The following is a 110,853-nucleotide window of genomic DNA, read 5'->3' on the forward strand; positions in this document are numbered from 1 at the left end:
CTGTGCGATAAAGCTGATCCATTCGGCTGGCTGCATGATCTGCTCCCCGCGTGGTGAATATGCAGAGTCAGACAGCGCAGCCAACGGAAGATTCCGGCATTTCCCCTACTTGCCGATGACAGAGCCATAATTTTTGCCGACTCAGGCCGCCTGGACAGGCTATACTTTCGCCTGCTTTTTATGGAGGAGCAAATCTTGTTCAAGACAATCGTATTACCAGTCGCCTTGCTGGGCGCGTTCGCCGGCGCACACGCTGACGAAGGGCAGTGGCAACCACACCAATTGCCGCAGCTGAAAGCCGAACTGAAACGGGTCGGCATCGACATTCCTGCAGAAAAACTGGCCGACCTGAGCAAGCACCCGATGAGCGCCATCGTGTCGCTGGGCGGTTGCTCGGCCGCCTTCGTTTCCGACGCCGGCCTGGTGGTGACGAACCACCATTGCGCGTATGGCGCCGTGCAGCGCAATTCCACGCCGGAACACAATTACATCACCGACGGCTTCCTGGCCAAGACGCGCGCCGCAGAGCTGCCGGGCGGTCCGAACAGCCTCGTGTATGTGACGGACAAGGTGGAAAACGTCAGCGACCGCGTGCTGAAAGGCTTGACGGCCGACATGAGCGGCCGCGCGCGCCACGAAGCCGTGGAAAAGCGCATCAAGGACTTGATCGCCGAATGCGAAACGGACAAGATGTACCGCTGCTCCGTGCCCGCCTTCCACCGCGGCCTCGAGTACTACCGCATCCGCCAGATGATGATACGCGACGTGCGCCTCGTGTACGCGCCATCGGACAAGATCGGCAACTTCGGCGGCGATACCGACAACTACGAGTGGCCGCGCCACACGGGCGATTACTCGTTCCTGCGCGCCTACGTGGGCAAGGATGGCCGTCCGGCCGACCCGTCGCCCGACAATGTGCCGTACCAATCGAAGGATTTCCTGGTGGTCTCGGCCGAAGGCTTGCAAGCCGGTGACGGCATCTTGCTGGCGGGCTACCCCGGCCGCACCAGCCGCTACAAGCTGCCGGCGGAAATCCGCTTCGCGCGCGATACGGCCTTCCCCCTGAAAGTATCCGAACTGCAAGCGGACCTGGCCGTGATGGCCGACTCGACGAAGGGCGACGCTGCCGCTGCCGTGCGCTATGCGAGCGTGGTGAAAAGCATCAACAACGTGCTGAAGAAAACCCAGGGCTTGCTCGACGGTTTCGCCCGCAAGGACATCGCCGCCATCAAGGACGTGCAGGATGCCGAGTTCCGCGCCTGGTACGCGAAACAGCCGAACGTGTCGCCGACCCTGCTGGCCGAACTGGACGCGGCGATCGCCAGCGACATGGCCTTGAGCGAAGAAGAGTTCGCCTGGAGCGTGGCCACCAACAGCGACTTGCTGAAAAGCGCGCGCACCATCTACCGCCTGTCGCTGGAGCGCCAGAAAGCGGACGCCGAGCGCGAATCGGGCTTCCAGCAGCGCGACCTGGCCTTCATCAAGGCCCGCCTGGCCCGTCTGGAACAGTCGTATGTCAACAAGGTCGACCAGGCGCGTTTTGAAGCCGGTCTGAAGCGTTACGCGCAACTGGCGGCGAAGAGCCATCCGCAAGGCCTGGACGCGCTGCTGCCGGCGCCAGGCGCCGTGGCGGCCCTGTACCAGCAGACGCAACTGGCTGACACGGCCAAGCGCCTGGCCTGGCTGGAAAAGGACCAGGCCGCTGTTGCCCAGTCCGACGACGCCTTCATGGCGCTGGCCATCAAGCTGCAGCCCGTCGAAGCGGCGCTGGAAGAGCGCCGCAAGGAAATCGACGGCAACCTGGAACGCGTGATTCCGCAATACATGCAAGCCGTGATTGCCTGGAAGAAATCGCAAGGCAAGCCGGTCTATCCTGACGCCAACTCGACCCTGCGCGTCACGTACGGCACGGTATCGCCGTACTCGCCGCGCGACGGCATCACCAAGGGGCCGTTCACGACCGTGGAAGGCATCGTCGAGAAAGTCACGGGCAAGGCCCCGTTCGAAGCGCCGCAAGGCTTGATTGACGCCGTCAAGCAAAAACGCTACGGCCAGTTCCGCGACCCGGCACTGGGCACGGTGCCCGTCAATTTCCTCACCAGTGCCGACACCACGGGCGGCAATTCCGGCTCGGCCGTGATGAACAAGCGCGGCGAATTGATCGGCCTGAACTTCGATTCGACGTATGAATCGATCACCAAGGACTGGTACTTCGACACGGCCATCACGCGCGCCATCCACCTCGACATCCGCTACATGCTGTGGGTGATGAAGGAAGTGGACCACGCGGATAACTTGCTGCAGGAAATGACGATCAAGTATCCGAAGGCAGTGAAAGCTGCAAAGAAATAAGCTTCAGCTTGCGCTAGCGCAAAGCCGCATCCGCCGCAGGGCCGATGCGGCTTTTTTGCGGCCGCACCGTACGCGCGGCCGGCGCCTGCCGTATCGGCTGCGCCACGTATAATTCCGATCACTTTCCACCCTTATTTTTCCGACAGGCCCGCCATGCCCCCGACTCCCGCTTTGCCACTTGATTGGCAGACATTTGAAACTGCCTACGACGTCGAAGAAACCTGCTTCAAGCTGGCCAGCGCGTCGCTGGCCTTGCTGGGCGCGTCCCCATTCAAGGACCAGGCATTTTCAGCCTTTGCCTTCAACGCCGTATCGTTCCCCTCCCTTTCGCTGAGCCTTGACACCGATCCCGCCAACCGGGAGCGCGATTACTATCCTCCGGACTGGTCGAACGAGTGCATCGAAGTCGACGTGCCGGAAATCGGCCAGCTGTGGGAGGAGGGCTATGCAAGGATCGAAGGCGCGCTGCTCGAACTGATCGACGCTGCTGATGACGAGCTGCTCGATGCCATCGAGGAAGGCTATCTGCACAGCCTGAGGAAAACCATGGTGCGGCTTGAAACGAGCCATGCGTTCGAGCAAATCAGGACCTGCCCGCGATTCTGGACCGTCGTCACGCAAATCGACGCGGATACGGAGGAAGAGGAGCGGCTGCTCGACCAGGTGCGCCAGGGTCTCCCGGCGTGAGCCTCCGCCGCCATTGCGAGCCGCGCGCTATAGCAGGGCTTGCCAGCGCCTGACTTCCGCGTCCGTCAGCATCGGCCCCCAGCCGCCACGCAGCGCCGCATCGTGCTGCACATAGTGCGCAAGCGGCGGCGCCGCCACGCCATGCCTGGCACAGATATCAAGCACGGCTTCCAGCTGGCGCCGGCTTGCCGCAAGGTCATCGCCATGCCAGGTACAGGCGCTCGTTTCCAGCACATGCCCGACAAGTTGCTCCAGCGCGCCGAGCAGGCGCCCGGGCAGCGCCATGCGCAGGTCATCCGGCCAGGGATCGCCCATGCCCGTCACTGCCAGGCAGGCAAAGCCGCGCTCCCAGGCGGCAAAATCCCCCGGCGCGAGCTGCGCCACCTTCCACGCGTGGCCGGCGAACGCGGACAGCGCGGGGTGGTGCAGGGCATGCTGCCGGCAAAAGCGTTGCAGGCACGTGAGCGCAAGGCATTGCCTGGCAATCACGGAGAGCGTGTCTATCGATATGTTATCCATGAATCATCAGTTCCTGAAGGTGGCACTTGCCGATAAGCGAGTCAATTTGGCTTTATTGCGGTTGTCCCGCCTGGCAAGGCAGCTGCCGCAGCGCCTCCACGGGCAACTGAAAAAAGCGCGGCACCATGGCCGGCGACAGCTCGTCGCCGCCGTCCGCCATGGCCAGGCGGCCACTCAGCAGCAGCATCACGTAGCCGTGGCCCAGCGACCAGCCGGCGCTGGCGGCGGCCTTGTCCCAGCGCGCATCGAGGCCCGCTTCGCGCACTGCCGCGCCGGCCGTCTGCAGCACGTACTGGAAGCACGCCTGCGCCGCGTCCTGCAAGGCGGGGAACTGGCGCACGTCCTGGTGTTCGAACATCAGCCGGTAGTGGGCCGGCGCGGCCAGGGCGAATTCGATGTATTGCTGGCCCAGCAGCTGAAAACGCTGTTCGGAAGGCAGGCTGCCCTGCGGCGGCAGTTCGGCTTCCCATTTGGCGATCAGGCTGGCGAAGCCGGCCGCCGCCACGTCGGCCAGCAAGGCTTCCTTGCTGGGGAAGTGGCGGTACACGGCGGCGATCGACACGCCCACCGTGCGCGCCAGTTTGCGCAGGGAAAGGGCGGCGTCGTGCTGCTGCGCCAGTTGCGCGATGGTGGCGGCGACCAGGGTGTCGCGCAGGTTGCCATGGTGATAATTGCTGTTCGTGCTCATGTTATGTTATCGCTGTTCACATTGTCGTGTATGATGGCCATGTTATCACTGAACACATGGAGAGCACATGCAAGAGATGAACAATGCGGTACGCGCCGTGGCCTTGCCGCCGGGCGCCAGCATCGCCCCCTTGTACCCGGGCAGCCACCTGGCCGACGCGTATGCCGTCGAGTTGCCGACTGCGCAGGCGCGCCAGATGGACATGGAAAGCCTGGCGCGCGTGCTGCTGGGCAGTCAGCCGGGCTGGGCGCGCAAGCTGATGGTGGTGCGCGACGCCATCGTGGCGCGCTTCGGCATCCGGACGGCCAGGCAGATGGAAGCCAGGCCTGGCAAGCGCATCGGCATCTTCCGCATCTTTGCCGTCAGCGACGATGAAATCATCGTGGGCGAGGATGACAGCCACCTGGATTTCCGTTTGTCGGTGCTGCGCAACCGCGATGCGGGGCGGCATGGCAGCGTGACCATGTCCAGCGTCGTGCATTGCCATAATCGGGTGGGGCGCGCCTACATCCTGCTGATCCGGCCTTTCCACAAGCTGATCGTGCAGCGTTCGCTGGCGCGCGCCGTCAAGGGCGGCTTTGCCTGAGCGGGGAAGGCGGCTGGCGGTGCGGGCAATCTTGCTTATTCATGGCTGGTATTGCATACTGCACCACCAGCCTCATCACGATTCCCATGAACGATACGCTTCTCCTGCTGGGTTTTGCCACCACGCCGCTTGAACTGATTTCCTTTGTCCTGGCACTGACAACCGTTGCGCTGAACATCCGCCAGAATCACTGGGCGTGGCTGTTCGCCATCATTTCCTCGGCCGCCTACGGTTTCGTGTTTTTCGAATCGCGCCTGTATGGCGACATGGCCTTGCAACTGCTGTTCATCAGCGTCTCGTTCTGGGGCTGGTACCAGTGGCTGCATCCGGCCAGCGGCGGCAAGACCCTGCCCGTGACGCGCCTCGACGGCCGCGGCTGGCTGGCATGCGCCGTCGGCTGGCTGGTGGGCTTCCTGCTCATCGCCTGGCTGCTGACGACGACGGACACGGACGTGCCCCATGCGGACGGTTTCCTCACCGCAGGCAGCCTGGTGGGACAATTCCTGCTGTCGCGCAAGAAATTGGAAAACTGGATCGCCTGGATCATCGTCGACGTGCTGTACGTGTGGCTGTATGTGCACAAGGGCCTGACCCTGACGGCCGTGCTGTACGCGTTCTTCGTCGTGATGGCCGTCATCGGCTTGCTGGCGTGGCGAAAGTCGGCCCCGGCCGCGCCGAGCGCGATGGTCCTCAAGTGATGGAGCGTTGCGTGCGCGTGGCCATCCTGGGCGCGGAATCGTCGGGCAAGTCGACCCTGGCGGCGGCCCTGGCCGAGCGCCATGGCAGCGTCTGGGTGCCCGAGTATTTACGCGAGTTTGTGGAAACGCAAGGCAGGGTGCCCGTGGCGGCGGATCAGTATGGTATTGCGCATACGCAAGTCGAACGCGAAGCGGCCGCTGCCGCCCAAGCCCGCCACTTCCTGTTCTGCGACACGACGCCCTTGATGACGGTGGTGTACAGCCGCCATTATTTTCACGGCGCCGATGCGCAACTGGCGGCGCTGGCCGATGCCACGCAGTACGATCTGACCCTGGTCACGGCGCCCGACAGCCCGTGGGTGGCCGATGGCTTGCAGCGCGAGTCGGAAGCCGTGCGCCAATTGATCTACCGCTACCTGCTCGATGAGCTCGACGCGCGCGGCATCGTCTACCACGTGCTGCGCGACAGCCTGGAGGCGCGCCTGGAACAGGCGGCGCCTTTGCTGCAGCAGGCGCTCGCTGCGGCGCCTGTCATTTCCCTCAATTAAAAGTCAAACTGCGCCGAGACCTTGAACGTGCGGCTGGCGCCCGGATACAGATAGCCATCCGACTCCGGCGTCACGTCGCGCCAGTAGAACTTGTCGGCCACGTTGTTGACGGCGGCGCGCAGCACGGCGCGCGTGCCGGCGATGCGCGTGGCGTACGCGGCGCCCAGGTTGAACACGTTGTACGACGGCACGAAGGTCGTGTTGCTGTACTCAAACGCTTTCTTGCCCGCATATTCCCAGCTGCCATTCACGCTCAAGCCCGCCACCTGTTGCACGGCGTAATCCGCATGCACGGCCGCCTTGAAGGCCGGCACGTTGGGCACGCGCTTGCCGTCGAGGTCGGCATTGCCCGTGCCTGACTGCTGGCTGTTCAGGGCCGTCACGGACGCGCCCAGGCTCAGGCTGGACGATGCCTTGCCCTGGGCCGACAATTCCAGCCCCCGGTGCTGGGCCTGGCCTTCGCGCACGAAGTTATAGGCGGTGCTGTCGACGTACTGGTTGAATTCCAGGCCCTTGCGGATCTGGAACAGGCTGGCCGCCAGCATGAAGTCCGGCGTCACATCCATCTTCACGCCGACTTCGACCTGCTTCGAGCGGCTGGGCGACAATTCCACGTTCGCATTGAGCGCCTTGCGGTCGGCCGTGCCGCCATGTTCCATGCCTTGCGAATAGGCCGCATACACGGAGAGATTGTCGAGCGGGGTGTAGACGAGCGAGACGTTGGGCAGCAGGAAATCGTGCTTGGCGCGGATTTCCGTATCGGCCTTGAGTACATACTGGTAGCCGTCGACATTGATATGGCGCAAGCCGCCATGCAGCTTCCAGTTCGGCGCCAGGCTGACGATGTCCTGCACGAAGACGGAGTTTTCCGTGTCCTTGCGCACCAGGCGTACGGGGCCTTGCACGCCCGTCGACATGTCGACGATCTGCGGGCGGTAGATGTTGCTCACGCCGGCCCAGTCGTACACGTACAGGCCGGCGCGGTCCTTGCGGCGGAAGGTCGAGACGCCGGCCGTGAATTCATGGCGCAGGGAACCGGTGGCGAACTTGCCCTGGATCATGGCTTGCGCGCTCAGCGGTTTTTTCGTCTCGCCCAGGCTGCGGTAGTCATACACGTCGAAGTCGCCATTGCCGCAGAAGCCGGGGTACAGGTCTTGCGCGCTGCAGCCATACGGGAAGGCCGTGTAGTCGTCGCGCTTGAACGAGTGCTGGTTGGCCGACAGGGTGGCATGCCAGTCGTCATTGAACGCGTACTGGAAGCGCAGGCCGAGATTGCTGGTGACGGTTTCCACGGGGCGCGTCCACGGCTGCAGGTTGAGCATGGCGTCGGCGCTGATGCCGGTCGGCAAGGTTTTATTGTTCAGCAGCTGGAAGCCGGGCGCCGTGGCCTGCGCCTTGTCCTGGTAGTCGGCATCGATTTGCAGCAGGGCTTGCGGGGAAATCTGCCAGTCGAAGGCGCCGGAAATGAACTTGCGGTTGCCGTCCGCGCCCTTGATGTAGGAGCGCAGGCGCTCGGCCGCCACGTTGACGCGGTAGCCGAAGCGCGTGTCTTCCAGGCGGCCGCCCAGGTCGATGGCGCCGTACACGGTGCCGCGCTCGCGCGCTTCCACGGTGACCGTGCGCAGCGGGGCGGCGGTGGGGCGCTTGACGATGAAGTCGATCACGCCGCCCGGCGCGGCCACGCCTGCCTGCAAGCCGGCCAGGCCCTTCAGCACTTCGATGCGTTCCTTGTTTTCCAGCGGGATTTGCGTGTCGCCAGGAATGGCCACGCCATCCTTGCGATAGCTGGAATTGTTGTCGAGCTTGAAACCGCGGATGGAAAACTGTTCCGCATAGCCGACGGCGTTGTAGGCGTCGTTGATGCTGGTGTCGAGCTTGACGGCATCGCTGAGATTGCGGATCTGCAAGTCCTGCATGTCTTTTTGCGAAATGACGGTGACGGATGCCGGCGTCTGCAGCAGCGGCGCGTCACTGAAGCCGCCCACGGAGGCGCGCTTGGCGGCCGGCGCCTTGCTGGCCGTGACGACGACTTCGGCCATGCTTTGCGCCTGCGGGTCGGCTGCGTCGGAAGCCAGGGCGGGCGCGGCAAACGCGTGCAGGATGGCCAGGGTCAATACAGAAACAGATAAATTCGGTGTGGACATAGATTGCTCGTGGTTCAAGCCGTCTCTGTAAAAAGAGCACGGCAGGCTGCTTGTTCGGCTGGCGCCAACGCAGGAGCTATCAAAGGAGGGAGGTACTTTGCGCTTTCCTTCGCTGGCATTATCCAGATCAGGTACGAAGGGTATCTCTCACCCGGATGACTGCTCCAGGACCCCTAGCGAAATGACAGCTTAGCATGAACCACGGCCAGCTGTCCCACCCGGCTGACCGTTTTACAACAGTGTGGTGCGAATCTACAGACTGAGTTCCAGCACCTTGCGGCTGACGGCGGGCGTCACTTCGCGCTGTTCGCCCAGGGCCGTCATGCCGTGCGCTTCCAGGGCGGACACGACGGCGTCCACGCTGGCGTGGTTGAGGCCATAGTCGGCCAGGCGCGTCTTGACGCCCATGTGGCGGAAGAAGAATTCCGTGCGCGCGATGGCGGCCTCGATGCGGCCATCCTCGTCGCCGCCGTCCAGGCCCCACACGCGGGCCGCGTATTGCAGCAGCTTGGCGCGCTTGGCTTGTTTGCGCACGCGCAACATGCTGGGCAGGATGATGGCCAGGGTTTGCGCATGGTCGAGTTCGTACAAGGCCGTCAATTCGTGGCCGATGGCGTGCGTGGACCAGTCCTGCGGCACGCCCACGCCGATCAGGCCGTTCAAGGCCAGGGTGGCGCTCCACATCACGTTGGCGCGCACGTCGTAGTCGTCCGGGTGCGACAGGGCTTTCGGGCCTTCCTCGATCAGCGTCAATAAAATGCCTTCGGCGAAGCGGTCTTGCACGGACGCGTTCACAGGGTAGGTCAAATACTGTTCCATCACATGCGCGAACGCATCGACGACGCCATTGCCCACCTGGCGCAGCGGCAAGGTGAACGTCTTCGACGGGTCCAGCACGGAGAATTTAGGATAGACCTTGCGGCTCATGAACGAGCGCTTTTCCTGCGTGGCCTTGCGCGTGATCACGGCCGAGCCATTCATTTCGGAGCCCGTGGCCGGCAAGGTCAACACGGTGCCGAAGGGCAGGGCGGCTTCGACGATCTTGCCGCCTTTGGCCAGGATGTCCCACGCCACGCCTTCGTGCAGGGCGGCCGCGGCGATGAACTTGGTGCCATCGACCACGGAACCGCCGCCGACGGCCAGCAGGAAGTCGATGCGCTCGCTTTTCACCATGGCCACGGCCTGCATCAGGGTTTCATAGCTGGGATTGGGTTCGATGCCGGCAAATTCCAGCACCGTATGGCCGGCCAGCGCCGCCTTGACTTCATCGTAGACGCCGTTCTGCTTGATGCTGCCGCCGCCATACGTCATGAGCACTCTGGCCTGCGGCGGGATCAGCGCCGTGATGGCGGCGATCTGACCCTGGCCGAAAAGGATTTGCGTCGGATTGTAAAAGTCGAAATTGAACATGGGGCTCCTGCCGCTGAGGTTTAGGCTGTTGCTGAGCCATGATTATGGCCGAATGGGTGGAAACGTGCCGTGGACGCTTGAGCTTTTCGTCCGCGCGGTGGAGAATGCAGCCGATGTCACCACCACGCGAAAAGGAATGCGCATGACCACCGTCCCACTGGAAGAATCCGGCTTGCCGGCCACCGCGCTCGACATGCACCGCGCCATCGGCGCCACCATCGCCGCACTGCAGGCGCTGGACTTGAACAGCCAGCGTTTCGAGGCGTGCACGGACCCGGAACTGCGCCGCGTGCTCGCGCACGCGGGCGACACCAGCCGCAAGGAAGCGGCCATGCTGCTCGAATGGATGCGCCGCCGCGACGCGCGCCTGGACACGGCCATGAAGGAAGCGCTGTTCAAGGCGGGGCCGATTGTTGCCCAATATCACTATGACGAGAAAATATTGTAACTATTGGTTTGTTGCTGTGGCGTACCATGCGCCACTTTCGCATCGCTTCGCGTAGACTGTGCCCCTAATTAAATTTAACGTCGGATAGCAGCGGCTGTCCGGTGTATTTCAGGGGGCTTCAAGAAATGAGATCATTACCATACCGAGAAGGCAGCTGGTTTGCCGTGCCCTTGCCGGGCGGCGGCTATGCCGTCGGCGTGGTGGCGCGCAGGGCGCCTGCCGGGCGCATCATGCTGGCGTATATGTTCGGGCCGAAGCGCGACAGCTTGCCCACGCTGGAAGAGCTGGAAGGCTTGCGCCCGGAACAGGCCGTGCGCCGCCTGCGCACGGGCGACATGGCCCTGCTCAACGAGCGCTGGCCCCTGCTGGGCGACAGCCGCCACTGGGAGCGCGACGCCTGGCCCATGCCGGCCTTTATCCGCCGCAATGAATCCTTGCAGCGTGCCTGGCGCGCCAGCTATGCGGACGCCGACCCTGCCAAGCTGAACCGCGAGGAATCGATTCCCTTCGATACGCCGGGCATGGAAAGCGATTCCCTGTACGGTTATGGGGCGACGGAATTGTTGATGAATAAATTGCTGGCGCAGGAACAGGCGTCCGCCTGAACGGCAGGGAACGGCACAACTGTATCGTTCCCGTCCGTTTATGCCGCTGGCAAGCTGATCTGAAACGCGAGGCCGCCGCCTTCGCGGTTGCGCACTTGCAATTCGGCGCCGTGGCGCAGCAGCACGCGGTCGACGATGGCCAGGCCCAGCCCGGCGCCATTTGCCTGCCCGCGCGCCGTGTCGAGGCGGGTGAACGGCTTCATCAGCTGCTCGATCTTTTCCGCCGGCACGCCCGTGCCGTGGTCCTGCACCTCGATGATCACCTTTTTCGCGCCGTGGCTGGTGCGCACCTGGCAGGCGATGTCGATTTCCGTCACGTCGCTGTCCGGCGTCTTGCCATAGCGGCGCGCATTCTCGATCAGGTTGTTCAGCACGCGGCGCAGGTCCGTGGGGTTGCCCATCGCATGCGCGCCGTCGGCGATGCTGGCGTTGATCTTCACGTCCGGCAGGCGCATCGCTTCGCGCGTCATGTCGTTGAGCAAACCACTGAGGTCGACGTCGGTAAAGCTCGACGCCTCCGTCGGCCTGGCATAGTCGAGGAACTGGCCGATGATGGCGTCCATTTGCCCGATATCGGACTGGATGCCTTCGCGCGCCTCGTCCGACAGGTTCGCCATTTCCACTTCCAGCTGCATGCGCGCCAGCGGCGTGCGCAAGTCGTGCGAAATGCCGGCCAGGATCACGGCGCGGTCCGATTCCACCTGTTTCAAGTCGTCGACCATCTGGTTGAAGCTGCGGTTCGCCTCGATGATTTCGATCGGCCCCTTTTCCGGCAGCGGCGCCGGCTGCTTGCCCTTGGCGATGTCGCGCGCGGCCGCCGTCAAGCGCGACAGCGGCAGATTGATCAGGCTGGAAATGATGGCCGCGCCCAGCAGGGACAGCAGGGATACCAGGCTGGCCCAGCCCAGCCACTGGAAGCCCGTCAGGCCGCGCAGGCGCTCGCGGTCCAGCATCAGCCAGTACTCGTCGTCGTCGATCTTGAAGCTGACCCAGAAGCCGGCCACGCCGTTGACGCGCGCGGAAAAGCGCGTGTCCTTGCCCAGCTTGGCCTTCACCAGCGCCTCGATGTCGGGCATCAGGTAATTGTCGGGCGGCGGCTCGATGCGGTCATCCTCTTCCAGCGAGAAGATGCGGATGCCTTCATTGCTGACGAGGTCGAACAGCAGCTCGCGCCGCAGTTCGGGCGCCGAGTGCGTCAAGGCCGCATGCGTGATGGTGACGACGGAAATGATCTGGGCGGAAATCTGCTGCGCCTGCGGCTCGCGCTGGATGAAGGAGATCATGCTGAACCACGCGATCATGCTGACCGTGGTCAAGGTGCCGAGCAGCAAAAAGGTGCGCCAGAACAAGCCGCTTTTCAGCCGCGCCAGGCTGATATCGGGAAAAAGCTTCATCATGCCTCGCCAGCGATCAGCGCGGCTGTCCGTCCGGGATGAAGACGTAGCCGAGGCCCCACACGGTCTGGATGAACAGCGGGCTCGACGGATCAGGCTCGATCAGTTTGCGCAGGCGTGAGATTTGCACGTCCAGGCTGCGGTCGAACACTTCGTATTCGCGGCCGCGGGCCAGTTCCATCAGTTTTTCGCGCGACAGGGGCTGGCGCGCATGGCGGGCAAACACTTTCAGCACGGAAAACTCGCCCGTGGTCAGGGGCACCGTCTCGCCATTCTTTTTCAGGGTACGCGTGCCCAGGTCCAGCACGAAGTCGCCGAATTCGAAGGTTTGCGGCGTTTCCGACGGCGCGCCGGGGATTTCATCGGGACCCTTGCGGCGCAGCACGGCGCCGATGCGGGCCACCAGTTCGCGCGGATTGAACGGTTTCGGCAGGTAATCGTCGGCACCCATTTCCAGGCCCACGATGCGGTCCACGTCTTCGCCCTTGGCCGTCAGCATGATGATCGGCGTCTGGTCGCCCGCGCCGCGCAGGCGGCGGCAGATCGACAGGCCGTCTTCGCCCGGCAGCATCAGGTCGAGTACCAGCAGGTCGTAGCGTTCGCGCAGCCACAGCTTGTTCATGGCCGTCGCGCTCTCTGCCGTGAAGACATTGAAACCCTGTTCGGTCAGGTAGCGGCGCAGCAGGTCGCGCAGGCGCACATCGTCATCGACCACCATGATTTTTGCCTGGTGGCCGTGGATCGATTGCGTTGGTGTGTTGCTGCCGGAAGTGGAGGTTGTGGTCATTTAGGGTGTCGTGTTATCTTATATTAGTTGCTATAGTAACGCCTCGCGCGGCGTCGGCAAGGGGCTGTGGCGACCCATTACAAAGTGTTACAAACTTTACCCAATTACTCTTACTGCACCGTGTAAAGCATCATACACTGGGGCCACAGTGGAAATCAGCTTTAAGTTTATACGGCATCGCGGAAGAGGAACTCAATGAATATCTTTACTAAAAAAATTCACGCCGCTCCCAGCGCAGCTATTGCCGCACGTACAACTGTGCTGTCCGCATTTGCCGTTTGCTCCGTGTTTGCCGCCAGCCTGGCGTCAGCGCAAAACCAGCCGCCGCCACGCCGTGACGACCAGCAGCAAATGCAGGCCCAGCGGTATGAACAGGTACAGCGCACCAGCAGCAATGATACGCGACTGCGCGAACAGCGTGACGCACGCAGTTTCGACACGCGCGCCGAAGAGCAGCGCCGCGCCAACGAAGGCGCCGACGCTTCGCGCCGCACGGGCCGCATGACGCCCGACGAGCGGCGCGACCTGCGCCGCCAGATCAACGAAGTGGGCCAGGATATCTATTCCAACCCGCCGCGCCGCTAGGCAGCCATCCCCCCTCCGACAGGGCCATCTCGCAAGACATGGCCCTGTTTACATCTGGCCGCATGCATTGTCGCCGAGTCAGGCACACGGCCCCGCCCCGTGATATTGTTCTAGTGCACGGAGGCAATTCTTTGAAATGGCTGCTGGGGGAGGCAAGGCGTGAGCGACGACGACACACCCGTTCCGGATGCGGTCCCCGCAGGCGGCTTGCCGCACGGCCTGGTCCAGCGCGACGAGGGCGTGTTCCTGGACCTGTCGCTGGCGCCGGCGCAGCTGCGCGCCGCCGTCGACCAGCTGTTCCAGTCGGGACAGTTGCTGGCGGGCCTAGATTACGGTTTGTTCCTGCTGACCCTGTTCCATGCCCCCGCACCCCGCGCCGCGCCCAAGGGTGACGCCTTGCTGCGCATCGCCGTGCGCGTGGCGCCGTTCCCGCCCCAGCGCCGCGCGCTGTATAAGCAGGTCAAGATCCGGGGCGACAGCGCCGAGTTTTATTTTGAAACCTTGCCTGCCGACGCGGATGGCCAGGCGCCGGCGCGCCGCGAGTTTGACGAGCTGGTGGCTGACTTGTGGTGCAAGGGCGTGCACTACGGCATCGATAGCGTGGCCGTGCGCGCCATGCTCGCCAGCGGCAAGGCCGAGCGCATCACGGTGGCGCGGGTGCTGCCGCCGCAGCCGGGGCGCGACGCCCAACTGGTCGAAGTGTCGCAAGGCATCCACCGCGACGATGCGCCGCGCGAACGTTCCGATGGCCGCCTGGATTTGCTCAGCTTCAAGAACCGCTTCCCGCAAGTGAAAAAGCACGCGCGGCTGCTGCGCCTGCTGCCGGGCACGCCCGGCTTGCCTGGCTATGACCTGGCCGGCAAGGCACTGCCGCCGCCCGCGCCGCTGGAACTGGACCTGGCCACGGTGGCGGGGCCAGGCACATCGGTCGAGTATTTCAGCGATGGCGCTTTCGTCGTCGCCACCATGGATGGCTATGTGAATGTCGATGAGCACGGCAAGATGTCGATCGAAAACAAGATCGTCAGCCGCGAAGGCGTCAGCAGCCGCACCACGGGCAATCTGAAGCTGCGCGCCGCCTACGAGGAGTACGGCGAAGTGCAGGAGCAGCGCCAGCTCGACGGCAGCGACATCACCATCCATGGCGACGTGTATGGCCATCTGCACTCGCATGGCGGGTTGATATGGCTCAAGCGCAACCTGGTGGGCGGCACGGCCTTCAACGAGCACGGCGACGTGCGCGTCGAGGGTGTCGCTTCCGGTTCCGTGCTGCAGGCGCTGAGCGGCGAAGTGCATGTGAAGCGGGCCGAAAGCTGCGTCATCGCCGGCACGCGCGTGGTGATCGACAGCGCCAGCAATTGCGAGATCATCGCCGACGAGGTCGTCATCGAACTGGCCGAAGGCTGCGCCGTGGCGGCGCGCACCATCCGCATCGGCAGCGCCGGTCCCCGCAGGCAGGTGGAAATGCTGCTGTTCCCCCTCGTGCCCGACTTGAGCGCGCTGGAGCAAAAGATCGGGGAAAGCCTGGCGAAGGCGGCGCAATTCCTGCAGGTGCAGCACAAGCGCCAGCAGGAAATCGATGCCATCGCGCAATTGCCCGAGGTGCGCAACTACCTGACCCTGGCGGGCCAGCTGCGGCGCGGCGAATTGCAGCTGCAGCCAACGCAGCAGCTGCAGTACGACAAGCTGGCCGCGCGCATCGCTCCCGTGCTGAAAGAGGTGGCGCGGCTGCGCGTGGAAGTCAAACAGTCGGAAATCCTGCACGCGCAGATGCTGGCGCTGGTGGAACAATTGCGCCAGGAGCGGCAGGCGACGGCGGGCCAGTCGCGCTGCACCCTGGGCCTCGTCGATGGCGAGACGACGGTGCGCGCCCTCGTCGTGCCGCCCGGACCGGCCAAGGTCTACGACCGGCCGCCGAAAGAAATCAAGGCCTTGCTGCGCAGCGCCACGCCGGCCACGCAGCCCGTGTTCGCAGACAGCACGGGCAGCCTGGACTGGACTTACCAGCCACCGCCCTGATCAGTCGATCACCTTGCCGCGGGATTGCTTGAGGACGCTGTGCGTGCTCTTGCTGTCGAGGCGGCGCCGCTGCGAGCTGCGCGTGGGCTTGGTGGCGCGGCGCACGGCGGGCAGGAAAGTCACGCTGTCGATGATTTCCTGCAAGCGCCGCAATGCCTCTTCCTTGTTCTGTTCCTGGCTGCGCGACTGCTGCGCCTTGAGCACCAGCACGCCATCCTTGCTGATGCGGCTGTCGCGCAGGGCCAGCAGCCGTTCCTTGTACGCTTCCGGCAGCGACGAGGCGGCGATGGGGAAGCGCAAATGGATGGCGCTGGACACCTTGTTGACGTTCTGCCCGCCCGGGCCTTGGGCGCGGATGGCGGAAAATTCAACTTCAGCGGGGTTGACGAGGTGTTGCATGGCCTGCCTGTGGGGGAATGATGTGGGTATTGTAAGGGAAGATGGCTGCGCCGGCGCAAGGCGGGGCGCCGAGGTCAGGCTGGTCTTCCGGGAAAGTTGAGTTTTCTCAACGCCGCCTGCGGCGATGCTGGTTAGCATGGGGCCAACGTTGCGCCACTGCGCATCCTGGCAGCGCTTACCGGATGAAAGGAACACCATGCAGCCCACGACCACGCCTGGCGCCGCAACCGCGCAATACCTGACGCAGTACTTGAGCTTCCGGCTGGGCGGCCTGGAATACGGCCTCGATTACCGTTGCGTGCGGGAATTGCGCCCCCTGAAGGAGCTCGACCGCTTTTCCTCGGAAGGGGAAGTGCTGCACAGCGTGGCCGTCTCGCGCGGCGTGATCATTCCCATCGTCGACATGCGCGCCGCGTTCGGCAGCGCCCACGGCGCGCCCGACCCGGCCACCGACGTGATCATCCTGCAGCTGAGCAATGGCGTGATGGGCATGGTGGTCGATGGCGTCACCGATATCGTCAGCCTGGCCCCCGCCGACATCGCCGCCGTGCCCGGCCTGGGCGAGACGGAGGCCGATTACCTGCTGGGCCTGGGCACGGTGGCGGGACGCCGATTGATCCTCGTCGACATCGACCGCCTGATGGCGATCCGCAGCCCCAGCCCCATGCAGGCGGCATAAAAAAGACGACCCGGAAGTCGTCTTTTGTCGCTGCTTGCTTAACCGAGCTTTTCGAGTTGATCTTGCAAGTCCAGCCATTCCGCTTCCAGCTGCGCCAGGTCCTTGGTGAAGAAGGTCTGGTCGGCCAGCAATTGCTTCAGCTTGGCCTTGTTGGCCGCGTCGTAGATGGTCGGCTCGCCCAGCTTGGCGTCGGTTTCCGCCTTTTGCGCATTGCGCTTGGCGATCTGCTCTTCCTGGCGCTTGATCTTGTTTTCGATCGGCTTGCGCAGGGCGGCCGTTTTCTGGCGCTCTTCCGCTTCCTTGCGCTTGTCGCGCACGGGCGCGGCAGGGGCGGCAGCTACCGGCGAAGGTACGGAAGACGTCACGGGGAAGTCCGTCTTGTTGGCCTTGCCGGCGGCCGGCAGCACGTCCGTGCCCTTGCCCAGCTTGGTCTTGAACAGCCAATCCTTGTAGTCGTCCAGGTCGCCGTCGAACGGTTGCAGCTTGCCGTCGGCAACGATGATGAATTCGTCGGTGGTGGCGCGCAGCAAGTGGCGATCATGGGAAACGACGACCAGGGTGCCTTCGAACTGGGCCAGCGCTTCCGTCAGCGCTTCGCGCGTTTCCAGATCCAGATGGTTGGTCGGTTCATCGAGCAGCAGCAGGTTAGGACGCTGCCAGACGATCAGGGCCAGCGCCAGACGGGCTTTTTCGCCGCCCGAGAACGGTGCGATCGAGGCGGTGACCATGTTGCCGGGGAAGTTGAAGCCGCCGAGGAAGTTGCGCAGTTCCTGCTCGCGCACGGTCGGGGCGATCTTCGCCAGATGCCACAGCGGCGATTCGTCGTGGCGCAGCATTTCCACCTGGTGCTGGGCGAAGTAGCCGATGTTCAGGCCCTTGCCCATGGTGGCGTCGCCCGTCAGCGGCATCAGTTCGCCGGCGATGGTCTTGATCAGGGTCGATTTGCCGGCGCCATTCTGGCCCAGCAAGCCGATGCGCTGGCCGATCTGCAGCGAAAACTTGATGCCGTTGACGATGGTTTTATGCGTGATTTCGCCCGTCGCTTCGTTCTCGATCTTGTAGCCCGCATCGACGTCTTCCATCACCAGCAGCGGGTTCGGAGCCGACAGCGGCTCGCGGAATTCGAACGAGAATTCGGCGGCGGCGCGCAGTGGCGCCAGTTCTTCCATCTTCGCCAGCGCCTTCATGCGGCTTTGCGCCTGGCGGGCCTTGGACGCTTGCGCCTTGAAGCGGTTCACGAACGATTCCAGATGGGCGCGCTTGCGCTGTTGCTTTTCCAGCGCGCCGGCGGCCAGGATCATCTGCGCCGCGCGTTGGCGCTCGAAGCTCGAATAGTTGCCCGAGTAGCGTTTCAGCTTGCGCTCGTCGATATGCACGACCACGTTGACGACTTCATCGAGGAAGTCGCGGTCATGGGAAATGATCAGCAAGGTGCCGGCGTAACGCTTGAGCCAGTCTTCCAGCCAGATGATGGCGTCCAGATCCAAGTGGTTGGTCGGTTCATCGAGCAGCAGCAGGTCGGACGGGCACATCAGCGCTTGCGCCAGGTTCAGACGCATGCGCCAGCCGCCGGAGAAACTGGCCACCGGTTGCTGCATCTGGTCCAGGGTGAAGCCCAGGCCCAGCAGCAATTGCTCGCCGCGCGATTGCACGGTATACGCGTCGGCATCGGCCATGGCGCTGTAGATTTCGCCGATGGCGATACCGTTTTCCGACGTGGCAGGCTCCGACTCCAGGCGCGCCAGTTCCGCTTCCAGTTTGCGCAGGGTGACGTCGCCGTCGATCGCATAGTCGAGCGCGGCACGGTCCAGCGGCGGCGTTTCCTGCGCCACGTAAGCCACGCGCCATTTGGCCGGGAAATCGATCTCGCCCTGGTCAGGGTGCAATTCGCCACGCATCATGGCGAACAGGCTCGATTTGCCCGCGCCATTGGCTCCGATCAGGCCGATCTTGTCGCCCGGATTGAGGGTGACATCGACTTGTTCGAGCAACGGTTTGATGCCGCGCATCAGGCTTACTTGTAGGAAACGTATCATTTTTTTCTTTGTGTTGTAAATTAAGGCGCTGCGCGCTGACGCCAGCGCTTATACCAGCTTGAGCTGCTCGGCCGTCAGCAGGAAGACCATGTCGTCGCCGGCGCTCGTCGTCAGCCAGGTCAGGCCCAGCTCGCCGAAGGCCGCTTCCGCGTATGCGCGTTCGTTGCCGATTTCAATCATCAGGATGCCGTCATCCGTCAGGCGCTCGGCCGCGCCGGCGATGATCTTGCGCACCAGGTCCATGCCGTCGCTGCCGCCGTCGAGGGCGATTTGCGGTTCGGCCAGGTATTCCTGGGGCAGGGCGCCCATCGACGCGGAATTCACGTACGGCGGGTTGCTGATGATCAAATCATATTTCTTGGTCGGCACGTTCGTGTACAGGTCCGATTCGATCAGGGTGACGCGGTCTTGCAGCTTGTACGTGTCGACGTTGCGCTTGGCCACGGCCAGCGCATCGGCGGAAATGTCCACGGCGTCGACCTGGGCGTTCGGGAAGGCGTCGGCCATCATGATAGCCAGGCAGCCCGAACCGGTGCACAGTTCCAGGATGTTTTCCACGGCTTCCGGTTCCGCCACCCACGGCGAGAAGTATTCAGGGATCAGCTCGGCGATGAAGGAGCGGGGCACGATCACGCGCTCGTCGACGTAGAAGTTGTACGTGCCCAGCCAGCCTTCCTTGGTGATGTAGGCGGCCGGCACGCGGTCGATGCTGCGGCGGTCGATGACGCTCATCACGCTGGCCACTTCCGACGGCAGCAGCTTGGCGTCGAGGAACGGTTCGAGCTTGTCGAGCGGCAACTTCAACGTGTGCAGGATCAGATAGGCCGCTTCGTCGAACGCTTCGGCGCTGCCGTGGCCGAAAAACAGCTTGGCGGTATTAAAACGGGTAACGGCGTAGCGCAGCAGGTCGCGTGGCGTGGAAAACGGGTTCGGGGTCATGGCATTCTCGAAAAGACGGTGTTCTGGCCCGCCGTGACGGGCCTCGGTATTCTGGTTCAGACGGGCAGCAAATGCTCCAGGGTGCGCCGGTAAATATTCTTCAGGGGATCGATGTGGCGCAGTTCGATGTGCTCGTCAATCTTGTGAATACTGGCATTGGGCGGCCCGAATTCTATCACTTGGGGGCAGATTTGCGCGATAAACCGGCCGTCCGAGGTGCCGCCCGTGGTCGACAGCTCCGTCGTGAGGCCCGTTTCTTTCAGGATGGCGGCCGACAGCGCATCGCTCAAGGTGCCGCGCGGCGTGAGGAAGGGCAGGCCGCTCAGGGTCCACTGCAAATCGTATTGCAAGTCATGCCGGTCGAGGATGGCGTGCACCCGTTCCTGCAATCCCTCGGCCGTGCTGGCCGTGGAAAAGCGGAAATTGAAGTCGATCACCATGTCGCCCGGAATCACGTTATTCGCGCCCGTACCCGCGTTGATATTCGACATTTGCCACGAGGTGGGCAAGTAATACTCGTTGCCCGCATCCCATTTTTCCTCGACCAGGTCGGCCAGCGCCTGCGCCGCTTCGTGGATGGGATTCATTGCCAGGTGCGGGTAGGCAATGTGACCTTGCACGCCCTTGATCGTCAAACGGCCCGACAGCGAACCGCGGCGGCCGTTCTTGATCATGTCGCCCAGTTGCGCGCTCGACGTCGGTTCGCCCACCAGGCAATAGTCGATCTGCTCGCCCCGTGCCTTCAGTTGCTCGCACACGATGACGGTGCCGTCCGTGGCCGGGCCTTCCTCGTCGCTGGTGATCAGAAAGGCGATCGAACCCGTGTGCTCGGGCGTGGCGGCGATAAATTCCTCGCAGGCAATTACCATGGCGGCGATCGAGGTCTTCATGTCGGCCGCGCCACGGCCGTACAGCTTGCCGTCGCGGTGCGTGGGAATGAAGGGCAGCGAACGCCATTGTTCGACGGGGCCGGTCGGCACCACGTCCGTATGGCCGGCAAAGACGAACACGGGCGACGTGGTGCCGCGGCGCGCCCACAGATTGGTGACGTCGTTCGACTGTATCGTTTCGCAGACAAAGCCCAGCGGTGTGAGGATATCGATCAGGTGCTGCTGGCAGCCCTTGTCGTCGGGCGTGACCGAGGACAGGGCGATCAGTTTTTCGGTCAGGGCGAGGGTTTTGGAGGTGGTCATGGGTAAGGTCGTGCCGGCAACATCGTCCCGGTGGTCAACTAAGTATGGTTACAGCGAGAAAAGGGTCTGGTACTGCGCATCCGAAAACGCCACGCTGAACTGGCCATCCTTGTCCAGCACGGGGCGCTTGATGATGGACGGGTTTTCCAGCATCAAGTCCAGGGCGCTGGCCGCGTCGGTGATCGATGCTTTGCGCTCGTCGGACAGGGCGCGCCACGTCGTGCCTTTCTTGTTGACCAGCACGTCCCATGGCAATTGCGCCAGCCACGCCTCGACGGTGGCGCGTTCCAGGCCCTGCTTCTTGAAGTCGTGGAAGGTGAAATCGAGTTGTTGCGCGGCCAGCCAGGTGCGGGCCTTTTTGACGGTATCGCAGTTGGGGATACCGTAGAGTGTAATGGTCGTCATGGGTAGGGCTAAGGGGGTATGAATGCGGTTCGCTTGATCGCGGCGCTTGCGCTGGCGCGATATGCGATGTCAGCCGACATTATACAGTCGATGCGCAGTCGATGCGGCAGTGCAACAAGGTTGCATGTTCATGGCAGGTTCAGGGCCAGGCGCTGCGGATGCCCAGCAGCGTGGCGGCCTGGCCGAAGTCCGGATGGGCCGAGAGCGGCGTGGCGGACACCCGCGCGAGCTTGGGCGCGGCGCGGTGGAACAGCACCACGGCCGTTTCATCGTTTTTGTGGCGCGACATGTAGAGCATGCCGTCAACGGTGTCCGGATGCGCATGGATGGCCGCTGACCATGTCTTGGTCGTCTGGTACGACGATGTGCCGCTGAGCCCTCCATGGCCGCCCAGCTTTCTGAGGGCGGCGCCTGTCAGGTCGGCCAGGATGAGCGTTTCCCCCGTGAGCCGAATGACAAAACGCGCCCGAATCACGGCCAGTTCGATCACGAAGTGGTTATGGATGGGTTTGCGGTCATGCAGCAAGGTTTCAGCGAGGGCGACGGCCAGCGAACTACCGAGATAGCAGGTACCGAATCGGGTCGCCGCCTGTGGATGGGGATCGTCGAAGCGGTAGGTGTTTGCCCTGCCGAAATACGGTTCGCCCGTGGCATGGCCGGAGAGCCGGTACAGCGTGGCGGGATCGCAGCGCGCCGTCTGCAGCGCTGCGGGCAGTTGCGGCAGACGGGGCAGGCGCAAGATTGCCACGGTCGTGCTGTTATTCGTCTGCGTAGGCGCGGGCGGCCGCCAGCACGGCATCGAGTTTCCCTTTGGCCAGGGCCTCCAGCGGCGACTTGCCGCCCAGAGACAGGCGCGGGGCGGTAAAAAAATCCCATTTGGCGGCGCCGGGCAAGTCGCCGAGGATTTTGCTGATTTTTTCCAGGATGTGGCGGTCGTGGCGGGGATCGGCGAAAAATGCTGGATAGACATATTCTCCGGAGGCGCCGCGCAAGGCAAACAGGCGTCTGGCTTTGAGTGCCGCACTGAGCGCTTGCGGCGTGACTTCCAGCCGGGCGCGCAGTTCCGGGCCGGATAGCAAGCTGTGAGACGCCAAGTCTTTTTCACGCTGCTGCCGTTCCTGCTCTTCCAGGCCGCGCATGAATTGCCGGGTGCTGACGTGGCCGGCATGCGCGTCGACGCCGGAAACCCGGTTCAACTCCCGCTCGGCCACGATATCGAGGTCGCGCCGCATTTGCGCCAGCAGCGCGGGCCGGTCGTCGCGCGGCACGGCGTCCAGCAGCGACGCATACGCTTCCTGGAACGTATCTTGTGCAATATTAAAGCGCAAGCCGGTGGCGCTGGATGCGAGTGTGTCCGCCAGCTTGCTGGCCAGCGAGGGCGTGGCAGGCGCATGCCCGGTGTCGGCGGCGGCCTCATCGATGGTGCCGGTGTCGCCCTTGCCGGCAGGGGCGCGAGTATCCGAGGTGTTCGATGTATTCGACATGGCGCTATCCTTGAAACGCATGTTTCAGCATAGGACAGGAAGTCAAACAAAGCAAACAAAGCAAACAAAGCAAGGAAATTAAATATCTACACTTTGATGTATCGCAAACCTTGAGTGTGGCTGGCTTACACAGGCCGTGGCGCCGCCTTGCCCGATTCGGCCGGACCGAAATGCAGGCCCAGCCGCAGGGCCAAGGCGCGCAGGGCGCCGCTTTCCTGCAGGTGCAGGGCCAGCGCGATGTGGCCGTCGGGGCGCACCAGGTAGGCTGCGTCGCGGCCCAGGCCGGCCAGCTTGGCGGCGACATTGAAGGTGTAGCAATGCACGGGCAGTTTCAGCACGCGCGCTTCGTCCAGCAGTTCGGGCGCCGCTTCGCCATAGATGTGCAATTGCCAGTCCATGCTGCGCAGGGCGGTGAAATTGTCTTGCGTGCCGTCGGAGAACCACGGCAGGCGGTCGCCGCCGCGCAAGTATTCCGCGTGGCCCGCGGACAGGGCGCTGTCTTCATAGCTGATCTGGATTTGCGACACGGTCCGGAACAGCAAGCGGCGCGCCCGCCCGAAGCCGGACAGGAAGGGCAGCGCGTGCGGCACCAGCCAGCGGCGCAGGAATTGCCCGGCGATGCCTTGCGCGACGATGGCCTGGAAGGCGCGGTCGGTGGTGGCGACGAGCTTGCGGGCAAACACGATGCGCTCGCTTTCATAGGTGTCGAGCAGGGCGTCGTTGCTTTGTCCCCGCAGCTTTTGCGCCAGTTTCCAGGCCAGGTTGACGGCGTCGCCCAGGCCCGTGTTCATGCCCTGGCCGCCCACGGGGCTGTGCAGGTGGGCCGCGTCGCCGAGGATGAAGCAGCGCCGCTCGCGAAACTGTGCCGCCACCCGGTGATGCACTTTATACGTGGAAAACCAGTTCACGTGCTCGACCTGGATATTCAGCAAGCTTTCCACCTGTTCCCGCACGTCGTCGAAGACGGGCGCGGGCGCGCCTTCCGGGCGGTCGGGCAGGATGCCGATCAGGCGCTGCATGCCGCTGGTGCGCACGGGCAACATCAGCGCAAAAGAGTTCGCGCCCAGGTGAGCGTGCAAATCCGTATTCTTGCCGGCCACTTGCGCATCGGCCACGTAATACAGGTGGTCGTAGGTGCCGCCGGAGAACGCGAAGCCGGCGATTTCGCGCACCTTGCTGCGCGCGCCGTCGCAGCCGCAAATATAGTTAAACGTGCAATATTGTCGCTCGCCATTGTTGAGCAGGATGGCTTGCACTTCGCTATCGTCCTGCGTCCACAGGTCCAGCGCGACGTTCCATTCCACATGCACGCCGGCCGCCGCCAGCTTGCTGATAAGAAAGCGTTCATGCTCGTCCTGGGGCAGGCTCAGCACGAAGGGGTAGGGACTCAGGCCTTCGCCGATCTCGCCCAGCGCCAGTTTCACCAGCTCCTCGCCGCCTTCGTGGATGTGCATGGCATTGATCTTGATGCCCAGGCTGACGAGTTCGTCGGCAAAGCCCAGCTGCTGGTAAAACTCCAGGGTGCGCGCATGCACGGCCATGGCCCGCGACGCCTGGCCCGGTCCGCTGTTTTTATCGATGATGCGGCAATCGACGCCATGGCGCGCCAGGCGCAAGGCAAGCATGAGGCCGGTAGGACCGGCGCCGACGATCAATACGGGAGGAGTATTCATGCCATCCAGTATAGGACAGGATGGGTGATGGCTGCGCGACGATTGAAGTTGCTATCTGGAAATGAAAATGTCCCGCCGGGGCGGGACATTCAGGGGGCTACGTGCACCTTGCGGCGCAGTATTTAGATGCCGCGCAAGAGTTCGTTGATGCCGGTCTTGGCGCGGGTCTTCGCATCCACGCGCTTGACGATCACGGCGCAGTACAGCGAGTACTTGCCGTCTTCCGAAGGCAGGTTGCCCGAGACCACGACGGAGCCGGCTGGCACGCGGCCGTAGGTGACTTCGCCCGTGGCGCGGTCGTAGATCTTGGTCGACTGGCCGATGTACACGCCCATCGAGATGACCGAGTTTTCCTCGACGATCACGCCTTCGACGATTTCCGAACGGGCGCCGATGAAGCAGTTGTCTTCGATGATGGTCGGGTTCGCTTGCATCGGTTCCAGCACGCCGCCGATGCCGACGCCGCCGGACAGGTGGACGTTCTTGCCGATTTGCGCGCAGGAACCGACGGTGGCCCAGGTGTCGACCATGGCGCCTTCATCGACGTAGGCGCCGATGTTGACGTAGGAAGGCATCAGCACGACGTTCTTGGCGATGAAGCTGCCGCGGCGGGCGACGGCTGGCGGCACCACGCGGAAACCGCCCTTGGCGAAGTCTTCCTTGGTGTAGTTGGCGAACTTGGTCGGGACCTTGTCGTAGAACTGCATCGTGCCGTCCGATGGCAGGACGACGTTGTCTTCCAGGCGGAACGACAGCAGCACGGCTTTCTTGACCCACTGGTTGACGACCCAGTCGCCCGAGGTTTTTTCCGCCACGCGGATGCTGCCGTTGTCTAGGCCATTGATGACGTGGGAGACGGCGTCGCGCAGTTCGGCCGTGCCGTTGCCCGGATTGATCTCGGCGCGGTTTTCCCAGGCCTGGTCGATGATGTTTTGCAGTTGTTGGCTCATGATGATGTCTTATTAGTGAGTTAATGCGGATGCGGAAAGCTGCTGGCAGAATTTTACTATGCGTAAGGCCGCTTCCAGCCCTTCGGCCGTTTCGGCCACGAGGGCCATGCGGATGCGGTTGCGGCCCGGATTGATGCCGTGCGCGTCGCGCGCCAGGTAGCTGCCAGGCAATACCGTCACATTATATTCGGCGTACAGGCGTTGCGCGAATTCGGTGTCGGACAGGCCCGTGCGGCTGACGTCGGCCCACAGGTAGAAGCCGGCGTCCGGCAATTGCACGTCCATCACCGATTGCAGCAGCGGCGTGATGGCGTCGAACTTGGCGCGGTACTTGGCGCGATTTTCCTCGACATGGGTTTCGTCGTTCCAGGCCGCGACGGAGGCCGCCTGCACGGCAGGGCTCATGGCGCCGCCGTGGTAGGTTCGGTAAAGCAGGAATTTTTTCAATACTTCGGCATCGCCGGCGACAAAGCCCGAGCGCATGCCCGGCACGTTCGAACGCTTCGACAGGCTGGAAAACACCACCAGGCGCGCATACGGGCGCTCGATGGTGGACAGGCCCAGCATGTGCGCCGCCTGCAGCGCGCCCAGCGGCGGCGTGTCGCCGTGGTAAATCTCGGAATAGCACTCGTCGGCGGCGATGACGAAATCGTAGCGCTCGGACAGGGCGAACAGATGTTCCCAGTCCGTCAGGCTCAGCACGGCGCCCGTCGGGTTGCCTGGCGAGCACAAAAACAGCAGCTTGACCTTTTCCCACACGTTGGCCGGTACGCTGTCGTAGTCGCAGCCGAAATTGCGCGCCGGGTCGGAATTGACGAAATACGGTTCGGCGCCGGCCAGGTAGGCCGCGCCCTCATAGATCTGGTAAAACGGATTCGGGCTGATCACCAGCGAACCTGCGGCCGGATCGATCACCGTTTGCGCCAGCGCAAACAACGCTTCGCGCGAACCGTTCACGGGCAGGATTTGCGTGGCAGGATTGAGCTTGGGGATGCCATAGCGGCGCTCGAGCCAGCCGGCGATGGCTGTACGCAAGGCTTCCGAACCGATGGTGGTCGGATAGCTGGCCAGGCCATGGATATTGTCGACCAATGCCTGCTCGATGAAAGCCGGCGTCGGATGCTTGGGTTCGCCCATGCCCAGGCTGATGGGCGCATACTCGGGATTGACCGTCACGCCGGCAAACAGCTGGCGCAGCTTTTCAAAGGGATATGGTTGCAGTTTAGCAAGAAGTGGATTCACGGAACGGACCAGGGCAAGAGTGGAAAGACGATGTTGCTCAGCGATTGCTAGGCGATTGCTTGGCGCGGCAGACTTGATGCCGGTCAAATAATGAGCCGCGTCTTTCATTATAGCCGTCCTCGCGGGGCCGCTGTGCAAGCCACATCGGCGTGAGGGCTGCCCGGCTTGCCACGGCATGCCGCAGCGGGGAGTGCCATGCCATGGCGCGGCAAGGTAAAATACGCTATGTCTACCTTACTTCCCACCCTGCTTGCCATTGAAACCTCGTCCGAACTCGCCTCCTGCGCCTTGTTGCGCGGCGATGTCGTCCTGTCCCGCGCGTCGTCGGGCGTGCGCACCCATTCCCAGTCCATCTTGCCGATGGTGCAGGAATTGCTCGCTGAAGCGGGCGTGACCCTGGCCGACGTCGACGCCATCGCCTACGGCTCCGGCCCCGGCTCGTTTACGGGCGTGCGCACGGCTTGCGGCATCGCGCAGGGCCTGGCCTATGGTGCCAAGCTGCCTGTCGTGCCCGTCGTCACCCTCGACGCCATGGCGCTCGCGTGCCACCAGCAGCATGGCGCGCAACGCATCGTGACCGTGCTCGACGCCCGCATGGGCGAAGTGTACTGGGCGCAATATGATTACCAGGATGGCTTGCAGATTGTTGCGCCACCAGCCCTGAGCGCGCCGGCCGGCGTGGCGCCACAAGGTGACGTGGCCGCTTGCGGCAACGGTTTCAGTGCATACGCCGAAGCGCTGGCCGTGCTGCCGTGCGCCGCGACTGCCGACGCCGCCATCATGCCGCACGCCGTGCAAGTGGCGCAGCTGGCGCGCATCGCCTTTGCTGCCGGCCAGTTCGTGACGGCGGCCGAGGCGCAGCCTTTGTATTTGCGCAACAAGATCGCCTTTACCAGCGCGGAACGGCAAGAGATGCAACAGGCCAAGGCCGCTGCGGAGTCCGCGCAATGAGTGTGGCGGACCAGGACCGCGCTGCCGGCTGGGACTTGCTGCGCCTCGACTATCAGCCGATGGCCGAAGCGGACTTGACCGAGGTGCTGGCGCTGGAGCAGCGCGTGTATCCGCATCCCTGGACGCACGGCAACTTTGTCGATTCGCTCAAAAGCGGATATCCGGCCTGGGTGCTGCGCGACGTGGATGGCACCCTGCTCGGCTACTTTTTGCTGATGCTGGTCGTCGACGAGGCGCACTTGCTCAACGTGGCCGTCGAAGGCGCCATCCAGGGCCAGGGACTGGGCCGCTTCCTGCTGAACCAGTCCTGCGCCTGCGCGCGCCAGCTGGGCATGGAATCGATGCTGCTGGAAGTGCGCCCGTCGAACGTGCGCGCGCTCGATATTTACCAGCGCTATGGATTTGAACAGATCGGCCGGCGCAAGGGATACTATCCGGCCAGTAACTCGCAACGTGAGGACGCCATCGTGATGCGTTATACCTTATGAGCCGCAGCGCCGTTTTCCTCGATGAAATGGGCGTCGGCCCCCTGTGGCGCTTGCGCCAAGGTGGCGCAGCCGAGGCCGCTGAAGCGGCTGACGTTGCCGAGATCGTGGAAGCAGCAGCGGCACCGGTGGCCGCCGTGCTTGAAGCTGCCGCGCCGCCCGTACCCGCAGCTGAGGTTGTTACTGAGGTGAAAGCCGTTGACGTTGCTGCGTCTGTCGCTCCCGCTCCTGCCACGCCTGCCGCTCCCGCCGCTCCCGCCGCATCGGACGATACGGCCTGGTTCGACGATGCGCCGCCACCGCCGCCCGCCAGACAGCTGAGCGATATGGATATCGCCGCCCTCGACTGGGATGGCTTGACGGCGGCCGTCGCCAAGTGCGCGCGCTGCGACCTGTGCAAGACGCGCAAGGGCGTCGTCATGGGCCGCGGCGACTGCCAGGGCAATTGGCTGATGCTGGCCAGCAGCCCGTCGCGCCTGGAAGAGCGGGAAGGGCGCGCCTTGCCGGGCGAGCAGGGCAAATTGCTCGACAATATGCTGAAAGCCATCGCCGTCGATGCGGATCGCGATGTGTACATCACGCACTTGCTGAAATGCCGTCCGCTCGACGAGGCGGGCCAGGAACGCTTGCCGACAGAAGCCGAGTCCGCCGCCTGCCGCCCGTATTTCGAGCGCGAACTGGCCTTGCTGCAGCCACGCACCATTTTGACGCTCGGCTCGATGGCCGCCGCCGGCATCAATCCCGGCGAAAAACCCGTGCGCGGCACCGTGCGCCAGCTGGGCAAGGCTGCCGTTGTGGCCACTTTCCACCCGGAAATGCTGCTGCAGGACGAGACGGGCAAGGCCAAGGCGCGCGCCTGGGCCGATCTGTGCCTGGCGAAAAGCACGCACGGTGATTCGCACGGTGAGTGATGCGGCCGCTGGCGCCTTCCAGGCCCGCTTCGAGCGCCGCTGGGGGCATCTGACGCACCCCCGCGTGCGTGCGCTGGCCTGGCTGCTCGACTCGCCCGACTTGCTGGACCCGGCCAGCTCCCACTGGGGCGGGCGCATCGCCAGCCTCGCGCCCGTCTCGCCTTCTGTTATTAGCTGGCTGGGCGCGCTGCAAGACGATCCGTCGCCGCTCGATGCGGCGCTGGGGCCGAAATTCTATTCCCGCCTGGGCCTGTACGCTGAAAAGCTGCTGGCCTTTTATTTTGAGCAACACGGACTGCTGCAAGCGCATGGCTTGCAAGTGCAGGTGAACCGCAACGACACGGTGGGCGAGTTCGATTTCCTGCTGCGCGATGGGGCGCAGGGTGACGCGTTGCTGCACTGGGAATTCGCCACCAAGTTCTACCTGCTCGAAGGCGCGCCCGATCCCGGTGTCTTCAATCACTTGATCGGCCCCAACCTGGCCGATACCCTGGGATTGAAGATGCGCAAGATCCTCGACAAGCAACTGGCTTTGTCCCGCCATCCGGCCGCGCAAACCCTGCTGGCGCAGCCCGTGCGGGCGGCGCAGGCGCTGGTCAAGGGCTGGCTGTTTTATGCACCGGACGCCACGCCCGCCCTGGACGGTATTTCCCAGGATCATGGACACGGCTTCTGGTGCGCGCCCACACAATTGCCGGCGCAGCGCTATGTCGTGCTGCCGCGATTGCAATGGCTGGCGCCGTTCAAGGGCCGCGACGTGGAAGTGCTGGATGTGGATGCCTTGCGTGCGCGCTTGTTTGATCTGGCGCAACCGGTGATGGTGGCCACGGTGGATAATGTCGAAGGCTGGGAAGTGGAGCGCACGCGTGGTTTTGTCGTGCCGCCTGACTGGACGGAGCAGGCTGCCGCGCGGCGGCTGGCTGGCATGCTGCCAGCGTAATCCTGGGGGCTGATCCGCTGGATCAGCCCCCGAAATTAATGCTTTTGCTCGCCAATCAAGGAAAGATTGTCGTGCTCGGCCTGGTTCAGCTTGTGCTTGCGCATGATCATGTACATGGTGCCGGCGACGAACAGGCCGAACAGGGTAATGATGATGTTCAGCGGCAGGTGCAAGCGGATCATGATCGAATACACGGCCAGCATGGTCAGAATCGACAGGTTTTCATTGAAGTTCTGCACGGCGATGGAATGGCCTGCGCTCATCAGCACGTGGCCGCGATGTTGCAGCAGAGCATTCATGGGTACGACAAAGAAGCCGGACAGGGCGCCGATCAGTATCAGCAGCGGGTAGGCGATCCATACGGAATGTACTTGCGTCATCATCATGACGATCACGCCCATGGCGATGCCCAGTGGAATGACGGTCAGCGATTTGCGCAACGGAATGAAGCGGGCCGACAGCACGGCGCCGGCGGCCACGCCGATGGCGACCACGCCGACCAGGCTTGTTGCCTTGTCGAACGGCATGTTCAACGATTGCTTGGCCCATTCCAGCACGATCAGTTGCAAGGTGGCGCCAGCGCCCCAGAACAGGGTCGTCACGGCCAGGGTGATCTGGCCCAGCTTGTCTTTCCACAGGATGGAATAGCAATTGGCAAAATCAGTAATGAGTTTGATAGGATTGCGTTCCTGGTGCGGATATACGCAGCCCGTGTCGGGAATCTTCAGGTTGGCCAGGGTCGCCAGCACATAAATGCCGACCACCACGCACAGGGCCGCTTCCGTCTTGTTGGTGATGCCCGTGTCGATCAGGGGGAAGTCGAAGGATAGCAGCATGTCGGACACGTGGCCGCTGACGAGCGCGCCGCCCATGACGGTGCCGAGGATGATGGAGGTGACGGTCAAGCCTTCGATCCAGCCATTCGCCGCCACGAGCTTTTCCGGCGGCAGCAGTTCCGTCAGGATGCCGTATTTGGCGGGCGAGTACACGGCCGCGCCAAAACCGACGACGGCGTAGGCCAGCAGCGGGTGTACGTGGAAGAAGACGAGGGCGCAGCCGAAGATCTTGACCATGTTGGCGATGAACATGACCTTGCCTTTTGGCAATGCATCTGCGAAGGCGCCGACAAAAGCGGCCAACAGCACGTAAAACAGCACGAACGACAGTTTGAGCAGCGGCGTGATCCACGCCGGGGATTTCATGGACACCAATAAATCGACGGCGACAAAAAAGAGGGCGTTATCTGCCAGCGAGGAAAAGAACTGCGCCGCCATGATGGTATAAAAACCACGATTCATTCTGGATTGCCTGAAATCATATCTGGCTTGCTTTATACCACGAAAAAACGGCAAACCCCAAGTTTGGAAGGGGCCGCTTTGCATACTCTTGCCTAAGCGAACCTTAATTTTTCTGCCGTAGAAAAATACACATACATGTGAGCATTTTATAAATGATGTCCTCTGCATACGACCTTGGGCGTCTGCCGTGTCCGCGTACTGTGCATCCGGTAAAATACGGCTTTCCCACCCGCCGTGAACGATGCATATGCCCAGGCCCCTTCTCGCCACCATCCATCTCGATGCCATGCAACACAATCTGGCGCGCGCCCGTGCCGGCGCCCGCGGCGCCAAGGTGTGGGCCGTCGTCAAGGCAAATGCCTATGGCCATGGCCTGGAACGGGCCATGCGGGGCTTTGCCGGGGCCGATGGCCTGGCGCTGGTCGAGGTCGACTACGCCGTGCGTCTGCGCGAACTGGGCTGGACCAAGCCCATCTTGCTGCTGGAAGGTTTTTTTGACGCCAGCGATTTGCCCGTCATGGCGCAATATGGCTTGAACGGCAGCGTGCATTGCGAGGAACAGATCGCCCTGCTGGCAGCGGCGCGCCTGCCGCACGCCATCGATGTACACCTGAAAATGAATACGGGCATGAACCGCCTGGGCTTCACTCCGGACGCCGTGGCGGGGGCATATGCGCGCCTGCGCGCCATGCCGCATATCGGCACGATCACCCTGATGACGCATTTCGCCAACGCGGACGAGGCGGCGCCCACGCGCTTGCCCCTGGAGCAGCAGATGCTGCGTTTCGAAGCGGGCGCGGCCAGCATTGGTGTGCCCTTGCCGCGCAGCCTGTGCAATTCGGCCGGCGTGCTGCTGCACCACCTGGACAGCGACTGGGTGCGCCCCGGCATCATGCTGTACGGCGGCACGCCCAGCGGCGCTCCCGGCGGCACGTCGGCGCAGGCGTTCGGCTTGCTGCCCACCATGACCTTGCGCAGCAGCATCATCGGCATCCAGGATATTGCCGTCGGCGAAGTGGTGGGTTACGGCAGCCGCTACGAAGCGGCCGGCAATATCAAGGTGGGCGTGGTGGCGTGCGGCTATGCGGACGGCTACCCGCGCCATGCGCCCGAAGGCACGCCCGTGCTCGTCGACGGCGTGCGCACGGGACTCATCGGCAGGGTGTCGATGGACATGCTGATGGTCGACCTGACGCACGTGCCCGGTGCAAAAGTCGGCAGTGCCGTCACCTTGTGGGGCCAGGGCATGCCGATCGACGAGGTGGCCCTGGCCGCCGGCACCATCGGCTATGAGCTGATGTGCGCGCTGGCGCCGCGCGTGCCCGTGGTCGAAGCGACACAGTGACGGCGGCCCGCCGTTTGTATATACTGTATATATAGACAGCAGTTTCACCTTACCCGGGCAAAGTACACCATGGCAAAAGTCAAGACCATCTACACCTGCAGCGATTGCGGCGCCATCAGCAACAAATGGATGGGGCAGTGCACCTCGTGCAACCAGTGGAATACCATGGTGGAAACCCTGCCAGAGACGGGCGGCAACAACCGCTATTCGAACCCGCAGCACATGTCGCTGGCGCAGACGGCGCCCGTGCTGTCGCTCGACGATATCGACGCCATCGACGTGCCCCGCTTCGGCACGGGCATCGAGGAATTCGACCGCGTGCTGGGCGGCGGCATGGTGGCGGGCGGTGTCGTGCTGATCGGCGGCGACCCCGGCATCGGCAAGTCGACCCTGCTGCTGCAGGCGCTGGCCAATATGTCGCACCACAAGCGCGTGCTGTACGTCAGCGGCGAGGAATCGGGCGCGCAGATCGCCCTGCGCGCCAAGCGCCTCGTCATCGACGCCAAGGAACTCAAACTGCAGGCCGAGATCCAACTGGAAAAGATTCTCGCCACCCTGGCCGATTTGAAACCGGAAGTGGTGGTGATCGACTCCATCCAGACCGTGTATTCGGACGCGCTCAGCTCGGCGCCCGGTTCCGTGGCGCAAGTGCGCGAATGCGCGGCCCAGCTCACGCGCGCGGCCAAGCAGACGGGCGTGACCATCATTCTGGTCGGCCACGTGACGAAAGAGGGCGCGCTGGCCGGCCCCCGCGTGCTCGAACACATCGTCGACACGGTGCTGTACTTCGAGGGCGATGCGCACTCCAGCTTCCGCCTCGTGCGCGCCATCAAGAACCGTTTCGGCGCCGTCAATGAACTGGGCGTGTTCGCCATGACGGAAAAGGGCTTGAAAGGGGTGTCGAACCCGTCCGCGCTGTTCCTGTCGCAGCACGACAACCAGGTGCCGGGCTCGTGCGTGATGGTGACGCAGGAGGGCACGCGCCCGCTGCTGGTGGAAATCCAGGCCCTGGTCGATACGAGCCATTTGCCGAATGCGCGCCGCTTGTCCGTCGGCCTGGAGCAGAACCGCCTGGCCATGCTGCTGGCCGTGGCGCACCGCCACGCGGGCATCGCCGCCTTCGACCAGGATGTGTTCATCAACGCCGTCGGCGGCGTGAAGATCACGGAACCGGCGGCCGACCTGGCCGTGTTGCTGGCGATTAACTCGTCGATGCGCAACAAGCCGCTGCCGCGAGGCCTGGTGGTGTTTGGCGAAGTGGGGCTGGCCGGCGAAATCCGTCCCGCGCCACGGGGCCAGGAGCGCTTGCGCGAAGCGGCCAAGCTGGGCTTTACCCTGGCCGTGGTGCCCAAGTCGAACTTGCCCAAGCAAGTCATCGAGGGCCTCAAGGTCATCGGCGTCGAGCGCATCGATGAAGCGTTCAACAAGCTGCGCGACCACGAGTAAAAGTTGGTATGGTTTAAATGCCAAGCTTGAGACAAGTCAAACAAAATTTCCGTTTAGAACTATAATATTTGTCCGATGGATGCGCCTCGCGCATCCGCATCGACAATGCATAGATAGAGAAGCGGAATACAGTGTCAGTTGAGCAAAGGCAGGGCGCACGCAAGATATTGCGTGCCAAGGCAATGTTGGTAATGGATGGCGCGGGCCCCGTGGCGGCGCGCACCCTCGACGTGGGGCCGGGCGGCATGTCGGCCGTCATCGCGGAACCGGTGCCGACAGGCAAGAAGGGCAAGGTGCTGTTCGAATTGTTTTACGATGGCGCGGCGCACATCATCGAGGCGCGCGTGGCCGTCTCGCACTGCATTTTCAGCAGTGCCGGTTTCAAGGTGGGACTCACTTTCCAGCAGCTGGACATGGCCGTCAGCAGCGCCATTTCGAAATTCATGCGCTGAGGCACGTCCGCGATAGGCGGCAGGTGAAATGCGCTAAAATGGTGCATATGGGTTTGCAGTCAGGAAAAACCTGTTCTGTTCGCTGTTTTGATATTCCGGTAATACTGCATAATTATCAACCAGAAGAGGGACCTTGCCGCGCCACGCGCGCCTGCCGTCCGTTTCCAGCGCAGCACGGTCACGACCTGAACCGTGTGCCATGACCTTACACCCGACGGGAACGCCTACCATGTTTAATTCGACCATCAACAGCAGGGCCTACACCAACAACACGCAGCAGACGACGCAGGGCAATATCTCGGCCGATGTGTATGCGAAGGTAGAGCGCCAGATGCAGTCGCAAAACACGGGCGTCGTCAAGCTCAACGCCAGCCTGGCGCGCGACCAGGCCAAATTCTCCGGCCTGGGCCAGCTGCAATCGGCGCTGGCGAAATTCCAGACCGTGGCCAAGAACATGGCCGGCAGCGGCCTGGCCACGTCGGCCACGTCCAGCAGCAAGGATGTGCTGAGCGCCACCACCACCGACAAGGCGGTCAGCGGCAACCATGAAATGAACGTCAAGCAACTGGCGCAGGGACAGACCTTGCTCAGCGGCGCGCAGAAATCATCGAGCGCGGCCATCGGCACGGGTGCGCCCGCGCTGGTCAAGATCGAAGTGGGGTCGGCCGACGGCAAGCAATTTACGCCCGGCAGCGGCAAGATCATTGCGGTGACCATCGACAGCAGCAACAATAGCCTCGACGGCATCGCCGCCGCGCTCAAGCAGCAGGGCGTCGACGCCAGCGTGGTCAAAGGCCCCGATGGCTATTCGCTGGCCATCAATGGCAAGAGCGGCGCCGACAGCAGCATGCGCATCAGCGTGTCCGGCGACGCGGCCGTCAGCAATCTGCTCAGCTATGCTCCCGGCGCCGGCAAGGGCATGCAGCAAACGGCTGCCGCGCAGGATGCGCTGCTGACCGTTGACGGCAAGGAAATCAAGAGCGCCACGAATACCCTGACGACGGCCGTCGAGGGCGCCACCATCGAATTGAAGAAAAAAGGCACGACCGACCTCGTCATCGCCAAGGACAGCAGCCAGATCGCCAGCAACGTGGCCAGTTTCGTCACGGCCTACAATGAACTCAACAGCAAGCTGCAGAGCCTGCAGCAGGGCGACTTGAAGTCCGACACGGCCCTGGGGCAAGTGCGCTCGCAGATGGAACAAGTGCTGCGCACGGCCAGCACGGGCGTGCCATCGTCGGTGCTGGGCAGCGCCGGCGTGACCCTGGGCAAGAGCGGCGAGCTGGTGCTTGACGATAAAAAGCTCAAGGCCGCCATCGCGGCCGATCCGGACGCCGTCAGCAAGATGTTCACCAATAACGGCAAGGGTGTGGCGGACCAGTTCGCCACCAAGATCGGCGAGTTGACGGGCGAAACGAGCATCATCCGCAAGGAAGTGCAGACGGTCGGCAAGGACATCACGACGCTCACCAACAAGAAAGCCGTGCTGGCCAAGGCGCTGACGGCCCAGGCGCAGGCGCTGGTGAAAGCGTATTCGGCCCAGGAACAGATGGGAACGAACTCGGCTTTGCCGGGTTATACGGGCAAGAATTCCCTGTTCGACTTCATGGCTTGAGAGCGCACCGTTAAAGCGCCCATGGCGGCGTTGCATCGCCTTGCCGTACCAGCGTACTGCCTGCGGCGCTGCGCCTTGCCCTGAGCGCTGTATCGGCGCGCTTTCCAGTTGGCTAGATTCTGTCGCCCTGGGCAAAGAAGGCTGACGGCGAACTGCCGAAAGTCTTCTTGAACATGGCGGAAAAGGCCGACTGGCTGGCGTAGCCCAGTTCTTCGGCCACTTGCGACAGCGGCACGCCGCGCGCGATCAGGGGCGCCGCGTGCGCCAGGCGCACTTGCTGGCGCCACTGGCCAAAACTCATGCCCAATTCCCGTTCAAACAGCCGCGCCAGAGTACGCTCCGAGGCGCCGACCTGCTGCGCCCAGTGTTCCAGCGTCTGGTTCAAGCCCGGTTTCTCGATCAGGCTGTCGCACAGGCTTTTCAGGCGCTTGTCGCCAGGCAAGGGCACGCGGATGGGGCGCGTGGCCGAGCGTTTCAATTCATCGAGGATCAGTTCGGCCAGCAGCGCCTCGCGCGCCGGTTCCTGCCCCGGATCCAGCTGTTCCAGCGCCATGATCAGCTGGCGCAGCAAATTCGATACTTCCAGCACCTTGCAATCGTGGCCCGCAAAGGGCGCGCGCGCGGCATGGATGCACAGGGGGCGCAAGCGGGTTTTTTCCAGTATCGTGACGGCATGCTCCACGTTGGGCGCGATCCAGATGGCGCGCATGGGCGGCAGCACCCAGCTGCTGTTGTTGGCGGTGATGCGCAGCACGCCTTCGAGCGCCATCGTGACCTGGCCCCAGGGGTGGCTGTGCGGCAATAAGAATTCATCGGGTTGCAGGTCGCGCGCGATCATGGTCACGGGAATGGTGGCGCTGGGCGCTTCCCGTGGCGGACACATGCGGGTATGGTGGAGGATAGGTACACCCATCAGCTTGGCCTTAATTCGATAAATTATGTCGTTCTGTCGGAAAACAGACGATGGTATTTTGCATACACTTGAGCTTCACCAGTATAAGACAGGGTATGACATGATAACAACTAACTCGGCATCCGGACTTCCCACCTTGCGCGGCGATGCGCGCGTCATCGCCCTGGTGGGGCTGGCGCATGGCGTGTCGCACTTTTATCACCTGATCCTCGCGGCCCTGTTCGTCTGGCTGAAACCCGCCTTCGACCTGTCGTATGCGGAACTGGGCTTGCTGATGACGGTATTCTTCATCATCTCGGGCGTGGGGCAGGCGCTGGCCGGCTTCGTCGTCGACCGCTTCGGCGCGCGTGCCGTGCTGTTTTCCGGCATTTTCTTGCTGGGCGTGTCGGCGCTGGCCCTGTCCACCGCCCACAGCTATGCGGCGCTGATGCTGGGCGCCATGCTGGCCGGCATGGGCAACAGCGTGTTCCATCCGGCCGACTACACGATCCTAAACCAGCGCGTGTCGGCGGCCCGCGTGGCGTACGGCTTTTCCGTGCATGGCATCAGCGGCAACATCGGCTGGGCCCTGGCGCCCCTGTTCATGACGTATGTCGCCACCAACTACGACTGGCGGGTGGCCTTGCAATGCGCGGCCGTGCTGCCGTTCGGCGTGCTGCTGATCCTGTTCCTGAACCGCCACGCCATCCGCCCCGAACCCGTGAAACAGGCCGCGCCGGGCCAGGCCGCCGGCGGTGAAGGCACGCTGGACTTCCTGCGCCTGCCTGCCGTGTGGATGTGCTTTGCCTTCTTCTTCATTACCGCCATCGCCCTGGGCGGCATCCAGAGCTTTGCCAGCGTGGCCCTCGTCAAGCTGTACGGCATGAGCCTGGCGCTGGCCACGAGCGCCTACACGGCCTATATGCTGGCCTCGGCCGTGGGCATGCTGGCCGGCGGCGTGGTGGGCGCGCGCAGCAAGCAGCCGGACCGCAACGTGGCGATCGCCTTTGCCGCCGCCGCGCTGCTGGCCGTGCTGCTGGGCATGGCCGTCGTGCCGGCCTGGGGCGCGGTGGTGCTGATGGGCGCCATCGGCCTGATGTCGGGCGTGGCGGGGCCGTCGCGCGACCTGATGATACGCGCGGCGGCGCCGAAGAATGCCACCGGGCGCGTGTACGGCGTCGTGTATTCGGGCCTCGACAGCGGCCTGGCCGTGGGCCCTCTGTTCTTTGGCGCGCTGATGGATGGCGACCATCCGGCCATGCTGTTCGTCTTCATCGGCCTGTTCCAGGCGCTGGCGATCGCCACGGCCGTGGGCGTGGGCGGCAAAACACGTGCCGCGGCGCTGCAAAAGGCATAGAATCGTTGCCATCTGCCACGAAAGGAATCCCCATGACCTTTGCCACCACCGACCTGTGCGACGACTATGCAGCCATGCTGGACGATGGCACCCTGGCCGTGCTGCCGCCCGTGTACCGCGCCTTCGGCCAGCGCGTGCGCTTCAGCGGCCCCGCCACCACCTTGCACGTGTTCGAAGACAACGCCCTCGTGCGCAGCACCCTGGAAACGCCGGGCCAGGGCCATGTGCTGGTGATCGATGGCGGCGGCAGCCTGCGCCGCGCGCTGGTGGGCGGCCAGCTGGGCGTGCTGGCCGAAAGCAACGGCTGGGCCGGCATCGTCGTCGATGGGTGCATCCGCGACAGCGAGGAAATCAATGTCTGCCAGATCGGCGTGCGCGCCCTGGCCACGCATCCGCGCAAGAGCAACAAGACGGGCGCCGGCCAGCGCGACGTGCGCGTGCAGATCAGCGGCGTGGCCGTGCATCCGGGCGACTGGATCTATGCCGATGCGGATGGCATCCTGGTGGCGCGGCAAGAGCTTGATTGAGCTGTCGCTCTCCGGAGGAAGGGCGAGGGCGCCTGAAGACGTTGCAAATTGCTCACATTTAATATATTTTTGCAAAGTTCTTGGATTTTCATCCTGGCTGCGATATGATTTCACTTAAGGTAACTTTAATGCCAATAAGGCAAGGAAATCAACTCATGAAAATCGCCACCATCGCAGCCGTTGTCGCCCTGTTTGCTGCCGGCACCGCCAGTGCCAGCCCCGTCAACCTGATCACGAATGGCAATTTTGAAACAGTTGCTTCCGGCTATACCTTCGACAGCGGCTTTAAAGTCGTCAACAGCGGTTCGTCGGCCATCACGGGCTGGACCGTGGGCGCCAGTTCCGTCGACCTGATCCGCAATGCGTATAACGCCATCAACGGCTACAGCGTCGATTTGCTGGGTACGCCAGGTCCGGGTTTCCTGTCGCAAAATTTCAGCGTCGTTGCCGGCCAGACGTACAGCCTGACCTTTGACATGGCGCGCAATTCCGGCGGCCCTGCAGGCCAGGGCGTGAGCGTCAATTTCGGTGGCGTGGTGGGGGATTTCTACTCGACGGCCGCGGCCTCGAACACCTTGTACAGCAATACCCTGAGTTTCACGGCGGCCACCACCGGCCTGGCGACCCTGTCGTTTGCCAGCGCCGCCAAGGCCGGCACGCCGTTCGACAATTACTCGGGCGCCGTGATCGATAACGTTTCCGTGATGGCCGCCGTGCCGGAACCGGAAACCTACGCCATGCTGCTGGCCGGCCTGGGCCTGATGGGTTTCCTGCGCCGCCGCAAGGCCGCCAAGTAATTCCAGCCTTGCGCCACGTCAAAACCGCCTGCGGCCATGCCCAGGCGGTTTTTGTTTTTCAGGGAGCTGGTGCTGCATCGGCATCTCCCCGCAATGGACAGGCGGCCGCCTGCGGCTCCATCCGCCGCGCCAGTTCGCCGCGCAACTGCGTCAAGCCGGCGATGCGCGCATCGATGTCGGCCAGCTTGCGCGCCAGCGCCGCGCGCAGCAGTTCCGCCATGGCCGGATCGCCTGCGCCGGCCAGCAGCGGCATGTCGGCCTCGATTTCCGCCAGGGTAAAACCCAGCTGCTGCGCCGTGCGCAGGTAGCGCAGCCAGTCCGCCGCTTCGGGCGGATAGTCGCGGTAGCCATTCGCGCCGCGCCGCGCGCGCAGCAAGCCCCGTTTTTCATAGAAGCGCAGGGTATCGCGGCTCAAGCCCGTCGCCTGCGCCATCTCGCCGATTTGCATGGAAATATTCCTTCATAAAATGCTTGACCATGGAGTGTACTCCAGCCTTGAGAATGGATGCTTTCCATACACAGGAGTTGCCATGTTGTCCGTTTCCGCCTTCCGCCGCGTGGTGCGCGCCAGCGCCATTTACGATGTGCTCATGATTGCCCCGTTTACCACGCCGTGGACGTTTTTGCTGCTGCGCGAGCACTTGAACGCCATCAACCTGGCCCTGGGCGGCGCGCCACTGCCAGTGTTCGAACCCTTGCATTTGCTCATCAGCAGCTTGCTGGGCAGCGTGGTGATGGTCTGGTCCGTGCTGCGCATGCTCGATCCGCAGCCGCGCTTCGGCCGCTACGACGCCGTGGCCCGCTACCTGTTTTCCACCTGGATGGCGTGGGCCTTGCTCATGACGGGCCAGCCCTTGCTGTGGCTGTTCCTCGTGCCGGAGCTGGCCTGGGGTCTCGCGCAAAGCTTGCCGGTGCGCCGCAGCGAGGGTGGGCGGGAAGGGCGCGCGCGCGAATCGCTGTTGAGATGACGATAACGAAATGCAATAATGGCCGTGCTCGCAGTGCAACAATGACTGCAATGAACGACTATTAAGGGAATGACTATGCAGCAGGATGCCGCAGGAAAAAACATGGCGCTACTCGATCCGGTGGTGGCGCCGCGCATCGCGGTGACGCGCCTGGTGACGGGCCTGCTGCAAGGCTTGCTGCTGTATTGGCTGTACAGCACGGCGCAAGACAAGGTGTGGCCCGCCACGGAAGCCTACCTGCTGGGCCCGTTGATGCTGATCAGCTTGCTGTTGCCCATCCTGCTGGTGTCCAGCCTGGGTCACATGTCGCTCAAGCGCATCGCCCTGTGGATGGCCGGCGCGGCCGTCGTGCTGGCCGTGCTGGCCTGGCACGACGTGGCGCGCGGCGCCGAGCATGTGATTTGGGGCAACTACAAGCCGGGTGCGCCGCTGCGCGTGATTTCGGCCCAGCTGTTCGGTTTTTGCGTGGTGGGGTTTTATATCGCCCACGCGCTGGTGCTGGCCAGCGCCCAGGATGGCCAGCGCATCGCCCGCTACCCGACCTACTTTGAAATCGCCTGGAAGCTGGGTATCCAGCTGCTGTTTTCCCTGCTGTTCGTGCTGGGCCTGTGGCTGGTGCTGTGGCTGGGCGGGCAGCTGTTCCTGCTCATCAAGCTGAGTTTCCTGAAAAAACTGTTGGGCCAGGCCTGGTTCGTGATCCCCGTCATCTGCTTCGCGTTTTCATTTGCCATCCATATCACGGACGTGCGCCCATCCATCGTGCGCGGCATCCGCACCTTGTTGCTGGTGCTGCTGTCGTGGCTGATGCCGATCGCCGCCGTGCTCGTCTCCGGTTTCCTGCTGACCTTGCCTTTCATCGGCTTCGAGCGCCTGTGGGCCACGCGCCATGCGGCGTCCGTGCTGCTGGGCATGGCCGGCGTGCTGGTGGTGCTGATCAATGCCGCCTTCCAGAATGGCGAAGTGGGCCATGGCGTGGCGCGCGGCATCCGCCTGGGCACGCGCCTGGCTTGCCTGCTGCTGCCGTGGGTGGTGGGCATCGCCATCTATGCGCTGACCTTGCGCGTGATGTCGCACGGCTGGACGTCCGACCGCCTGATCGCGGCCGCCTGCCTGCTGGTCGCCACCTGCTACGCGGCCGGCTATGCCTGGGCGGCCAGCAAGTATGGCGACTGGCTGCACCTGATCGCCAACGTCAACGTGGCCACCGCCTTTGTGACCCTGCTGGTGCTGTTCGCCCTGTTTTCGCCGCTGGCGGACCCGGCGCGCATTTCCGTGGCCAGCCAGATGGCGCGCCTGGACAGCGGCAAGGTGGGCGTGGACAAGTTCGATTTCGAATACCTGCGCTTCCAGGGTGCCCGCTATGGCCAGGCGGCCCTGCAGGAATTGACGAAACGCACGACGGGCCCGGATGCGGCCATCGTGCGGGCGCGCGCCGACGCCATGCTCAAGCGCCAGAACCGCCTCGACGAGACGGGCGCGCTGAGCGACGTGTCGATCAACCTGACCCTGCGTCCGGCGACGGCGAAGCTGCCGGACAGTTTCCTGCGCCAGGACTGGACGCAAGTGGGCCCGGCCTGGCGCCTGCCCGCCTGCTTGAAGCGGGCAGGGCCGCAGTGCGACGCCTACCTGCTGGATTTCGATGGCGATGGCAAGCAGGACGTGTTGCTGATCAGCAATGATCCGCGCGCCTCGTCGGTGTTGCTGGCGGAAAAAGAAGACGGCAGCTGGACGGCGCGCGGGCAAATCCCCACCGATGCCCTGCGCTGCAAGCCCCTGCGCGAGAAGCTGCAAGCGGGCCAGTTCCAGCTGGTGCCGCCGAAGGTACGCGAGCTGGAAGTGGACGGCCAGCGCGTGCCGGTGACCTTGTATACACCGGAGGACGAGGTCAGCTGCCCGGATGAAACGGCGCCGACGCCGTAAATGGCAGGAGGAGGGCGCGCAGCGGGGCTTGCAGCGGGGCATGCAGCGCGGGATGGAACCGCCAGCGTGCCCTGAAGGCAGCAAGGTCGTGCACTGAATCATTGCGACGGTCCCGTATCGGCGGAAGCTGCGAATGACGATGGCCGGCCGGAGGCTGCCACTGAAGCGTTGAATCTGACAGCGCTGGCCGAAGCACCCTTCTGGCGAGAACAGATCGGACGGAAGCGGAGGTTGTTTATTTTCCTCACCGAGGTGATTTGATTTTTCTACAATATGTTGCGCAATATATTGTATGATTGAATTTCACCGAGGGGGGAACATCAGAATGCGTTATCACTTATGTCTGCTTCAAGCGCTGTCGGCGCTGTCCATCCTGTGCGCACCGGGCGCTTTTGCCGGGGAGCCTGGCCTTTCGCGCAATGAAAAGAGCGAGATCATCGCCTCCCTCAATAGCACCTTGAATGCAAACTACGCGTTTCCGGACATCGCAAGAAAAATTGCGCCGGTGCTTCAGGAGCATCTGACCAAGGGCGATTATGACTCGGCGACGACGCAGGCAGAGTTTGCGGGCAAGCTGACGGACGACCTCGTCAAAGTCAGCGGCGACCTGCATTTCTTCGTGGGCGCCGACCCAGCATGGATAGCGGAATTCAAGGCAAAGGCCAACCCGACGCTCAAGGCCAAGATACGCAAAGAAGAATTGAGCAGGCTGGAAGAGACCAATTTCGGTTTCGACGAGGTCGCTCGCCTGAAGGGAAATATCGGTTATCTACGCTTCAGCTATTTTGCCGATCCGGAACTTGCCCATGATACGGCGGCGTCCGTTATGCGCTTCGTCGGCAATACGGACGCCCTCATCATCGATTTGCGCTATAACAATGGCGGGCATCTGGAAATGGCGCAGTTTCTGGCGAGCTATTTCTTCTCCAGCGAGAAAGACCAGCTGCTCTTCGACTATTACTATAATGAGGATGGCAAGCGTATCCAGCGCGGGCAATGGGTGTTGCCGGGCTTGCCGGGCAAGCGCATGGTGGACAAGCCCGTCTATATCCTGACCGGCTCCACGTCTTTTTCCTCCGCAGAATGGTTTTCCTATGCAATGAAAAAGCTCGGACGAGCGACACTGATCGGGGAGCGCACCGCCGGCGGTGCGCATCCGGTGGCGCGCAAGCCGCTCAACGACGATTTTTTCGTGCAAGTGCCGATCGGCCAGATCCAGGATCCCGTGGAGCATGGCGATTTCGAAGGAACCGGCGTGCAACCCGATATTCCAAGCCCGTCCATCCGCGCGTTGCCTCTGGCGCACAAGCTGGCGCTTGAACATCTGGCGAAGACCGATGACGCCAGGCGAACCGAACTTGCCTGGCTGCTCCCCAGCTTGACGGCAGCGATCGAGCGCCCGCATGTCGATGCCGGGCTGTTGACGCAAGCCGCCGGAAAATATGAAGGCCGCCAGATTGTCCTGGACAAGGGCAGGCTCTACATTATCTGGCGCGACCGGTTTCGGGTCGCGCTGGAGCCGATCGGTCCCGAGCTGTTTGCGGTGGAAGGCGTGTCGGATTTTCGATACCGCTTGAATGTTTCGCGTGGGAAAGTGACGGCGCTGGAACGCGTGAACCAGGACGGCAGCATCCAGAGGTACAAGCGCCTTGACTGAGAAGACACCTCACCCGGCCGCGATCGATGACGCCGTGTTTCTCGGCCGCGCCGTCGAACGGCTGAGCGTCCTGATCGCTGAGCAATCCAAGAGCGTCTTCGACACGATGGGGATCGTCATCCCGGTGCGTTCGTGTTCGCTGATGACTGTTCTGGCGACGCTCGGCACGGCCTCCGCCTCGGACCTGGCGCGCGAACTCGGACATTCGCACCAGCTGGTCATGCAAAAGATACCCAAGCTGCTCCGCCTGGGCCTGATACAGCATCGGAACGATGACAATGATGCCCGGCGACGGATATTCATGCCCACTGATGAGGGTTTGTCGCAGCTGGCGAAATTCGGGCAGTGCACGGTGCTGATACGGGCGGCCTATGCCGGCTTGTTTGCCGAGGTGGGGGACGTGAGGCAATTCGTGGATCGGGCCGCCGATGCCCTCCACGCGAAGCCGCTGGACAAACGCATCGATTCCCCGGGCTGACGCAGACGGTTCCGCTTCAGGCCGCGAGCAGAGCTTTCCGCATGCTTGTCCGGGCGGGGGCCGCTGTAGCAGTCGTTCGACTGATACAGCATGTGCTTGTATGCGTCGCCTTGTGCCTTGTCCCTGGCGTGCCGCGCTTCTAGACTGGGGCCTTCTCCACGCTGCGACTGCCTGCCATGACCGAACTCCTGCCCCTGATGAGCTATTGCTTCGTGATGTCCGCCACGCCCGGGCCGAATAACGTCATGCTGGCCACCACCGGCGCCAATTTCGGCTATCGCGGCGCGCTGCCGGTGATCCTCGGCATCCAGGCCGGCATCTTCGTGCAAACCGTGCTCATGTGCGTGGGGCTGGGCAGCGTGTTCGTCGCGTACCCGATGGCGCAGCAGGTGCTGCGGATCGCGGGCGCGCTGTACCTGATATTCCTGGCCTGGAAGCTGGCCGGCGCCTCGGTGGCGGGGAGCGGCGCGCCAAAGGCCGTGTCGTTTGCGCAGGCGGCGCTGTTTCAGGCGCTGAACCCCAAGAGCTGGCTCAAGGCGGTCACCATGGCGTCCGTCTTCATGCCTGCGCAGGGCAACATGCTCGCCAGTGCGCTGCTGGTGTCCGTGACCGGCACCGTGGTGGGCACGCCGTGCAACGCCATGTGGGCGCTGTTCGGCGTCTCGATCCGCAGCGTGCTGAAGGCGCCCCGCAACCAGCGCATCTTCAATCTGGCGATGGGGGCCGTCCTGCTGGTCCTCGCCGTGCTGTTTTTGCGCTAGACTGCCATCCATGTTCGCCATCGACCGCTCCTCGCCCATCGCCCTGTTCCAGCAGATCGAGGCCGCATTGCGCCAGCAGATCGCGCAACGCGTCCTGCCCGGCGGGACCAGGCTGCCGTCGATCCGCCAGCTTGCCACGCAGCTCGCGGTGAGCACCAACACCGTGGTGGTGGCGTATGACAGGCTGGTGGCCGCAGGCATCATCGATACGCACGGCACGACGGGCTTCTTCGTCTGCACGCCAGCTGACGCCGGCAGCGCCATTCCCGACGAGGTGGCGCTGGAAGCGGGCCAGGAGCAGGAGCCGGTGTGGCTGAGCCAGCAAGTGAACGACCAGCGGCCGGGCGTGATATTGGCCAGCAGCGGCGCCTTGCCGCCCACCTGGCTGCAGGATGCGCTGCCGGCGGCCGCCGTGCAGCGCGGCCTGGCGCGCAGCGCGGCCGGCATGGCCTCGCGCTGTCCGCCGCAAGGGCTGGCCGAGCTGCGCGAGCAGATCGCGCTGCTGTTGCGCGGCATCGGCGTCGCCGCGGACGCCAGCCACATCCTCACCACGTTCGGCGGCACCCATGCAATCGATCTGATCTGCCGCACGTTTCTGCAGCCCGGCGATACGGTGCTGGTGGAAGACCCCGGATATTTCCTGATGTTCGGCAGGCTGCGCCAGGATGGCGTGCGCCTGGTGCCCATCAAGCGCCGCCCCGATGGCCTCGACCTGGACGAACTGGAAGCGGCCTGCCGCGCGCACCGTCCGCGCCTGCTGTTCGTGCAGACGGCCTTGCACAACCCCACCGGGTGGAGCAGCAGCGCCGCCAACCTGCACAAGGTGCTGATCATGGCGCAGCAGCATAGCTTCCTGATCGCCGAAGACGACGTGCATGGCCATTTCCAGCCGGGCCACAGCACGCGGCTGGCATCGCTGTCCGGGCTGGACGGCGTGATCTACTACTCCAGCCTGTGCAAGGCGCTGAGCCCGGCCCTGCGCATGGGCTACCTGGCCGCGGCGCCCGCCCTGCTCAAGCTGCTGATGCGCACCAAGATCCACGCCATCATGACTTTGCCTGCGCTGAACGAATACGTTTTGCTGGAAGTGCTCAAGGCCGGCAACCTGCGCAAGCACCTGGAGCGGCTGCAACGCAAGATCATGGTGGCGCGCAACGCCAGCACGCGGCAATTGAGCGCGGCCGGCGTGCTGTTCGAGCAGCCCGGCGACGCCGGCATTTTCCTGTGGGGCAGCATGCCCGAAGGTCTGGACGTGGACTTGCTGGTACAGGACGCCTACCGCAACAAGATCCTGCTGATGCGCGGCGCCGCGTTCTCGGCCAACGACACGCCCGACCAGCACATCCGCTTCAACGTCGCCTTCAGCCAGCATCCCCGCGTGAGCGCCTACCTTGAAGAGCGCCTGCGCGCGGTGGCTGGCGCACGCTCAAGCCTGGCCCGCGCCAGCGGCGCCGCCAGCCTCGGCGGCAAGTCCTGAGCATGGTCCGCGCCTTTCCTTGTCATTTGTTGATATTCTGGAGGGGTTCTTTTTTCGCCAGCGTGTCAATTTGGTGTGCCGCCACCCGTCGCCGGGACGGCGCACCGGTTGCCCATTCCACTTTCACCAGGGAAACAAGGAAGCGCCATGAACAAACAGATCATCCTCAACCTGCCCGTGAAGGACCTGGAGAAATCCAGGGCCTTCTTTTCCGCCATCGGCTTTACCTTCAATTCCCGCTTCAGCGGCGAGAACGCGGCCTTCATGAACATCGTCGACGACACCATCCAGGCCATGCTGACGACCGAAGCCTTCTTCCAGTCCCTGATCGGCAAGCCGGTGGCGAAGGCAAAAGAGGCCAATGAAGTGGTCATTTGCCTCAGTTGCGAAAGCCGGGAAGAGGTGGACAGCCTGATCGCCAGGGCCAAGGCCGCCGGTGGCCGCATACCGCATCCGCCCGAAGACCATGGCTTCATGTATGACCAGGGCTTCGAGGATATCGATGGCCACCTGTGGAACCTGGTCTGGACGGCGCCGGAAGCTTGACGCCTGAGGTGAACAGGCCGGATCAGTTTTTCGTACGCACCTGGCGCACGTGGTTTTCCAGTTCGCTGAACGACGGGCGTTCCGTGGCGGAAATGACCTTGCGGCCAAATTCCACGGCCAGCGCCGGCGCGTAGCCGTTCAGGCTGGCCAGCAGGGTCACTTTCACGCACTGGTACATCTTTGCCGTTTCATGGTGCTTGCGGCGCAGCAAGCTGGCCAGCGGCGCGATGAAGCCGTAGGCCAGCAAGATGCCGATGAAGGTGCCCACCAGCGCCTGCGCGATCAGCACGCCCAGCTCGGCCGGCGGCAAGCCGACGGAGGCCATCGTGTGCACCACGCCCATCACGGCGGCCACGATGCCGAAGGCGGGCATGGCGTCGGCCAGCTGCGAAATCGTCTGGATCGGCATTTCCGCATCTTCATGGTGCGTCTCGATCTCGTTATCCATCAGGTTTTCGATCTGGTAGGCATCCATATTGCCCGACACCATCAGGCGCAGATAATCGGTAATGAATTCCAGGATGTGCTCGTCACCGAGCGTGTACGGGTATTTCACGAAAATGGGGCTGCGGTACGGGTCGTCGATATCGTCCTCGACCGACATCAAGCCTTCCTTGCGGATCTTGCTGAGGATTTCATACATCAGCCCCATCAGTTCCATATAGCGCGCCTTCGTGTATTGCGAGCCGTGGAACAGGGTGGGGATGGCCGCGAACGTGGCGCGGATGGCCTTGGCGTCGTTGCCGACAAAGAAGGTGCCCAGCGCCGCGCCGCCGATCATCAGCAGTTCCAGCGGCTGGAACAGGGCCGCCAAATGGCCGCCCTGCATGGCGAAGCCGCCGAAGACGGAAAACAGCACGACGAGAAATCCGAGTATGACTAGCAAAACCTACTCCTTCATAATATTGCCATATCGCAATATTGTAGTGTAACCCGATTTGCCTGCGGTAGCCGCGTCCGGCTGCAATTGCTGGATGAGAAAATTGATAAAAGCGCGCACTTTGGCGGGCAATTGGTGGCGGCTCGGATAATAGGCGTACAGGTCGGCCGGCGCCAGCGCGTAATCGTCCAGTACCACGCGCAGGCGGCCGCTGTCGAGGTAGCGGGCCAGGTCCCATTCCGAGCGCAGCAGGATGCCGTGCCCGTCCAGGGCCCAGCCCAGCACCACGTCGCCATCGTTGCTGGCCACCGTGCCGCGCACCTTCACCGTGTGCGTGGCACGCCCTTTGCTCAAGCGCCAGATGCCGTAGGCGTCATCGTTCTGCCGGTGCACGATGCAGCGGTGCTGCGCCAGCTCGTCCGGGGTGCGCGGCGTGCCGTGCGCCTGCAGGTAGGCGGGCGAGGCGCACAGGAAGCGCCGGTTCGACATGATCTTGCGCGCCGACAAGCGCGTGTCGGGCAAGTCGCCGAAGCGGATGCCCAGGTCGTACGCCTGCTCGACCAGGTTGATGGGGCTGTCCGTCAGTTGCAGCTGCACTTCCAGCTGCGGGTGGCGCAGGGCGAATTGCGACAGCAGGGGCGCGATCACCGTGCGGCCGAAACCCAAGGTGGCATTCACGCGCAGCAGCCCGCGCGGTTCGGCGCTGCCGCTGGCCAGCGACTCTTCCATGGCGCGGATATCGTCGAGGATTTGCCGCGCCTGCTGCAAATAACTTTCGCCGTCTCCCGTCAGGCTGATGCGCCGCGTGCTGCGGTTCAGCAGGCGCACGCCCAGGCGCTGCTCCATCAGCTGCAGACGCTTGCTGACGGCGGGCGGCGTGATGCCCAGTTCGCGCGCCGTGGCCGACAGGCTGCCCAGCTTGGCCAGCAGCACAAAGAAGGCCATTTCCGTGGTGGCGTCGATTTTCATTATTAACTTCAAGTGAAGAATGGTTTAAATTGCTATCGATTATACGATTACGTATCGCGGTTAAGCTGGCGTCACCATTCAAACACAGGAGACCCGCATGAAAATCGTCGAGATCCGCGAAAAGACCATCCCCATTTCTTCCCCCATCCGCAACGCCTACATCGATTTCACGAAGATGACGCTGAGCCTGGTGGCCGTCGTCACGGATGTGATGCGCGACGGCAAGCCCGTCGTCGGCTACGGCTTCAATTCGAATGGCCGCTACGGCCAGGGCATGCTGATGCGCGAGCGTTTCATTCCCCGCATCCTCGACGCCGATCCGGCCAGCCTCGTGACGGATGACGGCGGCAAACTCGACCCGCACAAGGTGTGGGATTGCATGTACACCAATGAAAAGCCGGGCGGCCACGGCGAGCGCTCGGTGGCCATCGGCACCATCGACATGGCCATCTGGGACGCCGTGGCGAAGATCGAGAACAAGCCCCTGTTCCAGTTGCTGGCCGAGCGCCACGGCACGGGCGCGCCGGACAAAAAAGTGTTCGTGTATGCGGCCGGCGGCTATTACTACCCGGGCCAGAGCCTGTCCGCGCTGCAGGACGAGATGCGCAGCTATATCGACCGCGGCTACACGGTGGTCAAGAAGAAGATCGGCGGCGCTTCGCTGGACGAGGATTTGCGCCGCATCGACGCCATCATGGACGTGCTGCAGGATGGCCAGAAGCTGTGCGTGGATGCCAACGGCCGTTTCGACCTCGACACGTCGATCGCCTACGCCAAGGCGCTGCGCCAGTACGACCTGTTCTGGTATGAAGAGGCGGGCGACCCGCTCGACTTCGAGCTGCAAGCGACCTTGCGCAGCTATTACGACAAGCCGATGGCGACGGGCGAGAACCTGTTTTCCATGCAGGATGCGCGCAACCTGATCCGCTACGGCGGCATGCGCGCCGACCGCGACTGGCTGCAGTTCGACTGCGCCCTCAGCTACGGCCTGGTGGAATACCTGCGCACCCTGGACATGCTGCACCAGCACGGCTGGTCGCGCAGCCGCTGCATTCCGCATGGCGGCCACCAGATGTCCCTGAATATCGCGGCCGGCCTGGGCCTGGGCGGCAATGAATCGTATCCCGATCTGTTCCAGCCGTTCGGCGGCTTCCCCGACGGCGTCAGAGTGGAAAACGGCCACATCACCATGCCGGACCTGGTCGGCATCGGCTTCGAGGGCAAGGCGAACCTGTATGCGGAAATGCGCGCGCTGAGCGGGCAATAGGCTCAGGCCGGCGCCTGGCGTTTCATCTGTGCGGCGGGGCTGCTCTTTTCCCAGCGGAACAGCCACATGATGATCAGCTTGGTCGTGGCGCTGACGCAGGCCAGCAGCAGCAAGGGCCAGCCCGTTTCCAGCCCCATGACGCAGGCGAAGAAGATGGTGCTGGCATCCATCGCCAGGATGAACTGGCTCATTTTCAGGGAGACGGCGCCCGTCTTGCCCGAGCGCCAGATCAAGCGGATCTGGTGCGCGTAGCCCTGCGCCAGCAGCACGGTGACGGCGACGAGCAGGCCTTGCGAGATCACGCGCTTTTCATCGCTGAAGGTGGGGCCGAAGGCCAGCCCCGCCATGCCCGCGCCCAGCAGCAGTGCGCAGGCCAGCAGCGCATTGCGCGATGTCAAGCTGCGGCGGTCGCGGTGGATTTCATACAGGATGGCCAGCGCGATCAGCGAGGCGATCAAACGGGGCCAGACGATGTAGTGGTTGAACGGCGTGATCGAATAGCCGTACACAAAGAACGCGCAATACGCGAGGAAGCTGACGGTGAACTGGTTGATGGACAGGATGTCCGTCGTCTTGCCGGCGCCGATGCCGGCATCGCGCTTGCGCTGCCAGATTTTTTGCAGCTGCGACCACAGCCCGTACAGGCTGACGACGATGAAGAGGGAATTGAGGCTGCCGGCAAGGGCGTACAGGGAAGGGGGCTGCAAGGTATCTCCTGGGAAAGCCAAGGCGCCGCCGCCGTGACAGGCCGCCTTGTCTATACATTTTATTTTGGCAATATGCTCTCATGAAATAAATTGTCAGGCAAGCAATGATTGCGCTGGCGCGGCCTGTTGCCGCAGCACTTGCCTGAACGTACCTGTTCCTGCGCTTGGCCCTATAATTGCGGCATGACTTTCTTATCACATCGTGCCCGCTCCGTGCTGGGCAGTATCGGCAAAATGGCCGTTTCCCTGATTCTCCTGTTGACCGCACTGTGGGGCGCGCTGGCGCTGTGGTACCAGTTGTCCGGCGGCACGGCGGCGCAAGCCATCGGCGCGCTGCTGTGGGGCGCGCTGGGCGTGGCCAGCGTGGTGCTGTGGTGGACGCGCGGCGATGCGCGCGTGCTGCTGCCGTATGCGGCCGGGTTTCTCCTGCTGCTCCTGTGGTGGAGCCTGATCACGCCGAAGCAGCAGCGCGTGTGGGCCGACGACGTGGCGCGCAACGTCACGGGCACGGTGAAGGGCAGCACCGTCACGCTGGACAATGTGCGCAATTTCGACTGGCGCAGCGACGACGACTACACGGTCAAGTGGGAGCAGCGCAGCTACGACCTCGACGAGCTGCGCACGGTGGACACGGCGCTGTCGTACTGGACGGGGCCGTACATCGCGCACACCCTGATCTCGTTCGGCTTTGCCGACGGGCGCTTTTTGACGTTTTCCATCGAAATCCGCAAGGAAAAGGGCGAGAGCTTTTCCGCCATCGGCGGCTTTTTCAAGCATTTCGAGATGAGCCTGATCGCCGCCGACGAGCGCGACATCCTGCGCGTGCGCACGAATGCGCGGGGCGAAGACATGCATCTGTACCGCGTCATGATGCCCAAGGCGGCCATGCGCTCGCTGTTCCTCGCCTACCTGGACGAGGCGCAATCGCTGAAGAACCAGCCGCAGTTCTACAACACCCTGACGGCCAACTGCACCACCATCGTCTTCGAGATGGTGCGCCGCATCGTGCCGGGCCTGCCGCTCGACTACCGGCTGATGGCTTCGGGCTACCTGGACCGCTACCTGTTCGACGTCAAGGGCCTGGTGCCCGGCCAGACCTTCCAGCAGCTGCGCGATGGCGGCCACGTCACGGCGCGCGCGCGGGCGGCCAACGACGACGCGGACTTTTCGCATGCGATCCGCCGCGGCATGCCGGGTTACGATGAAACGGGCCACCCGAAGCTGCAAATGCCCAGGCAGTAATCAACTTGCAGCACAACGTCCAACCAAACCGTAGCGAGCGGAAGGAAGAGGTGGTCGAGAAGCGGAACTGTACTTTAGTACAGTGAGCATCGCAGGCCGCCTATGCCGACGCGCAGTAGGCTTGGTTGGGCGTTATCTGTCATTGCTTTATACTGTCGCTATCCCGACCGGCCGCACATTGCGGCCGGTCTCACTTCATGACTAAATAATAAGAAGGCCCGCTATGCCATTTTCCTCACTGGGTCTGATTCCCGCCCTGGTCCGCGCCGTCGACAAGGCCGGCTATGCCGCGCCGACGGCCATCCAGGCGGCCGCCATTCCCGCCATCCTGCGCGGCAGCGACGTGCTGGGCGCGGCGCAGACGGGTTCCGGCAAGACGGCCGCCTACGCGCTGCCACTGCTGCAGGCGCTGATGGCGCCCGTTTCCGGCCCGCGCCAGGTGCGCGCGCTGATCCTCGTGCCCACGCGCGAGCTGGCGGCGCAGGTGGGGCAGACGGTGCACGCGCTGGCCAAGCCGCTGCCGATCAAACTGAAGATTTCCGTGCTGTTCGGCGGCGTGTCGATCAATCCGCAGATGATGGACTTGCGCGGCGGCGCCGATATCGTCGTCGCCACGCCGGGCCGCCTGCTGGACCTGGTGCGCCAGAATGCCGTCAAACTGGGCGGCGTGTCGCTGTTCGTCCTGGATGAAGCCGACCGTTTGCTGGACATGGGTTTCAGCGAAGAAATCAACGCCATCCTGGCGCTGCTGCCCAAGCAGCGGCAAAACCTGTTCTTCTCCGCCACCTTCCCCGACAACGTGCAGGCGCTGGCCGACGGCCTGCTCAGCGAACCCGTGCGCATCGAAGTGGCGTCCGAACCGCAGGACAAGCCCGACATCGTGCAGCGCGCCATCACGGTGGACGTGCCGCGCCGCACGCAGCTGCTGCGCTACCTGATCCTGCAGCAGCAGTGGGAGCGCGTGCTGGTGTTCGTCGCCACCAAGTACGCGGCCGAACACGTGGCCGACAAGCTGCAGCGCGCTGGCCTGCACGTGGGCGCCTTCCACGGCGAATTCAGCCAGGGCACGCGCAGCCAGCTGCTGGCCGACTTCAAGGCGTGCCGCTTGCAGGTGCTGGTGGCCACCGACGTGGCCGCGCGCGGCATCGACATCGCCGGCCTGCCGGCCGTCGTCAACTATGACTTGCCCCGTTCGGCCGTCGACTACACGCACCGCATCGGCCGCACGGGCCGCGCCGGTGAAAGCGGCACGGCCATCAGTTTCGTGACGGCCGATACGGAAGCGCATTTCCGTTTGATCGAAAACCGCAACGACTTGCGCATCGTGCGCGAAGTGGTGGCCGGTTTCGAGCCGACGGAACTGCCGACGCCCGTGAATCCCGTCACCGATACGGTCAACGGCGGCGTAAAGGGCGCGCGCAAGAGCAAAAAGGACAAATTGCGCGAAGCGGAGGCCCTGGCGGCAAAGGCGGCCGAGGGCAATTAAATCCACCTTATGTGCGCTAGCCGCTTGAACGGCCACGTTTCCCGGACTAAGATTGTGTTTCTATAAAGCAAGGGGACGGAAATGCACGGGATCATGATCAAACGGGCGGCCGCTGCCGCCTGCCTCGCGGCGCTGGCCGCTTGCGCCGGCACGGGCGGCAACCACGGCACGTCCGGCATGCAGATGCCGGGCAATACGCCGGCCGATGCCGCCGTGGCCGCCACCTGGTACAACCCACCCAGCGAATTTCCCGGTATTTGCCTGACCCAGTTCAAGGATGGCAGCCTGCGTTTCGACGGCGGTTTCGCCTTTTTCAATCCGGGCCGCTGGGCCTACGATGCGGCCACGTCCGAACTGCGTTTGCAGCTGGCGCCGACCCCGTCGCTGGAACTGGCGCACGCGCAAACGGTGCTGCACCAGAACCTGCTGAGGGTCGAGGCGGCCAGGAACACGCTGGTGTACGCCGTGAAAGCCGATACGCAAGCCATCGGCCTGGGCGGCTTTGTGTTTTACCGCGACACGCCGTGTCCGGCACGGCGCGGATAAGTGCCGGATAAATGGCGGATAAGTGCCATAGAGGAATATTTAGTCGTATAATTTCAAGGCAGGCTGGCTGCCGCGCAAGACTCTCCCGCGCGGCGGATCCCCCCTTCAGGCAAGCTCCCGTATCGCCATGGCGATGAGAGGATGGTCCGATGGATGTGCACGATGAGCATGGTATGCCAGGGACTGTGGCGGCGGACGCCGTGGCGTCGCCGCGCACCTTGCTGCTGGTCGATGACGAGCCGAATATCCTCGCTTCCCTGAAGCGCCTGCTGCGGCGCGACGGTTACCATATTTTGACGGCCGGCAGCGGCCAGGAAGGGCTGGAAGTGCTGGCCAGCCATGCCGTCGACGTCATCGTGTCGGACCAGCGCATGCCCGGCATGCTGGGCGCCGACTTCCTGCGCAAGGCCAAGCTGCTGTGTCCGCAAACCATCCGCATCATGCTGTCGGGCTATACCGAATTGCAGGCCGTCACGGACGCCGTCAACGAAGGCGCCATCTTCAAGTTTCTTACCAAACCCTGGGAAGACCATCAGCTGCGCGAGCATATCGCCGAAGCGTTTCGCCTGAAGGGCATCGACGACGACAATGTGCGCCTGAATGCGCAGTTGCGCGACGTCAACCAGGCGCTGGCGGCCGCGAATGCCGCCATGCAGGCGCTGGTGTGCCAGCAGCAGCACCAGATCAGCCGCGACGAGGTCAGCCTGGGCATCGCGCGCGAAGTGCTGCAATTCCTGCCGCTGCCCGTGATCGGGCTCGACGACGAAGGCATGATCGCTTTCATCAACGGGGCAGCCGCCAGCCTGTTCGAACGGGGTGCGGCCTTGCTGGGCAACGAGGCGGCGATCGTCCTGCCGCAGCTGTTCGACGGGCAGGGCACGCCTCGCCTGGCCGCCATCGATGGCCAGCCGTATGTCGTGGCCGTCCATCCCATGGGCTTGCATTCGCGCTCGCGCGGCAGCCTGGTCACCCTGAGTCGTCATGGAGCGGGTACATGAGTATAAGCGTGAGTGCAAGCGTGAGTGAAAGCGGCCGCGAGATTTCCATGGAGCAGGCGCAGGAAGGCATGGTGCTGGCGCAAGCCTTGAATGACGCCAGCGGCGCCGTGCTGCTGGCCCAGGGTGCCACGCTGACGGCGGCGAACCTGACGGCCTTGCGCAGGCGCAATGTGGAGCGCTGCCACGTCGTCATGGAAGCGGAGCCTGACCCCGCCGCGCAGGCGCATGCCGAGCAGGAACGGGTACGCCGCCTGGAACGGCTGGCCGTGCTGTTCCGCGCCACGCCGCCCGATTCCGCGGGGGCGGAACTGCTGGCGCTGCTGCAGCGCTACCGGCAAGGGGGGGCGGCATGACACGCCTCAGTTTTGAACACATCATTCGCCAGATACAGGAACTGCCCTCGCTGCCGGTGGTGGTGCTGGAACTGTTGTCGAGTATGGACCAGGACGACACGGACGTGCATGTGCTGGCGCAAAAGATCGAGCTGGACCAGGCCCTGGCCGCAAAGACCTTGCGCATCGCCAATTCCTCGTTCTACGGCATGCAATCGAAGGTCACCAGCATTCCGCAAGCCGTTTCCGTGCTGGGCTTTCACAGCATCCGCACCGTCGTCACGGCCTGCGCCCTGACGGGCAGCTTCGCGCCCGTCAGCGGCGGCTTCGATTTCCAGGCCTTCTGGCGCCATTCGCTGGCCACGGCCATCGCCGCGCGCCTGCTGGCGCCGCACTTGCGCGTCAATCCCGAAACGGCGTTCACGGCGGGACTGCTGCACGACCTGGGCACCCTGGTGCTGGTGACGCGCTTCCCGGACGAGCACGCGCTCGTGCGCAGCCACCGCCAGGCGCAGGATTGCCAGATGGCCGAGGCGGAACTGGCCGTCATCGGCATCGATCACGCGCAGGTGGGCAGCGCCCTGGCCGCTTACTGGAAGTTTCCTGAAGCGATACAACAGGCGGTGGCCGACCACCACGCCATCGAGCGCCTGGACGCGGGCGGCTTGCCGCTGGCCGTGCACCTGGCCAATGCCGTCGCCCTGGGGCTCGACCTGGCCGGCGTCGACGATGCGCTGGTGCCGCCCCTGTCGGCCACGGGCTGGCGCAGCGTCGCCCTGGACGAGCCGGCCTGGCTGGCGCTGCTGCGGCAAACGGAACACACCTTCGATGAAATGTCGCGGATCATGCTGGCATGAACAGGACAGAGGCCATGGACACAGAAGCAGGGCAGGCACTGCCCGCCACGCCGGAACGCCGCCAGGGAGACACCATCGCGCTGTCGGCGTTTTTCGACGGCCATCCCGTGGCCACGTTCGCCATCGACACGGACCATGTGATCACGCACTGGAATAGCGCCTGCGAACAGTTGCTGGGCTTTACGGCCGCCGAGATGGTCGGCACGCGCGACCACTGGAAGGCGTTTTATCCGCAGCCGCGCGCCTGCCTGGCCGACCTGCTGGTGGCCGACGATATCGCGCTCGGTGAAAATGACCTTTACCTGGGCAAGCTGAAGCGCTCTCCCGTGATCCCCGGCGCCTTTGAGGCCGAGGATTTCTTTGCCGATATCGGCCCGGACGGCCATTGGCTGCATTTCACGGCGGCACCCCTGCGCGACCGCCAGGGACGCCTGGTGGGCGCCATCGAAACCCTGCGCGACGTGAGCGAGCGGCGCCTGGCGGAACTGGCGTTGCGCAAGGCGCACGACAACCTGGAACACCTGGTGGCCAAGCGCACGGCCCAGCTGGCTGAAATGAACGAGCGCCTGGCCGACGATATCCGCCAGCGCCAGATCGCCGATCTGGAGTTGCGCGAGCGCAACCTGGCCCTGACGGAATTGAACAGCAAGCTGTCGCTGGCCCAGCAAAAGCTGCTGCAGTCGGAAAAGCTGGCCTCGATCGGCCAGTTGGCCGCGGGCGTGGCGCATGAGATCAACAATCCCATCGGCTATGTGTTTTCCAACGTCGGCACCCTGGAAGGCTACCTGGACGACCTGTTTTCCATGCTCGACGCCTATGAGGAAGCCGAGCCGGCCGTCGCCGACCCCGTGGTGGCGGCGCGCCTGCGGGCGCTGCGCGAACAGATCGACCTGGACTTCCTGCGCACCGACATACCGATGCTGATGGGCGAGTCGAAGGAAGGCATTGCGCGCGTGCGCCGCATCGTGCAGGACTTGAAGGATTTTTCGCGCACGGACGCGCACCAGGAGTGGGTCTGGGCCGACTTGCGCCAGGGCATCGATACCACGCTCAATATCGTGAACAACGAGGTCAAGTACAAGGCCGACGTGGTGCGCGAATATGCCGACATTCCCGATATCGAATGCCAGCCTTCCGAGCTGAACCAGGTGATCATGAACCTGGTCGTCAACGCCGCCCACGCCATGGGCGAGGCGCGCGGACGCATCACCCTGCGCACGGGCAGCGACAGCGCCACGGAAGTGTGGATCGAAGTCGAGGACACGGGCGGCGGCATCGCGCCCGAACACCTGTCGCGCATCTTCGACCCCTTCTTCACCACCAAGGCCGTCGGCAAGGGCACGGGGCTGGGCCTGTCGCTGGCCTATACGACGGTACAGAAACACCACGGCCGCATCGACGTGCGCAGCGTCATCGGCCGCGGCACCACCTTCCGCATCACCTTGCCCGTGCGCCAGGCGCAGGCGGCCACACCATGACCGAACAGGACAGCATGAGCACCAGCACCGCGGCCGCGCCGCCGCCCACCATCCTGTGCGTCGACGACGAACCGAATATCCTGTCGTCGCTGCGCCGCCTGTTCCGCCCGCACGGCTACCGCGTGCTGACGGCCGAGAGCGGCGCAGCCGGCCTGGCCCTGCTCGACAGCGAGACGGTGGACCTGGTCATCTCCGACATGCGCATGCCGCACATGGATGGCGCGCAATTCCTGGCCCAGGTGCGCCAGCGCTGGCCCGGCACCATGCGCTTGCTGCTGACCGGCTATGCCGACATCCAGTCCATCCTCGACGCCATCAACCAGGGCGAGATCTACCGCTACGTGACCAAGCCCTGGGACGAGAACGATATCGTGCTGGTGGTGCGCCACGCGCTGGAGCGGCGCGCGCTGGAGCAGGAAAAACGGCGCCTGGAAGCGCTGACGGCCAGCCAGAACGTGGAGCTGCAGGCGCTCAACGCCAGCCTGGAAGCGAAGGTGGCCACGCGCACGCAGCAGCTGAAACTGTCGCACGACGAGGTGCAGGCGGCCAACGAGCGCCTGAAGGCCACGTTCGTGACGACCATCAAGGTGTTTTCCAACCTGATCGAGATGCGCGGCGGCAAGCTGGCCGGCCATGCGCGGCGGGTGGCCGAGCTGTCGCGCAAGCTGGCGCAGGCGCTGGGCCTGGACGGGCAAGAGGCGCGCGACGTGTTCATCGCGGCCCTGCTCAAGGATATCGGCAAGCTCAGCTTGAGCGACGATGTGCTGGAGCTGCCGGCCAGCGCCTGGACGGGCGAGCAGCTGGCCGCGTTCCGCAAGCATCCGCTGCGCGCCGAACAATTGCTGATGGCGCTCGACGAGCTGCGCGCCGTTTCCGTGATCCTGCGCTCGCAGCTGGAACGCTTCGACGGCGGCGGCTTTCCCGATGGCATGGTGGGCCTGGCCATTCCGCTGGGCGCGCGCATCCTGGCGCTGGCGTCGGACTACGACGGCTTGCAGATCGGCGCCATGGTGCAGCGCAGCCTGCGCGCCGACGAGGCCCGCACCCTGATCTACGACAGCGTCGGCAAGCGCTACGACCCGGCCGTGGTGGCCGCTTTCCGCGGCATCATGGAAGAGACGGAACCGCCGGCGCGCGACCTGACGGTGCTGTCGGGCCAGCTGGAGCCGGGCATGGTGCTGTCGCGCGACCTGATCAGCCGCGATGGCCTGATGCTGCTGGCGGCCGAACACGTGCTGACGGCCCGCGTGATCGCCCAGCTGCTCGACTTCGAAGGCAAGAATGGCGGGCGCCTGAGCATCCGCGTGTATGCGCCCGTGAAGGAAGCCTAGGCGTTCGTGGCGCCCGGCGGCTGCAGCGGCAGGTGCACGGTAAAGCGCGTGCCGCGGCCCACTTCCGAGGCCACGTCGATGCGTCCGCCGTGCTTGTTGACGATGCCGTACGACAGCGACAGGCCCAGGCCCGTGCCGCTGCCCACGGCCTTGGTGGTGAAGAACGGCTCGAAGATGCGGTTCAGGTGCTCGGGCGCGATGCCGGCGCCCGTGTCGCCGATCTCCACCCACACCCAGTCGCCGGCATGGCCGGTGCGGATGCTGATCACGCCGTCGCTGCTGATGGCCTGGCCCGCGTTGACGAGCAGGTTCATGAAGACCTGGTTCAGCTGCGAGGCCAGGCACAGTATGGGCGGCAGCTCGCCATAGTGTTTTTCGATGCGCGCCTTGTATTTCAATTCGTTGGCGACGATGTTCAGGGTGCTGTCCAGGCCCGCATGCAGGCTGGCCACTTGCCAGTCCGTCTCGCCCACGTGGGAAAAATCCTTCAGCGCCTGCACGATGTCGCGCACGCGTTTGAGGCCATCCATCGATTCGCGCACCAGGTCGCCGATGTCGTCCTGCAGGAAGGCCAGGTCGGCCTGCGCGCGCACCTGGGCCACGCGCGCGACCAGGGCCGGGCCGTCGAGCGGCTCGCCCATCGCCGCCTCGTATTGCGCGATGACGTCGAACAGGGTGGCGACATAGCCTTGCAGCGAACTCATGTTCGAATTGACGAAGCCGATCGGGTTATTGATTTCATGCGCGATGCCGGCCGCCAGCTGGCCGATGGACGCCATCTTTTCCGATTGCAGCAGCTGGTCGTGCGCTTCCTGCAGCTTGCTGATCAGTAGTTGCTGCTCTTCGCCGCGCGCCTGCAGCATCGCTTCCATGCGCTTGCGTTCCGTGATGTCCGTCAGCGAGCCGATGACCTCGAACGGCACGCCGTGCTCGTCGCGCACGAGGCGCAGGCTGTCGTGCATCCACAGATAGCTGCCGTCGCGCACGCGAAAACGGTATTCATAGGCGCGCGCGCCTTCGACGAAGATCTGCGCCAGGCTGGAAAAGATGCCGGGGGCGTCGTCGGGGTGGATGTGGTCGAACCAGAAATTGGGGTCGGCCACCATTTCCTCGGGCTGGTAGCCCAGCACGTTCAAGGCATTGTTGCTGACAAAGGTCATCTTGAAGTCGCCGCTGGGCACGGTGCAATAGATGATGGAGGGGGTATTGTCGAGCAGGTATTGCAGGCGCACGGCCGTGGCGGCCGAGACGTCATCGCCAGGCGCCGGCCCGGCATGCCGGCCGGGATCGGGAGTGGAAAGGTCGAAATCCTCGAACTGCATCGTCACACCTCGCTGCCTGCACGGCATAGCTGTCATCCTGGCTCGATTATGCCTGATTCTGCCTGCCTTGGGCCGCCATCTTCAGCGGCGCATCACGGGGCCAGCGTCTGCTCGACGATCGCCATGCGCCGCGCGATGCGCTGCGCCGCCTGCGTATCGCCCGCCTGTTCGGCGCGCAGGCGCTGCACGCCCAGCCACGCCAGCAGCGGCCGGCGCCAGCCCTGGTCCGAGGCGGTGGCGACGGCCGTGTCGAGCAGCGCCGGCGTGGCGCGGCCCGAGCGCAGCAGCACGCCGGCCGCAACCAGCCGCGACAGCGGGTCATCGATGGCCGCCACGGCGCTGGCGGCGGCCGTGTCGGAGGCGGCGCCGGCGGCCGCCCGCTGCGCTTCGGGCAGCAGGGCGACGTCGGCCGCCTGCCCCTTGCCGGCCAGCCAGGCCGCATACGCGCGGTCGGCGGCGGTCGCATCGGCTTGCAGCGCGTCAAAGCCGGCGCAGTCCTCGAAGGCCAGGCTGGCCACGCGCGCGGCGCAGCGCAGCAGTTCGATGCGCGCCACCAGCTCGAGCTTGCCCGTGCCGGCCACCTGGCTGCGGGCGCGCCGGAATTCCGTCTGCTCGACCAGGGTCTTGCCATTCAAATACGCCGATTGAAACCGTTCGATGGAACTTTGCGCATTCATTTTCCAGTCCGGCACGGGCGGGCCGCTGGAACAGGCGGCCAGCAAGGTGCACAGCAGGGCGGCGATGGCGGGGCGGGATAGGGTCATGGCAGTTTGATCTCCGGATTGCGCTTGAACGGCCATTTGCGGTTGATGTCATTGACCAGCTGCTCGACCTTGCGCAGATTGCTTTCCACGTCGGCGCGCAGCGGCCCCAGGTCGGCCGTCGCGGCCCTGGCGTTGGCGCCCACGGCTTGCGCTTCGACCAGCACGGCGTCGACTTTTTTCAGGCTGGCGCGGGTGTCGGCCAGCAGGGCGTTCAGCTGCACGATGGTGGCCTGCGCATCCGTCATCACGCCCTTGTCGCCAAAGACGCGCGTGTCGGCGTTGGCCACCAGGCCATCCGTGCGGCGTGCCAGCTGGTCGGCCGTGACCAGCAGGGTGTTGGCCCGCTCGACCAGCAGGCGCGACTGCTTGTCGTCGCCCGTCAGCAAGCCCATGGCGCCGCCCGGGCCGCTCAGCTTGCCGGTGACGGCCTGCACGTTGCGCAGGGTGCCGTCGAGCGCGGAATCGCTGCCTGTCAGGCTGGCCACGTTGTTCAGCAAGTCCTTGGCGGCGGCCAGCAGGCGGGGGATTTCCGCCGCCATGTCGCCCACCAGCAAGTCGCGCGTGGCATCGTCGGGCAGCGGCGGGTCCGTCAGGATGCCGCTGTAGGCGCGCAGCTTGGCGCCGCCGACGATGCCCCGTTCCAGGGTGAAGATGGAGCTGCTGCGCAGCCAGTGCGCGTCCTTGCGCGGCACGTCGATGATCACGCGCGCGCGGCCGTCCGGCGCCAGCTCGATGCGCTGCACGCGGCCGATGGGAAAGCCGGAAAAGGTCAGGTCGGCGCCCACGCCGACGCCGTCCGAATCGTCGGCCGTCAGCACCAGCGTCTGCGTGGCTTCGAAGGCGCCGCGCGCATACATCAGGTAGACGACGGAGCCGACCACCAGCACGAACATGAAGACGAGCAGGATGGCCGCCTTCAGTTCGGCGTGGCGCACGGGCGGCGGGGCGGGCAGGACGGCATCTTGCGCGAGACCGGCGGGCGCCGTGACGTCGACCTGGTCGGGATTGGGGGGCTGGCTCTGGCTCATGGATACTGGCTCTCGTATGGGTGGTTCGGGGATCGCTGGCGGCGGCGGGCGGGGCGTCAGTAGTAATTGCCCATCAGCGAAGCCACTTCGATCAGCAGGATGACGGAAAACAGGCGCAGCATTTCGGACAGGCCGTGCGCGGCCCACAGGCGGTTGCGGCGGCCATGCGGCTCTTCGGGATAGTACGAGGAAGCGAGCGGGATCAGGGCCACGGCAAAGCTGAAGAAGATGACCTTGAGCATCAGGATCAGGGCCACGGCGGGATTGAAGATCTGCCCGACGACGCGCGTATACCCCTGCAGCGCCCACGGCGTAAAACCGTAGATGGTGAGGTAGGCGAGGATCAGCGAGGTGACGCAGCTGACGATGGCCAGCATCCACACGGCGAAGATGCCGGACATGACGCGCGGAAAGTATTCGCGGCGCAGCAGGTCAACGCCCTGGCGCTGCATGGTGTCGAGCATGCCGGACGAGCGCATTTGCGCGAACGCGATGCCGTCGGGCAAGGTCAGGCGCAGGGCGACGAACAGGGCGGCCGTCAGCGGGATCAGTTCCAGCACCAGCACGCGCACCACCATTTCCAGCGCATAGCGCGACAGGCCGTAGCTTTGCGCGCTGACGACGACGATGCGGATGAGCACCAGGCTGACCAGCGCGCAGGCGACGCTGAACCAGACGAGGTTCGGCGCCGTGTTCGTCACCAGGCGGTGCGCGAGGATGGGGCGGTTGTCGCGGTTATAGCTCGATGGCGACAGGCCCAGCGAAAACACGAGGATGGCGAAATGCAGCATGCGCCACCAGCTGACCAGCCAGGCCATGGTGGCCCGGTGCAGGCGGCGCAGGCTGATGATGAGGGAGACGGAGAGGGTCATCATGGCATCTTAACATCAGCCCGGCCCGGCAAGCACGGCTAGCGTGCGCGGCTATCCGAACAGGGCGAAGCCGGCCATCACGACCATCAGTACGGCGATGTATTGCATCGGAATCCAGAACAGGGTGTGGCGTTTGCGCAAGATGACTCTTTCCTGCGTGGCCGGGTCGATCAGTTCGCGTCCTGGCGCGTTGTTCAGGCGCACGCCCGCATACCAGCTGGCGGCAGCCGCCAGCAGGAAGGCCAGGGCCAGGGGCCACGCGTGGCTCTTCGTGTAGGCTTCGCCCAGGGTGGCGCCAAACAGCGCCTGCGCGGCCAGTACGACGATAAAACAGATCAGGGGGGCGAGTATGCCGAAGCCTTGCCAGATAAGCATAAAAATTCTCCAGGGGGATTGAGGGATCCCGCGGCGGTGGCTGCGCGCGGCGGGGTGCGGATTTTATCAGACTTATCAAAAAGAAAGTTTCTTTTCGGCACTATTGTGCGCGGCTGTCAGGCGGCGCTGGCGGTGCCCACGCTGGCAATGATGGCGTCGGCCGCCGCGCGCACGCGGGCAGAACGGTTCAGGTCGGCATGCATGACCAGCCACACGTCATATGTTTCCGCCCGCTCGGGCCAGATGCGCACCAGTTGCGGGTCGATGTCGCCCAGGTGGGTGGCCAGTTCGGCCACGCCCAGGCCCGCGCGCGTGGCTTCCTGCAGCATCGCCGCCGAGTTCACTTCCATGGCGACCCGGGCGTTGGCGACGGATTCGCCGGCGATCTTGTCCGCATGGCGCGGCGTCACGGACTGGTGGTAGATGACGATGTCGTGGCCGGCCAGCGCCGTGCCGCGCACGGGTTCGCCCCGCTCGGCCAGGTAGCTGGTTGACGCGTACAGGCCCAGGCTGCGTTTGACGAGGTGACGCGAGATCAGGTCCGGGTCGGTGGGGCGCACGCCGCGCACGGCCAGGTCCGCTTCGCGCCGCGTCAGGCTGGCCAGCGCCGGTGCCACGTTGAGCACGATGCGGATGTCGGGGTGGGCCGCATGCAGCTGCTGCATGGCGCGGATGACGAAATGGCTGGCCATGGTGTCGGTGGTGGCCACGCGCACCAGGCCGCTTAAACGGTTGTCGACGCCCTGCATTTCGCGCTGCAGCTTGTCGGCCGCCCGCTCCATCGCTTCGGCCGCCGTGAGCGCCAGCTCGCCGGCCGGCGTGGGCACGTAACCCGATGGCGTGCGCAGGAACAGGGTGGCGCCCAGCGAGCTTTCCAGCGCGGCCAGGCGGCGCCCGCACGTGGCCTGGTCGATGCGCAGCAGGGCGGCCGCACCGCGCAGGGTGCCGGCCCGGCCGATGGCGAGAAAGATGCGCGCGTTATCCCAGTCCATAAGCCCAATCCATGGTTTGTTTTCCTGTCGTTATTGTGATGCATTTTTGCATCATGGTGCCGATTTTCTGCCTGTTTACTGCATTCCTCAACACTCGCATAATGACTGCCCCCCGTCCCTGCAAGGAAATACCATGCCTGCCCCTACACCGCGCCGCGCCAGCGGCTTGATCCTGCTGACCCTGGCGTTCGGCTTCGTCATGGCCATGCTCGACGTCACGGCCGTTAACGTGGCGTTGTCCGATATCGCGCTGGACCTGGCCATACCGCTGACGGGCCTGGTGTGGGTGGTCGACGGTTACACCCTGACGTTTGCCGCGCTGCTGCTGGCCGGCGGCGCGCTGGCCGACCGCTACGGGCCGAAAGCCGTGTACCAGGGCGGCCTCGGCGTTTTCATCCTTGGTTCGGTGCTGTGCGGCGCCGCGCCCGACGGGCATTTCCTGACGGCGGCGCGCCTGCTGCAGGGCGCGGGCGCGGCCCTGTTCATGCCCAGTTCGCTGAGCCTGCTGACGCACAGCTTTGAAGACGAGCGCGAACGCACGCGCATGCTGGGCGCCTGGTCGGCCCTGGTGGGCGTGGCCGGCGCGTCCGGCCCCTTGATCGGCGGCATTCTCGTGCACCAGTTCGGCTGGCGCAGCGTGTTCTGGGTCAACGTGCCGCTGGGCGTGCTGGCCATCGTCATGGCGCAGCTGTTGCTGGCCGCGCCGGCGCGCCAGCCGCGCGATCTATCGCTGTTCAGCCATGCGCTGGGCGTGGCGGCGCTGGCGGGTCTGAGTTTCGTGCTGATCGAAGGTCCCGTGCTGGGCTGGCTGTCGCCGGGCGTGCTGGCGGCGGGGTCCTTGACGGTGCTGTCCGCCGGGCAATTGCTGCGGCGCGAACGCAGCGGCAGTCACCCGCTGTTGCCGCGCGCACTGTTTCACAGCAGCAGCTTTGGCGCGGCCAATGGCGTGGGGTTTTTGATCAACTTCTGCGTGTTCGGCCAGCTGTTCTTGTTGAGCCTGTTCCTGCAGCAGTCGGGCGGCGCCGATGCCTTGCAGTCGGGCTTGCGCCTGCTGCCCATGATGGCGGCCTATACGGTGGGAAATTTTATGGCGGGAAGTATTGCGGCGCGTCATGGCACGCGCTTGCCCATGCTGCTAGGCTTGCTGGTGGGCGCCGTCATGGCCTTGCTGCTGATGGCCTTGCGTCCCGCCACGCCATATTTTCTGCTGGCGCTGGGCACGGCCGTCATGAACGTGGCCATCGGCATCGCCATTCCTGCCATGACGGCCACCGTGATGCGGGTGGCCGGCAAGCAGCATGCGAACAGCGCGGCGGCGGCCTTGAATGCGAACCGGCAAATCGGCGCGCTGGTGGGCGTGGCCCTGATCGGCAGCATCCTGCACATGGTGCAAGACTGGTCGCTGCGCCTGCCGCTGGCCTACGCGACGATCGCCGTCGCGTATGGCCTGGCGGCTGGCCTCGTCTACCGCCACGTGCATCTGCCGAAGGCCGTGGCCGCCTGAAGGCTGGCCTGACGGCTTATTGCCCGCGCGTGCTGCGCCACTCCACCAGTTCTTCGATGGTCAGGATCGGCATGCCGTGCAGTTCGGCGAAGCGCTCGATATCGTCGCCGCGCATCATGGTGCCGTCCGGGTTCATCAGTTCGCACAGCACGGCGGCCGGGTTCAGGCCCGCCATGCGCGACAGGTCGACGGAGCCTTCCGTGTGGCCACGTCGCTCGAGCACGCCGCCGGGCGCGGCGCGCAGGGGGAACACGTGGCCAGGGCGCACCAGGTCTGCCGGCTTGGCATTCGGCGCGATGGCGGCGCGGATGGTGGTGACCCTGTCGGCGGCCGACACGCCCGTCGTGACGCCGTCGCGCGCCTCGATGGAGACGGTGAACGGCGTGCCGTAGCGGCTGCCATTGTCGGACGACATGGGCGGCAATTCCAGCGCGCTGACGACGTCCGTCGGCAGGCACAGGCAGACGATGCCGCTGCATTCGCGGATCAGCAAAGCCATGGTCTCGTTCGTCAATTTTTCGGCCGACAGGATCAGGTCGGCTTCGTTTTCACGGTCGAAATCGTCGAGCAGGATGACGGGGATGCCGGCGCGCATGGCGGCCAGGGCGGATTGGATGCGACCTTCCAGGTCGTTGGAAAGCAGGGTATAGCTGTTGACTAACATGGTGAAACGCTCCTCGCATAGGCGAAAAACGCTGCAGGGCAAGCGAATAGACGCAACTGGCCGCATCGCCGTGGCGATGGGACATCACACTACTGCACATCTTCTTTCATCCGGACTATACCGTCGGCTCTGGAGTCTCACCAGATCTGCTGACCTCATCAGGTGGAACCTGACAAGCGCTCGCGGGCTTGACCGTTGCCGGTCTTACCGCCGGTGGGGAATCGCACCCCGCCCCGAAGACGTATGGTTGTGCCGGTCCACATGACCGGCGGCAATACTTTAGCACAACTGACAAAAACTGGCAGGGTACTGTTGAGTTTGTCATTCGGCAAAGTTGCCTGGGAAAAGCAATTTTTCCTAAGCTGTTTTTAATGGCGGAAACACGATTTCAGTGTAAGGTACGCCTACTGAATCTTACCGTTGAGAATACATGAAGCTGAGTAAATTACGCCTGATCTCGGGCGCCGTCCTGCTGGCGTGCGCCTGCCTGGCACAGGCGGAAATCCGTTTGAGCGATCCCCTGCCGTTGGCACCAGAAGTTACCGTCGGAAAACTGCCGAACGGCCTGACCTATTACATCAAGAAAAATGCCCGTCCCGCGCAAAAAGTGGAATTGCGCCTGGTGGTGAAAGCCGGTTCCATCCTGGAAGATGACGACCAGCAAGGCCTGGCGCATTTCACGGAACACATGGCCTTCAATGGCTCGACGCATTTCAAGCGCAATGAGCTGATTTCCTACTTGCAATCGATCGGCGTGAAGTTCGGTGCCGACTTGAACGCCTATACGAGTTTCGATGAAACCGTGTACGTGCTGCCGATTCCGACGAACAAGAAGGAAAACCTGGAAAAGGGTTTTCTCGTGCTGGAAGACTGGGCGCATGGCTTGAAATTCAATCCGGCCGACATCAACAGCGAGCGCGGCATCGTGCTGGAAGAGGCGCGCCTGGGCAAGGGCGCCAGCGACCGCATGAACAAGATCCTGTATCCGAAGCTGCTGAACGGTTCGCGCTATGCGGAGCGCATGCCGATCGGCAAGGAATCCGTGCTGAAAACCTTCAAGCCGGAAGCCATCAAGCGTTTCTACAAGGATTGGTACCGTCCCGACCTGATGGCCGTGATGGTGGTGGGCGACGTGGAGCCGAGCCAGGCTGAAAAGCTGATCCGCCAGCATTTCGGCAAGCTGAAGAACCCCGCGAAGCCGCGTCCGCGCCTGTATGCGGATGTGCCGCAGCGTTCGCAAACGGAAGCGCTGGTGATCACGGACAAGGAAGCGCCGGACGACACGGTCTTCATCCGCTACCCGATCCGCGTCGCGCAGGAGCCCGTCACCATTGCCGACTACCGGCGCCAGATGATCGAAAACCTGTATGGGCAAATGCTCAGCGCGCGCATGCAGGAATTGACGCAGCAGGCGAACCCGCCGTTCATCCAGGGCGGCAGCAGCATGGGCAAGCTGGTGCGCGGCTATGAGTCGTTCAGCGCGTATGCCTTGCTGGGCAAGGGCGGCGTGCAGCCGGCCGTCGATGCGCTGGTGCAAGAAGACGAGCGGGCGCGCCGCTTCGGTTTCAGCCAGGATGAGCTGGACCGCGCGCGCAAGAACATGCTGCGCAACTACGAGCGCGCGTACAGCGAGCGCGACAAGTCCGATTCGGCCGGTTTCGTGGCCGAGTATTCGCGCAACTTCCTGGAGCAGGAAGCCGTCCCCGGCATCGCCAATGAATTGCTGTACGCGCAGGAACTCTTGCCGCAGGTAACGCTGCAGGAAGTCAACGAGACGGTGGCCAAGGTGATTCCCGACCAGCAAAAGAAACTGGTGGTCTTCATGGGCGCCGAACCGAAAGCGGGCGCCAGCGTGCCGACGCAGCAGCAATTGCTCGACGCGGTGGCGCAAGCGGAGCGGCAGAAGGTCGAGCCGCGCACGGAAAGAGTCCTCGCCAGCAAGCTGATGGATGGCCCGCCGGCCGGCGGCAGCATCGTCTCGGAAAAGCTGAACAGCGCCATTGGCGTGACGGAGCTGACCCTGGGCAATGGCGTGCGCGTGCTGCTCAAACCCACGGACTTCAAGAATGACCAGGTGCTGATGGGTTCGACGCGCTTCGGCGGCCAGTCGCTGTTCGGCGACGCCGACATCTACAACGCCCGCTATGCCAGCGCCGTGGTCGGCAGCATGGGCTTGAAAGACCTGGCGCCGCTGGACTTGCAAAAAGTGCTGGCCGGTAAGACGGTCAACGTGGGCGCTTCGCTGGGCGAGCTGAGCGAAGGCTTCGGCGGCTCGGCCAGCAGCGCCGACGTGGAAGCCATGCTGCAACTGGTGTATTTGTATTTCCACGACGTGCGCAAGGATGCGGGCCTGTACCAGTCCTTCATCGGCAAGCAGCAGGACCTGGCGAAAAACAGCATGGCGCAGCCGGAAGCCGTGTTTTACGACGCCATCCAGCACGCCATGTATGGCGACAACCCGCGCGTCGATGGCGTGCCGCGCGTGGCCGATTTCGACAAGGTGGGCCTGGACCGCTCGCTGGACATCTTCCGCCAGCGCTTTTCCAGCGCGCGCGACATGACCTTCATCTTCACGGGCAGCTTCGAGCTCGACAAGATCAAGCCGCTGATCGCCAGCTACCTGGGCACCTTGCCCGTGGCCGAGGTGCCGCACGCCTACCGCGACGTGGGCATGCGCCCGGTGACGGGCGTGGTCAAGAAGGATGTCTACATGGGCAGCGAGCCGAAGAGCACGATTTCCATCACCTTCAATGGCGACGTGGCGTATTCGGACGAGCAAAAACTGACCTTGCAAGCGCTGGGCGAGGTGCTGAACCTGAAAGTCATCGAAGTGCTGCGCGAAAAGATGAGCATGATCTATGGCGGCGGCTTCGAGACGTCCATGGGCCAGCATCCGTATGGCCATTATTCCGTGGCCCTGAACTTGCCGACGGGACCGGAAAACGTGGACAAGGTGATCGCCGCCGCGTTTGCCGAAATCAACAAGATGAAGACGGACGGGCCATCCGCGGCGGACCTGGAAAAGGTCAAGCTGAACTGGATCACGCGCCAGCAGAAATCCTTGCGGGAAAACAATTACTGGATGAACCAACTGATGGGTTCGGTAACGCAGGGCCGCGATCCCGCGTACCTGCTGCGCTACGAGCAGCGCGTGCGCGCCCTCACGCCGCAAGCCGTCAAACTGGCGGCGCAGCGCTACCTGGACATGCACAATTATGTACAGGTAGTACTGTATCCGGAACGCAAGAACGTTGCAGCCAAGTAAGCTTCATTGTTGAACTGCGGGAGCGGCAAGGTGGCGAAGCTGTTAAACTGCCGCTGATGGATGTGATCGCAATTTAACAAGCAAGGACTGTACGATGGCTAAGAAAGAAGAACTCGATCCGGAAACCCTGGAATTGATCAACTGGTGTATCGAGGTCGAAGGCTTCCTCGTGGCCGGCGGCGCCACCGTGGCGCAGGCGCAGGACCATATCGAAGAGCAGGTCGAGTGGTTCACCGACCAGTTCTACGACGGCTTGACGCCGGAAGAGGCAGCCAAGGAAGCCTTGGCCTGACCTGTCAGTCAGACTTCAGCAAGACATATGCGGGCGGTGCCTGCCGGGCATCAGCCTGGTAGCGCCGCCCGCTTTGCTTTTCTGAAAAGATTTCCACATGGAAATTGTTTATAATTCCACATTTTATTCTTTACCCAGGCTCCCATGACTCTCCGTTCGCGCATTCTCCTCCTGTGTTTCAGTACCTTGCTGGGCATCGTCCTCATCGCTTCCTTCTCCCTGTATTCGCTGCGCCAGACCATGATGGCGGAAAGGGTCGAGCAATTGACGGTGCTGGTGGAATTGGCCAATGCCTCGGTGGAAAAGGCGTATGCGCTGGAACAGTCGGGCAAGCTCACGCGTGAGCAGGCCCAGCAGCAGGCCAAGCTGGCCATCGGCAGCTTCGTCAAGGACGAGATGTATTATTTCGTGCGCGATTTCAGCACGGACTTGCTGTACGTCCACCCCAATCCTGCGCGCATCGGCACGCCGCAAAAGAACATGAAGCAGTCGGGCGACCGCTACCGCGTGGCCCTGGCTACCAGCCGCATCGGCCTGGTGCAGGCGGATGGCACGCGTCCCGGCGTGAAGGACCCGGTGGCAAAAATGTATGCCGTGGTGAAATTTGCGCCGTGGGATTGGCTGATCGGCACGGGCACGTATATCGATGACATCAACCACAAGTTCTGGGCCCAGGCGGGCGTGCTACTGGCCATCGGCGGCGCGCTGATGCTGGTGGTGGGCGCCCTGGCGGCCCTGATGCTGCGCCGCATCCTGGGCCAGCTCGGTGGCGAACCCGACTATGCAGCGGCCATCGTGGCGCAAATCGCCCAGGGCGACCTGACGACGCAGATCGATACGCGTCCCGGCGATACATCCAGTCTGTTGATGGCGATCAAGGCCATGCGCGATAACCTGGCGCACCTGGTGAGCCAGGTGCGCAACGATGCGGAATCCATTTCCACGGCATCGGGCGAGATCGCTTCCGGCAACCACGACCTGTCGGCGCGCACGGAGCAGCAGGCGGGCTCGCTGGAAGAAACGGCGTCGACCATGGAAGAAATGACCTCGACCGTGCGCCAGAATGCGGACAATGCGCGCCAGGCCAACCAGCTGGCCATTTCTGCCTCGCAAGTGGCGAGCCAGGCGGGCGGCGTGGTGAGCCAGGTGGTCGACACCATGGGCGCCATCAATGCCTCGTCGAAGAAGATCGGCGACATCATCGCCGTCATCGACGGCATCGCTTTCCAGACGAATATCCTGGCCCTGAATGCGGCCGTGGAAGCGGCGCGCGCGGGCGAACAGGGCCGTGGCTTCGCCGTCGTCGCCAGCGAAGTGCGCAACCTGGCGCAGCGCTCGGCCGCGGCCGCCAAGGAAATCAAGCAGCTGATCGACAGTTCCGCCGAGCAAGTGGGCGCCGGTGAAAAACTGGTGGCGCTGGCGGGCGAGACGATGGAAAAAGTTGTTTCCAGCGTGCAGCATGTGACCGATATCGTGGCCGAGATTTCCTCGGCCAGCGCCGAGCAAAGCGCCGGCATCGAACAGATCAACCAGGCCATCGTCGAGATGGACAACATGACGCAGCAAAATTCGGCCCTCGTCGAGCAGGCGTCGGCGGCGGCGCAGGCGATGAACGAGCAGGCGGCCGGGCTGGCGCAGATCGTCAGCGTGTTCAAGGTGGGCGCAGCGGCGCCGGCGGCGGCAGCACTGCAGCGCAGCGTGCCTGCGGCGCGGCGCCTGACGCGCTAAGCGCTTTTTTCTGTCATTGGGGAACTTAACCCCGGCTCACCTGTCCAACTTTCTTCGTCCGCAAGGGATGCACAGAAGAGGTGAGCATGACAGACGGTTTTTCGTATCACGCGGCGTTCGCCCGCAACCTGGGCTGGGTCACGCAAGCGGAGCAGGACAGCTTGCGCGGCAAGCGCGTGGCCATCGCCGGCATGGGCGGCGTGGGCGGCGTGCACTTGCTGACCCTGGCCCGGCTGGGTATCGGCGCCTTTCACATCGCCGATTTCGACACCTTCGATATCGCCAATTTCAACCGCCAGGCCGGCGCCATGGTGTCCACCCTGGGCCAGCCCAAGGTGGCGGTCTTGGCGCAGATGGCGCGCGATATCAATCCCGAACTTGATATTAAACAATTTCCAGACGGCATACACGACAGCAACCTGGCCGAGTTCTTCGCCGGTGTCGACCTGTATGTGGACGGCCTGGATTTCTTCGCCTTTCCCGCGCGCCAGGCCACCTTCGCCACTTGCGCCCGCCTGGGCATCCCCGCCATCACGGCCGCTCCGCTGGGCATGGGCACGGCCGTGCTCAGCTTCCTGCCGGGCGGCATGACGTTCGAAGAATATTTTGGCTGGGGCGACTTGCCCGAGGAAGAAAAAGCCCTGCGCTTTCTCGTCGGGCTGGCGCCGGCCGGCTTGCATGCTCCCTACCTGGTCGACCCGTCGGCCATCAACCTGAAGGAGCGGCGCGGGCCGTCGACCATCATGGGCTGCCAGCTGTGCGCGGGCGCGGCCGCCACGGAAGCGTTGAAGATCCTGTTAAAGCGGGGTAAGGTGATGGCGGCGCCGCACGGCATGCATTTCGACGCCTACCGCAACAAGCTCGTGCATACCTGGCGTCCCGGCGGCCACCGTCATCCGCTGCAGCGCCTGACGATGGCCATCATCCAGCGGCGCCGCGCCGCGCAGGGGGCATAAATGGCGCAAGCACCGCAAATCGATCCCGTGCTGGAAAACATCCTCGAGCAGGCGCGCTGGGCGCCCAGTGGCGACAATACGCAGCCGTGGCGCTTTGAAGTCGTGGCGCCGCGCCATGTCGTCGTGCACGGTTTCGATACGCGCAGCCACTGCGTGTACGACCTCGACGGCCATCCCAGCCAGCTGTCGCTGGGCGCCTTGCTCGAAAGCATGGCACTGGCGGCCAGCAGCCATGGCTTGCGCATGGAAGCGCGCCGGCGTTTGTCCATGCCCGATACCCTGCCTACCTTCGATGTGCGCCTGGTCGACAGCCCCGGCATGCCGCCCGATCCGCTGGCGGCCTTCTTGCCGCAGCGCAGCGTGCAGCGGCGCCGGCTCAGCACGCGCAGCTTGCGCGCCAGCGAAAAGGCGGCGCTGGCGGCCAGCTTGCCGTCCGGCTACGGCGTGCAGTGGTTCGAAGGCAGGCGCGCGCGCCTCGCTTGCGCGCGGCTGATGTTCGACAATGCGAAGCTGCGCCTGACCATGCCGGAAGCGCACAAGGTGCACCGCGACGTGATCGAGTGGGGCGCGCGCTACAGCACCGACCGCATCCCGGAGCAGGCGCTGGGCGTCGACGCGATGACGGCGCGCCTGATGCGCTGGGTCATGCACAGCTGGCGCCGCGTGGAGTTCTTCAATACCTGGCTGGCGGGCACCGTCGCGCCGCGCCTGCAGATGGACTTGCTGCCGGGCCTGTATTGCGCCGCCCATTTCGTGCTGCTGGCCGACGCGTCGCCGCGCCACATCGACGATTACGTGGCGGCCGGGCGCGCCATGCAACGCTTCTGGCTGACGGCCACGCAACTGGGCCTGCAATTGCAGCCGGAACTGACGCCGCTGATCTTTGCCCGCTATGTGCGCGAACGGCGCGCCTTTTCGCGCACCGATGGCCTGCAGGAGCTGGCGCAGGCACTGGCCGTGCGCTGCCAGGCCGTGCTGGGGGCGGCCGCGTTGGATCGGGCCGTGTTTCTCGGACGCATAGGCGCCGGCCCGGCGGCCAGTGCGCGCTCGCTGCGCCGTCCGCTGCAAGACTTGCTGGTGGCGCCAACGGCGGGGCGGTGAGGCGCGCGTGACGCCATGCTCGCGCCTGGTGCCCCGTCAGCGCCGCCGCCGGGGCGCCAGACCGGCCAGCGCCAGCAGGCCGGCCGTCAGCAACGGCAAGGTGCCCGGCAGCGCCATGGGCGTGACGCCTGGCACATAGGCCAGTTCGGAACTGTTCAGCATATTCAACACCAGTGTGTAGCTGCCGGCCGCCAGCCTGTCCGTGACGGCGCCGTACTGCCCGCCGCACGCCGTGCCGACGCCCGTGCCCGTGGGGGCGCCGCAGCCGCTGGGATCGTAGGTGAACACGCTGCCGCTGGTGAGCGGCGTTTGCGCGTAGCCCGTGTTGAGGCTGGCCGCATCGGCCAGTTCGGTGCCGCCCAGGATGCCGGAGCCGAGCTTGCCGTCGGGTGCCCAGCTGAAGACGATCTGGCCATGTTCATCGATGATGCTGAACGTCATCGCCATATTCGTCGTGGCCGCCGAACCTGTGCCGGCCAGCGCGTCCAGGTACAGTTGCATGAAGGGCAGGGCCTGGAAGTCGAAGGCCAGGGTCGCGCCCGGTTGGCCGACGACGAAATTGACGGTCATCGCGGTGCTGGAACCGTTGCGCCCCGAGGCGTCCGCGCTGCCGCCGCCCGTCAGGAAGGTTTCTGCCGCGTTCACGGTATGCGTGCTGGTCGAGCCCGGTGGGAAGGGGGGGATTTGCGAGGCGACGATTTGCGCCTCGCCGCGCGCATACGAGGCGTTGCCCATGCCTTGCGGGGTAAAGTCGTTTTCCCCCTTGGTGACGGCGCCGCGTTTCGCCTGCGGCGCGTCGATCTCGTTGCTGCCGCCATTGATGACGCTGCTGCCATTGAGCGTGGCGGTCGTGCGCGACAGGTCGATGTTGCTGAGCAGGGTGACGGAGCCGGAGGGATTGCTGATGACCAGGCCAAAGACGCTGGTGTACGAATAGCCGTAGGCGGCGGCGCCGGCAGTGCCGCTGCTGGCCAGCAATAGCAAGCTCAGCAGGAGCATGGGCAATCGGGTACAAGAAAATGTAGTCATGAAAATCCTCATCTCCTGGTCGGCCGGGTTGTAAGGAAAACCGACAGGCTTGCCACATGAAAAAGGCGAGGAAACTCCCTCGCCTGTGCATCCCCCTGTTGCCTGGTTCAGGCGCTGACTTTGCGGCGGCTGGCATAGCCCAGGCCGGCCAGGCCCAGGCCCAGCAGCGCCAAGGTGCCCGGTTCCGGCGCCTGTTTGACCAGGTCCACGCTCTCCACCGCATTCAAGGTCAAGGTGTAGTTGCCGGCCGCGAGGGCATTGCTGACGGCGTTGAAGTTGCCGCCGCAAGTCGTGCCCACGCCGGTGCCGCCAGGCGTACCGCAACCGGTGGGGTTATACGTAAACAGGTTGCCGCGCGTCAGGAAGTTGGTCGCCAGGCCGGTGTTCAGGTTGGCCGCATCGGCGTTTTCCGTGCCACCGAAGATGCCGGAGCCGACGACGCCATCGGGTGTCCAGTTGAAGACGGTCGCGCCGGCCGAGTTGGTGATGGTGATGGTCATCACCAGGTTGGCCGTCGCGGTGGACAGTTGTCCCACTGTGCTTTGCAGGAAGACTTGCATGAATGGCGAGGAGAAGAAGTCAAAGCTCAGCGTTGCCGTGGGCGAACCGACGACGAAGTTGACGGAGAAGCCCGTGGTCGAGCCGTTGCGGCCGGACGCGTCGGCCGTGCCGGCAGGGCCGGCCAGGTGGGCCTCGGCCACGTTTACCGCCTGCGTGGAGGTGGAGCCGGGCGGGAACGAGGGAAACTGCGTGCTGACGATCTGCGCATCGCCGCGCGAGTAGTTGCCCGAGGCACCTTGTTGCGTGAAATTGTTTTCCCCTTTGGTCACGGCGCCGATGGCGGCGCGGGGCGAGTCGAGCAGGCCGGGGCCGCCATTAATGACGCTGACGCCATTCAGGGTGGCCGTGGCGCGCGAGATCGTGGTGCTGTTCAGGGCGGTGATCGAGCCCGTGGCGGCGACGATCTGCAAGCCGAAGATGTTGTTGTAGGCGTAGCCGTAGGCGCCCGCCTGTGCGCTACCGGCGGCGCACAACATGGTCAGTGCGGCCGCGGCCGGAAGCAGTTTCAGTTTCGAGAGTTTCATTGTATTCACCTCGTGGTTGAGTGAGTCTGGAAGTGTTGCCTGAGTCCTGTCTGCAGGTGCTCATGGCCAGACTTAAGCGACTTCCATGCCAACGCATGAGGTTCTTTTGAAATCAAGGACTTGGCGTGCTTTTGTTGACGTGCTGCAGGTGTTGCCGGACTCTCTGTAAGAAAAGCCGACGCCAGCCCGTCAAGGCTGGCCGCCTTGCGGCGAAAGCCCCAGCAGGGCGTGCAGATGGGGCAGCAAGCGTTGCCCTGGCACATAGTTGCGCATGGCCGTGGCCAGCTGACGCGCCGCCAGCCTGGCCCGGCCATCGTCGAGCATGCGCGTGGCGGCATGGTGCAGGGCGGTTTCCTGGAAGCGGTCGGCGCGCAGCAGCAGGCCGGCGCCGGTCCCCGCGATGCCGTGCATGTTGAGGAATTGGTCGAGGTTGCCGGCGATGCCGATGACGGGCACGCCTGCCGTCAGCGCCTGCTGGCTGGTGGGGCTGCCGCCGTTGCAGATCACCAGGCTGGCGCGCCGGGCCGCCGCGTCGCCCGGCAAGAAGGGCGCGACGTGGGCATTCGGCGGCACGGCATCGACGCGGCTGGTGCCGGCCGTGGCCGCCAATACGGTGACGGGCAGGGGCGCCAGCGCGTGCAGCACGCGCGGCAGCAATTGCCCCTGGCCGGAACTGCCCAGGGTGACGTAGATGATGGGCCGTCCACTGCTCAGTTCCGGGCGCTGCCACCAGTCCGGCAAGTCGAGCGGCGGCGCCCAGATGATGGGGCCCAGGTAGTCGTGCGTGGACGGCATGGCGTGCGGCGGGAACAGTTGCGGAATATCCGCGTACAAGGTGCGGTCCGCATCCGTATAGATGCGCCGCAGGTCGCTGCCCAGCGACGGCAGGCCATGGCGGCGGCGCACGCGGTTCAGGGGCACGGCATGCGAGGCGAAGGCCAGCGGGCGGATCAGGCGGAACAGGGGCGCTGCCAGCCAGATGGGCAGCAGGCTGGTGAGGGGCAGGCTGGGCACCGTGTAGTGCTGGCGCACGTACGGACTCCAGTAGGCATTGCTGACGGTGAGGTAGGGAATGCGCTGCAGGCGCGCGCTGACGGACAGCGACAGGCGGAAGTCGCCGATCACGAGATCGGGCTGGACGGTATTGAGCAGGCGCAAGTCGTCTTCCACATATGCGTGCAGGGTGCTTTCCGTGTAGACGGGCTTGCCGTGCGCCAAGGCCTGCAGGAATTGCAGCGATGAAATACTGTCGATGCGCCAGCGGCGAAAGGGCGCGTGCTTGAAGCAAAAGTCATAGCCATCGGCGCAGGCAAAATGCACCTCATATTTGTCCTCGTCGAGTCCCTGGGCCAGGCTCAGGGGGCGGCCGACGTGGGCCAGGGTCACTGCCTCGGCCATAAAGAGGATTTTCTTGCGCGCCATGGGGATTGCTTGCATTCGCAGGTGAGAGACCTGTCAGGTTGGAGTGGCGCCGCGCCGTTTAGTTCCCGCAGCGGCTTGCCACTGGCGGGCGCCAGGATTTGGCCGCATCGGCTAGAGTGGGGTAAAGGAGGTCATATGCAAACACAATTCCGTCCTGCCCTGTTGCGTGCGCACAGCACGCCCGAACCCGATATGCCGCCACCGCCGGAAGGCGATCCCGTCACGCCGCCGCCGGAAACGCCGCCCCATATCGAGCCCGTGCCCGTCGAGGAGCCGACGCCGCCGCCACCGCCCGTGAAAATGCAGTGACGGGGCGCGGTGCGCCGCCGTCATGGCGGTTGGGGAGGGGCGCGCCGCGTTTATTTCCGATCGGAAATGGACTGCGCGGTGGCCGCCAGCGCCACGCCATTTAAACAACAAAAACGCCAATAAATGTTGCCGGGTGGATACAAATCAAGCTCTAACTGTCGAGTGTCATGCGGCCGTCACGATTCTGTTCTTATAATGAGACATCATAAAAATTCTTGTACAGGAGACCATCGTGGGCAATTCCTTGCATAACAAAATTTACCTGGGCCGGCGCCCTGTGATCACCAGCAAAAACCTCGTGGCGCTGGCCCTGGCGGGCGCCGTGGCGGGTTGCGGCCTGGCATGGCTGCTGCTGCGCAGCTACAAATAACGGTCGTCACGCCCGTGTTTCCGCCGCCTGGCCGCCTGGCGGGCGGCGGTAGATTCACGTTGCCTGTTGCCGATGCGCAGCGGGGCGCGTACCATGGGGGCCGAACACCTGGCCTTTTATGGAAAAGTAATGAAGAACGAGAAATTAACGACCGATGAATATGACGCGCTGGAGCAAGTTGCACGCGGCATCAAGACCGAGCGCCCCAGCGCTTGCGTTGCCCGCAATGCCAAGCGCCTGTCCGGCCTGAAGCTGCTCAGCTATGCACGCGATGGCCGTTTGTCCATCACCGAGAAAGCACAACAACTGCTGTTCCTGCGCCGCTGCATCATGGGGCTGCGCGCCGTCGCCACCGATCCGCTGACCAAGCTGGACTCGGACGTGGCTTACTTCCTGGGCAAGAAAGCCCACATCGTGGCGCGCGCCGAAGGCGAGGGCCACGACATTTCCGACAAGGGCCGCGACTCGCTGGCCGATATCGACACCCTGGGCCTGTAAGCCCCGCAACCGGCCCCTGGGGCCGGTTTTCACATCCTCCCCCTTTTTCTTATTTCCCCTTTGGAGAACACTTTGGACAGCGCGATGAACTGGTCGGCCCACGAACTGACGATGACGGTCTTGATGACGCCCGATATGGCCAACTTTTCCGGTAACGTGCACGGCGGCACCATCCTGAAATACCTCGACAGCGTTGCCTATGCCTGCGCCAGCCGCTATTCGGGCAGCTATGTGGTCACCCTGTCGGTGGACCAGGTGATGTTCCTGCAGCCTATCCACGTGGGCGAACTGGTGACGTTCCTGGCGTCGATCAATTACACGGGCACGACGTCGATGGAGGTGGGTATCCGCGTGGTGACGGAAAACATCCAGCAGCGCCTGGTGCGCCACGCCAACAGCTGTTATTTCACGATGGTGGCCGTGGATGCCAATCGCAAGCCCGTGGCCGTGCCGCCGCTGGCGCTGGAGACACCGGAGCAGCAGGTGCGCTTCGAGCAGGCCAAGCTGCGCAAGCTGTCGCGCCAGAAAGTGTCGAAGAAATAAAGCGTTGCGGGCATAAAAAAACGGCCACCAGAGCGATCTGGTGGCCGTTTTTCATTGCATGCCTAGAGGCAATGGCAAACCGTGATTAACGGTCGCCGTAGCTGCGGCGTGCGCCGTCGGTGCTGCGCGGGTTCGAACCCTTGTAGCCGCCGCCGGTGCTTGGTGCGCCGTCTTTACGCGGTGCGCCCGGCTTGCTGAACGTGCGTTGGCCTGGCTTCGCGCCGCCACGGTTGTCGCCTGGTTTCCAGCCGCCTGGACGGGCGCTCGAACGTGGTGCCGATGCCGTTTTCTTTGGCTCGAAACCTTCGATGACATTGACCGGGATCAATTGCTTGGTGAAGCGTTCGATGCGCTTGACGTTCATGCCTTCAGCGTGGTTCACCAGCGAGATGGCCAGGCCATTGCGGCCAGCGCGGCCGGTACGGCCGATGCGGTGGACGTAGTCTTCCGGGAACTTCGGCAGATCGTAGTTGAACACGTGGGTGATCGTTGGCACGTCAATACCGCGGGCGGCAACGTCGGTGGCAACCAGCACTTTGACCTGGCCGCGGCGCATGCCGTCCAGGGTGCGGTTACGCGCGCCCTGATGCATGTCGCCGTGCAAGGCGGCAGCCGAGAAACCGGCGATGTTCAGACGGTCGGCGATGGTGTCGGCGTCACGCTTGGTGGCGGTGAACACAACAGCCTGGTCCAAGGTTTCGTCGCGCAGCAGGTGGTCCAGCAGGCGATTCTTGTGCGACAGGTCGTCGACGAAGTGGACGCGCTGCGTGATGTTTTCATGCTTGTTGCTCGAGCTTGCCACCTGGATGACCAGCGGGTTTTTCGTGATGCGGCGGGCCATGTTGCCGACCACGCCATCCAGCGTTGCCGAGAACAGCATGGTTTGACGGCCTTCCGGCGTCGCTTCGACGATCTTTTCGATGTCGTCGATGAAACCCATGTCCAGCATGCGGTCGGCTTCGTCCAGCACCAGGATTTCCAGTTGCGAGAAGTCGATCTTGCCCGAGTCCATGTGGTCGATCAAACGGCCAGGGGTCGCGACCAGAATCTCGGGATTCTTGGCCAGCAATTGCATCTGTTTAGGGTAAGGCATGCCGCCCAGGATCGACACAGCCTTGATGCGGCGGATGCCGGTGCTGTACTTGTCGGTGTTGGTGGTCACTTGCAGGGCCAGTTCGCGCGTCGGCGTCAGCACCAGCATTTTTGGCTGGGCAGCCTTGAAGCGTGGACGCTCGCCGCGGGCGCGCGATGCTTGCATTTCCTGGTTTGGCGTCTTGCCGGCGGCGCTTTGTTCGGCGCTGGCCAGTTTGTGCAGCGACGGCAGCATGAATGCTGCGGTCTTGCCCGAACCGGTCTGCGACGAGACCAGCAGGTCACGGCCTTCAATCGCGGCTGGAATCGCTTGCGACTGTACCGCGGTTGGCGCGGTGTAGCCCGATTCGGTCAGAGCGGCGAGGATGGACGGATGCAGGCCTAAGGATTCAAATGTCATTCTTTTTCTTTCGTGAAAATCAGCGTTCTTGCAAAAAGCAGAACGCAAAATAGCAACGCCAACCAAAACGAAATGACTCAACTAGAAAGAAATTTCGGCACAAAAGCTTTGCGCCGGGACGGTGTCAGGTGCGACACACAAGGCGGGAGGGCTTTATTAAGCGGCATCCTGTGGATGCGCTAAGGCTTGCGAAGCTGCTAAGTTTGTAGTGCATGTAACTGCGGTGTTGCCATCGCTTCAAGGAAACATATTGCAGCGCACAACGACACTATACCGTATTTGCTGCCGTTTTGCACGGCTTAAATGGGAAGAAACGACAGTCCTACCACGTTTTGCTCATGTTTCCTATGTGAAATCAGTAAGAATACGTAGTTTTCTTCCGTTTAATGGAGCATGGCCATGAGGCCGGCGGGCAGCGGCGGCGCCTGTCGCGTTTCCCTGGCCAGGTTGATTTGCCGGGCCGCTTGCGCCACGTCGACCAGGCTGCGTTCCAGCTGGTAAGTCCCCTTGGCCTGCAGCCAGGCCAGCACGTCGGCCAGGTGCCAGATGGTGGCGCTGCCCTCATGCACGGGCGCGGGGAAGCTGTGGCGGTGTTTGTTCATCAGCTTGTGCAGGTTTTGGCGAGACAAGCCCAGCACTTGCGCCACGTCCGTCAGTCCCACGAAGTCGGGGGCGGCCTCGGCCAGCACGGCCCCGGGCACGATGGCTTTCACATCGGCCATGGCGCTCAGCAGTGCTTCGCTGGCATTGCTGGCCTCGCGCGTGAATTCCAGCGCCAGGCGGCCCGCTTGCCCGATGCCGGCCAGGGCATCGTCGCAACCGCCGCCGCCCAGGCGCTCGGCCAGCGCATCGAGGTCGGTTTCGTTGTCGGGCAGGCGGTATTTGAGAGTAAAGATGTAATCCATGATGGCTATCCCCTGGATTTGCGTTGCATGCAGTCGTGTATCAGCTTATTGAAAGTGCAATTGTCGACCACCCGCCGTATCGCCTGCGCATGGTTGCCGGGATTTTTCGGCGTGCTCCAGATGCAGGCGATGCAGAATTCGCCGCAGCGGCAGCTGGCATCGTTGTAGGGGCAGTAGATCTTGCCCCAGGCATGGCTGCCACCCACTTCCACGCGCCAGCCCTGGTTTTCCGCGTGGCGCAGCGCCGCTTCGATGTCCTTCTTCGGGTGCGGGGAGCGCGCCATGCGATGCCTCCAATGTAGGTCGATATTCTGTGGTTGTCAAGTGACAACCGCAGAATATCGGCCGCCACCGCATTACTCTACTTCGGGATTGACGGCCATCACTTGCGAAAAGCCGCCATCGACGTAGGTAATCTCGCCCGTGATGCCGGAAGCCAGGTCGGACAGCAGGAAGGCGGCCGTGTTGCCCACTTCCTCGATGGTGACGTTGCGCCGCAGCGGGGCGTGTTCGGCCACAAAACCCAGCAGCTTGCTGAAATCCTTGATGCCGGACGCGGCCAGGGTCTTGATGGGGCCGGCCGAGATGCCGTTGGCGCGGATACCGCGCGGGCCCAGCGATTCGGCCAGGTAGCGCACGGACGCTTCCAGCGACGCCTTGGCCAGGCCCATGGTGTTGTAGTAGGGCACGGCGCGCACGGCGCCCAGGTAGGTCAGGGTCAGCACCGAAGCGCCCGGATGCAGCAGGGGCAGGGCGGCCTTGGCCATGGCGGGAAAGCTGTAGGCGGAAATGTCGTGCGCGATGCGGAAACTGTCGCGCGACAGGCCGTCGAGGAAGTCGCCGGCGATCGCTTCGCGCGGCGCAAAGCCGATGGCGTGCACCAGGCCATCGAGGTGTTCCCAGTGCTGCGCCAGGTCGCTGAAGACGGCGCTGATCTGTTCATCGCTGGACACGTCGCAGTCGAAGACCAGTTCGCTGCCGAATTCCGCCGCAAATTCCGTGATGCGCTCCTTGAAGCGTTCGCCCACATAGGTGAAGGCGAGGGTGGCGCCTTCGCGGTGGCAAGCCTTGGCGATGCCGTAGGCGATGGAACGGTTCGACAGCAAGCCCGTGATGAGGATTTTTTTGCCTTGCAAGAAAGCCATGACGACTCCTGTCTGGGTGGGTGGGCGGGTAAGGCGGATGTGCAACCGGCCGCGACAGCAAGGCTGTGGCGGCCGGTGAGGTAGGTCAATACAGCTCAGGCGATCAGTGACGGGCCTTGGCGCGACTGTTGCCGCCGCCGCGCTGGATGCGTGGTTTCACCAGGGAAATTGGCGCGGCTTGCACCTTGCCTCCCTTGGCGGCGCGGCGCAATGCCTTGGCGGCCCGTTCCGGACGGTCCGCTTCCAGCAGCATGGTGGCGCTGTCGGCGATTTCCTGGGTGATGTCCTTGTTCATCGTGGCCGAAGTTTTCGGCACGAGGATGGTGGAGCCGGCGCGCAGGCTGGTGCGCTGCGGAATATTGTTGGCCTGGCGCAGCACGTCGGCCGTGGTGCCGAATTTCGACGCCAGCGTTTCGATGCGTTCGCGCGCATTGGTGATCTTGTGCGTCGTCCAGCTCGACAAGGCGTGGCCCCATTGCGCCAGGTTGGTGGTGAACTTGGCGGCGTTTTCCTGTGGCAACAGAATCTTGGTCTTTTCGCCGCCGATGATGACGGGGCGGTTAAATTGCGGATTCAAGGCCTTGAATTCATCCATCGACAGTTCGGCCAGCTGGGCGGCGACGGTGATGTCGATGTCGCTGGTCTTGTCGATGGCCGTGAAGTAGGGCTGGTTGTCGACCACGGGCAGGGTCAGGCCGAACTGGGCCGGATTGGCGATGATGTTTTTCACCGCTTGCAGCTTGGGCACGTAGTTGCGCGTTTCGGCCGGCATCAGGTCGGCCAGGCTTTCGAAGTCGGTCGGCTTGCCCAGCGCCTGGTTTTTCTTGATGGCCCGCTGCACCGAGCCTTCGCCCCAGTTGTAGGCGGCCAGGGCCAGTTGCCAGTCGCCAAACATGTCATACAGGCGCTGCAGGTACGTCAGGGCCGCATCGGTCGAGGCCAGCACGCCGCGGCGCTCGTCCTTGAACATGTTTTGCTTGAGGTTGAAATCGCGTCCCGTGGCGGGCACGAATTGCCACATGCCGGCCGCATTGGCGCTGGAGAACGCTTGCGGGTTGAAGGCGGACTCGATGAACGGCAGCAAGGCCAGTTCCGTCGGCATGCCGCGCTTTTCCAGTTCCTGCACCACGTGGAAGATGTAGCGCGAAGCGCGCGCCGTCGTGCGGGCGATGTAGTCGGGGCGGGTGGCGTACCAGTTGACGTGATTGGCCACCAGCTGGTTGTTGATGTCGGGAATCGCATAGCCGCTGCGGATGCGGCCCCAGACGTCGGCTTCGCGCAGCGGATCGGAATTGTCGCTGAGGTTTTTCAGCAGCCGGTCGGTCTTTTGCAGGCGGTTGTCGAGGGTGGGGAGTTTCGCCGTGACCTGGGCGGTCATCGGGATCAGGGCAGGTGCAGCGGCGGCGACTGGCGCGTTATCGCTCTCAACACCGGCTTCGTACGCCTGGCTGAGGGCGGGCGCAAGCGCCAGTGCCAACGCCGCCAGGACGGTAGATTTAAAGGAGTTTTCGTGCATAGTGTTCCATTGTTGTCGTCGGAGAAACATCGGACAGACCCATGATCAAGCAGCGAGTGTACGTATATCCACATGCAGGAGTCAAGAATTATGTCAGCATGATGACAGGAAATAAGCGGCAATAAGTGGGATACGGCTGAGTTTCCATTCGCAAATGCTGTCATTATTGCAAATTTAATTTGTCCAATGCGTGATTCGGCCGCTGTTATAGCATACATGGCGAAGAGGCTGGCGCAAGCCTGGACAGCGCCGGGCATGAGGCTGCGCAAAAGTGCGTACAATTTGGCTTTGGCCGGCCATTCGGCTGCCGGCCGCCATATTGATAGAGAGTTAAGTATATGAACACCCCGACGCGCCACGACGACGACAACGCCGTCATCATCGCCAATACCGTTGCCTGGCTGGAAAAGGCCGTGATCGGCCTGAACCTGTGCCCGTTCGCCAAGGCCGTGCACGTCAAGAAGCAGATCCGCTACGTGGTGTGCGAATCGAGCAATCCGGAAGATTTGCTGGCGCTGCTGATGGACGAGCTGCAAATCCTGGCCGACACGGATCCCGAGCAGATCGACACGACCTTGCTGATCCATCCATATACCCTGAACGATTTCCTCGACTACAACGAGTTCCTCGATGTGGCCGACGCGGCCGTGGAAGACATGCACCTGGCGGGCGAACTGCAAGTGGCCAGTTTTCACCCTGCCTATCAGTTTGCCGAGACGTTCGAGGACGACATCAGCAACTACACCAACCGTTCGCCGTACCCGACCCTGCATTTGCTGCGCGAAGACAGCATCGAGCGCGCCGTCGAGGCATTCCCGGAAGCATCGGAAATTTTCGACAAGAATATTGCCACACTGGAAGCGCTGGGCACTGAAGGCTGGGAAAAGCTCGGCTTGCCGAAGGTATCCTGATGGCGGACAAGGAATTGCCGCCGCGTCCCGATACGCCCTGCGTGGCCGTGTGCTCGACAACCTTCGATGAAATCTGCCGCGGCTGCGGCCGCAGCGTGGTGGAAGTGGCCCACTGGGTGTCGATGACGGATGAAGAGAAGGAAGTGGTGTGGGTGCGCATCCTGGCGCAAGGGTATCCGCGCAGGAATACATGACGTGTTTGTGTTGCCGAACCCAGCGGCAAATGCTGGGGTCAGACCCGACGGGTCTGACCCCATATTTCAGCGCTAGCGATCAATAACTACCAATAAAATCTTTTTTGCCCACTTCGATGCCATTGTGGCGCAGGATGTCGTACGCCGTCGTGGCGTGGAAGAAGAAGTGCGGCAGCGCGTAGTGGAACAGATAGGTCTGGCCCGTGAAATGCTTGGTCTTTTCGCCGCTGCCGGTGGTGATGGCGCGCGTTTCGCTGCCGTCGATGTCCGCCTGCGGCAGGCTTTCCAGGAAGGCGATGGTTTTCACGATGCGCGCTTTCAGCTCAGCAAAGCTCTGTTCGCTGTCTTCATACGGTGGCACGGCCACGCCGGCCAGGCGCGCGCCGCAGCCCTTGGCGAAGTCGGTGGCGATCTGGATCTGGCGCACGAACGGCAGCATGTCCGGGAACAGGCGGAATTGCAGCAGGGCGTTCGGGTCGATTTTCTTGTCTTGCGCGTGCGTTTCCGCCTTGTCCAGGATGGCGGCCAGGCTGCCCAGGATCTGTTTGAAGACGGGGATCGAAGCGGAGTAGATGGAGAAGGTCATGATGGTTCCTCTAGGTAAAGTGGCGCGATGATAGCAAGCTGCGCGCTTTTCTGCTGGCGCCGGCCTGGCGCGCCGGCATGCGTGTGGTTTTTCAACCCTGTTTATATGACATCAGGTAGCCGCCGGCGCGTGTTTGTTGGTGACTTTTCCCGCTTTTTGCATGCATAATTGCTCCTGATAAAGATTCGTCCCGCCTCGCCACCCGATTCCCCTGTAAAGTCAATGATCGCCCGCCTGATCCCTGTTGCCCTGTCGCCGCATGTTTAATTCACCTTCTCAGCGCCTGCGCGCCAGCCTGCGCGTGCTGTATGGCTCGTCGATCTATGGCGCCTTGCTGCTGGTGGTCTTTGGCGGACTGGTCGTGCCCGCCATCTTCGGCAGCTACGTGCTGGTCGGCGTGCATGAGCGCCAGTCGGCGCGCACCAGCCTGAACGAGGCCTTGCAGCGCAATGCCGACATCCTGGCGCTGGGCATGCAGGAGTCGCTGTGGAACATGAATGCGGAATCGGCCCACTCGCTGGTCGAGTCGGTGATGCGCGACCGCTCCGTGCTGCTGGTGAAGGTGCTGGGGCAGGGCGACACGGAATTCATCCGCCTGCGGGCGCCGCAACGCCCCGTGGGCAATCTGTACCGCGCCGAGCGCGACATCCTCGTGCGCGGCGAACGCATCGGTCACGTCGTCGTCGAAATGGACGATGCGCGCAGCCAGCAGGAGCTGCGCGAAAAGCAGATCTCCTATATTTTCGTGCTGGGCGCACAGCTGGCCGTGTCGATGGCGCTGATCGTGCTGTTCCTGAACCGCCGCCTGTTGAAACCCCTGCGCCGCCTGACGCGCTTTTCCGACCGCCTGTCGCACGGCGATTTCGACACGCCCCTGGCTTCGCACAGCAATGACGAACTGGGGCGCCTGACGGCCCAGCTCGAGCAAATGCGCGCGGCCATCGGTCAGCTGTTCGAGGACGTGGGCCAGCGCGAAGAGCGCTTCCGCACCATCGTCACGCAGGTGCCGGGCGCCGTCTTCCGCTACCGGCCCGACGGCCCCATCGATTTCGTCAGCGACGCCATCGAGGAAATTTCCGGCTATTCGGCGCGCCAGTTCATGCGCGGCACCACGCATGCCTGGGCCGACCTGATCTGCCCGGAAGACCGCCGCGAGCACCGCCGCGCCGTGCGCCAGGCGGTGGCCGAGGTACGGCCGTATGCGCTGGAATACCGCATCATCGACGCTTTCGGCATCGAACGCTGGGTGGCCGAGAATGGCCAGCCGCAGGCGGGCGAGCAGGGCGTCATCTGGGTCGACGGCATCATTGCCGACATCAGCCAGCGCAAGCACCACGAGATGCGCATCGAAGCGCTGCTGACGGAGCAGAGCGCGATTCTCGATAACGTGATGTTCGGCGTGATGTTCGTGCGTCACCGCCGTATCATTTCCGTCAATCGCCGCTGCGAAGAGCTGTTCGGCTACGACCATGCCGAGATGACGGGGCGTTCGACGTCCATCGTGTTTGCGAGTGCGTATGACTTCGAGGATGCGGGCGAGCGCCAGTATCCGGCGCTGGCCCAGGGCGGCGATTTCAGCGAGGAGCGCCAGTACAAGCGGCGCGACGGCAGCCTGTTCTGGGCGCTGGTCAGCGGCTGCGCGCTCGATCCGCTGCGCCCCAATGAAGGCAGCATCTGGGTGTATGCCGACATCACGGCGCGCAAGGAAGCCGAGGAAAAGCTGCGCCTGTCGGCCACCGTGCTCGAACATATCGCCGACGGCGTGATGGTGGTCGATGCCAGCGGCATCATCGTCACCGTCAATCCCGCCTTCACGCAGATCACCGGCTATACCGAGACCGAAGCGGTGGGCCAGCACTCGTCGCTGACCCGCTCGGCGCGCCACGATGCGGCGTTTTACCAGGCCATGTGGGATGAATTGAAGGCCAGCGGTTTCTGGCGCGGCGAAATCTGGCACCAGCGCAAGAACGGCGAACTGTACCTGGAGTGGCTGACCATCAGCGCCGTGCGCGACACGCACGCCACCACCACGCATTACGTGGGCGTGTTCAGCGACATCACCCTGATCAAGGAGTCGCAGGAAAAGCTCGACCACATGGCCCACCACGACCCGCTGACGGCGCTGCCGAACCGCCTGCTGTTCCACGACCGCCTGCAGCACGCCTTGCTGCGCGCCGCGCGCGACCAGGAGCAGCTGGCCGTGCTGTTCATCGACCTGGACCGCTTCAAGAACGTCAATGACACCCTGGGCCACCATGTGGGCGACGAATTGCTGCAAAAGGTGGCCGGCCAGCTGGCGGCCCGCCTGCGCGAAGGCGACACCCTGGCGCGCCTGGGCGGCGATGAATTCATCGTCCTGCTCGAACGCGTCGACGGCGAGTACGGTGCGACGCAAGTGGCGGAAAAGTTGATGACCATGTTCGACCAGCCCTTCACGGTGGCCGACCATGAACTGTTCGTCACCTGCAGCGTGGGCATCAGCCTGTATCCGGACGATGCGCTGGACTTGAACATGTTGATCCGCAATGCCGACGTGGCCATGTACCAGGCCAAGGCGCGCGGGCGCAACGGCTACCGCTTCTATGCGCCGTCGATGACGGGCGAAGGCGTCGAGCGCCTGCGCCTGGAAACCTTTTTGCGTCGTTCGATCGAGAAAAACGAGATGTTCCTGAATTACCAGCCGCAGGTGGAAATCGACACGGGCCGCCTGGTCGGCGTCGAGGCGCTGGTACGCTGGAACCATCCGGAACTGGGCCTGGTGCCGCCGGCCCGCTTCATTCCGCTGGCCGAGGACAGCGGTTTCATCAACCAGCTGGGCAAATGGGTGCTCGACGAGGCGTGCCGCCAGATGATGCGCTGGCAGGCGCAGGGCTTGCACGTGCCGAAGATGGCCGTGAATCTGTCCGTAAAACAGTTCGAGCGGGGCAGCATCGCCGGCATGGTGGCCGACATCCTGACGGAAACGGGCCTGGAGCCGCAGCGCCTGCAGCTGGAAGTGACGGAATCGGTGATCATGAACACGGGCGACGCGCTGGGCTTCATCAACGATTTGCACGCCATCGGCGTGGGCCTGGCCATCGACGATTTCGGCACCGGCTATTCCTCGCTCGCGTATCTGAAGCAGTTGCCCGTGCAGACGCTGAAGATCGACCGCTCCTTCATCAAGGATATCTCGACGGACGTCAACGACGAGGCGATCGCGATCGCCATCATCCAGCTGGGCAAGAGCATGCAATTGTCCGTGATTGCCGAAGGCGTGGAGACGGAAGAGCAGGCCGCCTTCCTGCTGCGCCATGGCTGCAAGCTGGCGCAAGGTTATTTTTATAGCCGTCCGGTGCTGGCACAGGATATGCTGGAGCGCTGGACCGATCCGCTGGATCAACCACTAACCAATTAAAGGGTATCCCATGGCCGGAGAAAAAAACACGTCGCGCCGCCGTTTCCTGCTCGGCGGTCTGGGTCTCGGCGTGGCCGGCGTGGGCGCCCTGGTGCTGGGCTGGGGCGTGCTGCCGCCGCGCCAGCGCCTGCATGGCAGCGCGCCGCTGCCGCTGCAGGATGGCGCCGTGGCCCTGAACGGCTGGCTGGCCATCGGCACGGACGGCACGGTGACCCTGGCCATGCCGCGCAGCGAGATGGGGCAGGGCGTGCACACGGCCTTGCCGATGCTGGTGGCCGAGGAACTCGACGTGCCTTTGAGCAGCGTCAAGCTGATCCAGGCGCCCATGGACAAGATCTTCGGTAATGTCGCCATGCTCAAGGATAGCCTGCCGTTCCACCCGGACGACCAGGGCCGCCTGAAGGCGCTGGCGCAGTGGACGGTGGCCAAGGCGGCGCGCGAACTGGGCGTGGTCGTCACGGGCGGCTCGTCGAGCGTGAAGGATGGCTGGGGTCCCATGCGCGAAGCGGGTGCGTCGGCACGCGCCATGCTGGTGGGGGCCGCCGCCGCGTTGTGGCAGGTGCCGGCTGCGCAGTGCCGCACAGAAAATGGCGCAGTGCTGCACCCGGATGGCCGGCGCGCCAGCTACTCCAGCCTGGCGCAGCGCGCCGCCGGCGTCGACCCGGGCACGCCCGTGCTCAAATCCCCCAAGGATTTCAAGCTGATCGGCCAGCCGGCGCCGCGCCGCGACACGCCGTCCAAAGTCAATGGCAGCGCGCGTTTCGGCATCGATGCGCGCCCGCCCGGCATGCTGTATGCGGCCCTGCATCTGCCGCCGCGCCTGGGCGACACCCTGGCCGCGTTCGACGCGGCGCCCATACTCGCCATGCCGGGCGTGAAAAAGGTGCTGGACCTGACGTCGCACCTGCCACAGCGCGGCACGTCGGTCACCTCGTGCGCCGCCGTGGTGGCCGACACCTGGTGGCGCGCGAAACAGGCGGCCGCCGCCTTGCCGACGCAGTGGAAGGCCGGTCCGCAGGCGAACCTGTCCAGCGCCGGCGTGTATGCGGAGTTTGCCCGCCTGCTCGACAGCGAGGCGGGCCATGCGTACCACGCCAGCGGCGAGGTGGAAAGCAAGGCCGTGCAGGGTTTGCGCAGCGTCAAGGCCGAGTACCGCGCGCCGTTCCTCGCGCACGCCGCCATGGAACCCGTCAACTGCACCGCGCAAGTCAAGGATGGCAAGGTGATGCTGTGGGTGTCGACGCAGGCGCCCGGCATCGCCGTCGATGTGGCGGCGAAAGTGGCCGGCGTCGATGCGAAGGATGTGACGATCGAGGTGCTGCTGCTCGGCGGCGGTTTCGGCCGCCGCCTGGAAGTGGATATGGTGGCCCAGGCCGTCGCCATCGCGCTGCAGTGCGGCGGCGCGCCCGTGCAGCTGGTGTGGACGCGCGAACAGGATACGCAGCACGATATGTACCGTCCCGCCGCGCTGGCCCGCTTCGCGGCCCGCCTCGACGAACACGGCCGCATCGCGTCCTGGGACAACAAATCCGTCAGCGCTTCCATCACGCATCAGTTCTTGCAGCGCAATTTCGGCTTGCCCGGTGCGGGGCCGGACAAGACGACGGCCGAAGGCGAATTCGACATGCCGTATGAAATCGCCAACCAGCGCATCGCCCACGTGATCGCCGACAGTGCCGTGCCGGTAGGCTACTGGCGTTCCGTGGGGCACTCGCATAATGCATTCTTCAAGGAAAGCTTTATCGACGAACTGGCGCACGCGGCGGGGCAGGACGGCGTCGCCTTCCGCCGCGCCATGCTGGTGAGACATCCGCGCCACCTGGCCGTGCTCGATGCAGCCGTTGCCAGGGCGGGGAGTCCTCCGCCTAGCCATGCGCATGGCGTGGCCCTGCACCAGTCGTTCGGCAGCATCGTCGCGCAAGTGGCGCAGGTCTCCGTGGAAAATGGCGAGATCCGCGTGCAGCGCGTGGTGTGCGCCATCGATTGCGGCATCGCCGTCAATCCGAACATCATCGCCCAGCAGATGGAGTCGGCCGTGCTGTTCGGCTTGTCGGCGGCGCTGGGCGGCGAAATTACGTTCCAGGAAGGCAAAGTGGAGCAAAGCAACTTCCACGATTATCCCGTGCTGCGCATGGGGCAAACGCCCGAGGTGGAAACCGTGATCATCGCCAGCGCCGAGCACCCCGAAGGCGTGGGCGAGCCGGGCACGCCGCCGATCGCGCCGGCCGTGGCCAATGCCGTGTTCAGCTTGACGGGAAAACGGCTGCGCAGCCTGCCGCTGCGCCTGGGCTGATCTTACTGATCGAGTGTCGCGGCCAGCAGGTTGCGCAAGTTGCAGTCGCGCTGCCAGTCGCGGCGTTCCTGCGTGCTGGTCGACAGCCGCGCCAGTTCCTCGGCGCCGAGCGCCTGCTGCGCCTGCACCATGCGGTGCGCCAGGCCGCCGTCGGGCAGCACGGTGCCGAAGAAGGCGACATCGTCGTCGTGCTGGATCAGCAGGGTGGGGAAGTTCTCGATATCGAGGTCGCCCACCACGTCGGCCTGGTCTTCGATATCGATCCAGACGAAGACGGTGTCCGGGTGGCGCGCGGCCAGCTCCTCGAACGTGGCGCGGTAGCTGCCGCAGGTGCCGCACCACAGCGCGCACAGGCAGGCCACCGTCCAGCGCGGGCCGGCCAGGGCTGCCGCGACGTCGGCGCGGTTATCGGTCGTGAGGGTCAGGCTGTGCATGGTCGTATCTATTCAGTAGGGCGATGGGCGCCGGGCGCCCGATGCGCGTATTCTACCGCGCCCGGCGACGCCAGTCGCGGGAATGCATGAGCTTGTTTATCCGTGTTTTTTGATGCAACGCACCTTTCTGGTGGATAATGCTGGTAATTGCGCGCTGATTACGCTGGTCCATGCTGTTTCCTGGTCCCGCAGCCTGACCCCTCCAGTCTGTTTTCATGCCCTGCCCGGTGTCAGCGCTCCCGCCTTTATTTATTTTTATTATGGAATTAGCCAGCTTATGTTGAGTTACCGCCACGCCTTTCACGCGGGTAATCACGCCGATGTGTTGAAACATTATGTGCAGATTCAGTTGTTGCAATATCTGAATCAAAAAGATACCGCCTATAGTTATATCGATACCCATTCCGGCGCGGGCGTGTATGCGCTCGACGGCGGCTATGCATCGAAAAATGCCGAGTACGAAACGGGCATCGCGCCCCTGTGGGACCGCACGGACTTGCCGGCCTCGCTGGCCGAGTACATGAAGCTGATCAAGGAAATGAATCCGAGCGGCAAGATGCGCTACTACCCGGGTTCGCCGTACTGCGCCGACAAGGTCAGCCGCGAGCAAGACCGTCTGCGCCTGTTCGAGCTGCATCCCGCCGATGCCAAGATTCTGGCCGACAACTTCCGCAAGGTCGAGGCGCATGCGCTGGCCCAGGGCGAGCGTCCTACCGTGCGCGGCAAGCGCGTCATCATCACCAAGGCGGATGGCTTCCAGAGCCTGAAAGCCCTGCTGCCGCCGCCATCGCGCCGCGCGCTGGTGCTGATCGACCCGCCGTATGAAGACAAGATGGATTACCGCAAGGTCAAGGACACCCTGGCCGACGCGCTCGTGCGCTTCCCGTCGGGCATGTATGCCGTCTGGTACCCGGTACTGCAGCGCATGGAGTCGCGCCAGTTCGCCGACAAGCTGAAGCAATTGCCCAGCTCGGACTGGCTGCACGTGACCCTGACGGTGAACACCCCGTCGCCGGACGGCTTTGGCTTGCACAGCAGCGGCATGTTCATCCTGAATCCGCCATACACGCTGGAGCCGATGTTGCGCGAAGTCATGCCGTACCTGGTGAAAGTATTGGGTCGCGACGACGGCGCCAAGTTCGTGCTGGAAACAGGTAAAGGTGGACAGAAGAATACGGGCACCAGAAGAGTGTAATCCTGCTTGTCTTGGTAGTACTGTAATCAAAAACGCCACGGGCAATATACCCGTGGCGTTTTTTATGGGCGGGAGTTTACTGTCCCAGCAGCAAGAACACGGTCGGTTTCTTGTGGAAGTCCGGGGCCTTGCCGGCAGCCAATTGTTTCTTCCACTGTCCGCCATTCCACGTTTGCACGCTTTCCGTGTCCAGGCTCAGGTCGGTGGCGACGCAGATCAGGGTCGATGGCGCGCATTGCGCCACGAGGGCGTCGAGCATGGCGGCGTTGCGGTACGGCGTTTCGATGAACAGCTGGGTCTGCTTTTCATTGCGCGAACGCCCTTCCAGTTCCTTGATGCGCTTGGCGCGCAGGGCCGCATCCGTGGGCAGGTAGCCGTTGAAGGCGAAGCTCTGGCCGTTCAAGCCGCTGGCCATCACGGCCAGCAGGATCGACGACGGACCCACCAGCGGACGCACTTTAATGCCGTGCTGATGCGCCAGGCGCACCAGGTCGGCGCCAGGGTCGGCCACGGCGGGCACGCCCGCTTCGGACACGAGGCCCGCATCGCGCCCCGCCAGCAGGGGCGCCAGCAAGCCGGCCAGCGCTTGCGCCGGAGTATTCACGTTGAGTTCGGAAATCGTGATTTCCTGCAATGGCTTGGCCAGCGGATGCTGGTTGCCGATCAATTTCAGGAAGGCGCGCGCCGTCTTGGCGTTTTCCGCAACGAAATAATCGAGCTGCGACGTGATGTGCCGTACTTGCTCCGGAATGATGTGGGCCAGCGGATCGGCCGGGCTGTCGGACAGGCCGAGGTGGTTGGGAATCAGGTACAGGGTGCCGGTCATATTCTTATTGTCGGTAAATTAAAGGGTGAAAAACGTGACGCCTGCCTTGCGCAGCATGCCGGTGAGGGCGATCAGCGGCAAGCCGGTGAGGGCGGTCGGGTCGGTGGTGGCGATGCGTTCGAGCAGGGCGATGCCCAGGCCTTCGTTCTTGGCGCTGCCGGCGCAATCGTACGGCTGCTCGATGCGCAGGTAGGCGTCCAGCTCGGCATCGGGCAAGTCGCGCACGGTGACGAGGGTCTGGACATCTTCCACCTGCGCCACAGGCACCGCCTGGCGCCCGTCCAGCAGGCACAGTGCCGTGTGGAACACGGTCTGGCGTCCGCGCATGGTTTGCAGTTGCAGCAGGGCATTCGCATGGTTGCCGGGCTTGCCGATCTGCGCGCCATCGAGGGTGGCGACCTGGTCGGAGCCGATGACGAGGCTGTCAGGATGGCGGTCGAGCACGGCCTGTGCCTTGGCCTGGGCCAGGCGCAGGGCCGTGGCGCTGGGGCTTTCGCCTGGCAGGGGGCTTTCGTCGAGATCGGGCACGGCGACTTCGAAAGGCAGGCGCAGGCGTTCCAGCAATTCCTTGCGGTAGGTCGAACTCGATGCAAGAATCAAGCGCAATGGGGCGGAAGTTGGTATCATTCGGTAGTGGATGGCGGCCGGCATGGCCGCGCTGGTCGATGTCAGTGGAATTTCACGCAAATTCCAGGGCGCAGAGCCCCTGACCGAGGCTCCATGCGGCATGACGGTGTTAATGAAGTTGTCATGTTTATGGCAATGATTGCGTCAAAAAAGATGCTTAGCCTTTGACTCCGTGCTAAAAACCCTGTTATTATCGCAGGTTTTCCGGGGAAATTTTCTACCAATGAATGCTTTTGTGATCGACGCCTTTGATTTTTGTCGTATCAGCGGGAGCCGCGAGGGTGTAACTCCTGTCGCTGAAATGACCCGGTTGACCAAGGATTGTGCAGATAATTCCGGCGAGATCGCCTGGAAGATCGTCGGCGGCACCAGCAAGCTGGGCTACCCGCAACTGACCTTGTCGGTCAACGGCACCGTTCAGCTGGTTTGCCAGCGCTGCCTGACTCCGTATGCTTACGCGATAGATTCTTCGACTGTTCTGATGCTGGGCAAGGATGACGAGCACGCGGACGAGATCGAAGAAATCATCAACGATGAAACGATCGACGTGATCGTCGGCAGCCGCAGCATGGATGCCGCGGCCCTGATCGAAGATGAAGCCTTGCTGGCCCTGCCGCAGGTACCCAAACACGACGTCTGCCCCGATACGGCGCAGCTCGATGCTCTCAAGACTGAAAAGAAATCGCCGTTCGCGGCACTGAAAGACTTGAAGCCAGAATAAAGTAGTGTAAGAAAGGAAGCTTTAAAAAAACCGTAGCGAGCGGCCCAATATCGTCTTGAGTAGCGCAAGCGTACAGAAGTACGCTGAGCAACGCCGAGGCGATAGTGGGACGCGCAGTAGGTTTTTTATGCTTCCTGTAAAGAACGTGTCAAACGCGTGTAGTAATCGAGTATGGCAAGTGTAGTGAAATGTAATTGTAATAAACGATGTCGGTCCGGGCTATTTTCGGGTAGTCTTTGCCGCTGGGATACTCGATTCGCATGTATTTGCTAATCGATTGTGCTAAAATTTTAGAACTTATGTATTAGGAGTCATCATGGCAGTTCAACAGAACAAGAAAACCCCTTCCAAGCGCGGCATGCACCGTTCGCACGACTTCCTGGTCGCGCCGCAATTGAGCGTCGAGCCAGTTACCGGCGAAACACACATGCGTCACCATATCAGCCCTAACGGCTTCTATCGTGGCCGTAAAGTGTTGAAGACCAAAAACGACGAGTAATCGACGTTTTTGTTGGGTAAGATGAAAGCGGTGTTGCGTGGTTATTCGGCGTGGCGCCGCTTCTTCTTTTTTATCGGCTGCAATTCATCTTGCGCACCCGTCATTTTGAATCAAGCTTGCTCAGGCGGTGCATGACATGCTGCGCCCTGCATATGCTCCAGTCCGATTCACATCTTGCCGCACGCCCGCAGCGGTATTGAATCAACACAAATGACAATCAAAATTTCTATCGACTGCATGGGCGGAGATCACGGTCCCTCAGTCACTATCCCCGCAGCAATTTCCTTCGTAAAACATGAGCCTGAAGCCGAACTGATCCTTGTTGGATTGGAAGACGTGATCCGTGCCGAACTGAAAAAACATAAAGCCGACACGCATCCGCGCCTGTCGGTATTGCATGCCTCCGAACAAGTTACCATGGACGATCCCTTGGAAGTGGCCCTGCGCCGCAAGAAGGATTCCTCCATGCGCGTGGCCATCGAACAGGTCAAGAACGGCGTGGCGCAAGCCTCCGTTTCCGCCGGTAATACGGCAGCCCTGATGGCCGTGTCGCGCTATGTATTGAAAACCATGTCCGGCGTCGACCGCCCGGCCATCTGCAGCATCTTGCCGAATCAAAAGAACGGCCCCACCTACATGCTGGATCTGGGCGCCAACGTCGATTGCGAACCGCATCACTTGCACCAGTTCGCCATCATGGGTTCCGTGCTCGTGTCCGCCATGGAAGGCATCGCACGCCCCACGATCGGCTTGCTGAACGTGGGCACGGAAGATATCAAGGGCAATGAAGTGGTGAAGCTCACCTCGAAGCTGCTGCAGGCCGACCACGAGCGTGGCGCGCTGAACTTCTACGGCAACGTGGAAGGCAACGATATCTTCAAGGGCACGACCGATATCGTCGTCTGCGACGGTTTTGTCGGCAATGTCACCCTGAAGGCCATCGAAGGCCTGGCGCGCTTCATGAAAGACGTGCTCACTTCCGAATTCAAGCGCAATCCGATTACCATGCTGGGCGCGCTGATCGCCCGCGGGGCCCTGAAAGCCATCGGCAACCGCTTGAATCCATCGCGTTACAACGGCGCCAGCCTGCTGGGCTTGCGTGGTCTCGTCTTCAAGAGCCATGGCAGCGCCGATGCCTATTCCTTCGAATGGGCCTTGCGCCGCGCCTTTGATGCGGCAAAAAATGACGTGCAAGCGCACCTGGCCAGCCTGATCGCCGAGCTGATGCCGCGCACGCCAGTACCGGACGAACCTACATCAACAAGCTCTACCATTTAGTGGACGGGTATTTGCATGACTGTTTTTAGCAAAACTTACAGCAAAATTATCGGTACCGGCAGCTACTTGCCGGAGAAGCGCGTCACCAACCAGGATTTGACCGAACAGCTCGCCGCCAAGGGCATCGAGACGTCGGATGAATGGATCGTGTCGCGCAGCGGCATTTCGGCGCGCCATTACGCGGCGCCGTCGCAAAACTCCTCGGACCTGGGCGTGGAAGCGGCCAAAAAGGCCCTGGAAATGGCTGGCCTGAACGGCAACGACCTGGACCTGATCATCGTCGCCAGCTCGACCCCCGATTTCTTCGGCAGCTTCCCCAGCACCGCCTGCATCGTGCAAAACAAGCTGGGTATCACGAATAACTGCGCCGCCGTCGACGTGCAAGCCGTCTGCAGCGGTTTCGTGTATGCGGTGGCCACGGCCGACAGCTTCATCCAGTCGGGCATGCACAAGAACGTGCTGGTGATCGGCGCCGAAGTGTTTTCGCGCATCCTCAATTTCGACGACCGCGGCACTTGCGTGCTGTTCGGCGACGGCGCCGGCGCCATCGTCATGACGGCATCGAAAGAGCCGGGCATCCTGGCCACCAAGCTGCACGCGGACGGCCGCCACTCGAACATCCTCAGCGTGCCGGGCAGCCTGGCTGGCGGCGCGCTGGACGGCAGCGCCTTCCTGTACATGGATGGCCCGGCCGTGTTCAAGCTGGCCGTGTCCGTACTGGAAAAAGTCGCGCACGAAGCCCTGGAACATGCCAACATGACCTCGGACCAGATCGACTGGCTGATCCCGCACCAGGCGAACATCCGCATCATGAACAGCACGGCCAAGAAACTCGGCTTGCCGCTGGATAAGATGGTCGTCACCGTCGACCAGCATGGCAACACCTCGGCCGCCTCGATTCCGCTGGCGCTCGACATCGCCGTGCGCGACGGCCGCGTCAAGAAGGGCGACAACGTCATGATGGAAGGCGTGGGCGGCGGCTTTACCTGGGGCGCCGTGCTGGCGCGCATGTAATCCCGCAACATTATTAAAAAAACGGAGTCAACATGACACAATTTGCATTTGTTTTCCCAGGCCAAGGCTCGCAAGCGATTGCGATGCTCGACGGTTTCGCCGGCAACCCCGTGGTTGCGCAGACCGTCGCCGAAGCGTCGGACGCCCTGCAATTCGACCTGGGCAAGCTGATCGCCGAAGGTCCGAAGGAAGAGCTGGATCTCACCACCAACACGCAACCGGTGATGCTGACGGCGGCCGTGGCCTTCTACCGCGCCTGGCTGGCGGCCGGCGGCCCCGTGCCGACGGTCGTGGCCGGTCACAGTCTCGGTGAATACTCGGCGCTGGTCGCCGCCGGCGTCATTTCCTTCAAGGATGCCGTGCCGCTCGTGCGTTTCCGCGCGCAAGCCATGCAGGAAGCCGTGCCCGTCGGGCAGGGCACGATGGCTGTCGTGCTGGGCCTGTCGGATGACGACGTGCGCGCCGCCTGTGCGGAAGCGGCGGCGGAAAACCCCGCCCTGGTGGTCGAGCCCGTCAATTTCAATGCGCCAGCGCAAGTCGTCATCGCCGGCCACACGGCTGCGGTCGAGCGCGCATGCGAACTGGCCAAGGCCAAGGGCGCCAAGCGCGCCATGAAACTGCCCGTCTCCGCACCTTTCCATTCGTCGTTGCTGAAGCCCGCGTCGGACCGCTTGCGCGAATACATGGCCGGCCTGACTTTTTCCGCGCCGCAGATCGCCCTGATCAACAACGTCGACGTGGCCATCGTCAACGACGTGGCCGGCATCAAGGATGCGCTGGTGCGCCAGGCGGCCAGCCCCGTGCGCTGGGTGGAAACCATGCAAAAGGTTGCCGCGGATGGCATCACGCAAGTGATCGAATGCGGTCCGGGCAAGGTCCTGATGGGCCTGGCCAAGCGCATCGACCCGGTGCTGGTGGGCGACGCCATCGTCGACCAGGCTTCGCTGGAACGCATTTTGACGCAGCTCAAATAAACATCAGATCGCGGCAGGCTGCCTGCCGCGGTTGCATTTAAGGATACTCATGAATTTAGCAAATCAAGTCGTGCTGGTCACGGGCGCCTCGCGCGGCATCGGCCGCGCCATCGCCACCGAACTGGGCAAGCAGGGCGCCACCGTGGTCGGCACCGCCACCTCGGAAAGCGGCGCGCAAGCGATCACCGATTACCTGGCCGCCGAAGGCGTGGCAGGCAAGGGCCTGGTCCTGAACGTGACCGATGCGGCGCGCTGCGCGGCCGTCGTCGAGGAAGTGCAGAAAACCTACGGCAGCCTGTCGATCCTCGTCAACAACGCGGGCATCACGCAAGACCAGCTGGCCATGCGCATGAAGGATGAAGAGTGGGACAGCGTCATCTCGACGAACCTGTCGGCCGTGGGCCGCCTGTCGCGCGCCGTGCTGCGTGGCATGATGAAAGCCAAAACTGGGCGTATCATCAACATCACGTCGGTCGTGGCTTCGTCGGGTAATCCGGGGCAAATGAATTACGCGGCGGCCAAGGCCGGCGTGGAAGGCATGAGCCGCGCCTTGGCGCGCGAAATCGGCAGCCGCAACATTACCGTGAACTGCATCGCCCCAGGCTTCATCGATACCGACATGACCAAGGCTCTGAGCGAAGAGCAGCATGCGGCCCTGTTGACGCAAATTCCCCTGTCCCGCCTGGGCAAACCGGAAGACGTGGCAGCGGCCGTGGCCTTTTTGGCCTCGCCGCAAGCGGCGTATATCACGGGCACGACCCTGCACGTGAACGGCGGAATGTACATGAATTGATGTGAAAGGTAGACAGGGCGGGCGTTTGTGGCATGATTCAACGGTCGTTTTTGTCTATAATCGCATCTTTTAGCAGCAGCTTCGGTTGAATTAGCAGCAGACACCGAAATTAGTATTCGGACGCGCAAACCTGATAAAATGCGCGCACTTTCCGTAACACACACTTTGGAGCCATAACATGTCGGATATCGAACAACGCGTTAAGAAAATCGTCGCTGAGCAACTGGGCGTTGCAGAAGCAGACATCAAAATCGAATCCTCCTTCGTCGACGACCTGGGCGCCGATTCCCTGGACACCGTGGAACTGGTGATGGCCCTGGAAGACGAATTCGAAATGGAAATCCCTGACGAACAAGCTGAAAAAATCACCACCGTGCAACAGGCGATCGACTACGCCACCGCACACGTCAAGGCCTAAGCCTGTCTGACCGACTTCAGGAGAATCGCTTGAGCCGTTCTAAAAACCGTCGTGTTGTTGTCACCGGCCTGGGTTGCGTTTCACCAGTCGGCAATACTATTGCCGAGGCGTGGGGCGCAATCATTGAAGGTAAATCCGGCATTGCCACGATTACCAAGTTTGATGCACAGCCATTCACCACGCATTTTGCCGGTGAAGTCAAAGGTTTCAATATCGAAGAGTACATCTCCGGTAAGGAAGCCCGCCATATGGATACCTTTATCCATTACGGCATGGCTGCAGGCATCCAGGCGATGCAGGACTCCGGCCTGGAAGTGACCGAAGAAAACGCCGAGCGTATCGGCGTGATCATCGGTTCCGGTATCGGCGGCTTGCCGCTGATCGAGGAAACCAAGTCCGAGTACGAAAAGCGCGGTCCGCGCCGTATCTCGCCATTTTTCGTGCCTGCCTCGATCATTAACATGATCTCTGGCAACCTTTCGATCAAATATGGTCTGAAGGGCCCGAACCTGGCGATCGTTACAGCGTGCACCACCGGTTTGCACAGCATCGGTGCCGCAGCGCGCATGATCGAGTACGGCGATGCCGACGTCATGATCGCCGGCGGTGCCGAATCGACCGTGTCGCCGCTGGGCCTGGGCGGTTTCGCTTCGGCACGTGCCTTGTCGACCCGCAACGACGATCCGGCAACGGCATCGCGTCCGTGGGATGCCGACCGCGACGGCTTCGTGCTGGGCGAGGGCGCTGGCGTCATGGTGCTGGAAGAGTACGAGCACGCGGTGGCCCGCGGTGCCAAGATCTATGCCGAAGTGCATGGTTTCGGGATGAGCGCAGATGCTTATCACATGACCTCGCCGCTGGAAGATGGTAGCGGCGGCAGCAAATCGGTGATCGCGGCCCTCGACAACGCAGGCTTGAACGCGGATCAGATTCAGTACCTGAACGCGCACGGCACGTCGACCCCGCAAGGCGACGTGGCGGAAGTGATGGGCATCAAGCGCACCTTCGGTGATCACGCCAAGAAACTGGTCGTCAACTCGACCAAGTCGATGACGGGCCATTTGCTGGGCGGCGCGGGCGGTCTGGAAGCGGTGTTTACGGTCCTGGCATTGCACCATCAGGTGTCGCCTCCGACCATCAACATCTTCAACCAGGATCCGGCGTGCGATCTCGATTTCTGTGCCAACACGGCGCGTGATATGAAGATCGATTATGCAGTGAAAAATTCGTTCGGCTTCGGCGGCACGAATGGCACGCTGATTTTCGGTAAAGCGAAATAAGCAGGAACTTTCAAGCGCTCGCTACGGTCAAATCGTAGTGAGCGCTGATTCGCCGCCAACGTTCGTTGGCGGCTGAATTTGCCCGGCATGGTGCCGGCGCGCCTTTTTTCTCCCATGAACTATGTCGATCGCGGTAGCGGCTGTCATTCGCACGCCTGTCTGTTTGCGCCTGTTGCAAGCGGTGCTGGGACTGTGCGCCTTGCTGGCCGCCTGGCCCTTGAGCGGTCTCTGGCGCAGTCTGCCTGCGTCCGGCCAGCTGGTGGGCGGCTATGCGCTGGGCTGGAGCGGTGCCTTGCTGAGTGCGGCTGGCGGCGTGTTTTTGCTGGCTTTGCTGCGCCGGCGCAGAAAGCCGCAGGCGCTTGATATTTCGCCGGTCGGGCAGTTGCGGCTGGCGGTATATCTGGAGCATGGCGCGGCGCCGGAAGCCGGTGCTGCCGGGCTGGCGCAGCTGGCCGGGCCGGGGCCTGTGGCGGCGCCGGGGCTGCGCCTGTTGCCGGGCTCGACCCTGTGGCCGTCGCTGCTGGTGCTGTGCCTGGCGGATGCCGCCGGACGGCGCACGGCGGTGCTGGTGCAGCGCGGCGGCAGTTGCACCGCCTTCCGCCCGCTGGCCGTGGCTTGCCGGGCGATCGCGGCGCGGAACAGGGAAGAATAAAAGTGGGACGAACACTGAACTTCTTGCAGCGGGCCAACTCTATATCCATACAGGCGCCCACGCTGCATGACTACAGGGACATCGGGCGTGAGGACAGAGCGCGAGTATGATCAGTTACTGGTCGAGCGGGTGCAGGCTGGCGACAAACGGGCATTCGATGTGCTGGTATCGAAATATCAGCGCCGCTTGATGCGCCTGGTGTCGCGCCTCGTGCATGACCCGGCGGAGGCCGAGGATGTGGTGCAGGAAACCTTTATCAAGGCATACCGGGCGCTGCGCCATTTTCGCGGCGAGGCCGCCTTTTATACCTGGCTGTATCGCATCGGCATCAATACGGCCAAGAATTATCTCGTCACGCAGGGGCGGCGCGCCGCCACATCCAGCGATGCCGACGCCGAGCAGGCGGAGTCTTTCGATGACGGCAATAAATTGCGCGACAACAATACGCCCGAATCGGTGCTGGCCAGCAAGCAGATTGCCGCCACCGTCAATGCGGCCATGGATGTGCTGCCCATCGAATTGCGCACGGCCATCGTGCTGCGCGAGATCGAGGGCCTGAGCTATGAAGAGATATCGGAGATCATGGCGTGCCCCATCGGCACCGTGCGCAGCCGGATTTTTCGCGCGCGCGAAGTGATTGCGGAGAAATTGAAGCCGTTGTTGGACATGCCGATTGACAAGCGCTGGTAATCTGGAGAGTATGAGGTTGGCATGGCTGCGCCCGGTTTCCGCACCGATCCTCTTGAAATGGCAGGACCCATCATGGATACGCATACACGATTGCACGAGACTATTTCCGCGCTGGCCGATGGCGAGCTGGCGGCGAGCGAACTCGAACTGGCGTTTGCCGCCCTCGATACGCCATCGGGACGGCAAGCCTGGGATGCCTATCGCCATATCGGTGAGGTGCTGCGCTCGGAGCAGTACGGCCATGCGCTGAGCGCCCAGTTCGATGCGCGCCTGGCCAGCCGCCTGGCCGCGGAGCCGGCACCCGAAGAGTCCGCTGCCCATGCGGAACCGCTGCCGCCGCTGGCCGCCGGCATCGTGCCGCCTGGCGTGGCCGAACCGCTGGAGGCGGGGCCGCTGGCGCAGCGCTAGCGGGCGCCTCGTCCATCTTATGTCTGGCTTAACCTTCCCGTCGCCCCCTTGACACTGGCCTTCCGTACGATTGACACTGTGCGCAGGCAATATCTTGCTTTTGCGATATATTGTTGCTGCCATGCGCGCTGTCAGGTGGGTTTGCCCCTGGATTTCCGTCATGACGGCCAATCATGCGCGCAGGCAATCGCCTGATCCGCGTTTTGAACCGTTTATATACTCGAAAAGATCCTTTCCATGAAAAAAAACATGTGTGCCGCCAGCAAGTCGTTTTCAGTGAAGACGCTTTCCGCCTTATTGTTCGGTACGGCTGGCGTCTTCCTTGCTCCCACCATGCTGGGCCTGGCGCCACAGGCGCAGGCCGCCGTGCCGGCCGTGAAACTGCCTGATTTCTCGGACCTGGTCGACGCCGTCGGCCCGGCCGTGGTGAATATTCGTACCACCGAACGCCTGAAAATGGGCGGCGCCGGGGCTGGCGTGGGCGGTCAGGATGAGCAGGAAATGCAGGAATTCCTGCGCCGCTTCTTTGGCGGCGCCATGCCCGCGCCGCGCCAGCAGGCGCCCCGTGGCGGCCGCCGCGCCGTGCCGCAGGAGCAGGAAGTGCAGCGCGGCGTCGGTTCCGGCTTCATCATTTCGGCCGATGGCTACGTGCTGAGCAATGCCCACGTGGTCGACGGCGCCGACGAGGTGTACGTGACCCTGACGGACAAGCGCGAATTCAAGGCCAAGGTGATCGGTGCCGATGCGCGCACCGACGTGGCCCTGCTGAAAATCGAGGGCGCCAACTTGCCGCGCCTGACCATCGGCGACTCGAACAAGATCCGCGTGGGCGAGTGGGTGATCGCCATCGGCTCGCCATTCAACCTGGAAAATACCGTGACGGCCGGCATTATTTCCGCCAAGTCACGCGATACGGGCGATTACCTGCCCCTGATCCAGAGCGACGTGGCCGTCAACCCCGGCAACTCCGGTGGTCCGTTGATCAATATGCGCGGCGAAGTGATCGGCATCAATTCGCAGATCGCCACCTTGTCCGGCGCCTACAATGGCATTTCGTTTGCCGTGCCCATCGATGAAGCCATGCGCGTGGGCGAGCAGCTGAAAAAGACGGGGAAAGTCGTGCGCGGACGCATCGGCGTGCAGATCGGCGAAGTGAGCAAGGACGTGGCGGAATCGCTGGGCTTGCCGAACGCCAAGGGTGCGCAAGTGTCGATGGTGGAGCCGGGCGGTCCGGCCGACAAGGCGGGCATCAAGCCGGGCGACATCATCCTGAAATTCAACGGCGCTCAGATCGAGCGTTCATCCGACCTGCCGCGCCTGGTAGGCGGCGCCGCGGTCAACGGCAAATCCACGGTCACCGTCTGGCGCAAGGGCGCGCAGCAGGATATTCCCGTCACCGTCGTCGAGCTGGAAAGCGAGAAAACGGCGAAGAAGGGCGCCAAGGAGCCGGAAGCGCAAGCCGTCAATGCGCTGGGATTGAAAGTCAGCGATGTGCCGGCCGCGAAGAAGCAGGAGCTGAAGATCGAGGCGGGCGTGCTGGTCGACGATGCCGACGGCGTGGCGGCCCTGGCCGGCTTGCAGCCTGGCGACGTGATCTTGCAATTGAACAACGTTGCCGTGAAAGATGCCAAGCAGTTCAATGCCCTGGTGGCCAAGCTCGATCCGAAAAAGTCGTCGGCCGTGCTGGTGCGCCGTGGCGACGTGGCGCAATTCGTTTCGCTGCGTCCGTCTGCCAGGTAAGTTTCTGATTCCATCCGCATCCCGGCCCCGGCCGGGATGCCTTTCCCTTTTCTTCATGCACTTCACCCTCTATTCCCGCAGTTATTGCCATTTATGCCAGGACATGCTCGACGCCTTGCTCCTGCTGCAAGCGCCCGGAAAACCGTTCACCGTGGACGTGATCGATATCGATGCGTCGTCCGACGCCTCGCTGCTGGCCCGTTTCGACGAGCTGGTGCCGGTGCTGTTCGGTGACCTGGCGCAGCCCGAGCTATGCCATTATTTTCTCGATGAGGCAGCGGTACGGCGCTGCCTGGCGTAGCTTAAATGGCAATATTGACACTGCATTGCACCATTATGGTGCTGAAAACAGCCGAAAATGTCGGCTTGGCCCGGTGCCGGCCTCATAAGACGGGCTTTCTACTCTGAAATCCGGTAAAATGGGGAGGTCGAAAAAGCTACTGTCCGAGGCAGCAGCTTCTGTCGCTTCAAAAGCGCTCGCCTGGGCATGCAGATGTCCTGCTCGGAGCGCTTTTTTCATCATGAGTGGGGCGCCTGGTTCTGGCCCTGTTTGGCCCGGACATGATTCCCCTGATTCCTGTTAAAGCAGTGTCGTCAACTTCGCACTTATATTAGTTAATGAACAACATACGCAATTTCTCCATCATCGCCCATATTGACCACGGTAAATCGACCCTGGCTGACCGCATCATTCAATTGTGCGGCGGCTTGTCCGACCGCGAGATGGAGGCGCAGGTGCTCGATTCGATGGATCTGGAGCGCGAGCGCGGCATTACCATCAAGGCGCAAACGGCGGCCCTGCACTACAAGGCGCGCGATGGCCAGATCTACAATCTGAACCTGATCGATACGCCAGGCCACGTCGACTTCAGCTATGAAGTGTCGCGCTCGCTGTCGGCGTGCGAAGGCGCGCTGCTGGTTGTTGACGCATCGCAAGGCGTGGAAGCGCAAACCGTGGCCAACTGCTACACGGCGCTGGACCTGGGCGTGGAAGTGGTGCCCGTGCTGAACAAGATCGACTTGCCGAACGCGGATCCTCCGAGCGCCATTGCCGAGATCGAAGACGTGATCGGCATCGACGCGGGCGACGCCGTGCATTGCTCGGCCAAGACGGGCTTCGGCGTGCTGGACGTGCTCGAACAATTGATCGTCAAGGTGCCGCCACCGAAGGGCGACCCCGATGCGCCGCTGCAGGCGCTGATCGTCGACTCCTGGTATGACGCCTATGTGGGCGTGGTCATGCTGGTGCGCGTCATCAACGGCACCCTGAAACCAAAAGACAAGATCCGCCTGATGGCCACCGATTCGGTGCAGCTGGTGGAAGACATCGGCGTGTTTTCGCCCCGTTCGCAATCCTTGCCGCAACTGTCGGCAGGCCAGGTGGGCTTCATCATCGCCGGCATCAAGGAATTGAAAGCGGCGAAAGTGGGCGACACCGTCACCCTGGCCAACCGTCCTGCCGCCGCGCCATTGCCCGGCTTCAAGGAAGTGCAGCCGCAAGTGTTCGCCGGCCTGTTCCCTGTCGAGGCGAACCAGTACGACGCGCTGCGCGACTCGCTGGAAAAACTGAAATTGAACGACGCGGCCCTGATGTACGAGCCGGAAGTGTCGCAGGCGCTGGGCTTCGGCTTCCGCTGCGGCTTCCTGGGCTTGCTGCACATGGAAATCGTGCAGGAACGCCTCGAACGCGAATTCGACATGGACCTGATCACCACGGCACCTACCGTGGTGTACGAAGTGATCCAGCGCGACGGCACCATGATCAACGTCGACAATCCATCGAAGATGCCCGATCCGTCGCGCATCGAGGAAGTGCGCGAGCCTATCGTCACGGTCAATCTGTACATGCCGCAGGAATACGTGGGCTCCGTGATCACCCTGTGTATCGGCAAGCGGGGCATCCAGATGGACATGAGCTACCACGGCCGCCAGGTCAAGCTCGTGTATGAAATGCCGATGGCCGAGATCGTGCTGGACTTCTTCGACCGCCTGAAATCGACATCGCGCGGCTATGCCTCGATGGATTACGAGTTTAAGGAATACCGCGCGGCCGACGTCGTCAAGGTCGACATGCTGATCAACAGCGAAAAAGTCGATGCGCTGGCCATCATCGTCCACCGTTCGAACAGCCAGTACCGCGGCCGCCAGGTGGCTGCCAAGATGCGTGAACTGATCCCGCGCCAGATGTTCGACGTGGCTATCCAGGCGACCATCGGCGCGAACATCATTTCGCGCGAGAACGTGAAAGCCTTGCGCAAGAACGTGTTGGCCAAGTGCTATGGCGGCGACATCAGCCGTAAGAAAAAATTGCTGGAAAAACAAAAGGCGGGTAAGAAACGCATGAAGCAAGTGGGTTCCGTGGAGATCCCGCAAGAAGCATTCCTGGCAATTTTACAAGTGGATGGTTAATACATGAACCTGCAAGTGATTTTAGGAAATTTCGCTTTAATCCTGTTCGTGCTGATGGTGTTGACGGGTCTGGTCTGGTGCCTGGATGTGTTTTATCTGTCCAAGCAGCGCCGCAAGGCGGCCGACCTTGCCCTGGCCGAGTTCGATGCGCGCCAGTCCAAGCTGGCCGCCGAGGGCATCAAGTCCGATGCGGGCGGCAGCCGCGCCACCATCGAGGCGGCCCTGTTGCGCCAGCCGACCTGGGTCGAATATTCGGGCAGCTTCTTCCCCGTCATCGCCCTCGTGTTCTGCCTGCGCTCGTTCCTGTACGAGCCATTCAAGATCCCGTCGAGCTCGATGGTGCCGACCTTGCTGGTAGGCGATTTGATCCTGGTCAACAAGTTTACTTATGGCATTCGTTTGCCGATCGTCAACAAGCGCATCATTGAAGTCAACGATCCGCAGCGCGGCGACGTCATGGTGTTCAAGTACCCGAAAGATATGTCGCAAGACTATATCAAGCGCGTGATCGGTGTGCCCGGTGATAAAATCACCTATGAAAACAAGCGCTTGACGGTCAACGGCAAGGAAGTGCAATACACGCCGCTGGACGACTACCTGGACGATGAAAGCACCGTTTACCACAAGCAGCTGGAAGAAAACCTGACGGGCGTGAGCCACCGCATCCTCAACGACGAGCCCGCTCCTACGTTGAACTTGCGCGAAGTGAAGGATTTCCCGCACAAGGAGTCGTGCGACTATAACGAAGACGGTTTCACTTGTGTGGTACCAGCAGGCAACTACTTCATGATGGGCGACAACCGCGACAATAGCGCGGACAGCCGCTACTGGGGCTTCGTGCCGAACGAGAACATCGTCGGCAAGGCTTTCCTGGTGTGGATGAACTTCAGCAATCCGAAAAGAGTGGGCGGCATACACTAAGCCGTCCCTATGGCTGCCGCGCCGATTCCCCGCGCGGCGGCCAGCCGAATTACTCAGATGACACAGAAACAACAATGAATCTTCAGTTATTGCAAACCCGTTTAGGCTATACGTTCCAGGATGCTGGCCTGTTGCAGCAAGCCTTGACGCATCGTAGCCACAGCAGTTTGCATAACGAGCGGCTGGAATTCCTCGGCGACTCCATCCTCAACTGCGTGGTCGCTTCCATCCTGTACGAGCGCTTCAAGTCCATCGACGAGGGCGACCTGTCGCGCCTGCGCGCGAATCTGGTGAAGCAGCAGTCGCTGTATGAAATCGCGCAAAAGCTGGAACTGTCGCAATTCCTGCGCCTGGGCGAAGGCGAGCTGAAATCGGGCGGTTTCCGCCGTCCGTCCATCCTCGCCGACACCCTGGAAGCCTTGCTGGGCGCGATTTTCCTCGACACGGGCTTCGACGCCGCCAGCACGGTGATCCGCGCCTTCTACATCCCCATCCTCGACTCGGTCGATCCGCAAACCCTGGGCAAGGATGCCAAGACCCTGCTGCAGGAGTTTTTGCAAAGCAAGAAAATTTCGCTGCCACAATACAACGTGGTGGCTACCCACGGCGCCGCCCACAGCCAGGAATTCGAGATCGAATGCCTGGTGCCGAAATTGAACATCCAGGTCTACGGCCGTGGCGGAAGCCGCCGCGCCGGTGAGCAAGCCGCCGCCAAACTGGCGCTCGACGTGGCCGAGCAGGCGCTATTGAAGTCGCCAGCCGCCAGCCGCAAGCCGAAACCGCGCGCCGCCCAGCTCAAGCTGGCCGGCATTGCCACCATCCAGAGCGACGACGCGGCAGCCCCTGCTGCCCCGGCGATCGCCGCTCACACTAAACAGAATCGACACTAGCATGACAGCCACCAAAATGCCCGACAACTTCCGCTGTGGCTATATCGCCATCGTGGGCCGCCCGAACGTGGGCAAATCGACCCTGATGAACGTGCTGATCGGCGCGAAGGTCAGCATCACTTCGCGCAAGGCGCAAACCACGCGCCACCGCATCACGGGCATCCAGACGGTGCCGGATGCGCAGTTCATCTACGTCGACACGCCAGGCTTCCAGACGCGCCACTCAAACGCGCTGAACAAGACGCTGAACAAGACCGTCACGAACACCCTGATTTCCTCGGACGTCATCCTGTACGTGATCGAAGCGGGCACGTTCGGCCCGGCCGACCAGCAAGTGATGGACCTGTTGCCGAAGGAAGTGCCATGCATCCTCGTCATCAATAAATCCGACCGCGTGAAGGACAAGGCCGTGCTGCTGCCGTTCGCGCAAAAGATCGCCGCCATGCGCGACTTCGCCGCCATCGTGCCTGTTTCCGCCAAGCTGCACTTCCAGCTGGAAGGCTTGCAGAACGAAATCAAGCGCTTCTTGCCGGAAAACCAGCCGATCTTTGGACCGGACGACATCACGGACCGCAGCGAGAAATTCCTCGCCTCGGAAATCGTGCGTGAAAAACTCTTCCGCTTTGTCGGCGACGAACTGCCGTACACGAGCACCGTGCTGATCGAGAAATTCGAGCAGGAAGGCGATCTGCGCCGCGTGTTTGCCGCCATCCTGGTCGAGCGCGATACGCACAAGTCCATGATTATCGGCAACAAGGGCGCGCGCCTGAAGGAAGTCTCCACCCAGGCCCGCCTGGATATGGAAAAGCTATTCGGCGGCCCCGTGTACCTGGAAATCTGGGTCAAGGTCAAATCGGGCTGGGCCGACAACGAGGCGGGCTTGCGCGCCTACGGCTACGAGTAATCCGCAACCCGGGGGCGACGCCACACGCATGAGCACCACCACGCCAGCGCTGCAGCATCCTGCGCCAGCTTCACCTGCTGTTTCCGCACCTGTCCCCGCGCCGGCGGCCATCGCGCCGCCCGCCGTACCTCCCACTGCACCCCGGCGCAGCCGTCCGCCCACGCGCGACGGTCGCATCACGGGCCAGCCAGCCTTCGTGCTGCACAGCTACCCGCATAAAGAAACCAGCCTCATCG

The 110,853-nt window shown here is 63.3% G+C and carries 113 protein-coding genes and 2 riboswitches (1 of these 115 only partly in view); of the genes, 70 read left to right on the forward strand and 43 right to left on the reverse strand.

Annotated elements, in window-relative coordinates; genetic code table 11:
• Positions 1-195: 195 nt before the first annotated feature.
• Both OX460_RS00005 and OX460_RS00010 read left to right on the forward strand, forming a co-directional pair.
• A complete protein-coding gene (locus tag OX460_RS00005; RefSeq protein WP_354669812.1) occupies positions 196-2,352 on the forward strand; it encodes a S46 family peptidase in 2,157 nt (718 codons plus the stop codon).
• A gap of 171 nt (positions 2,353-2,523) precedes the next feature.
• Positions 2,524-3,039, forward strand: coding sequence for a hypothetical protein (locus OX460_RS00010; protein ID WP_289897230.1), 516 nt, complete (start codon positions 2,524-2,526; stop codon positions 3,037-3,039).
• A 27-nt stretch (positions 3,040-3,066) separates the two neighbouring features.
• On the opposite strand, the gene OX460_RS00015 is transcribed toward OX460_RS00010, so the two are convergent.
• On the reverse strand, positions 3,067-3,558 hold the full coding sequence (locus OX460_RS00015; RefSeq protein ID WP_289897231.1) for a hypothetical protein: 492 nt from the start codon (positions 3,556-3,558) through the stop codon (positions 3,067-3,069).
• A gap of 52 nt (positions 3,559-3,610) precedes the next feature.
• Positions 3,611-4,246, reverse strand: a complete 636-nt coding sequence (locus tag OX460_RS00020) for a TetR/AcrR family transcriptional regulator (RefSeq protein WP_289897232.1) — start codon at positions 4,244-4,246, stop codon at positions 3,611-3,613.
• A gap of 67 nt (positions 4,247-4,313) precedes the next feature.
• Here OX460_RS00020 and OX460_RS00025 point away from each other — a divergent pair, with 67 nt between their 5' ends.
• The 3 genes from OX460_RS00025 to OX460_RS00035 all read left to right on the forward strand — a co-directional run bounded on the left by OX460_RS00025 (position 4,314) and on the right by OX460_RS00035 (position 6,078).
• Complete coding sequence (locus OX460_RS00025) at positions 4,314-4,832, forward strand: DUF2867 domain-containing protein (RefSeq protein ID WP_251351635.1); 519 nt, start codon at positions 4,314-4,316, stop codon at positions 4,830-4,832.
• An 86-nt stretch (positions 4,833-4,918) separates the two neighbouring features.
• Positions 4,919-5,530, forward strand: a complete 612-nt coding sequence (gene pnuC, locus OX460_RS00030; RefSeq protein WP_099667198.1) for a nicotinamide riboside transporter PnuC — start codon at positions 4,919-4,921, stop codon at positions 5,528-5,530.
• Positions 5,530-6,078: an ATP-binding protein gene (locus OX460_RS00035; RefSeq protein WP_289898392.1), complete on the forward strand. Its 549-nt coding sequence runs from the start codon at positions 5,530-5,532 to the stop codon at positions 6,076-6,078. The genes pnuC and OX460_RS00035 overlap by 1 nt, the downstream gene beginning before the upstream one ends.
• Here the strand turns inward: OX460_RS00035 and OX460_RS00040 are convergent.
• Positions 6,075-8,222 (reverse strand): TonB-dependent siderophore receptor, encoded by a 2,148-nt coding sequence (locus tag OX460_RS00040; RefSeq protein WP_289897233.1) that lies wholly within the window; start codon positions 8,220-8,222, stop codon positions 6,075-6,077. The two genes, OX460_RS00035 and OX460_RS00040, sit on opposite strands and share 4 nt — an antisense overlap.
• An 87-nt stretch (positions 8,223-8,309) precedes the next feature.
• A riboswitch (TPP riboswitch) is annotated at positions 8,310-8,407 on the reverse strand.
• 67 nt (positions 8,408-8,474) lie between these two features.
• Positions 8,475-9,632 (reverse strand): iron-containing alcohol dehydrogenase, encoded by a 1,158-nt coding sequence (locus OX460_RS00045; protein ID WP_099667201.1) that lies wholly within the window; start codon positions 9,630-9,632, stop codon positions 8,475-8,477.
• Between the two features lie 142 nt (positions 9,633-9,774).
• On the opposite strand from OX460_RS00045, the gene OX460_RS00050 reads away from it, so the two are divergent.
• Together OX460_RS00050 and OX460_RS00055 are read left to right on the forward strand one after the other, a co-directional pair.
• Positions 9,775-10,080 (forward strand): hypothetical protein, encoded by a 306-nt coding sequence (locus OX460_RS00050; protein ID WP_034750230.1) that lies wholly within the window; start codon positions 9,775-9,777, stop codon positions 10,078-10,080.
• A 125-nt stretch (positions 10,081-10,205) separates the two neighbouring features.
• A complete protein-coding gene (locus tag OX460_RS00055) occupies positions 10,206-10,685 on the forward strand; it encodes an Imm26 family immunity protein (RefSeq protein WP_099667202.1) in 480 nt (159 codons plus the stop codon).
• Between the two features lie 38 nt (positions 10,686-10,723).
• Here the strand turns inward: OX460_RS00055 and OX460_RS00060 are convergent, their stop codons facing one another.
• Together OX460_RS00060 and ompR are read right to left on the reverse strand one after the other, a co-directional pair.
• On the reverse strand, positions 10,724-12,082 hold the full coding sequence (locus OX460_RS00060) for a sensor histidine kinase (protein ID WP_077406916.1): 1,359 nt from the start codon (positions 12,080-12,082) through the stop codon (positions 10,724-10,726).
• Positions 12,083-12,095: 13 nt separating this feature from the next.
• Positions 12,096-12,797 (reverse strand): two-component system response regulator OmpR, encoded by a 702-nt coding sequence (ompR, locus tag OX460_RS00065; RefSeq protein ID WP_223278807.1) that lies wholly within the window; start codon positions 12,795-12,797, stop codon positions 12,096-12,098.
• 264 nt (positions 12,798-13,061) lie between these two features.
• On the opposite strand from ompR, the gene OX460_RS00070 reads away from it, so the two are divergent.
• On the forward strand, positions 13,062-13,451 hold the full coding sequence (locus OX460_RS00070) for a hypothetical protein (RefSeq protein WP_099378341.1): 390 nt from the start codon (positions 13,062-13,064) through the stop codon (positions 13,449-13,451).
• A gap of 159 nt (positions 13,452-13,610) precedes the next feature.
• On the forward strand, positions 13,611-15,470 hold the full coding sequence (locus OX460_RS00075) for a flagellar assembly protein A (protein WP_289897234.1): 1,860 nt from the start codon (positions 13,611-13,613) through the stop codon (positions 15,468-15,470).
• Here the strand turns inward: OX460_RS00075 and arfB are convergent, their stop codons facing one another.
• On the reverse strand, positions 15,471-15,869 hold the full coding sequence (arfB, locus tag OX460_RS00080; protein ID WP_034779396.1) for an alternative ribosome rescue aminoacyl-tRNA hydrolase ArfB: 399 nt from the start codon (positions 15,867-15,869) through the stop codon (positions 15,471-15,473).
• 196 nt (positions 15,870-16,065) lie between these two features.
• Here arfB and OX460_RS00085 point away from each other — a divergent pair, with 196 nt between their 5' ends.
• Positions 16,066-16,548 carry a chemotaxis protein CheW gene (locus OX460_RS00085; RefSeq protein ID WP_077406904.1) on the forward strand — a complete coding sequence of 161 codons (483 nt, stop codon included), beginning with the start codon at positions 16,066-16,068 and terminating at the stop codon, positions 16,546-16,548.
• A 38-nt stretch (positions 16,549-16,586) separates the two neighbouring features.
• Here the strand turns inward: OX460_RS00085 and OX460_RS00090 are convergent, their stop codons facing one another.
• The 9 genes from OX460_RS00090 to dapC all read right to left on the reverse strand — a co-directional run bounded on the left by OX460_RS00090 (position 16,587) and on the right by dapC (position 26,470).
• The gene (locus tag OX460_RS00090) at positions 16,587-18,584 is read right to left on the reverse strand and encodes an ATP-binding cassette domain-containing protein (RefSeq protein WP_289897235.1); all 1,998 of its coding nucleotides are present in this window, start codon (positions 18,582-18,584) and stop codon (positions 16,587-16,589) included.
• A 48-nt stretch (positions 18,585-18,632) separates the two neighbouring features.
• On the reverse strand, positions 18,633-19,523 hold the full coding sequence (prmB, locus tag OX460_RS00095) for a 50S ribosomal protein L3 N(5)-glutamine methyltransferase (protein ID WP_251351629.1): 891 nt from the start codon (positions 19,521-19,523) through the stop codon (positions 18,633-18,635).
• Positions 19,524-19,579: 56 nt separating this feature from the next.
• On the reverse strand, positions 19,580-20,716 hold the full coding sequence (dapE, locus tag OX460_RS00100; RefSeq protein ID WP_289897236.1) for a succinyl-diaminopimelate desuccinylase: 1,137 nt from the start codon (positions 20,714-20,716) through the stop codon (positions 19,580-19,582).
• Positions 20,717-20,764: 48 nt separating this feature from the next.
• On the reverse strand, positions 20,765-21,121 hold the full coding sequence (locus OX460_RS00105) for an ArsC family reductase (RefSeq protein ID WP_289897237.1): 357 nt from the start codon (positions 21,119-21,121) through the stop codon (positions 20,765-20,767).
• Between the two features lie 139 nt (positions 21,122-21,260).
• The gene (locus tag OX460_RS00110) at positions 21,261-21,869 is read right to left on the reverse strand and encodes an RES family NAD+ phosphorylase (protein ID WP_289897238.1); all 609 of its coding nucleotides are present in this window, start codon (positions 21,867-21,869) and stop codon (positions 21,261-21,263) included.
• 10 nt (positions 21,870-21,879) lie between these two features.
• A complete protein-coding gene (locus OX460_RS00115) occupies positions 21,880-22,605 on the reverse strand; it encodes a hypothetical protein (protein ID WP_289897239.1) in 726 nt (241 codons plus the stop codon).
• Between the two features lie 125 nt (positions 22,606-22,730).
• A complete protein-coding gene (locus tag OX460_RS00120; RefSeq protein WP_251351626.1) occupies positions 22,731-24,278 on the reverse strand; it encodes an FAD-dependent oxidoreductase in 1,548 nt (515 codons plus the stop codon).
• Positions 24,279-24,400: 122 nt separating this feature from the next.
• Positions 24,401-25,228: a 2,3,4,5-tetrahydropyridine-2,6-dicarboxylate N-succinyltransferase gene (dapD, locus tag OX460_RS00125; RefSeq protein ID WP_070282206.1), complete on the reverse strand. Its 828-nt coding sequence runs from the start codon at positions 25,226-25,228 to the stop codon at positions 24,401-24,403.
• 12 nt (positions 25,229-25,240) lie between these two features.
• Complete coding sequence (gene dapC, locus OX460_RS00130) at positions 25,241-26,470, reverse strand: succinyldiaminopimelate transaminase (RefSeq protein ID WP_289897240.1); 1,230 nt, start codon at positions 26,468-26,470, stop codon at positions 25,241-25,243.
• A gap of 225 nt (positions 26,471-26,695) precedes the next feature.
• On the opposite strand from dapC, the gene tsaB reads away from it, so the two are divergent.
• Genes tsaB through OX460_RS00150 form a run of 4 tightly spaced genes read left to right on the forward strand, consistent with a single transcriptional unit; the run spans position 26,696 to position 29,757 of the window.
• Positions 26,696-27,421 carry a tRNA (adenosine(37)-N6)-threonylcarbamoyltransferase complex dimerization subunit type 1 TsaB gene (gene tsaB, locus OX460_RS00135; RefSeq protein WP_289897241.1) on the forward strand — a complete coding sequence of 242 codons (726 nt, stop codon included), beginning with the start codon at positions 26,696-26,698 and terminating at the stop codon, positions 27,419-27,421.
• Positions 27,418-27,909 (forward strand): ribosomal protein S18-alanine N-acetyltransferase, encoded by a 492-nt coding sequence (gene rimI / locus OX460_RS00140; RefSeq protein ID WP_099667211.1) that lies wholly within the window; start codon positions 27,418-27,420, stop codon positions 27,907-27,909. The genes tsaB and rimI overlap by 4 nt, the downstream gene beginning before the upstream one ends.
• Positions 27,906-28,817: a uracil-DNA glycosylase gene (locus OX460_RS00145; protein WP_289897242.1), complete on the forward strand. Its 912-nt coding sequence runs from the start codon at positions 27,906-27,908 to the stop codon at positions 28,815-28,817. The genes rimI and OX460_RS00145 overlap by 4 nt, the downstream gene beginning before the upstream one ends.
• On the forward strand, positions 28,801-29,757 hold the full coding sequence (locus tag OX460_RS00150) for a DUF1853 family protein (RefSeq protein WP_289898393.1): 957 nt from the start codon (positions 28,801-28,803) through the stop codon (positions 29,755-29,757). Before OX460_RS00145 ends, OX460_RS00150 begins: the two co-directional genes overlap by 17 nt.
• Positions 29,758-29,792: 35 nt before the next feature.
• On the opposite strand, the gene lplT is transcribed toward OX460_RS00150, so the two are convergent.
• A complete protein-coding gene (gene lplT / locus OX460_RS00155; RefSeq protein ID WP_034779369.1) occupies positions 29,793-31,055 on the reverse strand; it encodes a lysophospholipid transporter LplT in 1,263 nt (420 codons plus the stop codon).
• 247 nt (positions 31,056-31,302) lie between these two features.
• Here lplT and alr point away from each other — a divergent pair, with 247 nt between their 5' ends.
• From alr to fliD, 4 genes are all read left to right on the forward strand, one after another.
• Positions 31,303-32,400: an alanine racemase gene (gene alr / locus OX460_RS00160; protein ID WP_289897243.1), complete on the forward strand. Its 1,098-nt coding sequence runs from the start codon at positions 31,303-31,305 to the stop codon at positions 32,398-32,400.
• Positions 32,401-32,469: 69 nt separating this feature from the next.
• Positions 32,470-33,846, forward strand: a complete 1,377-nt coding sequence (radA, locus tag OX460_RS00165; protein WP_099667214.1) for a DNA repair protein RadA — start codon at positions 32,470-32,472, stop codon at positions 33,844-33,846.
• 131 nt (positions 33,847-33,977) lie between these two features.
• Positions 33,978-34,298, forward strand: coding sequence for a PilZ domain-containing protein (locus OX460_RS00170; protein ID WP_289897244.1), 321 nt, complete (start codon positions 33,978-33,980; stop codon positions 34,296-34,298).
• A 229-nt stretch (positions 34,299-34,527) separates the two neighbouring features.
• The gene (gene fliD, locus OX460_RS00175) at positions 34,528-35,913 is read left to right on the forward strand and encodes a flagellar filament capping protein FliD (RefSeq protein ID WP_289897245.1); all 1,386 of its coding nucleotides are present in this window, start codon (positions 34,528-34,530) and stop codon (positions 35,911-35,913) included.
• Between the two features lie 112 nt (positions 35,914-36,025).
• Here the strand turns inward: fliD and OX460_RS00180 are convergent, their stop codons facing one another.
• The gene (locus OX460_RS00180; RefSeq protein ID WP_180278731.1) at positions 36,026-36,826 is read right to left on the reverse strand and encodes a helix-turn-helix transcriptional regulator; all 801 of its coding nucleotides are present in this window, start codon (positions 36,824-36,826) and stop codon (positions 36,026-36,028) included.
• Between the two features lie 100 nt (positions 36,827-36,926).
• Between OX460_RS00180 and OX460_RS00185 the strand changes: the two genes are divergently transcribed.
• The 3 genes from OX460_RS00185 to OX460_RS00195 all read left to right on the forward strand — a co-directional run bounded on the left by OX460_RS00185 (position 36,927) and on the right by OX460_RS00195 (position 39,486).
• Entirely contained in the window at positions 36,927-38,162 is a 1,236-nt protein-coding gene (locus tag OX460_RS00185) for an MFS transporter (protein WP_289897246.1), read from the forward strand.
• Positions 38,163-38,194: 32 nt separating this feature from the next.
• Positions 38,195-38,689, forward strand: coding sequence for a ribonuclease E activity regulator RraA (gene rraA, locus OX460_RS00190; RefSeq protein ID WP_035820358.1), 495 nt, complete (start codon positions 38,195-38,197; stop codon positions 38,687-38,689).
• Positions 38,690-38,844: 155 nt separating this feature from the next.
• Positions 38,845-39,486 (forward strand): choice-of-anchor C family protein, encoded by a 642-nt coding sequence (locus tag OX460_RS00195; protein WP_289897247.1) that lies wholly within the window; start codon positions 38,845-38,847, stop codon positions 39,484-39,486.
• Positions 39,487-39,544: 58 nt separating this feature from the next.
• Here OX460_RS00195 and OX460_RS00200 read toward each other — a convergent pair whose 3' ends face one another.
• Complete coding sequence (locus OX460_RS00200; RefSeq protein ID WP_251351616.1) at positions 39,545-39,934, reverse strand: MerR family transcriptional regulator; 390 nt, start codon at positions 39,932-39,934, stop codon at positions 39,545-39,547.
• 82 nt (positions 39,935-40,016) lie between these two features.
• Here OX460_RS00200 and OX460_RS00205 point away from each other — a divergent pair, with 82 nt between their 5' ends.
• From OX460_RS00205 to OX460_RS00235, 7 genes are all read left to right on the forward strand, one after another.
• Positions 40,017-40,454 carry a hypothetical protein gene (locus OX460_RS00205; protein WP_289897248.1) on the forward strand — a complete coding sequence of 146 codons (438 nt, stop codon included), beginning with the start codon at positions 40,017-40,019 and terminating at the stop codon, positions 40,452-40,454.
• Between the two features lie 102 nt (positions 40,455-40,556).
• Positions 40,557-42,374: a DUF4153 domain-containing protein gene (locus OX460_RS00210; protein ID WP_289897249.1), complete on the forward strand. Its 1,818-nt coding sequence runs from the start codon at positions 40,557-40,559 to the stop codon at positions 42,372-42,374.
• 325 nt (positions 42,375-42,699) lie between these two features.
• A complete protein-coding gene (locus tag OX460_RS00215; protein ID WP_289897250.1) occupies positions 42,700-44,031 on the forward strand; it encodes a S41 family peptidase in 1,332 nt (443 codons plus the stop codon).
• The gene (locus tag OX460_RS00220) at positions 44,024-44,509 is read left to right on the forward strand and encodes a MarR family winged helix-turn-helix transcriptional regulator (RefSeq protein WP_251351612.1); all 486 of its coding nucleotides are present in this window, start codon (positions 44,024-44,026) and stop codon (positions 44,507-44,509) included. Before OX460_RS00215 ends, OX460_RS00220 begins: the two co-directional genes overlap by 8 nt.
• Before the next feature lie 176 nt (positions 44,510-44,685).
• Complete coding sequence (locus tag OX460_RS00225; protein ID WP_289897251.1) at positions 44,686-45,270, forward strand: LysE family translocator; 585 nt, start codon at positions 44,686-44,688, stop codon at positions 45,268-45,270.
• Positions 45,271-45,280: 10 nt separating this feature from the next.
• Positions 45,281-46,747 (forward strand): PLP-dependent aminotransferase family protein, encoded by a 1,467-nt coding sequence (locus OX460_RS00230; RefSeq protein WP_289897252.1) that lies wholly within the window; start codon positions 45,281-45,283, stop codon positions 46,745-46,747.
• A 147-nt stretch (positions 46,748-46,894) separates the two neighbouring features.
• Positions 46,895-47,293: a VOC family protein gene (locus OX460_RS00235; RefSeq protein WP_289897253.1), complete on the forward strand. Its 399-nt coding sequence runs from the start codon at positions 46,895-46,897 to the stop codon at positions 47,291-47,293.
• Positions 47,294-47,315: 22 nt separating this feature from the next.
• On the opposite strand, the gene motA is transcribed toward OX460_RS00235, so the two are convergent.
• Both motA and OX460_RS00245 read right to left on the reverse strand, forming a co-directional pair.
• A complete protein-coding gene (gene motA, locus OX460_RS00240; RefSeq protein ID WP_077406831.1) occupies positions 47,316-48,179 on the reverse strand; it encodes a flagellar motor stator protein MotA in 864 nt (287 codons plus the stop codon).
• A gap of 3 nt (positions 48,180-48,182) precedes the next feature.
• A complete protein-coding gene (locus OX460_RS00245; protein ID WP_289897254.1) occupies positions 48,183-49,142 on the reverse strand; it encodes a LysR family transcriptional regulator in 960 nt (319 codons plus the stop codon).
• Between the two features lie 97 nt (positions 49,143-49,239).
• Between OX460_RS00245 and OX460_RS00250 the strand changes: the two genes are divergently transcribed.
• Positions 49,240-50,409: a mandelate racemase/muconate lactonizing enzyme family protein gene (locus OX460_RS00250; RefSeq protein ID WP_289897255.1), complete on the forward strand. Its 1,170-nt coding sequence runs from the start codon at positions 49,240-49,242 to the stop codon at positions 50,407-50,409.
• A 2-nt stretch (positions 50,410-50,411) separates the two neighbouring features.
• Here OX460_RS00250 and OX460_RS00255 read toward each other — a convergent pair whose 3' ends face one another.
• On the reverse strand, positions 50,412-51,116 hold the full coding sequence (locus tag OX460_RS00255; RefSeq protein WP_251351606.1) for a hypothetical protein: 705 nt from the start codon (positions 51,114-51,116) through the stop codon (positions 50,412-50,414).
• A gap of 183 nt (positions 51,117-51,299) precedes the next feature.
• On the opposite strand from OX460_RS00255, the gene OX460_RS00260 reads away from it, so the two are divergent.
• From OX460_RS00260 to OX460_RS00295, 8 genes are all read left to right on the forward strand, one after another.
• Complete coding sequence (locus OX460_RS00260; protein WP_289897256.1) at positions 51,300-52,358, forward strand: DUF4105 domain-containing protein; 1,059 nt, start codon at positions 51,300-51,302, stop codon at positions 52,356-52,358.
• A gap of 223 nt (positions 52,359-52,581) precedes the next feature.
• Positions 52,582-53,844 (forward strand): DEAD/DEAH box helicase, encoded by a 1,263-nt coding sequence (locus tag OX460_RS00265; protein ID WP_289897257.1) that lies wholly within the window; start codon positions 52,582-52,584, stop codon positions 53,842-53,844.
• An 81-nt stretch (positions 53,845-53,925) separates the two neighbouring features.
• Positions 53,926-54,390, forward strand: coding sequence for a hypothetical protein (locus tag OX460_RS00270; protein ID WP_289897258.1), 465 nt, complete (start codon positions 53,926-53,928; stop codon positions 54,388-54,390).
• 173 nt (positions 54,391-54,563) lie between these two features.
• The gene (locus OX460_RS00275; RefSeq protein ID WP_251351602.1) at positions 54,564-55,388 is read left to right on the forward strand and encodes a response regulator; all 825 of its coding nucleotides are present in this window, start codon (positions 54,564-54,566) and stop codon (positions 55,386-55,388) included.
• 20 nt (positions 55,389-55,408) lie between these two features.
• A complete protein-coding gene (locus tag OX460_RS00280; RefSeq protein ID WP_289897259.1) occupies positions 55,409-55,741 on the forward strand; it encodes a hypothetical protein in 333 nt (110 codons plus the stop codon).
• On the forward strand, positions 55,738-56,577 hold the full coding sequence (locus OX460_RS00285) for an HDOD domain-containing protein (protein ID WP_251351600.1): 840 nt from the start codon (positions 55,738-55,740) through the stop codon (positions 56,575-56,577). The genes OX460_RS00280 and OX460_RS00285 overlap by 4 nt, the downstream gene beginning before the upstream one ends.
• Before the next feature lie 14 nt (positions 56,578-56,591).
• Positions 56,592-58,055 carry an ATP-binding protein gene (locus OX460_RS00290; protein WP_289897260.1) on the forward strand — a complete coding sequence of 488 codons (1,464 nt, stop codon included), beginning with the start codon at positions 56,592-56,594 and terminating at the stop codon, positions 58,053-58,055.
• Between the two features lie 14 nt (positions 58,056-58,069).
• The gene (locus OX460_RS00295) at positions 58,070-59,386 is read left to right on the forward strand and encodes an HD domain-containing phosphohydrolase (protein ID WP_289897261.1); all 1,317 of its coding nucleotides are present in this window, start codon (positions 58,070-58,072) and stop codon (positions 59,384-59,386) included.
• Here OX460_RS00295 and OX460_RS00300 read toward each other — a convergent pair.
• The 6 genes from OX460_RS00300 to OX460_RS00325 all read right to left on the reverse strand — a co-directional run bounded on the left by OX460_RS00300 (position 59,383) and on the right by OX460_RS00325 (position 64,739).
• Complete coding sequence (locus OX460_RS00300; protein ID WP_289898394.1) at positions 59,383-60,708, reverse strand: ATP-binding protein; 1,326 nt, start codon at positions 60,706-60,708, stop codon at positions 59,383-59,385. The genes OX460_RS00295 and OX460_RS00300 overlap by 4 nt on opposite strands.
• A 92-nt stretch (positions 60,709-60,800) precedes the next feature.
• The gene (locus OX460_RS00305; RefSeq protein ID WP_289897262.1) at positions 60,801-61,472 is read right to left on the reverse strand and encodes a hypothetical protein; all 672 of its coding nucleotides are present in this window, start codon (positions 61,470-61,472) and stop codon (positions 60,801-60,803) included.
• A complete protein-coding gene (locus OX460_RS00310; RefSeq protein ID WP_152254684.1) occupies positions 61,469-62,500 on the reverse strand; it encodes an MlaD family protein in 1,032 nt (343 codons plus the stop codon). The genes OX460_RS00305 and OX460_RS00310 overlap by 4 nt, the downstream gene beginning before the upstream one ends.
• A 56-nt stretch (positions 62,501-62,556) precedes the next feature.
• On the reverse strand, positions 62,557-63,372 hold the full coding sequence (locus tag OX460_RS00315; protein WP_289898395.1) for an ABC transporter permease: 816 nt from the start codon (positions 63,370-63,372) through the stop codon (positions 62,557-62,559).
• Positions 63,373-63,423: 51 nt separating this feature from the next.
• On the reverse strand, positions 63,424-63,747 hold the full coding sequence (locus OX460_RS00320; RefSeq protein WP_289897263.1) for a hypothetical protein: 324 nt from the start codon (positions 63,745-63,747) through the stop codon (positions 63,424-63,426).
• Positions 63,748-63,863: 116 nt separating this feature from the next.
• Positions 63,864-64,739 (reverse strand): LysR family transcriptional regulator, encoded by an 876-nt coding sequence (locus tag OX460_RS00325; protein ID WP_289897264.1) that lies wholly within the window; start codon positions 64,737-64,739, stop codon positions 63,864-63,866.
• A gap of 133 nt (positions 64,740-64,872) precedes the next feature.
• Here OX460_RS00325 and OX460_RS00330 point away from each other — a divergent pair, with 133 nt between their 5' ends.
• On the forward strand, positions 64,873-66,243 hold the full coding sequence (locus OX460_RS00330) for an MFS transporter (RefSeq protein ID WP_289897265.1): 1,371 nt from the start codon (positions 64,873-64,875) through the stop codon (positions 66,241-66,243).
• A gap of 16 nt (positions 66,244-66,259) precedes the next feature.
• Here the strand turns inward: OX460_RS00330 and ribB are convergent, their stop codons facing one another.
• Positions 66,260-66,907: a 3,4-dihydroxy-2-butanone-4-phosphate synthase gene (gene ribB, locus OX460_RS00335; protein ID WP_099667243.1), complete on the reverse strand. Its 648-nt coding sequence runs from the start codon at positions 66,905-66,907 to the stop codon at positions 66,260-66,262.
• 94 nt (positions 66,908-67,001) lie between these two features.
• Positions 67,002-67,152: riboswitch (FMN riboswitch) on the reverse strand.
• Between the two features lie 185 nt (positions 67,153-67,337).
• On the opposite strand from ribB, the gene OX460_RS00340 reads away from it, so the two are divergent.
• The 5 genes from OX460_RS00340 to OX460_RS00360 all read left to right on the forward strand — a co-directional run bounded on the left by OX460_RS00340 (position 67,338) and on the right by OX460_RS00360 (position 74,249).
• A complete protein-coding gene (locus OX460_RS00340) occupies positions 67,338-70,172 on the forward strand; it encodes an insulinase family protein (protein ID WP_289897266.1) in 2,835 nt (944 codons plus the stop codon).
• Positions 70,173-70,266: 94 nt separating this feature from the next.
• Positions 70,267-70,464, forward strand: coding sequence for a hypothetical protein (locus OX460_RS00345; protein ID WP_010399555.1), 198 nt, complete (start codon positions 70,267-70,269; stop codon positions 70,462-70,464).
• Positions 70,465-70,608: 144 nt separating this feature from the next.
• On the forward strand, positions 70,609-72,192 hold the full coding sequence (locus tag OX460_RS00350; protein ID WP_099667245.1) for a methyl-accepting chemotaxis protein: 1,584 nt from the start codon (positions 70,609-70,611) through the stop codon (positions 72,190-72,192).
• Between the two features lie 86 nt (positions 72,193-72,278).
• Positions 72,279-73,148, forward strand: a complete 870-nt coding sequence (locus OX460_RS00355; protein ID WP_251351591.1) for a ThiF family adenylyltransferase — start codon at positions 72,279-72,281, stop codon at positions 73,146-73,148.
• On the forward strand, positions 73,149-74,249 hold the full coding sequence (locus OX460_RS00360; protein ID WP_289897267.1) for a nitroreductase family protein: 1,101 nt from the start codon (positions 73,149-73,151) through the stop codon (positions 74,247-74,249). It abuts the gene before it with no gap.
• A 36-nt stretch (positions 74,250-74,285) separates the two neighbouring features.
• On the opposite strand, the gene OX460_RS00365 is transcribed toward OX460_RS00360, so the two are convergent.
• The 3 genes from OX460_RS00365 to OX460_RS00375 all read right to left on the reverse strand — a co-directional run bounded on the left by OX460_RS00365 (position 74,286) and on the right by OX460_RS00375 (position 77,785).
• Positions 74,286-75,278, reverse strand: a complete 993-nt coding sequence (locus OX460_RS00365; protein ID WP_289897268.1) for an EDSAP-1 family PEP-CTERM protein — start codon at positions 75,276-75,278, stop codon at positions 74,286-74,288.
• 107 nt (positions 75,279-75,385) lie between these two features.
• Positions 75,386-76,363, reverse strand: a complete 978-nt coding sequence (locus OX460_RS00370; protein WP_289897269.1) for an EDSAP-1 family PEP-CTERM protein — start codon at positions 76,361-76,363, stop codon at positions 75,386-75,388.
• Positions 76,364-76,552: 189 nt separating this feature from the next.
• Positions 76,553-77,785: a glycosyltransferase gene (locus OX460_RS00375; RefSeq protein ID WP_289897270.1), complete on the reverse strand. Its 1,233-nt coding sequence runs from the start codon at positions 77,783-77,785 to the stop codon at positions 76,553-76,555.
• A 135-nt stretch (positions 77,786-77,920) separates the two neighbouring features.
• On the opposite strand from OX460_RS00375, the gene OX460_RS00380 reads away from it, so the two are divergent.
• From OX460_RS00380 to OX460_RS00395, 4 genes are all read left to right on the forward strand, one after another.
• Complete coding sequence (locus tag OX460_RS00380) at positions 77,921-78,094, forward strand: hypothetical protein (RefSeq protein WP_162835752.1); 174 nt, start codon at positions 77,921-77,923, stop codon at positions 78,092-78,094.
• Between the two features lie 244 nt (positions 78,095-78,338).
• Complete coding sequence (locus OX460_RS00385) at positions 78,339-78,464, forward strand: hypothetical protein (RefSeq protein ID WP_257218939.1); 126 nt, start codon at positions 78,339-78,341, stop codon at positions 78,462-78,464.
• A gap of 129 nt (positions 78,465-78,593) precedes the next feature.
• Complete coding sequence (locus OX460_RS00390; RefSeq protein ID WP_099667251.1) at positions 78,594-78,962, forward strand: hypothetical protein; 369 nt, start codon at positions 78,594-78,596, stop codon at positions 78,960-78,962.
• Between the two features lie 84 nt (positions 78,963-79,046).
• Positions 79,047-79,505 carry an acyl-CoA thioesterase gene (locus tag OX460_RS00395; protein WP_071326331.1) on the forward strand — a complete coding sequence of 153 codons (459 nt, stop codon included), beginning with the start codon at positions 79,047-79,049 and terminating at the stop codon, positions 79,503-79,505.
• An 85-nt stretch (positions 79,506-79,590) separates the two neighbouring features.
• On the opposite strand, the gene OX460_RS00400 is transcribed toward OX460_RS00395, so the two are convergent.
• From OX460_RS00400 to OX460_RS00420, 5 genes are all read right to left on the reverse strand, one after another.
• On the reverse strand, positions 79,591-80,997 hold the full coding sequence (locus OX460_RS00400) for a DEAD/DEAH box helicase (protein WP_071322891.1): 1,407 nt from the start codon (positions 80,995-80,997) through the stop codon (positions 79,591-79,593).
• Between the two features lie 383 nt (positions 80,998-81,380).
• The gene (locus OX460_RS00405; protein WP_289897271.1) at positions 81,381-81,902 is read right to left on the reverse strand and encodes an AlpA family phage regulatory protein; all 522 of its coding nucleotides are present in this window, start codon (positions 81,900-81,902) and stop codon (positions 81,381-81,383) included.
• 5 nt (positions 81,903-81,907) lie between these two features.
• Entirely contained in the window at positions 81,908-82,186 is a 279-nt protein-coding gene (locus OX460_RS00410; protein ID WP_251351586.1) for a hypothetical protein, read from the reverse strand.
• Positions 82,187-82,258: 72 nt separating this feature from the next.
• Complete coding sequence (gene fabI, locus OX460_RS00415; RefSeq protein ID WP_219136789.1) at positions 82,259-83,047, reverse strand: enoyl-ACP reductase FabI; 789 nt, start codon at positions 83,045-83,047, stop codon at positions 82,259-82,261.
• Between the two features lie 103 nt (positions 83,048-83,150).
• Complete coding sequence (locus OX460_RS00420) at positions 83,151-84,563, reverse strand: transglycosylase SLT domain-containing protein (RefSeq protein WP_034779271.1); 1,413 nt, start codon at positions 84,561-84,563, stop codon at positions 83,151-83,153.
• A 338-nt stretch (positions 84,564-84,901) separates the two neighbouring features.
• Here OX460_RS00420 and OX460_RS00425 point away from each other — a divergent pair, with 338 nt between their 5' ends.
• A complete protein-coding gene (locus OX460_RS00425; RefSeq protein WP_099667253.1) occupies positions 84,902-85,474 on the forward strand; it encodes a DUF1415 domain-containing protein in 573 nt (190 codons plus the stop codon).
• On the forward strand, positions 85,474-85,668 hold the full coding sequence (locus OX460_RS00430) for a DUF1289 domain-containing protein (protein ID WP_034779267.1): 195 nt from the start codon (positions 85,474-85,476) through the stop codon (positions 85,666-85,668). The genes OX460_RS00425 and OX460_RS00430 overlap by 1 nt, the downstream gene beginning before the upstream one ends.
• A gap of 79 nt (positions 85,669-85,747) precedes the next feature.
• On the opposite strand, the gene OX460_RS00435 is transcribed toward OX460_RS00430, so the two are convergent.
• Positions 85,748-86,254: a DUF1993 domain-containing protein gene (locus tag OX460_RS00435; RefSeq protein ID WP_034779265.1), complete on the reverse strand. Its 507-nt coding sequence runs from the start codon at positions 86,252-86,254 to the stop codon at positions 85,748-85,750.
• A gap of 259 nt (positions 86,255-86,513) precedes the next feature.
• On the opposite strand from OX460_RS00435, the gene OX460_RS00440 reads away from it, so the two are divergent.
• On the forward strand, positions 86,514-89,651 hold the full coding sequence (locus OX460_RS00440) for an EAL domain-containing protein (RefSeq protein WP_289897272.1): 3,138 nt from the start codon (positions 86,514-86,516) through the stop codon (positions 89,649-89,651).
• 10 nt (positions 89,652-89,661) lie between these two features.
• Positions 89,662-91,944: a xanthine dehydrogenase family protein molybdopterin-binding subunit gene (locus tag OX460_RS00445; protein WP_289897273.1), complete on the forward strand. Its 2,283-nt coding sequence runs from the start codon at positions 89,662-89,664 to the stop codon at positions 91,942-91,944.
• Between the two features lie 2 nt (positions 91,945-91,946).
• Here the strand turns inward: OX460_RS00445 and OX460_RS00450 are convergent, their stop codons facing one another.
• Together OX460_RS00450 and OX460_RS00455 are read right to left on the reverse strand one after the other, a co-directional pair.
• Positions 91,947-92,378, reverse strand: coding sequence for a thioredoxin family protein (locus tag OX460_RS00450; protein WP_289897274.1), 432 nt, complete (start codon positions 92,376-92,378; stop codon positions 91,947-91,949).
• 52 nt (positions 92,379-92,430) lie between these two features.
• Positions 92,431-92,736, reverse strand: coding sequence for a hypothetical protein (locus OX460_RS00455; RefSeq protein WP_289898426.1), 306 nt, complete (start codon positions 92,734-92,736; stop codon positions 92,431-92,433).
• Between OX460_RS00455 and rlmJ the strand changes: the two genes are divergently transcribed.
• A complete protein-coding gene (gene rlmJ / locus OX460_RS00460; protein ID WP_070255356.1) occupies positions 92,656-93,573 on the forward strand; it encodes a 23S rRNA (adenine(2030)-N(6))-methyltransferase RlmJ in 918 nt (305 codons plus the stop codon). The genes OX460_RS00455 and rlmJ overlap by 81 nt on opposite strands.
• A gap of 76 nt (positions 93,574-93,649) precedes the next feature.
• On the opposite strand, the gene OX460_RS00465 is transcribed toward rlmJ, so the two are convergent.
• The gene (locus tag OX460_RS00465) at positions 93,650-94,399 is read right to left on the reverse strand and encodes an SAM-dependent methyltransferase (protein WP_099667256.1); all 750 of its coding nucleotides are present in this window, start codon (positions 94,397-94,399) and stop codon (positions 93,650-93,652) included.
• 18 nt (positions 94,400-94,417) lie between these two features.
• Positions 94,418-95,026 carry a Maf-like protein gene (locus tag OX460_RS00470; RefSeq protein WP_289898396.1) on the reverse strand — a complete coding sequence of 203 codons (609 nt, stop codon included), beginning with the start codon at positions 95,024-95,026 and terminating at the stop codon, positions 94,418-94,420.
• Positions 95,027-95,249: 223 nt separating this feature from the next.
• On the opposite strand from OX460_RS00470, the gene OX460_RS00475 reads away from it, so the two are divergent.
• From OX460_RS00475 to OX460_RS00535, 13 genes are all read left to right on the forward strand, one after another.
• A complete protein-coding gene (locus OX460_RS00475; RefSeq protein WP_099667258.1) occupies positions 95,250-95,747 on the forward strand; it encodes a DUF177 domain-containing protein in 498 nt (165 codons plus the stop codon).
• Positions 95,748-96,063: 316 nt separating this feature from the next.
• Positions 96,064-96,246 (forward strand): 50S ribosomal protein L32, encoded by a 183-nt coding sequence (rpmF, locus tag OX460_RS00480; protein WP_034749653.1) that lies wholly within the window; start codon positions 96,064-96,066, stop codon positions 96,244-96,246.
• Between the two features lie 210 nt (positions 96,247-96,456).
• Positions 96,457-97,524, forward strand: a complete 1,068-nt coding sequence (gene plsX, locus OX460_RS00485) for a phosphate acyltransferase PlsX (RefSeq protein WP_034779241.1) — start codon at positions 96,457-96,459, stop codon at positions 97,522-97,524.
• 15 nt (positions 97,525-97,539) lie between these two features.
• Positions 97,540-98,538, forward strand: coding sequence for a beta-ketoacyl-ACP synthase III (locus tag OX460_RS00490; RefSeq protein ID WP_099667259.1), 999 nt, complete (start codon positions 97,540-97,542; stop codon positions 98,536-98,538).
• A gap of 32 nt (positions 98,539-98,570) precedes the next feature.
• Positions 98,571-99,512, forward strand: coding sequence for an ACP S-malonyltransferase (gene fabD, locus OX460_RS00495; RefSeq protein ID WP_035820249.1), 942 nt, complete (start codon positions 98,571-98,573; stop codon positions 99,510-99,512).
• Between the two features lie 49 nt (positions 99,513-99,561).
• Positions 99,562-100,305: a 3-oxoacyl-ACP reductase FabG gene (gene fabG / locus OX460_RS00500; RefSeq protein WP_251351579.1), complete on the forward strand. Its 744-nt coding sequence runs from the start codon at positions 99,562-99,564 to the stop codon at positions 100,303-100,305.
• Between the two features lie 178 nt (positions 100,306-100,483).
• The gene (gene acpP, locus OX460_RS00505) at positions 100,484-100,723 is read left to right on the forward strand and encodes an acyl carrier protein (protein WP_008449912.1); all 240 of its coding nucleotides are present in this window, start codon (positions 100,484-100,486) and stop codon (positions 100,721-100,723) included.
• A 29-nt stretch (positions 100,724-100,752) separates the two neighbouring features.
• Positions 100,753-102,003 (forward strand): beta-ketoacyl-ACP synthase II, encoded by a 1,251-nt coding sequence (fabF, locus tag OX460_RS00510; RefSeq protein ID WP_099667260.1) that lies wholly within the window; start codon positions 100,753-100,755, stop codon positions 102,001-102,003.
• Between the two features lie 121 nt (positions 102,004-102,124).
• Entirely contained in the window at positions 102,125-102,655 is a 531-nt protein-coding gene (locus OX460_RS00515) for a hypothetical protein (RefSeq protein WP_289897275.1), read from the forward strand.
• Positions 102,656-102,721: 66 nt separating this feature from the next.
• Positions 102,722-103,345 carry an RNA polymerase sigma factor RpoE gene (rpoE, locus tag OX460_RS00520; RefSeq protein ID WP_171985072.1) on the forward strand — a complete coding sequence of 208 codons (624 nt, stop codon included), beginning with the start codon at positions 102,722-102,724 and terminating at the stop codon, positions 103,343-103,345.
• A gap of 72 nt (positions 103,346-103,417) precedes the next feature.
• Positions 103,418-103,753 (forward strand): sigma-E factor negative regulatory protein, encoded by a 336-nt coding sequence (locus tag OX460_RS00525; RefSeq protein WP_077406705.1) that lies wholly within the window; start codon positions 103,418-103,420, stop codon positions 103,751-103,753.
• 237 nt (positions 103,754-103,990) lie between these two features.
• Positions 103,991-105,493: a DegQ family serine endoprotease gene (locus OX460_RS00530; RefSeq protein WP_251351577.1), complete on the forward strand. Its 1,503-nt coding sequence runs from the start codon at positions 103,991-103,993 to the stop codon at positions 105,491-105,493.
• 55 nt (positions 105,494-105,548) lie between these two features.
• The gene (locus OX460_RS00535) at positions 105,549-105,794 is read left to right on the forward strand and encodes a glutaredoxin family protein (protein ID WP_289897276.1); all 246 of its coding nucleotides are present in this window, start codon (positions 105,549-105,551) and stop codon (positions 105,792-105,794) included.
• Between the two features lie 33 nt (positions 105,795-105,827).
• Here the strand turns inward: OX460_RS00535 and OX460_RS00540 are convergent, their stop codons facing one another.
• On the reverse strand, positions 105,828-106,016 hold the full coding sequence (locus tag OX460_RS00540) for a hypothetical protein (protein WP_143451506.1): 189 nt from the start codon (positions 106,014-106,016) through the stop codon (positions 105,828-105,830).
• A gap of 95 nt (positions 106,017-106,111) precedes the next feature.
• Here OX460_RS00540 and lepA point away from each other — a divergent pair, with 95 nt between their 5' ends.
• The 5 genes from lepA to recO all read left to right on the forward strand — a co-directional run.
• Positions 106,112-107,902, forward strand: coding sequence for a translation elongation factor 4 (gene lepA, locus OX460_RS00545; RefSeq protein WP_034749621.1), 1,791 nt, complete (start codon positions 106,112-106,114; stop codon positions 107,900-107,902).
• 3 nt (positions 107,903-107,905) lie between these two features.
• Positions 107,906-108,823 (forward strand): signal peptidase I, encoded by a 918-nt coding sequence (gene lepB / locus OX460_RS00550; RefSeq protein ID WP_099667264.1) that lies wholly within the window; start codon positions 107,906-107,908, stop codon positions 108,821-108,823.
• A 74-nt stretch (positions 108,824-108,897) separates the two neighbouring features.
• Positions 108,898-109,713 carry a ribonuclease III gene (rnc, locus tag OX460_RS00555; RefSeq protein WP_077406693.1) on the forward strand — a complete coding sequence of 272 codons (816 nt, stop codon included), beginning with the start codon at positions 108,898-108,900 and terminating at the stop codon, positions 109,711-109,713.
• Position 109,714: 1 nt separating this feature from the next.
• Positions 109,715-110,617 (forward strand): GTPase Era, encoded by a 903-nt coding sequence (gene era, locus OX460_RS00560; RefSeq protein ID WP_034749612.1) that lies wholly within the window; start codon positions 109,715-109,717, stop codon positions 110,615-110,617.
• Between the two features lie 28 nt (positions 110,618-110,645).
• Positions 110,646-110,853: the start of a DNA repair protein RecO gene (gene recO, locus OX460_RS00565; RefSeq protein WP_211550666.1), read on the forward strand. It continues 641 nt past the right edge of the window; the window shows 208 of its 849 coding nt (coding positions 1-208); the start codon lies at positions 110,646-110,648; its stop codon lies off the right edge, out of view.

The sequence above is a fragment of the Janthinobacterium sp. SUN033 genome, assembly GCF_030397595.1.
Taxonomy (GTDB): Bacteria; Pseudomonadota; Gammaproteobacteria; order Burkholderiales; family Burkholderiaceae_D; genus Janthinobacterium; species Janthinobacterium kumbetense.

What these genes read in the sequence shown, in the direction of transcription:
- OX460_RS00015 (WP_289897231.1), bottom strand. Translation starts at nt 3,558, where the DNA reads ATGGATAACATATCGATAGACACGCTCTCCGTGATTGCCAGGCAATGC.
- OX460_RS00020 (WP_289897232.1), bottom strand. Translation starts at nt 4,246, where the DNA reads ATGAGCACGAACAGCAATTATCACCATGGCAACCTGCGCGACACCCTG.
- OX460_RS00025 (WP_251351635.1), top strand. Translation starts at nt 4,314, where the DNA reads ATGCAAGAGATGAACAATGCGGTACGCGCCGTGGCCTTGCCGCCGGGC.
- pnuC (WP_099667198.1), top strand. Translation starts at nt 4,919, where the DNA reads ATGAACGATACGCTTCTCCTGCTGGGTTTTGCCACCACGCCGCTTGAA.
- OX460_RS00035 (WP_289898392.1), top strand. Translation starts at nt 5,530, where the DNA reads ATGGAGCGTTGCGTGCGCGTGGCCATCCTGGGCGCGGAATCGTCGGGC.
- OX460_RS00040 (WP_289897233.1), bottom strand. Translation starts at nt 8,222, where the DNA reads ATGTCCACACCGAATTTATCTGTTTCTGTATTGACCCTGGCCATCCTG.
- OX460_RS00045 (WP_099667201.1), bottom strand. Translation starts at nt 9,632, where the DNA reads ATGTTCAATTTCGACTTTTACAATCCGACGCAAATCCTTTTCGGCCAG.
- OX460_RS00050 (WP_034750230.1), top strand. Translation starts at nt 9,775, where the DNA reads ATGACCACCGTCCCACTGGAAGAATCCGGCTTGCCGGCCACCGCGCTC.
- OX460_RS00055 (WP_099667202.1), top strand. Translation starts at nt 10,206, where the DNA reads ATGAGATCATTACCATACCGAGAAGGCAGCTGGTTTGCCGTGCCCTTG.
- OX460_RS00060 (WP_077406916.1), bottom strand. Translation starts at nt 12,082, where the DNA reads ATGATGAAGCTTTTTCCCGATATCAGCCTGGCGCGGCTGAAAAGCGGC.
- ompR (WP_223278807.1), bottom strand. Translation starts at nt 12,797, where the DNA reads ATGGTGGTCGATGACGATGTGCGCCTGCGCGACCTGCTGCGCCGCTAC.
- OX460_RS00070 (WP_099378341.1), top strand. Translation starts at nt 13,062, where the DNA reads ATGAATATCTTTACTAAAAAAATTCACGCCGCTCCCAGCGCAGCTATT.
- arfB (WP_034779396.1), bottom strand. Translation starts at nt 15,869, where the DNA reads ATGCAACACCTCGTCAACCCCGCTGAAGTTGAATTTTCCGCCATCCGC.
- OX460_RS00085 (WP_077406904.1), top strand. Translation starts at nt 16,066, where the DNA reads ATGCAGCCCACGACCACGCCTGGCGCCGCAACCGCGCAATACCTGACG.
- OX460_RS00090 (WP_289897235.1), bottom strand. Translation starts at nt 18,584, where the DNA reads ATGATACGTTTCCTACAAGTAAGCCTGATGCGCGGCATCAAACCGTTG.
- prmB (WP_251351629.1), bottom strand. Translation starts at nt 19,523, where the DNA reads ATGACCCCGAACCCGTTTTCCACGCCACGCGACCTGCTGCGCTACGCC.
- dapE (WP_289897236.1), bottom strand. Translation starts at nt 20,716, where the DNA reads ATGACCACCTCCAAAACCCTCGCCCTGACCGAAAAACTGATCGCCCTG.
- OX460_RS00105 (WP_289897237.1), bottom strand. Translation starts at nt 21,121, where the DNA reads ATGACGACCATTACACTCTACGGTATCCCCAACTGCGATACCGTCAAA.
- OX460_RS00115 (WP_289897239.1), bottom strand. Translation starts at nt 22,605, where the DNA reads ATGTCGAATACATCGAACACCTCGGATACTCGCGCCCCTGCCGGCAAG.
- OX460_RS00120 (WP_251351626.1), bottom strand. Translation starts at nt 24,278, where the DNA reads ATGAATACTCCTCCCGTATTGATCGTCGGCGCCGGTCCTACCGGCCTC.
- dapD (WP_070282206.1), bottom strand. Translation starts at nt 25,228, where the DNA reads ATGAGCCAACAACTGCAAAACATCATCGACCAGGCCTGGGAAAACCGC.
- tsaB (WP_289897241.1), top strand. Translation starts at nt 26,696, where the DNA reads ATGTCTACCTTACTTCCCACCCTGCTTGCCATTGAAACCTCGTCCGAA.
- rimI (WP_099667211.1), top strand. Translation starts at nt 27,418, where the DNA reads ATGAGTGTGGCGGACCAGGACCGCGCTGCCGGCTGGGACTTGCTGCGC.
- OX460_RS00145 (WP_289897242.1), top strand. Translation starts at nt 27,906, where the DNA reads ATGAGCCGCAGCGCCGTTTTCCTCGATGAAATGGGCGTCGGCCCCCTG.
- lplT (WP_034779369.1), bottom strand. Translation starts at nt 31,055, where the DNA reads ATGAATCGTGGTTTTTATACCATCATGGCGGCGCAGTTCTTTTCCTCG.
- alr (WP_289897243.1), top strand. Translation starts at nt 31,303, where the DNA reads ATGCCCAGGCCCCTTCTCGCCACCATCCATCTCGATGCCATGCAACAC.
- radA (WP_099667214.1), top strand. Translation starts at nt 32,470, where the DNA reads ATGGCAAAAGTCAAGACCATCTACACCTGCAGCGATTGCGGCGCCATC.
- fliD (WP_289897245.1), top strand. Translation starts at nt 34,528, where the DNA reads ATGTTTAATTCGACCATCAACAGCAGGGCCTACACCAACAACACGCAG.
- OX460_RS00180 (WP_180278731.1), bottom strand. Translation starts at nt 36,826, where the DNA reads ATGGGTGTACCTATCCTCCACCATACCCGCATGTGTCCGCCACGGGAA.
- OX460_RS00185 (WP_289897246.1), top strand. Translation starts at nt 36,927, where the DNA reads ATGATAACAACTAACTCGGCATCCGGACTTCCCACCTTGCGCGGCGAT.
- rraA (WP_035820358.1), top strand. Translation starts at nt 38,195, where the DNA reads ATGACCTTTGCCACCACCGACCTGTGCGACGACTATGCAGCCATGCTG.
- OX460_RS00195 (WP_289897247.1), top strand. Translation starts at nt 38,845, where the DNA reads ATGAAAATCGCCACCATCGCAGCCGTTGTCGCCCTGTTTGCTGCCGGC.
- OX460_RS00200 (WP_251351616.1), bottom strand. Translation starts at nt 39,934, where the DNA reads ATGCAAATCGGCGAGATGGCGCAGGCGACGGGCTTGAGCCGCGATACC.
- OX460_RS00205 (WP_289897248.1), top strand. Translation starts at nt 40,017, where the DNA reads ATGTTGTCCGTTTCCGCCTTCCGCCGCGTGGTGCGCGCCAGCGCCATT.
- OX460_RS00210 (WP_289897249.1), top strand. Translation starts at nt 40,557, where the DNA reads ATGGCGCTACTCGATCCGGTGGTGGCGCCGCGCATCGCGGTGACGCGC.
- OX460_RS00215 (WP_289897250.1), top strand. Translation starts at nt 42,700, where the DNA reads ATGCGTTATCACTTATGTCTGCTTCAAGCGCTGTCGGCGCTGTCCATC.
- OX460_RS00225 (WP_289897251.1), top strand. Translation starts at nt 44,686, where the DNA reads ATGACCGAACTCCTGCCCCTGATGAGCTATTGCTTCGTGATGTCCGCC.
- OX460_RS00230 (WP_289897252.1), top strand. Translation starts at nt 45,281, where the DNA reads ATGTTCGCCATCGACCGCTCCTCGCCCATCGCCCTGTTCCAGCAGATC.
- OX460_RS00235 (WP_289897253.1), top strand. Translation starts at nt 46,895, where the DNA reads ATGAACAAACAGATCATCCTCAACCTGCCCGTGAAGGACCTGGAGAAA.
- OX460_RS00245 (WP_289897254.1), bottom strand. Translation starts at nt 49,142, where the DNA reads ATGAAAATCGACGCCACCACGGAAATGGCCTTCTTTGTGCTGCTGGCC.
- OX460_RS00250 (WP_289897255.1), top strand. Translation starts at nt 49,240, where the DNA reads ATGAAAATCGTCGAGATCCGCGAAAAGACCATCCCCATTTCTTCCCCC.
- OX460_RS00260 (WP_289897256.1), top strand. Translation starts at nt 51,300, where the DNA reads ATGACTTTCTTATCACATCGTGCCCGCTCCGTGCTGGGCAGTATCGGC.
- OX460_RS00265 (WP_289897257.1), top strand. Translation starts at nt 52,582, where the DNA reads ATGCCATTTTCCTCACTGGGTCTGATTCCCGCCCTGGTCCGCGCCGTC.
- OX460_RS00270 (WP_289897258.1), top strand. Translation starts at nt 53,926, where the DNA reads ATGCACGGGATCATGATCAAACGGGCGGCCGCTGCCGCCTGCCTCGCG.
- OX460_RS00275 (WP_251351602.1), top strand. Translation starts at nt 54,564, where the DNA reads ATGCCAGGGACTGTGGCGGCGGACGCCGTGGCGTCGCCGCGCACCTTG.
- OX460_RS00285 (WP_251351600.1), top strand. Translation starts at nt 55,738, where the DNA reads ATGACACGCCTCAGTTTTGAACACATCATTCGCCAGATACAGGAACTG.
- OX460_RS00290 (WP_289897260.1), top strand. Translation starts at nt 56,592, where the DNA reads ATGGACACAGAAGCAGGGCAGGCACTGCCCGCCACGCCGGAACGCCGC.
- OX460_RS00295 (WP_289897261.1), top strand. Translation starts at nt 58,070, where the DNA reads ATGAGCACCAGCACCGCGGCCGCGCCGCCGCCCACCATCCTGTGCGTC.
- OX460_RS00300 (WP_289898394.1), bottom strand. Translation starts at nt 60,708, where the DNA reads ATGCAGTTCGAGGATTTCGACCTTTCCACTCCCGATCCCGGCCGGCAT.
- OX460_RS00305 (WP_289897262.1), bottom strand. Translation starts at nt 61,472, where the DNA reads ATGACCCTATCCCGCCCCGCCATCGCCGCCCTGCTGTGCACCTTGCTG.
- OX460_RS00310 (WP_152254684.1), bottom strand. Translation starts at nt 62,500, where the DNA reads ATGAGCCAGAGCCAGCCCCCCAATCCCGACCAGGTCGACGTCACGGCG.
- OX460_RS00315 (WP_289898395.1), bottom strand. Translation starts at nt 63,372, where the DNA reads ATGACCCTCTCCGTCTCCCTCATCATCAGCCTGCGCCGCCTGCACCGG.
- OX460_RS00320 (WP_289897263.1), bottom strand. Translation starts at nt 63,747, where the DNA reads ATGCTTATCTGGCAAGGCTTCGGCATACTCGCCCCCCTGATCTGTTTT.
- OX460_RS00325 (WP_289897264.1), bottom strand. Translation starts at nt 64,739, where the DNA reads ATGGACTGGGATAACGCGCGCATCTTTCTCGCCATCGGCCGGGCCGGC.
- OX460_RS00330 (WP_289897265.1), top strand. Translation starts at nt 64,873, where the DNA reads ATGCCTGCCCCTACACCGCGCCGCGCCAGCGGCTTGATCCTGCTGACC.
- ribB (WP_099667243.1), bottom strand. Translation starts at nt 66,907, where the DNA reads ATGTTAGTCAACAGCTATACCCTGCTTTCCAACGACCTGGAAGGTCGC.
- OX460_RS00340 (WP_289897266.1), top strand. Translation starts at nt 67,338, where the DNA reads ATGAAGCTGAGTAAATTACGCCTGATCTCGGGCGCCGTCCTGCTGGCG.
- OX460_RS00345 (WP_010399555.1), top strand. Translation starts at nt 70,267, where the DNA reads ATGGCTAAGAAAGAAGAACTCGATCCGGAAACCCTGGAATTGATCAAC.
- OX460_RS00350 (WP_099667245.1), top strand. Translation starts at nt 70,609, where the DNA reads ATGACTCTCCGTTCGCGCATTCTCCTCCTGTGTTTCAGTACCTTGCTG.
- OX460_RS00355 (WP_251351591.1), top strand. Translation starts at nt 72,279, where the DNA reads ATGACAGACGGTTTTTCGTATCACGCGGCGTTCGCCCGCAACCTGGGC.
- OX460_RS00360 (WP_289897267.1), top strand. Translation starts at nt 73,149, where the DNA reads ATGGCGCAAGCACCGCAAATCGATCCCGTGCTGGAAAACATCCTCGAG.
- OX460_RS00365 (WP_289897268.1), bottom strand. Translation starts at nt 75,278, where the DNA reads ATGACTACATTTTCTTGTACCCGATTGCCCATGCTCCTGCTGAGCTTG.
- OX460_RS00370 (WP_289897269.1), bottom strand. Translation starts at nt 76,363, where the DNA reads ATGAAACTCTCGAAACTGAAACTGCTTCCGGCCGCGGCCGCACTGACC.
- OX460_RS00375 (WP_289897270.1), bottom strand. Translation starts at nt 77,785, where the DNA reads ATGGCGCGCAAGAAAATCCTCTTTATGGCCGAGGCAGTGACCCTGGCC.
- OX460_RS00380 (WP_162835752.1), top strand. Translation starts at nt 77,921, where the DNA reads ATGCAAACACAATTCCGTCCTGCCCTGTTGCGTGCGCACAGCACGCCC.
- OX460_RS00390 (WP_099667251.1), top strand. Translation starts at nt 78,594, where the DNA reads ATGAAGAACGAGAAATTAACGACCGATGAATATGACGCGCTGGAGCAA.
- OX460_RS00395 (WP_071326331.1), top strand. Translation starts at nt 79,047, where the DNA reads ATGAACTGGTCGGCCCACGAACTGACGATGACGGTCTTGATGACGCCC.
- OX460_RS00400 (WP_071322891.1), bottom strand. Translation starts at nt 80,997, where the DNA reads ATGACATTTGAATCCTTAGGCCTGCATCCGTCCATCCTCGCCGCTCTG.
- OX460_RS00405 (WP_289897271.1), bottom strand. Translation starts at nt 81,902, where the DNA reads ATGGATTACATCTTTACTCTCAAATACCGCCTGCCCGACAACGAAACC.
- OX460_RS00410 (WP_251351586.1), bottom strand. Translation starts at nt 82,186, where the DNA reads ATGGCGCGCTCCCCGCACCCGAAGAAGGACATCGAAGCGGCGCTGCGC.
- fabI (WP_219136789.1), bottom strand. Translation starts at nt 83,047, where the DNA reads ATGGCTTTCTTGCAAGGCAAAAAAATCCTCATCACGGGCTTGCTGTCG.
- OX460_RS00420 (WP_034779271.1), bottom strand. Translation starts at nt 84,563, where the DNA reads ATGCACGAAAACTCCTTTAAATCTACCGTCCTGGCGGCGTTGGCACTG.
- OX460_RS00425 (WP_099667253.1), top strand. Translation starts at nt 84,902, where the DNA reads ATGAACACCCCGACGCGCCACGACGACGACAACGCCGTCATCATCGCC.
- OX460_RS00430 (WP_034779267.1), top strand. Translation starts at nt 85,474, where the DNA reads ATGGCGGACAAGGAATTGCCGCCGCGTCCCGATACGCCCTGCGTGGCC.
- OX460_RS00435 (WP_034779265.1), bottom strand. Translation starts at nt 86,254, where the DNA reads ATGACCTTCTCCATCTACTCCGCTTCGATCCCCGTCTTCAAACAGATC.
- OX460_RS00440 (WP_289897272.1), top strand. Translation starts at nt 86,514, where the DNA reads ATGTTTAATTCACCTTCTCAGCGCCTGCGCGCCAGCCTGCGCGTGCTG.
- OX460_RS00445 (WP_289897273.1), top strand. Translation starts at nt 89,662, where the DNA reads ATGGCCGGAGAAAAAAACACGTCGCGCCGCCGTTTCCTGCTCGGCGGT.
- OX460_RS00450 (WP_289897274.1), bottom strand. Translation starts at nt 92,378, where the DNA reads ATGCACAGCCTGACCCTCACGACCGATAACCGCGCCGACGTCGCGGCA.
- rlmJ (WP_070255356.1), top strand. Translation starts at nt 92,656, where the DNA reads ATGTTGAGTTACCGCCACGCCTTTCACGCGGGTAATCACGCCGATGTG.
- OX460_RS00465 (WP_099667256.1), bottom strand. Translation starts at nt 94,399, where the DNA reads ATGACCGGCACCCTGTACCTGATTCCCAACCACCTCGGCCTGTCCGAC.
- OX460_RS00470 (WP_289898396.1), bottom strand. Translation starts at nt 95,026, where the DNA reads ATGATACCAACTTCCGCCCCATTGCGCTTGATTCTTGCATCGAGTTCG.
- OX460_RS00475 (WP_099667258.1), top strand. Translation starts at nt 95,250, where the DNA reads ATGAATGCTTTTGTGATCGACGCCTTTGATTTTTGTCGTATCAGCGGG.
- rpmF (WP_034749653.1), top strand. Translation starts at nt 96,064, where the DNA reads ATGGCAGTTCAACAGAACAAGAAAACCCCTTCCAAGCGCGGCATGCAC.
- plsX (WP_034779241.1), top strand. Translation starts at nt 96,457, where the DNA reads ATGACAATCAAAATTTCTATCGACTGCATGGGCGGAGATCACGGTCCC.
- OX460_RS00490 (WP_099667259.1), top strand. Translation starts at nt 97,540, where the DNA reads ATGACTGTTTTTAGCAAAACTTACAGCAAAATTATCGGTACCGGCAGC.
- fabD (WP_035820249.1), top strand. Translation starts at nt 98,571, where the DNA reads ATGACACAATTTGCATTTGTTTTCCCAGGCCAAGGCTCGCAAGCGATT.
- fabG (WP_251351579.1), top strand. Translation starts at nt 99,562, where the DNA reads ATGAATTTAGCAAATCAAGTCGTGCTGGTCACGGGCGCCTCGCGCGGC.
- acpP (WP_008449912.1), top strand. Translation starts at nt 100,484, where the DNA reads ATGTCGGATATCGAACAACGCGTTAAGAAAATCGTCGCTGAGCAACTG.
- OX460_RS00515 (WP_289897275.1), top strand. Translation starts at nt 102,125, where the DNA reads ATGTCGATCGCGGTAGCGGCTGTCATTCGCACGCCTGTCTGTTTGCGC.
- rpoE (WP_171985072.1), top strand. Translation starts at nt 102,722, where the DNA reads ATGACTACAGGGACATCGGGCGTGAGGACAGAGCGCGAGTATGATCAG.
- OX460_RS00525 (WP_077406705.1), top strand. Translation starts at nt 103,418, where the DNA reads ATGGATACGCATACACGATTGCACGAGACTATTTCCGCGCTGGCCGAT.
- OX460_RS00530 (WP_251351577.1), top strand. Translation starts at nt 103,991, where the DNA reads ATGAAAAAAAACATGTGTGCCGCCAGCAAGTCGTTTTCAGTGAAGACG.
- OX460_RS00535 (WP_289897276.1), top strand. Translation starts at nt 105,549, where the DNA reads ATGCACTTCACCCTCTATTCCCGCAGTTATTGCCATTTATGCCAGGAC.
- OX460_RS00540 (WP_143451506.1), bottom strand. Translation starts at nt 106,016, where the DNA reads ATGATGAAAAAAGCGCTCCGAGCAGGACATCTGCATGCCCAGGCGAGC.
- lepA (WP_034749621.1), top strand. Translation starts at nt 106,112, where the DNA reads ATGAACAACATACGCAATTTCTCCATCATCGCCCATATTGACCACGGT.
- lepB (WP_099667264.1), top strand. Translation starts at nt 107,906, where the DNA reads ATGAACCTGCAAGTGATTTTAGGAAATTTCGCTTTAATCCTGTTCGTG.
- rnc (WP_077406693.1), top strand. Translation starts at nt 108,898, where the DNA reads ATGAATCTTCAGTTATTGCAAACCCGTTTAGGCTATACGTTCCAGGAT.
- era (WP_034749612.1), top strand. Translation starts at nt 109,715, where the DNA reads ATGACAGCCACCAAAATGCCCGACAACTTCCGCTGTGGCTATATCGCC.